At 44.8% G+C, this 113829-nt stretch carries 126 protein-coding genes, 2 pseudogenes and 2 riboswitches (1 of these 130 cut by a window edge); of the genes and pseudogenes, 104 read left to right on the top strand and 24 right to left on the bottom strand.

The window, feature by feature from the left end; genetic code table 11:
- Window positions 1-392: 392 nt before the first annotated feature.
- The 19 genes from LIQ05_RS09425 (at window position 393) to LIQ05_RS09335 (ending at window position 20443) form a co-directional block, all read left to right on the top strand.
- On the top strand, window positions 393-1355 hold the full coding sequence (locus LIQ05_RS09425; protein ID WP_226820205.1) for a glycosyltransferase family 2 protein: 963 nt from the start codon (window positions 393-395) through the stop codon (window positions 1353-1355).
- Entirely contained in the window at window positions 1339-1755 is a 417-nt protein-coding gene (locus tag LIQ05_RS09420; protein ID WP_226820203.1) for a GtrA family protein, read from the top strand. The genes LIQ05_RS09425 and LIQ05_RS09420 overlap by 17 nt, the downstream gene beginning before the upstream one ends.
- Window positions 1752-2804 (top strand): nicotinate-nucleotide--dimethylbenzimidazole phosphoribosyltransferase, encoded by a 1053-nt coding sequence (gene cobT, locus LIQ05_RS09415; RefSeq protein WP_226820201.1) that lies wholly within the window; start codon window positions 1752-1754, stop codon window positions 2802-2804. The genes LIQ05_RS09420 and cobT overlap by 4 nt, the downstream gene beginning before the upstream one ends.
- Before the next feature lies 1 nt (window position 2805).
- Window positions 2806-3354, top strand: coding sequence for a bifunctional adenosylcobinamide kinase/adenosylcobinamide-phosphate guanylyltransferase (locus LIQ05_RS09410; protein WP_226820199.1), 549 nt, complete (start codon window positions 2806-2808; stop codon window positions 3352-3354).
- Window positions 3335-4099, top strand: a complete 765-nt coding sequence (cobS, locus tag LIQ05_RS09405; protein WP_318289518.1) for an adenosylcobinamide-GDP ribazoletransferase — start codon at window positions 3335-3337, stop codon at window positions 4097-4099. The genes LIQ05_RS09410 and cobS overlap by 20 nt, the downstream gene beginning before the upstream one ends.
- Before the next feature lie 31 nt (window positions 4100-4130).
- On the top strand, window positions 4131-4511 hold the full coding sequence (locus tag LIQ05_RS09400; protein ID WP_226820197.1) for a bifunctional adenosylcobinamide kinase/adenosylcobinamide-phosphate guanylyltransferase: 381 nt from the start codon (window positions 4131-4133) through the stop codon (window positions 4509-4511).
- Entirely contained in the window at window positions 4504-5097 is a 594-nt protein-coding gene (locus LIQ05_RS09395) for a histidine phosphatase family protein (protein ID WP_226820195.1), read from the top strand. Before LIQ05_RS09400 ends, LIQ05_RS09395 begins: the two co-directional genes overlap by 8 nt.
- Before the next feature lie 292 nt (window positions 5098-5389).
- Complete coding sequence (gene ssnA, locus LIQ05_RS09390; protein WP_226820193.1) at window positions 5390-6727, top strand: putative aminohydrolase SsnA; 1338 nt, start codon at window positions 5390-5392, stop codon at window positions 6725-6727.
- A 2-nt stretch (window positions 6728-6729) separates the two neighbouring features.
- Window positions 6730-9729, top strand: coding sequence for a putative selenate reductase subunit YgfK (gene ygfK / locus LIQ05_RS09385; protein WP_226820191.1), 3000 nt, complete (start codon window positions 6730-6732; stop codon window positions 9727-9729).
- A gap of 109 nt (window positions 9730-9838) precedes the next feature.
- A complete protein-coding gene (xdh, locus tag LIQ05_RS09380; protein WP_226820189.1) occupies window positions 9839-12421 on the top strand; it encodes a selenium-dependent xanthine dehydrogenase in 2583 nt (860 codons plus the stop codon).
- A gap of 3 nt (window positions 12422-12424) precedes the next feature.
- On the top strand, window positions 12425-12916 hold the full coding sequence (locus LIQ05_RS09375) for a 4Fe-4S binding protein (protein WP_226820187.1): 492 nt from the start codon (window positions 12425-12427) through the stop codon (window positions 12914-12916).
- 282 nt (window positions 12917-13198) lie between these two features.
- Window positions 13199-15472, top strand: a complete 2274-nt coding sequence (gene xdhA, locus LIQ05_RS09370) for a xanthine dehydrogenase subunit XdhA (RefSeq protein ID WP_226820185.1) — start codon at window positions 13199-13201, stop codon at window positions 15470-15472.
- Between the two features lie 17 nt (window positions 15473-15489).
- On the top strand, window positions 15490-16473 hold the full coding sequence (gene xdhB / locus LIQ05_RS09365; protein ID WP_226820183.1) for a xanthine dehydrogenase subunit XdhB: 984 nt from the start codon (window positions 15490-15492) through the stop codon (window positions 16471-16473).
- Window positions 16470-16961, top strand: coding sequence for a xanthine dehydrogenase subunit XdhC (xdhC, locus tag LIQ05_RS09360; RefSeq protein WP_226820181.1), 492 nt, complete (start codon window positions 16470-16472; stop codon window positions 16959-16961). Before xdhB ends, xdhC begins: the two co-directional genes overlap by 4 nt.
- Window positions 16962-17252: 291 nt before the next feature.
- Window positions 17253-18071: a selenium-dependent molybdenum cofactor biosynthesis protein YqeB gene (yqeB, locus tag LIQ05_RS09355; RefSeq protein WP_226820179.1), complete on the top strand. Its 819-nt coding sequence runs from the start codon at window positions 17253-17255 to the stop codon at window positions 18069-18071.
- Between the two features lie 147 nt (window positions 18072-18218).
- Window positions 18219-18944, top strand: a complete 726-nt coding sequence (gene yqeC / locus LIQ05_RS09350) for a selenium cofactor biosynthesis protein YqeC (RefSeq protein WP_226820177.1) — start codon at window positions 18219-18221, stop codon at window positions 18942-18944.
- Entirely contained in the window at window positions 18941-19603 is a 663-nt protein-coding gene (locus LIQ05_RS09345; protein WP_226820175.1) for a nucleotidyltransferase family protein, read from the top strand. Before yqeC ends, LIQ05_RS09345 begins: the two co-directional genes overlap by 4 nt.
- Before the next feature lie 229 nt (window positions 19604-19832).
- Window positions 19833-20132 (top strand): BMC domain-containing protein, encoded by a 300-nt coding sequence (locus tag LIQ05_RS09340; RefSeq protein WP_226820173.1) that lies wholly within the window; start codon window positions 19833-19835, stop codon window positions 20130-20132.
- Between the two features lie 23 nt (window positions 20133-20155).
- On the top strand, window positions 20156-20443 hold the full coding sequence (locus LIQ05_RS09335; protein WP_148463361.1) for a BMC domain-containing protein: 288 nt from the start codon (window positions 20156-20158) through the stop codon (window positions 20441-20443).
- 148 nt (window positions 20444-20591) lie between these two features.
- Here LIQ05_RS09335 and arcC read toward each other — a convergent pair whose 3' ends face one another.
- The 4 genes from arcC to dpaL form a co-directional block, all read right to left on the bottom strand.
- The gene (arcC, locus tag LIQ05_RS09330; RefSeq protein WP_226820217.1) at window positions 20592-21536 is read right to left on the bottom strand and encodes a carbamate kinase; all 945 of its coding nucleotides are present in this window, start codon (window positions 21534-21536) and stop codon (window positions 20592-20594) included.
- A 250-nt stretch (window positions 21537-21786) separates the two neighbouring features.
- A complete protein-coding gene (gene ygeW, locus LIQ05_RS09325) occupies window positions 21787-22980 on the bottom strand; it encodes a knotted carbamoyltransferase YgeW (RefSeq protein ID WP_226820171.1) in 1194 nt (397 codons plus the stop codon).
- 191 nt (window positions 22981-23171) lie between these two features.
- On the bottom strand, window positions 23172-24482 hold the full coding sequence (locus LIQ05_RS09320; RefSeq protein ID WP_226820169.1) for a YgeY family selenium metabolism-linked hydrolase: 1311 nt from the start codon (window positions 24480-24482) through the stop codon (window positions 23172-23174).
- Between the two features lie 47 nt (window positions 24483-24529).
- The gene (gene dpaL, locus LIQ05_RS09315; RefSeq protein ID WP_226820167.1) at window positions 24530-25759 is read right to left on the bottom strand and encodes a diaminopropionate ammonia-lyase; all 1230 of its coding nucleotides are present in this window, start codon (window positions 25757-25759) and stop codon (window positions 24530-24532) included.
- Window positions 25760-26092: 333 nt separating this feature from the next.
- Between dpaL and LIQ05_RS09310 the strand changes: the two genes are divergently transcribed.
- Both LIQ05_RS09310 and LIQ05_RS09305 read left to right on the top strand, forming a co-directional pair.
- Entirely contained in the window at window positions 26093-27337 is a 1245-nt protein-coding gene (locus LIQ05_RS09310; RefSeq protein WP_226820165.1) for a DUF1015 domain-containing protein, read from the top strand.
- A gap of 94 nt (window positions 27338-27431) precedes the next feature.
- Window positions 27432-27623, top strand: coding sequence for a hypothetical protein (locus tag LIQ05_RS09305; protein WP_226820163.1), 192 nt, complete (start codon window positions 27432-27434; stop codon window positions 27621-27623).
- A gap of 183 nt (window positions 27624-27806) precedes the next feature.
- Here the strand turns inward: LIQ05_RS09305 and LIQ05_RS09300 are convergent, their stop codons facing one another.
- Window positions 27807-28445 carry a helix-turn-helix transcriptional regulator gene (locus LIQ05_RS09300; RefSeq protein ID WP_226820161.1) on the bottom strand — a complete coding sequence of 213 codons (639 nt, stop codon included), beginning with the start codon at window positions 28443-28445 and terminating at the stop codon, window positions 27807-27809.
- 532 nt (window positions 28446-28977) lie between these two features.
- Here LIQ05_RS09300 and hydA point away from each other — a divergent pair.
- Complete coding sequence (gene hydA, locus LIQ05_RS09295) at window positions 28978-30357, top strand: dihydropyrimidinase (protein ID WP_226820159.1); 1380 nt, start codon at window positions 28978-28980, stop codon at window positions 30355-30357.
- Here hydA and LIQ05_RS20620 read toward each other — a convergent pair.
- From LIQ05_RS20620 to LIQ05_RS09285, 3 genes and pseudogenes are all read right to left on the bottom strand, one after another.
- Window positions 30338-30382: pseudogene (locus tag LIQ05_RS20620) on the bottom strand (hypothetical protein); the annotation flags it as partial. The gene hydA and the pseudogene LIQ05_RS20620 sit on opposite strands and share 20 nt — an antisense overlap.
- A gap of 234 nt (window positions 30383-30616) precedes the next feature.
- Window positions 30617-31195: a cation:dicarboxylate symporter family transporter gene (locus LIQ05_RS09290; RefSeq protein WP_226820157.1), complete on the bottom strand. Its 579-nt coding sequence runs from the start codon at window positions 31193-31195 to the stop codon at window positions 30617-30619.
- A 9-nt stretch (window positions 31196-31204) separates the two neighbouring features.
- The gene (locus LIQ05_RS09285; protein ID WP_226820155.1) at window positions 31205-31813 is read right to left on the bottom strand and encodes a hypothetical protein; all 609 of its coding nucleotides are present in this window, start codon (window positions 31811-31813) and stop codon (window positions 31205-31207) included.
- Between the two features lie 88 nt (window positions 31814-31901).
- Here LIQ05_RS09285 and LIQ05_RS09280 point away from each other — a divergent pair, with 88 nt between their 5' ends.
- Window positions 31902-32951: an XdhC family protein gene (locus LIQ05_RS09280; RefSeq protein ID WP_226820153.1), complete on the top strand. Its 1050-nt coding sequence runs from the start codon at window positions 31902-31904 to the stop codon at window positions 32949-32951.
- 255 nt (window positions 32952-33206) lie between these two features.
- The gene (locus LIQ05_RS09275; RefSeq protein WP_226820151.1) at window positions 33207-33728 is read left to right on the top strand and encodes an SH3 domain-containing protein; all 522 of its coding nucleotides are present in this window, start codon (window positions 33207-33209) and stop codon (window positions 33726-33728) included.
- A 228-nt stretch (window positions 33729-33956) separates the two neighbouring features.
- Here LIQ05_RS09275 and LIQ05_RS09270 read toward each other — a convergent pair whose 3' ends face one another.
- On the bottom strand, window positions 33957-34436 hold the full coding sequence (locus tag LIQ05_RS09270; RefSeq protein ID WP_226820149.1) for an S-ribosylhomocysteine lyase: 480 nt from the start codon (window positions 34434-34436) through the stop codon (window positions 33957-33959).
- Window positions 34437-34701: 265 nt separating this feature from the next.
- On the opposite strand from LIQ05_RS09270, the gene LIQ05_RS09265 reads away from it, so the two are divergent.
- Entirely contained in the window at window positions 34702-35478 is a 777-nt protein-coding gene (locus tag LIQ05_RS09265; RefSeq protein ID WP_226820147.1) for a peptidylprolyl isomerase, read from the top strand.
- Window positions 35479-35599: 121 nt separating this feature from the next.
- Here LIQ05_RS09265 and LIQ05_RS09260 read toward each other — a convergent pair whose 3' ends face one another.
- Entirely contained in the window at window positions 35600-36163 is a 564-nt protein-coding gene (locus LIQ05_RS09260; protein WP_226820215.1) for a class I SAM-dependent methyltransferase, read from the bottom strand.
- Between the two features lie 280 nt (window positions 36164-36443).
- Here LIQ05_RS09260 and coaBC point away from each other — a divergent pair, with 280 nt between their 5' ends.
- The 3 genes from coaBC to LIQ05_RS09245 all read left to right on the top strand — a co-directional run bounded on the left by coaBC (window position 36444) and on the right by LIQ05_RS09245 (window position 39291).
- Window positions 36444-37646, top strand: coding sequence for a bifunctional phosphopantothenoylcysteine decarboxylase/phosphopantothenate--cysteine ligase CoaBC (coaBC, locus tag LIQ05_RS09255; RefSeq protein WP_226820145.1), 1203 nt, complete (start codon window positions 36444-36446; stop codon window positions 37644-37646).
- Window positions 37647-37733: 87 nt separating this feature from the next.
- Window positions 37734-38384 carry an ECF transporter S component gene (locus tag LIQ05_RS09250; RefSeq protein WP_226820143.1) on the top strand — a complete coding sequence of 217 codons (651 nt, stop codon included), beginning with the start codon at window positions 37734-37736 and terminating at the stop codon, window positions 38382-38384.
- Between the two features lie 133 nt (window positions 38385-38517).
- A complete protein-coding gene (locus LIQ05_RS09245; protein ID WP_226820141.1) occupies window positions 38518-39291 on the top strand; it encodes a type III pantothenate kinase in 774 nt (257 codons plus the stop codon).
- A gap of 90 nt (window positions 39292-39381) precedes the next feature.
- Here LIQ05_RS09245 and LIQ05_RS09240 read toward each other — a convergent pair whose 3' ends face one another.
- A complete protein-coding gene (locus tag LIQ05_RS09240) occupies window positions 39382-40344 on the bottom strand; it encodes an RluA family pseudouridine synthase (RefSeq protein WP_226820139.1) in 963 nt (320 codons plus the stop codon).
- A gap of 172 nt (window positions 40345-40516) precedes the next feature.
- On the opposite strand from LIQ05_RS09240, the gene LIQ05_RS09235 reads away from it, so the two are divergent.
- The 12 genes from LIQ05_RS09235 (at window position 40517) to LIQ05_RS09180 (ending at window position 55022) form a co-directional block, all read left to right on the top strand.
- On the top strand, window positions 40517-41857 hold the full coding sequence (locus tag LIQ05_RS09235; protein WP_226820137.1) for an MATE family efflux transporter: 1341 nt from the start codon (window positions 40517-40519) through the stop codon (window positions 41855-41857).
- A 243-nt stretch (window positions 41858-42100) separates the two neighbouring features.
- Window positions 42101-43276, top strand: a complete 1176-nt coding sequence (gene cbiD / locus LIQ05_RS09230; protein WP_226820135.1) for a cobalt-precorrin-5B (C(1))-methyltransferase CbiD — start codon at window positions 42101-42103, stop codon at window positions 43274-43276.
- A 132-nt stretch (window positions 43277-43408) separates the two neighbouring features.
- Entirely contained in the window at window positions 43409-44092 is a 684-nt protein-coding gene (gene cobI / locus LIQ05_RS09225; RefSeq protein WP_226820133.1) for a precorrin-2 C(20)-methyltransferase, read from the top strand.
- A 21-nt stretch (window positions 44093-44113) separates the two neighbouring features.
- A complete protein-coding gene (gene cobM / locus LIQ05_RS09220; RefSeq protein ID WP_226820131.1) occupies window positions 44114-44872 on the top strand; it encodes a precorrin-4 C(11)-methyltransferase in 759 nt (252 codons plus the stop codon).
- A gap of 27 nt (window positions 44873-44899) precedes the next feature.
- Complete coding sequence (locus LIQ05_RS09215) at window positions 44900-46165, top strand: cobalt-precorrin 5A hydrolase (protein ID WP_226820129.1); 1266 nt, start codon at window positions 44900-44902, stop codon at window positions 46163-46165.
- Complete coding sequence (cobJ, locus tag LIQ05_RS09210; RefSeq protein WP_226820127.1) at window positions 46158-46898, top strand: precorrin-3B C(17)-methyltransferase; 741 nt, start codon at window positions 46158-46160, stop codon at window positions 46896-46898. The genes LIQ05_RS09215 and cobJ overlap by 8 nt, the downstream gene beginning before the upstream one ends.
- Window positions 46891-48873 carry a precorrin-6A reductase gene (cobK, locus tag LIQ05_RS09205; protein WP_226820125.1) on the top strand — a complete coding sequence of 661 codons (1983 nt, stop codon included), beginning with the start codon at window positions 46891-46893 and terminating at the stop codon, window positions 48871-48873. Before cobJ ends, cobK begins: the two co-directional genes overlap by 8 nt.
- Window positions 48874-48983: 110 nt before the next feature.
- On the top strand, window positions 48984-50480 hold the full coding sequence (locus tag LIQ05_RS09200) for a cobyrinate a,c-diamide synthase (protein ID WP_226820123.1): 1497 nt from the start codon (window positions 48984-48986) through the stop codon (window positions 50478-50480).
- A gap of 72 nt (window positions 50481-50552) precedes the next feature.
- The gene (gene cbiB / locus LIQ05_RS09195) at window positions 50553-51518 is read left to right on the top strand and encodes an adenosylcobinamide-phosphate synthase CbiB (protein WP_226820122.1); all 966 of its coding nucleotides are present in this window, start codon (window positions 50553-50555) and stop codon (window positions 51516-51518) included.
- Window positions 51519-51659: 141 nt separating this feature from the next.
- Window positions 51660-52706 (top strand): pyridoxal phosphate-dependent aminotransferase, encoded by a 1047-nt coding sequence (locus LIQ05_RS09190; RefSeq protein WP_226820120.1) that lies wholly within the window; start codon window positions 51660-51662, stop codon window positions 52704-52706.
- Between the two features lie 97 nt (window positions 52707-52803).
- The gene (locus tag LIQ05_RS09185; protein WP_226820118.1) at window positions 52804-54312 is read left to right on the top strand and encodes a cobyric acid synthase; all 1509 of its coding nucleotides are present in this window, start codon (window positions 52804-52806) and stop codon (window positions 54310-54312) included.
- A 68-nt stretch (window positions 54313-54380) separates the two neighbouring features.
- The gene (locus tag LIQ05_RS09180; protein WP_226820116.1) at window positions 54381-55022 is read left to right on the top strand and encodes a precorrin-8X methylmutase; all 642 of its coding nucleotides are present in this window, start codon (window positions 54381-54383) and stop codon (window positions 55020-55022) included.
- A gap of 116 nt (window positions 55023-55138) precedes the next feature.
- On the opposite strand, the gene LIQ05_RS09175 is transcribed toward LIQ05_RS09180, so the two are convergent.
- Entirely contained in the window at window positions 55139-56467 is a 1329-nt protein-coding gene (locus LIQ05_RS09175; RefSeq protein WP_226820114.1) for a PLP-dependent aminotransferase family protein, read from the bottom strand.
- Between the two features lie 93 nt (window positions 56468-56560).
- Between LIQ05_RS09175 and LIQ05_RS09170 the strand changes: the two genes are divergently transcribed.
- Window positions 56561-57418: a pyridoxamine kinase gene (locus tag LIQ05_RS09170; protein WP_318289515.1), complete on the top strand. Its 858-nt coding sequence runs from the start codon at window positions 56561-56563 to the stop codon at window positions 57416-57418.
- Window positions 57419-57433: 15 nt separating this feature from the next.
- Window positions 57434-58075: a TIGR04100 family radical SAM protein gene (locus LIQ05_RS09165; RefSeq protein ID WP_226820110.1), complete on the top strand. Its 642-nt coding sequence runs from the start codon at window positions 57434-57436 to the stop codon at window positions 58073-58075.
- A gap of 97 nt (window positions 58076-58172) precedes the next feature.
- On the opposite strand, the gene LIQ05_RS09160 is transcribed toward LIQ05_RS09165, so the two are convergent.
- A complete protein-coding gene (locus tag LIQ05_RS09160; RefSeq protein WP_226820108.1) occupies window positions 58173-58949 on the bottom strand; it encodes an inositol monophosphatase family protein in 777 nt (258 codons plus the stop codon).
- A gap of 211 nt (window positions 58950-59160) precedes the next feature.
- Between LIQ05_RS09160 and LIQ05_RS09155 the strand changes: the two genes are divergently transcribed.
- The 13 genes and pseudogenes from LIQ05_RS09155 to LIQ05_RS09095 all read left to right on the top strand — a co-directional run bounded on the left by LIQ05_RS09155 (window position 59161) and on the right by LIQ05_RS09095 (window position 72119).
- The gene (locus LIQ05_RS09155) at window positions 59161-59949 is read left to right on the top strand and encodes a sirohydrochlorin cobaltochelatase (protein ID WP_226820106.1); all 789 of its coding nucleotides are present in this window, start codon (window positions 59161-59163) and stop codon (window positions 59947-59949) included.
- 69 nt (window positions 59950-60018) lie between these two features.
- Window positions 60019-60207, top strand: a riboswitch (cobalamin riboswitch).
- 101 nt (window positions 60208-60308) lie between these two features.
- Window positions 60309-61400, top strand: coding sequence for an ABC transporter substrate-binding protein (locus tag LIQ05_RS09150; RefSeq protein ID WP_226820104.1), 1092 nt, complete (start codon window positions 60309-60311; stop codon window positions 61398-61400).
- 42 nt (window positions 61401-61442) lie between these two features.
- Window positions 61443-62510: a FecCD family ABC transporter permease gene (locus tag LIQ05_RS09145; protein ID WP_226820102.1), complete on the top strand. Its 1068-nt coding sequence runs from the start codon at window positions 61443-61445 to the stop codon at window positions 62508-62510.
- Window positions 62507-63262, top strand: a complete 756-nt coding sequence (locus LIQ05_RS09140; RefSeq protein ID WP_226820100.1) for an ABC transporter ATP-binding protein — start codon at window positions 62507-62509, stop codon at window positions 63260-63262. The genes LIQ05_RS09145 and LIQ05_RS09140 overlap by 4 nt, the downstream gene beginning before the upstream one ends.
- 34 nt (window positions 63263-63296) lie before the next feature.
- On the top strand, window positions 63297-63650 hold the full coding sequence (locus tag LIQ05_RS09135; protein ID WP_226820098.1) for a CGGC domain-containing protein: 354 nt from the start codon (window positions 63297-63299) through the stop codon (window positions 63648-63650).
- Window positions 63651-63905: 255 nt separating this feature from the next.
- Complete coding sequence (gene hemA / locus LIQ05_RS09130) at window positions 63906-65135, top strand: glutamyl-tRNA reductase (RefSeq protein WP_226820096.1); 1230 nt, start codon at window positions 63906-63908, stop codon at window positions 65133-65135.
- The gene (locus tag LIQ05_RS09125) at window positions 65125-65610 is read left to right on the top strand and encodes a precorrin-2 dehydrogenase/sirohydrochlorin ferrochelatase family protein (protein WP_226820094.1); all 486 of its coding nucleotides are present in this window, start codon (window positions 65125-65127) and stop codon (window positions 65608-65610) included. The genes hemA and LIQ05_RS09125 overlap by 11 nt, the downstream gene beginning before the upstream one ends.
- A pseudogene (gene hemC, locus LIQ05_RS20300) lies at window positions 65591-66466 on the top strand (hydroxymethylbilane synthase); the annotation flags it as partial. The gene LIQ05_RS09125 and the pseudogene hemC, both read left to right, overlap by 20 nt.
- Before the next feature lie 63 nt (window positions 66467-66529).
- A complete protein-coding gene (gene cobA / locus LIQ05_RS20295; RefSeq protein ID WP_226820213.1) occupies window positions 66530-68044 on the top strand; it encodes a uroporphyrinogen-III C-methyltransferase in 1515 nt (504 codons plus the stop codon).
- A complete protein-coding gene (gene hemB, locus LIQ05_RS09110; RefSeq protein WP_226820092.1) occupies window positions 68031-69014 on the top strand; it encodes a porphobilinogen synthase in 984 nt (327 codons plus the stop codon). The genes cobA and hemB overlap by 14 nt, the downstream gene beginning before the upstream one ends.
- On the top strand, window positions 69014-70285 hold the full coding sequence (gene hemL, locus LIQ05_RS09105) for a glutamate-1-semialdehyde 2,1-aminomutase (RefSeq protein WP_226820090.1): 1272 nt from the start codon (window positions 69014-69016) through the stop codon (window positions 70283-70285). Before hemB ends, hemL begins: the two co-directional genes overlap by 1 nt.
- A gap of 222 nt (window positions 70286-70507) precedes the next feature.
- A complete protein-coding gene (locus LIQ05_RS09100; RefSeq protein ID WP_226820088.1) occupies window positions 70508-71596 on the top strand; it encodes a lactonase family protein in 1089 nt (362 codons plus the stop codon).
- Window positions 71597-71753: 157 nt separating this feature from the next.
- A riboswitch (cobalamin riboswitch) is annotated at window positions 71754-71936 on the top strand.
- An 18-nt stretch (window positions 71937-71954) separates the two neighbouring features.
- Window positions 71955-72119 (top strand): hypothetical protein, encoded by a 165-nt coding sequence (locus LIQ05_RS09095; protein WP_226820086.1) that lies wholly within the window; start codon window positions 71955-71957, stop codon window positions 72117-72119.
- A gap of 61 nt (window positions 72120-72180) precedes the next feature.
- Here LIQ05_RS09095 and aroC read toward each other — a convergent pair whose 3' ends face one another.
- Window positions 72181-73272, bottom strand: a complete 1092-nt coding sequence (gene aroC, locus LIQ05_RS09090; RefSeq protein ID WP_226820084.1) for a chorismate synthase — start codon at window positions 73270-73272, stop codon at window positions 72181-72183.
- Window positions 73273-73504: 232 nt separating this feature from the next.
- Between aroC and LIQ05_RS09085 the strand changes: the two genes are divergently transcribed.
- From LIQ05_RS09085 to LIQ05_RS09070, 4 genes are all read left to right on the top strand, one after another.
- On the top strand, window positions 73505-74446 hold the full coding sequence (locus LIQ05_RS09085) for a magnesium transporter CorA family protein (RefSeq protein WP_226820082.1): 942 nt from the start codon (window positions 73505-73507) through the stop codon (window positions 74444-74446).
- 51 nt (window positions 74447-74497) lie between these two features.
- Window positions 74498-75355: a hypothetical protein gene (locus LIQ05_RS09080; protein ID WP_226820080.1), complete on the top strand. Its 858-nt coding sequence runs from the start codon at window positions 74498-74500 to the stop codon at window positions 75353-75355.
- Window positions 75356-75455: 100 nt separating this feature from the next.
- Window positions 75456-76889, top strand: coding sequence for a pyruvate kinase (pyk, locus tag LIQ05_RS09075; RefSeq protein WP_226820078.1), 1434 nt, complete (start codon window positions 75456-75458; stop codon window positions 76887-76889).
- Between the two features lie 25 nt (window positions 76890-76914).
- Window positions 76915-78201, top strand: coding sequence for a diaminopimelate decarboxylase (locus tag LIQ05_RS09070; RefSeq protein WP_226820076.1), 1287 nt, complete (start codon window positions 76915-76917; stop codon window positions 78199-78201).
- Between the two features lie 388 nt (window positions 78202-78589).
- On the opposite strand, the gene LIQ05_RS09065 is transcribed toward LIQ05_RS09070, so the two are convergent.
- The 6 genes from LIQ05_RS09065 to LIQ05_RS09040 all read right to left on the bottom strand — a co-directional run bounded on the left by LIQ05_RS09065 (window position 78590) and on the right by LIQ05_RS09040 (window position 82265).
- Window positions 78590-79183, bottom strand: coding sequence for a site-specific integrase (locus tag LIQ05_RS09065; protein WP_226820211.1), 594 nt, complete (start codon window positions 79181-79183; stop codon window positions 78590-78592).
- A gap of 85 nt (window positions 79184-79268) precedes the next feature.
- Window positions 79269-79700 carry a hypothetical protein gene (locus tag LIQ05_RS09060; RefSeq protein WP_226820074.1) on the bottom strand — a complete coding sequence of 144 codons (432 nt, stop codon included), beginning with the start codon at window positions 79698-79700 and terminating at the stop codon, window positions 79269-79271.
- Between the two features lie 191 nt (window positions 79701-79891).
- Window positions 79892-80767 carry a DNA damage-inducible protein D gene (gene dinD / locus LIQ05_RS09055; protein WP_226820072.1) on the bottom strand — a complete coding sequence of 292 codons (876 nt, stop codon included), beginning with the start codon at window positions 80765-80767 and terminating at the stop codon, window positions 79892-79894.
- Window positions 80768-80916: 149 nt separating this feature from the next.
- The gene (locus LIQ05_RS09050) at window positions 80917-81396 is read right to left on the bottom strand and encodes an ImmA/IrrE family metallo-endopeptidase (RefSeq protein WP_226820070.1); all 480 of its coding nucleotides are present in this window, start codon (window positions 81394-81396) and stop codon (window positions 80917-80919) included.
- Between the two features lie 201 nt (window positions 81397-81597).
- Window positions 81598-81681, bottom strand: coding sequence for a putative holin-like toxin (locus LIQ05_RS20615; protein ID WP_226815750.1), 84 nt, complete (start codon window positions 81679-81681; stop codon window positions 81598-81600).
- Between the two features lie 107 nt (window positions 81682-81788).
- Window positions 81789-82265: a helix-turn-helix domain-containing protein gene (locus LIQ05_RS09040; RefSeq protein ID WP_226820068.1), complete on the bottom strand. Its 477-nt coding sequence runs from the start codon at window positions 82263-82265 to the stop codon at window positions 81789-81791.
- 148 nt (window positions 82266-82413) lie between these two features.
- On the opposite strand from LIQ05_RS09040, the gene LIQ05_RS09035 reads away from it, so the two are divergent.
- Window positions 82414-82608: a helix-turn-helix transcriptional regulator gene (locus tag LIQ05_RS09035; RefSeq protein ID WP_226820066.1), complete on the top strand. Its 195-nt coding sequence runs from the start codon at window positions 82414-82416 to the stop codon at window positions 82606-82608.
- 192 nt (window positions 82609-82800) lie between these two features.
- On the opposite strand, the gene LIQ05_RS09030 is transcribed toward LIQ05_RS09035, so the two are convergent.
- Window positions 82801-83115 carry a hypothetical protein gene (locus tag LIQ05_RS09030; RefSeq protein WP_226820064.1) on the bottom strand — a complete coding sequence of 105 codons (315 nt, stop codon included), beginning with the start codon at window positions 83113-83115 and terminating at the stop codon, window positions 82801-82803.
- Window positions 83116-83233: 118 nt separating this feature from the next.
- Between LIQ05_RS09030 and LIQ05_RS09025 the strand changes: the two genes are divergently transcribed.
- Window positions 83234-83398 (top strand): hypothetical protein, encoded by a 165-nt coding sequence (locus tag LIQ05_RS09025; protein ID WP_226820062.1) that lies wholly within the window; start codon window positions 83234-83236, stop codon window positions 83396-83398.
- Here LIQ05_RS09025 and LIQ05_RS09020 read toward each other — a convergent pair whose 3' ends face one another.
- The 3 genes from LIQ05_RS09020 to LIQ05_RS09010 all read right to left on the bottom strand — a co-directional run bounded on the left by LIQ05_RS09020 (window position 83399) and on the right by LIQ05_RS09010 (window position 84665).
- Complete coding sequence (locus LIQ05_RS09020; protein ID WP_226820060.1) at window positions 83399-83566, bottom strand: hypothetical protein; 168 nt, start codon at window positions 83564-83566, stop codon at window positions 83399-83401. It abuts the gene before it with no gap.
- Between the two features lie 294 nt (window positions 83567-83860).
- On the bottom strand, window positions 83861-84274 hold the full coding sequence (locus LIQ05_RS09015; RefSeq protein ID WP_226820058.1) for a hypothetical protein: 414 nt from the start codon (window positions 84272-84274) through the stop codon (window positions 83861-83863).
- A 4-nt stretch (window positions 84275-84278) separates the two neighbouring features.
- Window positions 84279-84665: a hypothetical protein gene (locus LIQ05_RS09010; protein WP_226820055.1), complete on the bottom strand. Its 387-nt coding sequence runs from the start codon at window positions 84663-84665 to the stop codon at window positions 84279-84281.
- A gap of 154 nt (window positions 84666-84819) precedes the next feature.
- On the opposite strand from LIQ05_RS09010, the gene LIQ05_RS09005 reads away from it, so the two are divergent.
- The 43 genes from LIQ05_RS09005 to LIQ05_RS08800 all read left to right on the top strand — a co-directional run.
- Window positions 84820-85005 carry a hypothetical protein gene (locus LIQ05_RS09005; protein WP_226820053.1) on the top strand — a complete coding sequence of 62 codons (186 nt, stop codon included), beginning with the start codon at window positions 84820-84822 and terminating at the stop codon, window positions 85003-85005.
- Window positions 84998-85381 (top strand): hypothetical protein, encoded by a 384-nt coding sequence (locus LIQ05_RS09000; RefSeq protein ID WP_226820051.1) that lies wholly within the window; start codon window positions 84998-85000, stop codon window positions 85379-85381. Before LIQ05_RS09005 ends, LIQ05_RS09000 begins: the two co-directional genes overlap by 8 nt.
- Before the next feature lie 40 nt (window positions 85382-85421).
- Window positions 85422-85757, top strand: a complete 336-nt coding sequence (locus LIQ05_RS08995) for a hypothetical protein (protein WP_226820049.1) — start codon at window positions 85422-85424, stop codon at window positions 85755-85757.
- Window positions 85747-85908, top strand: coding sequence for a hypothetical protein (locus tag LIQ05_RS08990; RefSeq protein WP_226820047.1), 162 nt, complete (start codon window positions 85747-85749; stop codon window positions 85906-85908). Before LIQ05_RS08995 ends, LIQ05_RS08990 begins: the two co-directional genes overlap by 11 nt.
- A gap of 86 nt (window positions 85909-85994) precedes the next feature.
- The gene (locus tag LIQ05_RS08985) at window positions 85995-86141 is read left to right on the top strand and encodes a hypothetical protein (RefSeq protein ID WP_226820045.1); all 147 of its coding nucleotides are present in this window, start codon (window positions 85995-85997) and stop codon (window positions 86139-86141) included.
- Between the two features lie 165 nt (window positions 86142-86306).
- Entirely contained in the window at window positions 86307-87068 is a 762-nt protein-coding gene (locus LIQ05_RS08980; RefSeq protein ID WP_226820043.1) for a hypothetical protein, read from the top strand.
- Window positions 87069-87072: 4 nt separating this feature from the next.
- The gene (locus tag LIQ05_RS08975) at window positions 87073-87468 is read left to right on the top strand and encodes an RNase H family protein (RefSeq protein WP_226820041.1); all 396 of its coding nucleotides are present in this window, start codon (window positions 87073-87075) and stop codon (window positions 87466-87468) included.
- 11 nt (window positions 87469-87479) lie between these two features.
- A complete protein-coding gene (locus tag LIQ05_RS08970; RefSeq protein ID WP_226820039.1) occupies window positions 87480-87974 on the top strand; it encodes a hypothetical protein in 495 nt (164 codons plus the stop codon).
- Window positions 87971-89923 carry a PcfJ domain-containing protein gene (locus tag LIQ05_RS08965; protein WP_226820038.1) on the top strand — a complete coding sequence of 651 codons (1953 nt, stop codon included), beginning with the start codon at window positions 87971-87973 and terminating at the stop codon, window positions 89921-89923. Before LIQ05_RS08970 ends, LIQ05_RS08965 begins: the two co-directional genes overlap by 4 nt.
- A gap of 10 nt (window positions 89924-89933) precedes the next feature.
- On the top strand, window positions 89934-91445 hold the full coding sequence (locus LIQ05_RS08960) for a hypothetical protein (protein ID WP_226820036.1): 1512 nt from the start codon (window positions 89934-89936) through the stop codon (window positions 91443-91445).
- A gap of 78 nt (window positions 91446-91523) precedes the next feature.
- Window positions 91524-91784, top strand: a complete 261-nt coding sequence (locus LIQ05_RS08955; RefSeq protein WP_226820034.1) for a hypothetical protein — start codon at window positions 91524-91526, stop codon at window positions 91782-91784.
- Complete coding sequence (locus LIQ05_RS08950) at window positions 91775-92113, top strand: hypothetical protein (RefSeq protein ID WP_226820032.1); 339 nt, start codon at window positions 91775-91777, stop codon at window positions 92111-92113. The genes LIQ05_RS08955 and LIQ05_RS08950 overlap by 10 nt, the downstream gene beginning before the upstream one ends.
- Window positions 92110-92358: a hypothetical protein gene (locus LIQ05_RS08945; RefSeq protein WP_226820030.1), complete on the top strand. Its 249-nt coding sequence runs from the start codon at window positions 92110-92112 to the stop codon at window positions 92356-92358. Before LIQ05_RS08950 ends, LIQ05_RS08945 begins: the two co-directional genes overlap by 4 nt.
- Before the next feature lie 37 nt (window positions 92359-92395).
- Window positions 92396-92845, top strand: a complete 450-nt coding sequence (locus LIQ05_RS08940; RefSeq protein ID WP_226820028.1) for a hypothetical protein — start codon at window positions 92396-92398, stop codon at window positions 92843-92845.
- Window positions 92846-92865: 20 nt separating this feature from the next.
- Entirely contained in the window at window positions 92866-93129 is a 264-nt protein-coding gene (locus LIQ05_RS08935; RefSeq protein WP_226820027.1) for a hypothetical protein, read from the top strand.
- 6 nt (window positions 93130-93135) lie between these two features.
- Window positions 93136-93606 carry a hypothetical protein gene (locus LIQ05_RS08930; protein WP_226820025.1) on the top strand — a complete coding sequence of 157 codons (471 nt, stop codon included), beginning with the start codon at window positions 93136-93138 and terminating at the stop codon, window positions 93604-93606.
- A 4-nt stretch (window positions 93607-93610) separates the two neighbouring features.
- Window positions 93611-93778 (top strand): hypothetical protein, encoded by a 168-nt coding sequence (locus LIQ05_RS08925; protein ID WP_226820023.1) that lies wholly within the window; start codon window positions 93611-93613, stop codon window positions 93776-93778.
- A 350-nt stretch (window positions 93779-94128) separates the two neighbouring features.
- Window positions 94129-94473, top strand: coding sequence for a hypothetical protein (locus LIQ05_RS08920; RefSeq protein ID WP_226820021.1), 345 nt, complete (start codon window positions 94129-94131; stop codon window positions 94471-94473).
- Window positions 94421-94894: a hypothetical protein gene (locus LIQ05_RS08915; RefSeq protein ID WP_226820019.1), complete on the top strand. Its 474-nt coding sequence runs from the start codon at window positions 94421-94423 to the stop codon at window positions 94892-94894. Before LIQ05_RS08920 ends, LIQ05_RS08915 begins: the two co-directional genes overlap by 53 nt.
- A 415-nt stretch (window positions 94895-95309) precedes the next feature.
- Window positions 95310-96203, top strand: a complete 894-nt coding sequence (locus LIQ05_RS19865; RefSeq protein ID WP_226820017.1) for a DUF2971 domain-containing protein — start codon at window positions 95310-95312, stop codon at window positions 96201-96203.
- A 193-nt stretch (window positions 96204-96396) separates the two neighbouring features.
- Entirely contained in the window at window positions 96397-96903 is a 507-nt protein-coding gene (locus LIQ05_RS08905; RefSeq protein WP_226820015.1) for a terminase small subunit, read from the top strand.
- On the top strand, window positions 96903-98270 hold the full coding sequence (locus tag LIQ05_RS08900; RefSeq protein WP_226820013.1) for a terminase: 1368 nt from the start codon (window positions 96903-96905) through the stop codon (window positions 98268-98270). Before LIQ05_RS08905 ends, LIQ05_RS08900 begins: the two co-directional genes overlap by 1 nt.
- Window positions 98267-99892 (top strand): capsid protein, encoded by a 1626-nt coding sequence (locus LIQ05_RS08895; protein WP_416385991.1) that lies wholly within the window; start codon window positions 98267-98269, stop codon window positions 99890-99892. Before LIQ05_RS08900 ends, LIQ05_RS08895 begins: the two co-directional genes overlap by 4 nt.
- Window positions 99864-99998: a hypothetical protein gene (locus LIQ05_RS19680; protein ID WP_264292748.1), complete on the top strand. Its 135-nt coding sequence runs from the start codon at window positions 99864-99866 to the stop codon at window positions 99996-99998. The genes LIQ05_RS08895 and LIQ05_RS19680 overlap by 29 nt, the downstream gene beginning before the upstream one ends.
- Window positions 99999-100004: 6 nt before the next feature.
- Window positions 100005-101552, top strand: a complete 1548-nt coding sequence (locus LIQ05_RS08890) for a phage minor capsid protein (RefSeq protein ID WP_226820009.1) — start codon at window positions 100005-100007, stop codon at window positions 101550-101552.
- Window positions 101518-101736 (top strand): hypothetical protein, encoded by a 219-nt coding sequence (locus LIQ05_RS08885; RefSeq protein WP_118581677.1) that lies wholly within the window; start codon window positions 101518-101520, stop codon window positions 101734-101736. The genes LIQ05_RS08890 and LIQ05_RS08885 overlap by 35 nt, the downstream gene beginning before the upstream one ends.
- Before the next feature lie 129 nt (window positions 101737-101865).
- The gene (locus LIQ05_RS08880) at window positions 101866-102360 is read left to right on the top strand and encodes a DUF2829 domain-containing protein (RefSeq protein ID WP_226820007.1); all 495 of its coding nucleotides are present in this window, start codon (window positions 101866-101868) and stop codon (window positions 102358-102360) included.
- Window positions 102361-102390: 30 nt separating this feature from the next.
- Window positions 102391-102573, top strand: coding sequence for a hypothetical protein (locus LIQ05_RS08875; RefSeq protein WP_226820005.1), 183 nt, complete (start codon window positions 102391-102393; stop codon window positions 102571-102573).
- Between the two features lie 114 nt (window positions 102574-102687).
- On the top strand, window positions 102688-103305 hold the full coding sequence (locus tag LIQ05_RS08870) for a hypothetical protein (RefSeq protein WP_226820003.1): 618 nt from the start codon (window positions 102688-102690) through the stop codon (window positions 103303-103305).
- A gap of 21 nt (window positions 103306-103326) precedes the next feature.
- Window positions 103327-104298 carry a phage capsid protein gene (locus LIQ05_RS08865; protein ID WP_226820001.1) on the top strand — a complete coding sequence of 324 codons (972 nt, stop codon included), beginning with the start codon at window positions 103327-103329 and terminating at the stop codon, window positions 104296-104298.
- 14 nt (window positions 104299-104312) lie between these two features.
- Window positions 104313-104699: a hypothetical protein gene (locus LIQ05_RS08860; protein WP_226819999.1), complete on the top strand. Its 387-nt coding sequence runs from the start codon at window positions 104313-104315 to the stop codon at window positions 104697-104699.
- Between the two features lie 3 nt (window positions 104700-104702).
- Window positions 104703-105041 (top strand): hypothetical protein, encoded by a 339-nt coding sequence (locus tag LIQ05_RS08855; protein WP_226819998.1) that lies wholly within the window; start codon window positions 104703-104705, stop codon window positions 105039-105041.
- The gene (locus LIQ05_RS08850; RefSeq protein WP_226819996.1) at window positions 105038-105421 is read left to right on the top strand and encodes a minor capsid protein; all 384 of its coding nucleotides are present in this window, start codon (window positions 105038-105040) and stop codon (window positions 105419-105421) included. The genes LIQ05_RS08855 and LIQ05_RS08850 overlap by 4 nt, the downstream gene beginning before the upstream one ends.
- Complete coding sequence (locus LIQ05_RS08845; protein ID WP_226819994.1) at window positions 105418-105825, top strand: phage tail terminator protein; 408 nt, start codon at window positions 105418-105420, stop codon at window positions 105823-105825. Before LIQ05_RS08850 ends, LIQ05_RS08845 begins: the two co-directional genes overlap by 4 nt.
- On the top strand, window positions 105815-106297 hold the full coding sequence (locus LIQ05_RS08840; RefSeq protein WP_226819992.1) for a phage tail tube protein: 483 nt from the start codon (window positions 105815-105817) through the stop codon (window positions 106295-106297). Before LIQ05_RS08845 ends, LIQ05_RS08840 begins: the two co-directional genes overlap by 11 nt.
- A gap of 36 nt (window positions 106298-106333) precedes the next feature.
- Window positions 106334-106630 (top strand): hypothetical protein, encoded by a 297-nt coding sequence (locus LIQ05_RS08835; RefSeq protein ID WP_226815805.1) that lies wholly within the window; start codon window positions 106334-106336, stop codon window positions 106628-106630.
- Between the two features lie 13 nt (window positions 106631-106643).
- On the top strand, window positions 106644-106970 hold the full coding sequence (locus LIQ05_RS08830; RefSeq protein ID WP_226819990.1) for a Gp15 family bacteriophage protein: 327 nt from the start codon (window positions 106644-106646) through the stop codon (window positions 106968-106970).
- Entirely contained in the window at window positions 106963-107112 is a 150-nt protein-coding gene (locus LIQ05_RS08825) for a hypothetical protein (RefSeq protein ID WP_226819988.1), read from the top strand. Before LIQ05_RS08830 ends, LIQ05_RS08825 begins: the two co-directional genes overlap by 8 nt.
- 42 nt (window positions 107113-107154) lie before the next feature.
- The gene (locus LIQ05_RS08820; protein ID WP_226819986.1) at window positions 107155-110004 is read left to right on the top strand and encodes a hypothetical protein; all 2850 of its coding nucleotides are present in this window, start codon (window positions 107155-107157) and stop codon (window positions 110002-110004) included.
- 9 nt (window positions 110005-110013) lie between these two features.
- On the top strand, window positions 110014-110373 hold the full coding sequence (locus tag LIQ05_RS08815; protein WP_226819984.1) for a hypothetical protein: 360 nt from the start codon (window positions 110014-110016) through the stop codon (window positions 110371-110373).
- A 12-nt stretch (window positions 110374-110385) separates the two neighbouring features.
- The gene (locus LIQ05_RS08810; RefSeq protein ID WP_195699448.1) at window positions 110386-110634 is read left to right on the top strand and encodes a hypothetical protein; all 249 of its coding nucleotides are present in this window, start codon (window positions 110386-110388) and stop codon (window positions 110632-110634) included.
- Window positions 110618-111004 carry a hypothetical protein gene (locus LIQ05_RS08805; protein WP_173771855.1) on the top strand — a complete coding sequence of 129 codons (387 nt, stop codon included), beginning with the start codon at window positions 110618-110620 and terminating at the stop codon, window positions 111002-111004. The genes LIQ05_RS08810 and LIQ05_RS08805 overlap by 17 nt, the downstream gene beginning before the upstream one ends.
- An 11-nt stretch (window positions 111005-111015) precedes the next feature.
- Window positions 111016-113829 carry the 5' portion of a hypothetical protein gene (locus LIQ05_RS08800; RefSeq protein ID WP_226819982.1) on the top strand. The gene runs 258 nt beyond the window's last position, so 2814 of the gene's 3072 nt are visible here — the first part of the coding sequence; its start codon is at window positions 111016-111018; the stop codon falls past the right edge of the window.

Here is a 113829-nt window from a genome sequence, read left to right as displayed (position 1 = left end):
TGGAAGTGTGGTAACACATGGAGCTGACTGTTACTAATAGGGTGAGGGCTTGACCTAAGCGCAAAGCGCGCAGGTCGTTCCATTGAACGAAGTGAGATGGAACTTCCGATTTATTCGCAAGGTTGAAGAATGATTCCATTAGGATGTAGCATGTATGTAGTTTTGAAGGTACAGAACCTAAACGGTAGCCGGTTGGTTATCGTTTTTTTTGTTTAAATTATATAAACCTGAAAATAAAAAAAGTCTTAAGAATGTTTGAAGAATAGCAATTTAGGTTGCCTGGAAAATAGATTTGTAATATAATGGGAACATTGAAAATGAGAAATAATAAGAAACTGCCTATGCAGCAGTAATACAAAAATGTTGCATGATTGCAGGGAAGAGGATGAAAAATGAGCAGATTATCAGTAGTTCTGCCAGCCTATAATGAAGAATTGATGGTAGGGAAAACCTGTCGGGTACTTCATGAGGTTTTATCAGAAGCAGGTATTTCCTATGAATTGGTGGTTGTCGACGATGGTTCAAAGGATAAAACCTGGGATGAAATTACCAAAGCTGGCGAAAAGGATGTGAACGTCCTTGGCGTTCATTTTTCCAGAAATTTTGGAAAAGAAGCAGCCGTATATGCAGGACTTGCACAGGCAACCGGGGATGTAGTTGCCGTCATGGATTGTGATTTACAACACCCACCGGAAACCCTGATTCCAATGTATCATCTCTGGGAACAGGGATGGGAAGTGATCGAAGGGGTTAAGAAATCAAGAGGAACAGAAAGCTTACTCCATAAGGAAAGTGCAGGCTTTTTCTACGGTATCATGTCAAAGGCAACCGGTGTAAATATGCAGAATGCCTCTGATTTTAAGATGATGGATCGAAAAGCTGTAAACAGTATACTTTCTATGCCGGAGAGAAATATGTTTTTCCGGGCAACCTCATCCTGGGTAGGTTATAAAACGACTTATGTAGAATTCGAAGTACATGACAGAGAAGCGGGACAGTCCAAATGGTCAACCTGGTCTCTGGTGAAGTATGCCTTTACCAATATTGTGGCATTTACCACTGTGCCATTACAGTTTGTAACAATTGTAGGCGGCTGCTGTTTTGGATGTTCCTTGATTTTGATTATTTATTCGTTAGTTCAGTTTTTTTCAGGACAGGCAGTGGAAGGTTACACCACTACATTAATCGTGCTTCTTCTGATTGGAAGTGCGATCATGCTCAGCCTTGGAATTATTGGTTATTACATTGCGAAAATATACGAAGAAGTAAAGCGGCGTCCACGCTACATTATTTCCCAGATTGTGCGTGGAAAAAAGGATGTGTATCAGGAGGTAAATCATGACAGCGCTTATTAAAAAATTGTATGCCAGTGATGTTGTCCGGTATGTTTTTTTTGGCGGATGCACGACACTTGTGAATCTGGTAAGCTTTTTTATTTTGCGCCAGATTGGAGTGCAAAGAGAGATTGCGAATGTAATCTCTATTATTTTAGCAATTCTTTTTGCATATGTAGTAAACTCCAAATTTGTTTTTGAGGATAAATGTGAAACCCTCAAAGATCATATTCAGCCTTTTTGTAAATTTATTGGCGCCAGACTGGTGACTATGGTGATCGAAGTTGGCGGAGTATGGTTCTTTGCAGAAATCATGCATATGAATGATATGGTGGGAAAATTCATTACCCAGTTTGTTGTTCTTGCGCTGAACTACATATTCAGTAAATTCCTGGTATTTACCAGTGGGAGGAAATCATGACATTAGAAGAGACACTAAAAAGCATAAAGCCTCTGGATGAAGAAAAGATGGAAACGGCCAGAAAGCGCTGGGATAGTATTGCCAAACCTCTTCATTCTCTTGGAAAAATGGAAGATCTGATCACACAGGTTGTGGGAATCACAGGTGAGGTAAAAGTAGACATCAGCAAAAAGGCGTTGGTTGCCATGTGTGCCGACAATGGAGTGGTAGAAGAAGGGGTTACCCAGACTGGACAGGAAGTTACGGCTATTGTGGCGGATAACTTTGTGAAAGAAACTACCACTGCATGTGTAATGTGCCACCAGTGCGGTGTGGCTGTAAAGCCAGTAGATGTAGGAATGGTAAGAGATACCACAGCCCGTACAGACCTGAAGGTAATGTACGGAACCCGCAATATGACAAAAGGTCCGGCTATGACAAGAGAAGAGGCTGTGAAGGGCATTGAAGCTGGAATTGTTATGGCAAAGGAGCTAAAAGCAGAGGGCTACCGTCTTCTGGCGACTGGAGAAATGGGAATTGGAAATACAACCACCAGCAGTGCTGTTGCATCTGTGCTTCTGGATCAGCCGGTAGAAACGATGACAGGACGGGGAGCCGGACTTTCCAGTGATGGACTTACCCGTAAGATTGATGCAATCAAAAAGGCCATTGCATTGAATAAGCCAGATCCAGAGGATCCGGTGGATGTTCTTTCTAAAGTTGGCGGCCTTGATATTGCGGGAATGGCAGGCGTTTATCTGGGTGGTGCGGCTTTGCAGATCCCGGTTCTGATCGATGGATTTATTTCAGGTGTTGCAGCACTTGTTGCTATCAGATTGTGCCCAGAAGCTGTAAATTATATGATCGCCAGTCATGTATCTAAAGAGCCAGCAGCCCATCTTGTTTTGGAAAAATTGGGAAAAGAAGCGGTTCTCCATGCAGATATGTGTCTGGGAGAGGGAACTGGAGCCATTGCACTTTGTCCGTTCCTTGACATGGGAGCTACCCTTTACAATACGTTGAGTACCTTTGATGACATACACGTAGATCAATACGAGGAGCTGAAATAAGATGATGACAGTTGTAACCGGTGGAAGCGGAAGTGGGAAATCTGCTTTTGCTGAGGATAAGATCTTATCCTTTGGACCGGGAAAAAGAATTTATGTTGCTACCATGCACCCTTATGATGAGGAAAGCCATAAACGTGTAGTCCGCCATCGAAACATGCGTGCTGGAAAAGGCTTCGAGACAGTGGAGTGCTATACCGGATTAAAAAATCTGGATTTTTCAGAAGATGGGGGAGTTCTTTTAGAATGTATGTCCAATCTTGCTGCCAATGAAATGTTCGAAGAAGATGGAGCAGGTGAAAATACTGTGGAAGAAATTATGGAAGGCGTAAAGAAGCTAAAGAGTCAGGTGCGCCATTTGGTGATCGTTACCAATGAGATTTTTTCGGAAGCAGCTGCCTATGAAGGGGATACAGTACGCTATCTGGAATATCTGGGGAAAATCAACCAGAGCATTGGGAAAATGGCAGATGAGGTAGTGGAAGTGGTATATGGAATCCCCATTTGGCACAAAGGAGGAAAAGGTGTTGAAAATGCTGTGGAACAACTTTAAAGTGGCCTTTGCTATGTATTCCAAAATTCCCATGCCAAGGGCCGACTGGAACAAAGAGAATATGAAATATACCTTTTGCTTTTTTCCATTTATTGGTCTGGTGATCGGAGCTCTTTCTTATCTGGTTGGCTGGGCTGGCGAAAAATTCGGATTTCATCCAACCTTTGTTTCAGCGTTTCTTGTGCTGGTTCCGGTATTGGTGACAGGAGGTATTCATGTAGATGGCCTTCTGGATACTTCCGATGCTTTAAGTTCCTGGCAGGAGCGGGAACGGCGTCTTGAAATACTGAAAGATTCCCATGCCGGTGCATTTGCGGTTATTACAGCATGTGTTTATTTTCTTGCCTGGTATGGTGCTTACAGTCAGCTTTGGACCAATCAACCGGCTCTTTTGATCATGGCTCTGGGATTTATGGTTTCCAGATGCTTTTCCGGGATCAGTGTTATGACATTTCCCAAAGCACGTAAAGATGGAACCGTGGCAGAATTTTCCAGAAAAGCGGAAGAAATGACCGTGAGAAATGTGCTGATCCTTTATCTTGGAATCCTTCTGGTGTTAATGGTGTGGATCCAGCCCATACTTGGTGTTTTGGCGTTTGCCGCAGCTGCTTTTTGTTTTCTTTACTATCATCACAAAGCCATGAAATACTTTGGGGGGATCACAGGCGACCTGGCAGGCTATTTTCTTTGCCTCTGCGAGGTGACAATGGCGATTTTGCTTGCGATAGCATCTGTGTGGGTCTAAAGAGCAGGGAAAAGAAAGGGGAAAGATACAGATGGAAATGATCATTGGAGGGGCGTTTCAGGGAAAAAGCGCTTACGCGAGGGAAACGCATCCTGAAGTTGATTGGAAAAATGGAGCTGATCTGGAAAAAGAGGATTTGATGACAGCAGATGGTGTTCTGGATTTTCAGGAGTACATCAAAAAAGAATTAAAAGCAGACCAGGATGTGACTGACCTGGCAGAAGAATTGTCTGAGAAAAATCCAGACATTATTCTGGTGAGTCAGGAAGTGGGATATGGTGTTGTCCCGATGGATGCTTTTGACCGAAAATACCGGGAAGCTGTGGGAAGAGTCTGTACAAGCCTGGCGGCCAAATGCAGTAAGGTAACGCGTGTAGTTTGCGGAATTGGGACGGTGATCAAGAATGCTTAAGCTTTTACTGATCCGTCATGGGGAAACTGAAGGCAATAAATTAAAAAGATACATAGGAAAAAGAACGGACGAACCCCTTTGCCCTGAGGCAGAAAGCAGGCTGGAACAGATAGATTATCCGGCTGTACAGGCCGTATATGCAAGTCCAATGCTTCGATGCACCCAGACTGCCAGAATTCTTTTTCCCGGGAAAAAGCTGAACATTATAGATGAGCTTGCAGAATGTGATTTCGGAGAGTTTGAAAATAAAAATTATCTGGAACTGGATGGAAACGAGCACTATCAGGCCTGGATCGATTCTGGCGGGCTGCTGCCATTTCCAGAAGGAGAGAGCCGGGAGGAATTTAAGAAACGAAATGTAGTGGGCTTTCAGAAAGCTGTGAACGGCTGTATCCGGGGAATGCTTTCTACTGCGGCTCTGGTGGTGCATGGCGGTACCATCATGAACATTATGGAAGAATATGCAGATGAAGAACGTTCCTTTTATGACTGGCATGTGAAGAATGGCAAGGGATATGAAGTGGAAATTGATCCTGAATTATGGAAAAAAGGCAGGCAGTTTTTACATATGATCCGGGAATTGTAGAAAACAGCATCTTATGTGTATATGCAATGGAATTGAAAGGTGAATATTTTTTATAGAAGATAGAGCAAGGCAGTTCGCTACAACAGCGGGCTGCCTTGTTTGCGTATAACGGGAAAATTCGTATAATAGGTTAGTTTAACTGAACAAAAATTTTGAGAAAGCCAAAAATATTTTTAGAATTACTATTGAAATTTGTAAGGGAATATGTTACATTAACTGTATAAAATATCCTAAAAAATGTTGAATTGTGCTTTTTGATTCGACAATTTCACTAAGTAAAGGAGGATGCCATATGCTTATTATTGGTAATGGAAGAATGATCACACGGGATGCATCTAATGCATTTATAGAGAACGGCGCAGTTGCAATGGATGGTAACACCATAGTTATGGTGGGGACTACAGATGAGGTAAAGAAAGCATATCCGGACGGAGAATTTGTAGATGCCAGAGGCGGAGTCATCATGCCTGCATTTATCAATACCCACGAGCATATCTACAGCTCTTTTGCCAGAGGACTGAGTATTAAAGGGTACAATCCTAAGGGATTTCTGGATATTCTGGATGGACAGTGGTGGACCATTGACCGTCATCTTACATTGGAGCAGACCAGACTTTCTGCAATGGCTACCTATATCGACAGCATCCGTAATGGTGTAACTACAGTATTCGACCATCACGCAAGTTTTGGACATATTACAGGTTCTCTTAACGCCATTGAATCAGCAGCTAAAGAGCTTGGGGTACGTACTTGTCTTTGCTATGAGATTTCCGACCGTGACGGCATGGACAAATCCAGAGAATCTGTGATGGAGAATGTGAACTTTATCAAACACGCACTGGCGGATGACAGTGACATGATCGCTGCCATGATGGGTATGCACGCTTCCTTCACAATTTCCGATGAGACCATGGAGCTGTGTAATGAGCTGAAGCCAGAGGGTGTTGGCTACCATATCCATGTTGCAGAAGGCATTTATGACCTTCACCAGTGCCTGAAGGAGCACAGCAAACGAATTGTAGACAGACTTTACGACTGGAATATCCTTGGACCAAAGACACTTCTTGGACACTGTATTTATATTAACGAGCATGAGATGGATCTGATCAAAGAGACTGATACCATGGTTGTCCACAATCCGGAATCCAATATGGGAAATGCCTGCGGATGCCCTCCTACCATGGAGCTGGTACATAAGGGAATCGTTACCGGACTTGGAACAGACGGATATACCCATGATATGCTGGAATCCTGGAAGGTTGCAAATATCCTTCATAAGCATCATCTCTGTGACCCGAACGCTGCATGGGGTGAGGTTCCCAGGATGCTCTTTGAGAACAATGCCATCATTGCCAACCGCTACTTTAAGAAACCGCTGGGCGTTCTGAAGGAAGGTGCAGCAGCAGATGTGATCGTAATGGATTACAACCCGCTGACTCCTATGAGAGCAGACAATGTAAACGGACATCTTCTGTTCGGAACTACAGGACACGATGTAGTGACCACGGTATGTAATGGCAAGGTCCTTATGAAAGACAGAGAAGTGCTGGTTTGTGACGTGGACAAGGTTATGGCTGACTGCCGTCAGTCTGCACAGGAACTGGCAGATGATATTAACGGAGGAAAATAAGTATGAGCGATATTATGACATGTATGCCTTTTGGGCAGCTGATGGACTGGGTCCTTCAGGAGAAAAAGGGGCAGGATACGGTATTTGGGGTACATCGTCCATATACAGCGGATGCGAAGAATGATATGACCATTTTCACCAGAAATCTGGAGACACCAGTGGGACCGGCAGCCGGTCCCCATACCCAGCTGGCTCAGAATATCATTGCATCCTACTATGCAGGAGCGCGTTTCTTCGAACTGAAGACAGTTCAGAAGATGGACGGGGCAGAGCTTTCTGCATGTGTAAATAAACCCTGTATTCTTGCAGATGATGAGGGATATAACTGTGAGTGGTCTACAGAGCTGACGGTTCCGGATGCAATGGGAGAGTACATTAAGGCATGGTTTATCCTTCACGTAATGGCTAAGGAGTTTGGCCTGGGCGCACAGGATGGCTTCCAGTTTAATATTTCTGTAGGATATGACCTTGCAGGAATTAAGGGTGATAAGGTCAATACCTTTATTGATGGAATGATGGAAGCGAAGGACACCGCTGTTTTCCAGGAATGTAAGAAATGGCTTCTGGATCATGCCGACAAGTTTCAGAACTTCACCAGAGAAGACATTGAAGCGATTCCGTCCAATATCTGTAATTCCGCTACGATCTCCACACTGCATGGATGCCCTCCACAGGAGATTGAGAGCATTGCAAATTACCTTCTTACAGAGAAGCATCTGAACACCTTTGTAAAATGCAATCCTACTCTTCTTGGCTATGATTTCGCGAGAAAGACCATGGATGAGATGGGATATGACTATATGGTATTCGGTGATTTCCATTTCAGAGACGATCTGCAGTATGAGGATGCAGTTCCTATGCTGACCCGTCTGATGAAATTATCCGAAGAGCTGGGTCTGGAGTTTGGTGTGAAAATTACCAATACTTTCCCAGTTGACGTTACCAGAAATGAGCTTCCAAGTGAGGAAATGTACATGTCGGGTAAAGCTTTATTCCCGCTGTCCATTTCCCTTGCAGCCAAACTTTCAGCAGAATTTGCAGGAAAGCTCCGGATTTCCTATTCTGGCGGCGCAGATTATTACAATATTGACAAAATCGTGGAATGCGGTATCTGGCCTGTAACCATGGCGACCACCCTTTTGAAGACAGGTGGCTACCAGAGATTCACCCAGGTGGCAGATAAAGTGGAAGGAATCTGTCCGAAGAAATGGGAAGGAATTGATGTGGATGCGCTGAAGAAGCTGGCCACAGATGCCATCACAGATGCCCATCATGTGAAAAACATCAAGTCGATCCCCAATAGAAAGAGCACAAAGGAAGTTCCTCTTCTGGACTGCTTCTATGCACCATGTTCCGAAGGATGTCCAATCCACCAGGATATTCCACAGTACGTAGCGTTGACTGGTGAGGGCAGGTATAAAGAAGCACTTGAAGTGATTCTGGAGAAGAATGCCCTGCCATTTATTACAGGTACCTTATGTGCACACAACTGTATGACTAAATGTACCCGTAATTTCTACGAGGAATCTGTAAATATCCGTGGTACCAAGCTGACAGCAGCAGAACATGGCTATGAGCAGCTGATCGGTGAGATCAAGGCTGGTGAGCCAAACGGCAGGAAGGTTGCAGTAGTAGGCGGTGGTCCTGCTGGTATTGCAGCAGCTTATTTCCTTGCAAGAGAAGGCACAGCAGTTACCATTTTTGAAAAAGAAGAGAAAGCCGGCGGCGTGATCCGTTATGTGATCCCAGGCTTCCGTATTGGAAATGATGCCATTGACAAAGACATCTCCTTCGTCCAGAAGATGGGGGTAGAGATCCGTACCAACACAGAAATTACTTCTGTAGCAGAACTGAAAGCACAGGGTTATGATGCTGTGATCCTGGCAATCGGAGCTGGAAAGCCTGGTACCTTGAAACTGGAAAAAGGTGAGACTGTTAACGCCCTGAAATTCCTCCGTGATTTCAAGGCAAAGGATGGTAAGCTGAATATCGGTAAAAATGTAGTAGTAATTGGTGGCGGAAACACTGCTATGGACACTGCAAGAGCTGCAAAGCGTACAGAAGGCGTAGAGCACGTTTATCTTGTATACAGAAGAACCAAACGTTACATGCCGGCAGCAGAGGATGAGCTTCTGGAAGTTCTGGAGGAAGGTGTTGAGTTCAAAGAGCTTCTTTCCCCGGTAAGCCTTGAGGACGGCAGACTGATCTGTAAGAAGATGGAGCTTGGCCAGATGGACGCCTCCGGACGTGCAAGCGTGATTGAAACAGCCGATGTAACAGAGGTTCCGGCTGATACCGTGATCGTAGCCGTTGGAGAGAAGATCGATACCGATTTCTATACTGCAAACCAGATCGCAGTAGACGAAAGAGGAAAAGCAAAAATTAACGATAAGACTCTTGAAACCAGTGTAAGCGGTGTCTATGTTGCTGGTGATGGCGCAAAAGGTGCTGCTACTATCGTAGAGGGAATCCGTGACGCACAGTTGGCAGTAAAGGATATCCTTGGTAAAGAGATCACAAAGGATGCTGCAACAGCAGGGGAAGAAGCAGACTGCTTTGCAAAGAAAGGTATTCTGAAACATAGCAAGGAAGCGAAGAGCGAGGAAGAGAGATGTCTCACCTGTAACAAGGTCTGTGAGAACTGTGTGGATGTCTGCCCGAACCGCGCAAATATTTCCGTCAAGGTTCCTGGAATGGCTATGAACCAGGTGATCCATGTAGATTACATGTGCAACGAGTGTGGAAACTGCAAGAGCTTCTGCCCATACGCAAGCGCACCATACAAGGATAAATTCACTCTGTTTGCAAATGAGAAAGACATGGCAGACAGTAAGAATGACGGATTTGTGGTTCTGGATAAAAAGAGCAAGACCTGCAAGGTCAGATTTGTTGGACAGATCACAGACTGCAAGGCGGACGATCCTGCAGACAAGCTGTACGATGGCTTGAAGAAACTGATCTGTGCAGTTATCAACGATTATGGATATCTGATAACAAAATAAAATGATAGAAATGCTGTCCACAGCTTTTAGAAGGGGCTGTGGACAGTATCTATTATAGTGAAAGTCATGGAACAGACTTTCATGGGTGTAGTAGAAAGGAGAGTCCAACATGGCAGTATTTACAGTCAATGGCCAGCAGGTAGAGGCGAAAAAAAATCAGAAGCTGCTCAGATTTCTCCGTGATGAGTTACATCTGACTTCTGTAAAAGATGGCTGTAGTGAGGGTGCCTGCGGAGCCTGTACCGTGATCATCGATGGCAGAACCTGTAAGGCCTGTGTGCCAGATACAGATCTGCTGGATGGCAGAAATATCATTACAGTAGAGGGGCTGACCGATTGGGAAGAAAGGGTATATACCTATGCCTACGGAAAAGCCGGTGCCGTACAGTGTGGCTTCTGCATTCCCGGCATGGTAATGTGTACCAAGGCTCTTCTGGACGTGAATAAAGAGCCTACTGACGAGGAAATCAAATATGCCCTGCGGAATAATTATTGCCGTTGCACCGGGTATGTAAAAATTATAGATGCAGTACGGATTGCAGCCAAAGTTATGCAGGAGGGTATACTTCCGGAAGAAATGAACAACGACTGGCATATTGGATCCCGTGTGGCAAGAATCGATGTGGGGGAAAAGGTTCTTGGCACTGGCAAATATCCAGACGATTTTTACCTGGAGGGCATGCTTTATGGCTCTGCTTTACGAAGCAAATATCCAAGGGCCAGAGTGCTTTCCATTGATAAGTCCAAGGCACTGGAACTTCCTGGAGTTGAGGCGGTTGTTACCGCTGAGGACATTCCTGGGGAAAATAAAATCGGGCATCTGAAACACGATCAGTATACCCTGATTCCGGTAGGTGGCCTTACCCATTATCTGGGAGATGCCATTGCACTTGTAGCGGCTAAGGACAAAGAGACCGCGGATAAGGCAGTAAAGCTGATCAAGGTTGAGTATGAGGTGCTTCCTCACGTTTATACCATTGAAAAGGCAGCAGCTAAAGATGCACCAAAGGTATTTGATGAGGAAGAGAATAATATCTGCGCATACAAGCACATCAGCAGGGGAAATGCCACAGAGGCTATCGAGAAGTCAAAATATGTGATCTCCCATCATTTTGAGACACCATGGAGCGAGCATGCGTTCCTGGAACCGGAATGTGCGGTGTCTTTCTATGATGAAGACGGAGATGTTTTTGTATATTCCACAGACCAGTCAGCACACCAGACGCTGCACGAATGCAGCTTAGTCCTTGGTACAGACAAAGTAAAAGTGCAGAATGCCCTGGTAGGCGGTGGATTCGGCGGCAAGGAAGATATGACAGTGCAGCATTTAAGCGCACTTCTTACTTATGTGACGAAGAAACCGGTTAAGATGAAGCTTACAAGAGCGGAGTCCCTGCTTGTTCATCCCAAGCGGCATCCATTTTATATGGACATGACCATGGGCTGTGATGAGAATGGAAATATCATGGGCGTAAAGGCAAAGGTTGCCTCAGATACAGGTGCATTTGCATCTCTTGGAGGTCCGGTTCTGGAGCGTGCATGCACGCACGCAGCAGGGCCCTATCACTACGAAAACTTTGAGATTGAGGGAACTGCTTATTATACCAATAATCCACCGGCAGGAGCATTCCGCGGTTTTGGAGTTACCCAGACCTGTTTTGCCACAGAGACACTTCTGAATATGATGGCAGATAAGGTGGGGATTACGCCTTGGGAGATCCGTTACCGCAATGCCATTCGTCCCTGGGAGACTCTTCCAAATGGTCAGATCGTAGACGATTCCACCGGTCTTGTGGAGACCTTAGAGGCAGTAAAGCCGAAATATGATGCTGCTCTGGCAGAGGGAAAAGCGGTAGGAATTGGCTGTGCTATGAAGAATGCAGGCGTTGGTGTTGGAATTCCGGATACTGGCCGTGTGAAGCTGATTTATGAAGAAGATAGGAAGCTTCATATTTATTCAGGGGCCTCCTGCATTGGACAGGGACTTGGCACTGTTCTGACGCAGATGATCGTAAGCAATACAGATGTAAAAAGAGAGGACATCGTTTACGAACGCAGCAATACCTGGATTTCTCCAGATTCCGGAACCACATCTGGCTCCAGACAGACGCTTGTTACAGGAGAAGCCTGCAGAAGGGCCTGTGAGAAATTGATGGAAGATAAAAAAGCAGGATTAACGGTAGAAGATATGATCGGTAAGGTTTACTATGCAGAGTACCTTGCCAAGACAGATCCTCTTGGTGCCAATGTACCAAATCCGGTTTCCCATGTAGCTTATGGTTATGCTACCCAGGTTTGTATCCTGGATTCCCAAAATGGAAGGATCGAGGAGATAGTGGCTGCCCATGATGTGGGAAAAGCGGTAAATCCTTTGTCCTGTGAAGGCCAGATCGAGGGCGGTGTGGTAATGTCCATGGGTTTTGCACTACGGGAAAAATACCCAATTGATGAGAATTGTAAACCGATTTCCAAATACGGTTCTTTAGGTCTTTTCCGTGCTCATGAGATTCCGAAGATTGATGCCATTGTCATTGACAAGCCTGGTCTTAAGGTTGCCTGTGGTGCCATTGGTATTGGAGAGATTACATCTATTCCCACTGCACCGGCAATAGCAGATGCCTATTTCCGAAGAGATGGTGTAAGGCGTTACAGCCTTCCTCTTACTGGAACACCATATGAAAGGAAGGGATGAGAGATGGCAGTAAAGAAGAAATTTCCATACCGGTCAGCTGTTGTGGCATGTAATGGGGGATGCAGGGCCACAGCGGGTGACGCCGGATGCAAAGACGGATGTATTGGCTGTGGGGCCTGTGTGAAGAAATGTAAATTCGGTGCTATTTCCCTGAATCAGTATGGAGTGGCAGAAGTGGACGAAGAGAAATGTATCGGCTGTGGGGCTTGTGGGAAGGTATGTCCCCAGAAGATCATTCATGTTCACGAGTGCGCCAACTGGATCGTGGTAAAATGCTCCAACAAGAGTAAAGGTGCAGAGGCGAAGAAACAGTGTGAGGTCAGTTGTATTGGCTGTGGAATCTGTGAGAAAACCTGTACGGCAGGGGCAATCCGGGTTATGGAGAATTGTGCAGTGCTTGAAGAGTCTATCTGCCTGAGCTGCGGTATGTGCGCTGTAAAATGTCCGAGGCACGCAATTTATGATCTGCGGGGAATTTATACGGCGAAAGAGTAGGGCAAATTTACAGAAATTTCAAAAATATACAGAGGAAAAAGCAAAAATATTTATAAAATTATTGCGTAATACCGGAGAAATGTGATACAATTATTTTGCATAAAAGAATATTTTGTACAATATTTTTTGGTGAGACGGAAAAAGAAGATGCATTAAGGGCCGACGACCAGTTCAAAGAAGAACCGTAAACTTGTTTTTTGAACGGCGTCGGCCATTCCTTTATGAGGTGGTAAAGCGCGGATTGGAGGCATCCGCTGAAAAAATGTAAAGAAGGTGAAGCATATGATTGGAAAGAGTGTTCCAAGAGTAGACGCTTATGAGAAAGTGACAGGACGTGCGAAATTTACAGATGACCTGATTCTGAATAAGTGTCTGGTAGCCAGGGTTTATCATGCAAAGATCGGAAACGGCGTGGTAAAATCCATTGATACCAGCGAAGCAGAGGCTCTGGACGGCGTAGTAAAGGTAGTTACCTTTCAGGACGTACCGAATCATTGTTATCCCACACCAGGACATCCCTGGTCTGTGGAGCTTGCACACCAGGATGTGGCAGACCGCAATCTGCTCACTGGACGAGTACGTTATTATGGGGATGATATTGCAGCGGTTGTTGCAGAAGACGAGGTGACAGCTTCCCGTGCCTTGAAGCTGATCAAAGTAGAATATGAGGAGTATCCGGTGGTTATAAGTCCGAAGATTTCCATGCGGGGAACGGAGCATCCCATTCATCTGGAAAAGAAGGATAATATTCTGGCCAGGTCCAGCTTTGCAATCGGGGATGTGGACGATGCAATGGAGAAGGCTGCCGTAAAGCTGAAAAGAAGCTATAAGACTCCTATTGTCCAGCACTGTCACATTGAGAACAATATTTCTTATGCCTATATGGAAAAAGGCAGGATCGTGGTGGTTTCTTCCACACAGATCCCCCATATTGTACGCCGTGTTGTTGGTCAGGCACTGGGAATCCCATGGGGGCAGGTACGTGTGATCAAGCCATATGTAGGCGGTGGTTTTGGAAATAAGCAGGAGGTGCTTTATGAGCCACTGAATGCATTTCTTACCATGCAGGTGGGCGGCCGTCCGGTAAAGATCGAGCTTACACGTGAGGAGACTTTTACCAATACCAGAACCCGTCATTCCATTGAATATGATATGGAAGCGGGAGTGGACGAAGAGGGGCATCTTCTTGCAAAGGAAATGACTACCTATTCCAATCAGGGCGCTTATGCTTCCCATGGACATGCCATTGCAGCCAATGGTCTGACAGCCAGCAGGCTTCAGTATGCCTGTCCCAATATCCGTGGAGAGGCTTATACTGTCTATACCAACTGTCCTACAGCAGGCGCCATGAGAGGCTATGGTATTCCGCAGGTTTGCTTTGCCACAGAGAGTTTTATGGATGATATTGCTTATGAGATCGGCATGGATCCGCTGGAATTCCGCAGGAAAAATCTGATCCATGGTTATTATGAGGATGCCTATCTGAAGCCGATCGCAGCCAATACCAACGGCATTTTTGAGTGTCTGGAAAAGGGCGCAGAGTATATTCACTGGGATGAGAAACGGAAAGCATATCAGAACCAGACTGGTGATATCCGGCGTGGTGTAGGCATGGCACTGTTTTCCTATAAGACTGGTGTATGGCCGATTTCCCTGGAAATCGCAGGCGCCAGACTTTCCCTGAATCAGGATGGCAGTGTACAGCTGCAGGTTGGTGCTACAGAGATTGGACAGGGCGCTGATACTGTATTTTCCCAAATGGCAGCAGAGACCTTACATATGGATCTTTCCAGGGTACATATCGTAACCCGGCAGGACACAGATGTGACGCCTTTTGATACAGGTGCGTATGCTTCCAGACAGTCCTTTGTCACCGGTACAGCTGTGAAGGAATGTGCGCAGCAGCTGAAGCAGAAAATTCTGGAATATGCCAGAACTCTGGTTCCGGGTAATGTGGACCGGCTGGAACTGGAAGATGGTTATATTCTGGCTGATGGCAAGCCTGCGGTTTCCCTGGAGAATCTGGCTATGGAGAGCTATTACAGTCTGAGTAACTCTTCTGTTCTTACAGCAGAGGTTTCCAGACAGGTGAAGAAGAATACGGTTGCCAGTGGCTGCTGCTTTGCAGAAGTGGAAGTAGATCTGAAGCTTGGCAAGATCAAGGTTCTGGACATTGTGAATGTTCATGACAGTGGAATCCTTTTGAACCCACAGCTTGCAGCGATGCAGGTTCATGGCGGTATGTTCATGGGAATGGGATATGGACTTTCTGAGCAGCTTCTCATTGATGAGAAAACTGGAAGACCATTAAATGGGACTTTGCTCGATTATAAAATGATGACAATGATGGATACGCCGGATCTGACCGCGGAGTTTGTAGAACTGAACGATCCTATGGGCCCATATGGAAACAAAGCTCTTGGCGAGCCTCCGGCAATTCCTGGGGCACCGGCTATCCGAAATGCGGTGCTTCATGCAACTGGCGTCGGCTTTTCCGAAATCCCTCTGACACCACAAAGACTGATAGACGGCTTTACAAAAGCCGGACTGATCTGAGAAAGGGGGCATGAGGAATGTACGATATTGAAAACTATTATAATGCAGGGACCATTAAGGAAGCAGTAACTCTTCTGAAAGAGCATCCGGACGCAAGGGTGATCTCCGGGGGCAGTGATGTGCTGATCAAAATCCGCGAGGGCAAAATGGCAGGCACATCCTTAGTGAGCATCCGTGATATTAAGGAAATGAAAGGAGTCCAGCTGATGGAGTCCGGTGATATTTATATTGGTGCAGGAACTACCTTTTCCCATGTGACTGGTGATCCGGTGATCCAGAAGCTGATCCCGGTTCTGGGGGAAGCGGTAGACCAGGTTGGTGGACCTCAGGTACGCAATATTGGTACCATTGGCGGAAACGTATGCAATGGTGCAGTCAGCGCGGACAGTGCGCCGACGTTATTTTCCCTGAATGCCATGCTTCGGATCGCAGATGGTACTGGCGGACGGATGGTTCCCATTAAGGATTTTTACCTGGGACCTGGCAAGGTGGATCTGCATCAGGGGGATGTGCTCACCCATATTGTGATCCCGGGGAAGGATTATCAGGGATATCATGGATTTTATATTAAATATTCCATGCGAAATGCAATGGATATTGCGACCTTGAGCTGCAGTGTTGTGAGCAAAATTGATCCTTTGGAGAAGGTTCTGGAAGATGTAAGGATTACCTTTGGTGTCGCTGCGCCAGTGCCTTATCGTTGTCAGAAGACAGAAGAGGCGCTGAAGGGTATGGAAATTGGGGAAGCGCTTTACCAGAAGGTGGAAGAGCTGGTAAGGGAAGATATTAATCCGAGAGATTCCTGGCGGGCTTCTAAGGCGTTCCGACTTCAGATTGGCGGAGAGATTGCGAAAAGGGCGTTGAAGGAAAGTGTTCGCAGAGGAATGGTGACGGGAGTTACCGTTACGGATAATAGAACTGATTTCACAGGAAAAACCAAAACTGAGGGAACTCAGCGGTCAGAAGAAATGGAAAACGCAACAGGAGGTGAGCAGTCATGAAAAAGAATATGCGGCTGGTACAGTGTATTGTAAATGGAAAAGAGGTAGCCGAGTACGTGGACGTGAGAGAATCTCTTCTTGACATGCTGCGCAACCGCCTTGGACTGACCTCTGTGAAAAAAGGCTGCGAAGTAGGCGAGTGCGGGGCCTGCACTGTGATCGTTGACGGCGAGACCATTGATTCCTGTATTTATCTGGCTGTCTGGGCGGAGGGTAAAAATATCCGAACCCTGGAAGGCCTTGAGAAAAATGGGGGGCTTACCAGGATCCAGGAAGCTTTTATTGAAGAAGGCGCCATCCAGTGCGGCTTCTGCACACCAGGCTTTGTCCTGTCCGCCACAGTGCTTCTGGAGCGGGGCGAGAAGCTTACAAGAGACGCGATCCGCAAGCATATGGCAGGAAACCTTTGCCGCTGTACCGGGTATGAGAATATTGTGAATGCGGTAGAGAAGGTGAATAAGGAGAATATGGAGGCTGGGGGTAAATAATTTAAGCCGCAGAGTTACTGTTCACTTCGTGACCAGTAACCGCCTTGCGATGCACAGAAATCATGTATTCGCATGATTTCGCGCCGAGATTCTATATTAAAAATATATTTTATACTATGCTGTAAATGGAAAATGTGTTATAATATTAATTGAAAAACAACATTGTTATGAAAATGATTGAACTAAATGAAAAAATGATTAATATACATCAATATTGTTATAATACAAAAATAACAGAGGGCGGGGGATTCCCCGCCTTTTCTAAAATATCGAAAATGGACAGGAAAAAGTATGAGTGATAAATGTGTAATAGTCCGCGGTGGCGGGGATCTGGCAAGTGGCGTGATTCATAGGCTGCACCGCTGTGGCTATCGTATATTGATTTTAGAATGTGAAAAACCAAGTGCAATCCGCAGAAAGGTTGCATTTTGTGAAGCCGTATACGATGGAGAGGCGGCTGTAGAAGGGGTGGTCAGCAGAAGAATAGAATCCCTGGAAGAATGCAGGAGGGTCTGGCAAAATGGAGAAATTCCCCTTATGGTAGATCCGGCCGGCAAATGCATTGGCGAATTGGCAGCGCAGGGAAAGGTGGCTGCCCTTGTAGACGCGATCCTTGCCAAGCGAAATCTTGGAACTACGAGAGATATGGCTCCTCTTACCATTGGTCTGGGACCTGGTTTCTCTGCAGGTGAAGATGTGGATTACGTTGTGGAGACTATGCGAGGCCACGATCTTGCCAGAATTATTATCAAAGGCCCGGCCATACCGAACACTGGTATCCCCGGAATGGTAGGCGGCGTCAGCAAAGAACGTGTGATCCACTCTCCAGGTGCCGGCAGAATCCATAATATCGTCCATATCGCCGATATTGTAGAGAAAGGACAGATCCTTGCATACGTGGGAGAAACCCCTGTAGAAGCCTCTATAACAGGCGTATTGAGGGGCATTATAAAGGAAGGCTACAATGTTCCCCTTGGAATGAAAATTGCCGATATCGACCCCAGAAAAGAGGAGAAAAAGAACTGCTTTACCATTTCAGATAAGGCCAGATGCATTGCCGGAAGTGTGGTGGAGATTTTGTTAAGCGAGGGTGTGCTGCCGGAGAAATAAGCAGCCAGTTAAATTTGTGTGAGCAACGTTCTAGAGTGTGTTTGCGTGAGCCCCTGACAACGTTCTCGTTGTGTTATTAGCATGCTTTCGTTTGGAAATGTTATGAAATTAACCTGGATTGGAAGAATGAGTGCATAGGAGGTCAGGATGAGAAAGAGTGGTTATTTTCTGGATTTATTAAAACTTGATATAGACCAATACAAGGTAATCGCTATGGTAGGCGGTGGAGGAAAGACCAGCCTGATTTACCGTCTGAATGAAGAATTACAGGCTTTGGGTAAAAAGGTGATCATTTCCACAACCACCCATATGGCCTATAATCCCATGCTGCCTTTGGTAAAGAGTGCAGATCTTAAGAGGACTCCGGAAATGTTGAAAGAACATGGCTTTACGGCAGTTGCTGATATCGAAGAGTCCTCTGGGAAAATGTGTGCTATAGAGGAAGCAGAATTGAAAAAAATGGTTCCTCTTTGTGATGTCATGCTGATCGAAGCGGACGGAGCGAAGCGAAAACCCTTGAAAGTCCCTGCAGACTGGGAACCAGTGATCCCCGATTTTGCAGACGTAGTAGTGAGTGTGATCGGTCTGGACTGCCTCGGCAGACCAATCTGCGAGACTGCCCACCGCGCTGAATACATCAGCTCTTTCCTGGAAAAAAATCTGGAAGCACCTGTTACCCCAGAAGACATAGAAAAAATAGCAACCTCTGTCCATGGTTTGTATAAAAATGTAGACCATAAAGTTTACCGTGTATATTTAAACAAAGCAGACGTATTGCCCGATCCTTCCCCGGCAGAACACATAGTAGAAGACCTGGCAAAGCAAGGCACCATAGCCGCATATGGCAGCTTAAGAGAGGCAGAAAAAATATGAAGATTGCACTGATCATGCTGGCAGCTGGAAACAGTCGCCGGTTTGGAAGCAATAAACTTTTATACGAGATCGACGGAAAGCCCATGTATCGGCATATTCTGGAGAAGCTGATGGTGGTAGCAGAACTGCTTGAGAAAAATGAATATGAAAGCTTGGAGCGATGTGAAAAACAGAATGAAGAAAGCAACAGAATAATTGCGTCCTCGGATGAAAATGTAAAACGGGACAATTGCTATAAAAAAATAACAGTAGTCACCCAATACGAAGAAATAGAGCAGACCGCAAGAAAACTGGGCGCGAACGTATACATCAATCCCCATCCAGACGAAGGAATCTCCTCCTCCCTAAAAATTGGCCTAAAAGCCAACTTAGATGCCGACGTCTGCCTTTTCACTGTCTCCGACCAACCCTGGCTCACCACCGCCACAATCCACCAGCTCATCACCCTCCAGAAAAATTCAGGCAAAGGAATCGCCTGCGTCTCCTGCGAAGGAAAACTTGGCAACCCCTGTGTTTTTACAAAAAAATACTACGACGCCCTGCTCTCCATCACTGGAGATAAAGGCGGTAAATCTGTAATGACTGCACACAGAGATGATACGGCTGTGTTAAAAGTGAATGATGTAAGGGAACTTACTGATATGGATGTTAAATTGTAAAGAACGCCCGCTTTAGGAAAATAAAGTGTGGAATTTTGTTGAATTGTGTGAATTTATGTGAGATCTCATCCAGAAATTGCTTGTAATTAAAATAAAAACAAGGTATACTAGTTAAAAAGGAAGCAGTCGGGAGAAGTGTTTTCATTTCTGTTCACAGGAAAAGTTCTGTGGTGTGCTGCAGGCATAAAGTGAGCGATAACCAATTTTCCCGTCTTATAAGGAGGATAAAATGGCAGAAAACTATGATGGCATGGCAGTTGGGGTGTTTGAACTGGATAACCTGGTAGCCTGCTTTGTTGCTCTTGACGCAGCGTCCAAGGCTGCAAATGTAAAAATACAGAGCGTAGAAAGAAACCGACTGAAAAGTGGAGCATGTGTAAAGATGCGTGGAAGTGTTTCTGATGTAAATGCAGCCATGGAAGTGGCATTAGAGACAGCGAAACCCCTTGGCAAGATTGTTTCCCATACGGTGATCGCATCCCCCACAGCAGATACAGAAGCAGCACTTAAGATGACCATTAACAAATAGAATATGTCAGGAGGAAAGCGAAGATGTCTTATGGAGCATTAGGATTAGTAGAGGTTCTGGGAAGCTGCAATGCAGTAGTTGTCCTTGACCAGATGCTGAAAACATCAGATGTAGAATTCCGTACCTGGCATACCAAGTGCGGAGGCCATGCAACGGTATTCTTAAGCGGTGATGTAGCCGCTGTGAAGGCAGCTGTAGATGCTGTGAAGGAGAATCCACCATGTGAGATCGTGGCAGCAGCCGTGATTTCAGCACCGTCAGAAGAAACTTCCAGACTGGTGGAAGAAGAGGAAGAGAAACATCACAAATGATAATGAAAAGAACTTTCTGCAGACTATAAAATGATGAGGTACAGAAAGTTCTTTTTATATGTGTACTAGAGCGTGTTTATAAAAAGGGTATGGCGCAAACCATACCCTACTAAGTAATCTAGGTGACCTTGTCCGTCAAAAACACTTCTTACAGATGAATCTGTGTCCCCGTCTTTCCCATAATACCATCTTTCGCCTTTTCCAGCAGGGTGATCATAGCTGTACGGCCGGTGCCAGAGCTGGCGAAGTCTACGCATGCCTGGACCTTCGGCAGCATGGATCCGGCGGCGAACTGGCCTTCTTCGATGTATTTCTTAGCCTGGGAAACGGTAAGATCGTCCAACCATTTTTCATTCTCTTTACCAAAGTTAACAGCGACCTTTTCTACAGCAGTCAGAATGATCAGCATATCTGCATCTAACTGTTTTGCAAGCAGGCAGCTGGCGAAATCTTTGTCAATGACAGCAGAAGCGCCTTTTAAGTGATGACCTTCTAAGGTTACCGGGATTCCGCCACCACCACAGCAGATGACAATCTTGTTGGCATCCACAAGGCTGTTGATGGCATCCTGCTCTACGATTTCCACTGGCTTGGGAGAAGCAACCACACGGCGGTAGCCGCGGCCTGCGTCTTCTTTCATAACATGTCCGTAAGCCTTTGCCTGGAAATCGGCCTCTTCCTTGGTAAGAAATTTACCGATTGGTTTGCTTGGATTTTCAAATGCAGGATCCTCCGGATCGACACGAACCTGGGTGACAACGGTGACAACCGGGGTGCGCATAAAGCCACGTTTGCGAAGCTCCTCGCGGAGTGCGTTCTGAAGATCATAGCCGATGTAAGCCTGGCTCATGGCTACACAGACGGAGAGCGGAGTGTTTGGCTGTGTCTGATCCTCGTGGGTAAGTGCAGTCATGGCATTGTTGATCATACCCACCTGTGGCCCGTTTCCGTGAACCACAACTACCTGGTGACCTTCCTCAATAAGGTCACAGAGCGCCCTTGCAGTAGATTTTACTGCTATCATCTGTTCTGGAAGTGTATTTCCCAGTGCGTTGCCACCAAGGGCAACCACGATGCGTTTTCTTTTATATATCATAGAAACCTCCCTGGAAAAATGTTTATGAAAGTAATAGAAGCGACGAAAAATACAAGTAAACAGAGCAAACTGTTTGATTACGAATTATTGCGAATGATATTAATTTAGAACGCTTCACTTTCATAAATATGATCATAAAAAATATATAAAATAACAATCTACTATATTAAAAGTATATAAAATATTAGAAATACCATCAAAAATGAGAACAAAAAAGGGCTGTATTCCTACAGCCCCCTGAAAAGCATTATTCCATAATTCTCGGAGCAGCTTTTACTTCCAGTTTTTTCAGGATATCCTGTGGGTTTTCGAATTTGGAGAGCATGATCATTGCTGCAATTACATATGGTTTGAAGCTTGCTTCTTTGTAAAGCGGGATACGATAACGGTCAAATACGCTTGCATCAACCTCACCGGTCTCACAGCTTACGCCTGTGATATCAGCTGGCAGGCAGTGCAGGTAAAGGGCTTTTCCGTCTTTGGTGGTCTTCATAAGCTCTTCTGTGCAAGCCCAGTCTTTGTGCTCTGCGTTCTGAGCAAGAAGCTCTTTCTCCAGCTTATTGATTCCGTCGAAGTCGCCCTCTCCATAAAGGTTGGTACGTTTTTCCATTGCAGCAAATGGAGCCCAGCTCTTTGGATAAACGATATCAGCATCTTTAAATGCTTCTTCCATGCTATTGGTCTTTGTGAAGGAACCACCGGATTTCTCAGCATTTTTCTTAGCGATTTCTTCAACCTCTGGCATTACGTCATATCCTTCCGGATGAGCCAGAACAACGTCCATACCGAAACGTGTCATAAGGCCGATCACACCCTGAGGAACGGAGAGCGGTTTTCCGTAGGAAGGTGAGTAAGCCCATGTCATAGCAAGCTTTTTGCCCTTCAGATTCTCGATACCGCCGAATTCATGGATGATGTGAAGCATATCTGCCATACACTGTGTAGGATGATCAACATCACACTGAAGGTTTACAAGAGTAGGTCTCTGCTCAAGGATACCATCCTTATTTCCCTCTGTTACAGCGTTCATGAATTCCTGCTGATAAGCGTGGCCCTTGCCAATGTACATGTCATCACGGATACCGATCACATCAGCCATGAAGGAAACCATGTTAGCTGTCTCACGGACAGTCTCACCATGTGCGATCTGGGATTTCTTTTCGTCCAGATCCTGTACCTCAAGTCCAAGAAGGTTGCAGGCAGAAGCGAAGGAGAAACGGGTACGTGTGGAGTTGTCGCGGAAAATAGAGATTCCAAGACCGCTCTCAAATACTTTTGTGGAGATGTTGTGCTCTCTCATGAAACGAAGAGCGTCAGCAACTGTGAAAACAGCCTCCAGTTCCTCGTCTGTTTTGTCCCATGTCCAGAAAAAATCGTTGTTGTACATTTCTTTGAAGTTGAGACTGTTAAGTTTGTCGATGTAATCCTGTAATGTTTTCATGAATTTTCTCCTTATATTTTAAGTATGAATAAAATTTACCTGGCTATTAATAAAAAGCAATATGTGTAAAGTGGAGGTATGGAGCAGACACATTGGAATAGCTGCCTGCCCCAGGAGCGTGCAGGTTGCCAAATGCAATTCACACACCAGACCTCACGGCAGTTCATATTTTGGTATTTATGGTAAAAAGATTATTTACAATAAGCAGTAGGAAGTGCTGCATAAACAGCTGCACATCTTACCAGATCATCTTTCCATGTTTTCTCGTTGGGAGCGTGAGCCTGAGCCTCTGCGCCAGGTCCAAATCCGATACATGGGATTCCGTTACGTCCCATAATGGAAACACCGTTGGTAGAGAAAGTCCATTTGTCAGTAAGAGGACGGGCTTTTCTCATAGCCTCTGTCTCAGCATTGCCCATGCGCTCTGTGCCATACAGATTGTGATAAGCTTCCTCAAGAGCAGCAGTAACCTTGTGATCCTTCGGGATTACCCATGTTGGGAAATAGCACTCGATTGGATATACAAGCTCTGTCCAGGATGGACGGGAGTACTCATACATGGAAACCTTAACATCGTCACCATATTTCTTAACGGATGGAAGGGCGCGGATTTCATCCAGGCAGCTCTCCCAGGTCTCACCTGCTGTCATACGACGGTCAAGGGAAACAGCACAGGAGTCAGCAACTGCGCAGCGGCTTGGAGATGTGAAGAAGATTTCGGAAGTAGTAACAGTACCTCTTCCAAGGAAGTTTGCCTCTTCCCATTCTGGATTGTATTTCTTGTCCAGCATTTTTACGAGACCCTTGATCTCGGTCTCATCTGCTGCATCGTTTTCATTTAATGCACGAACGTCCTGAAGGATGTCAGCCATTTTATAGATGGCATTATCACCACGCTCTGGAGCGGAACCATGGCAGGAAACACCCTTTACATCGATACGGATTTCCATACGTCCGCGCTGTCCGCGGTAGATACCGCCGTCTGTAGGCTCTGTGGAAACTACGAATTCCGGGCGAACCTTGTCTTCGTTGATGATGTACTGCCAGCAAAGACCGTCGCAGTCCTCTTCCTGAACAGTTCCGGTAACGACTACCTGATATTTGTCACTAAGAAGACCAAGGTCTTTCATGATCTTGGCACCGTAAACTGCGGATACGATACCACCCATCTGGTCAGAAGTTCCACGTCCGCCGATCTCGGTCTCAGTCTCAAATCCTTCATATGGATCAAATTCCCAGTTCTCTCGGTTTCCGATACCTACTGTATCAATGTGTCCGTCGAAACCGATGAGAGTGCTTCCAGTTCCCATGTAGCCAAGGATATTTCCCATTGGGTCAACCTGAACCTTATCGAAGCCCAGCTTCTCCATCTCTTCTTTGATTCGCATTACGTGATCTTTCTCACCGCAGCTCTCGCCTGGGAAGTGAACCAGGTCACGAAGAAATTTGGTCATATCTGCTTCGTAATTTTGTGCAGCTTCTTTGATTTTGTTATAATCCATAACTCTTTACCTCCGTATTTTTATAAAAAATAATAATATTGTTATAATTATTTGCTTAATGATTCGGTTGTTCCGTATAAACCATCCCATACGATCTCACGGTAACGGACTGGATCGGTATCCCCCTCTGTGGAGATCACCAGAATATTGGAATTCTCATCCAGCTTCAGGGCTTCCTTGAGATCCTTAGCATCCTCATCATGAAGAGCGGTATATGCAAGACCAAGAGGAACAGAACCGGATTCACCGGATACGATGTGCGGATCGTTCTCAAGAGGGTTTGCATAAATACGGGTTGCTTTCGCACTCATCCAGTCTGGACAGGAGGCGAAGGCGGTTACATGATTCTTCAGGATGTCCCAACCAATGGTATTTCCCTCGCCGCATGCGAGACCTGCCATGATCGTCTGCAGATCGCCGGTAACATTTACCAGATTGCCATCTGCTGCGACAGCGGAGCGGTAGAGACAGTCAGCTGCGCTTGCTTCGCAGACAACCATTACTGGGGGATTCTCTTTATATTTGTGGGCAAAATATCCTACAACTGCACCAGCCAGGGAACCAACACCAGCCTGTACGAATACATGGGTAGGACGGTCGACTCCGTTTTCCTTCAGCTGCTTATCTGCTTCCAGAACCAGAGTTCCGTATCCCTGCATGATCCAGGATGGAATTTCCTCATATCCGTCCCATGCAGTATCCTGAACAATGATACCATGTTCTGTTTTAGCGGCTTCAGCGGCTGCCATTCTTACGCAGTCGTCGTAGTTTACTTCCTCGATGGTAACCTCAGCGCCTTCCTTGGCGATGTTGTCAAAACGTGTCCTGGTGGTTCCCTTTGGCATTCTGACTACGGCCTTCTGTCCAAGACGGTTAGCTGCCCAGGCAACGCCGCGGCCGTGATTTCCATCTGTGGCGGTGAAAAAAGTAGCCTGTCCAAATTCCTCTCTTAATTTTTCAGAGGAGAGAACATTGTAAGGAAGCTCACTGATATCACGTCCAAGCTCCTTTGCTATGTAACGTCCCATTGCGTAAGAGCCGCCAAGAACCTTAAATGCATTTAATCCGAAACGATAAGATTCATCCTTGCAGTAGATGCCTTTTACTCCAAGATAGGAAGCAAGAGCGGAGAGCTTCTGCAGAGGTGTTACGGAATATTGTGGAAAGCTTTTGTGGAATTCATTTGCTTTGGTTACGTTTTCTTCGGACATCAGCTCCAGGAACTTGTCATCAGATCCCGGTACATGATTGACCGTCCATTTCAGTCCGTCTGTCATGGGGAAAACCTCCTTCGTAGATATGATTTATTTGGTTACGTTTTACTTACTTTTTTGTTTTCCTAATAAGTATAATAACATAAATAAATCAATTTGCAATAGAAAAATACAAAAAAATTTAGCTTTCTCAAAAAATATTTAGTTTTATTGCAGATGGCATATAATTGTGGTAAAATATAAGTTACGACACTTAGGAAAAACGGGCAGAATCATGTAGAACGAAAGAGTTACTGTTCACGGCTATCGTTCCGCGAGGTGTTTTTAGAACAGTAACCAGAGTGAACCGTAACACGAAACATACACATACGGACCGTGGAAAGGAGCGATATTTTTATGGCAGTATTTCGTGCATTTAAAGCACTTAGACCTACAGAAGAGAAGGCAGCAGCAGTAGCAGCCCTTCCATATGACGTAGTGAATAGAGAAGAGGCAGCAGCAATCGGAAAAGAAAATCCGGATTCTTTTCTGCATGTAGACAGAGCGGAGATGGATCTGCCGGCAGAGACAGATCTTTATGATGGGAAGGTTTACCAGAAGGCAATGGAGAACCTTTCTAAGATGGAAGAGAATGGCATTCTGGTTCAGGATAATAAGCCTTGCTATTACATATACGAACTGGTACGCAAGGGCAGGGTACAGACTGGAATTGCCGGCTGCGCTTCTATTGATGATTATCTGGACAGTGTGGTGAAGAAGCATGAGCTTACCAGATCGGACAAGGAGCTGGACCGTATTCATCATGTGGATGTATGTGATGCGAATACCGGACCTATTTATCTGGCCTGCCGTTACACAGACAGTCTGACTGCCCTCCTTGGACAGTGGAAAAAGGAACACAAGGCAGCCTATGATTTTACAGAAGAGGATGAGATCACACACCGTGTGTGGGTGATCGACCAGGATCAGGCCATCAGCCAGATCCAGAGCGAGCTGGAGGCAATCCCTGCATTTTATATTGCAGATGGCCATCACAGAGCAGCTTCTGCTGTGAAGGTAGGACTGAAGCGCCGCCAGGAGAATCCGGATTATACAGGAGAAGAGGAGTTTAACTATTTCCTTTCCGTAGTTTTCCCATATGACCAGCTTACCATTCTGGCTTATAATCGTGTGGTGAAGGATTTGAATGGGCAGAGTGTGGAGGAGATTCTTGAGAAGATCAAGGAGAACTTCGACATGACGATCGTGCCAGGTTTTCCTGCAAAGCCAGTGGAGAAGCATTGCTTCGGAATGTATCTGGATGGCTTCTGGTACCTTTTGAAGGCGAAGCGTGCACTCTACGAGGAAAAAGACGTGGTAGGACAGCTGGATTCCCAGATCCTTCAGGATGTGGTATTAGGACCGGTTCTTGGCATTGGAGATCCGAGAACAGATAAGCGCATCAGCTTTGTTGGCGGAAGCCATAAGCTAAGAGAGCTTCAGGCCATGGCGGATGCGACCAGGGGAATCGCATTTGCACTGTATCCCACTTCCATGGAAGATCTGATGCAGATTGCAGACGAGAGCAAATTGATGCCGCCCAAGTCCACCTGGTTCGAACCAAAGCTGCGCAGCGGGATTTTTGTACATAAATTAAGCTGACAGAATTAGAGTGTGTATATTGATAGATTGTGCATAAATGATTTTAAAATATACTCTGGTCAGGTAGGATTAATAATTCTGATGGAGATGGAAAATGGAAACAGAAGAATTTATCTCAGGCTTTTGCAGAACGTATAACGGCAGTCAGACCGTGTGCTGTGAGTACGAAGAAAAAGATGGGAAAAGGACACTTACCTTTATGGACTGCGCCTATAAACGATGTGTAAACCAGGGCGCCTGTGAAATTTACAAAGAAGCGCACCGGCTGGGAAGCGAAGAAGAATAGCCGCTGCTTGCCGGGATAACGGGCAACGGACCAAACCAGCAGAGTGTGTTTTGACAGATTATAAAAAATAAGCCATATAATAACCAAATCCTGTAATAGGGAGAGGGTATTATATGGCTTATTTATGCCGTATGGAAAATGTGTTATTATTGTTATAAAAAATAAAAGAAAAATAAGGGAGTATTATTTATTTACATCAATATAACTATAAAGCGTATATTTGGAAATTCCAAAGTAATTTGCGACTTTATCTCCGGATTTTGTAATAAGAAAAGCTCCGGAATCATTAAGGAACTGGATTGCAGTTACCTTATCTTCTTTATTCATAAGGGCTACCGGCTTGCCTACAAGATTCACAGATTCCTCGATCAGACGCTCCAGAAGGTCATTGACACTGTGGGTGATCTGCTTCGGTGTCTCCTCTTTGTTCTTCGGTGTGATCAGACTATCAAGGGCACTGTTGATCAAGGTCAGTTTGGTGATGTCATAGTTGATCCCAAATACATAGTGAAGGCTTCCGTCGTCATCCTTTATATATGAAGTGCTGCATTTCAGAATCTTACCGTCAGCTGTTTTCATCAGATAACCATTGTGGTCAGCTGGAGCATCGTCATTTCCCCGTCTCTTCTGACGGATTCCATCGAAAACTGCATCAGATGGACCATCCCCCACATTTCGTCCGGTTACATGGCCATTTATAATATAGATAATGGAATGCTCTGGTTCTTTTGTTTTCAGATCATGGATTACGACTTCGCAGTCTGTTCCAAATTCTGCTGCGATATCCTGTGCAATCTGCTCTAAGACAGTTAATCTTCCCATATATGTTCCCTCCTGTTTTGGATTTGTTTTTTTGATTTTATGAGCAGGAAAATCCTGCTATGGGTCGATGCCTGAAATCTCCGCAGGTATCTCGGGCATCCTGTCTGTGTTTGTCACCGTTCACTGGGAACGTTCCGCGAGGTGTCTTTGTGAAACGATTTCACAGAAAACCCGAGAATGTAGGCGCGAAATCATGCAAGGCAGGATTTCTGTGCATCGCGAAGCGGGTTGCTATGAACGTAATGAACAGTAACCTGAATTCGTATGTTGCAGATAGTAACGAATGACTTCATATATTTATAATAACATGTCCGAAAAAAAATAAAAAGACAAATTTACAAAAAAATTATTGAATGCTGAAAAAAATTCGTATTTCTTTTATTGAAGAAGGGAAATACATGTGTTATATTTACATTAAAATAAAGGTTGATGTGAACAAAATTAGTTATTTTGCACAGGCGATTCCAGAAAAAGCCATCAATGGCTGATGCAAAGAGAATTGCCACAGAAATGTGAAAGGGGGATACACATTATGAAATATCTTTTGAAAAATGGAACTGTTGTCTCCGGTACTGCTGCGAAGAAGCTGGACGTAATGATAGAGGGAGAGAAGATCGTGAAAGTGGGAGAGAACCTTTCCCAGCCAGATGCCCAGTTGCTGGATGTATCCGGCAAGCTTCTTTTCCCAGGATTTATTGACGGACACACCCACTTTGACCTGGAAGTTGCAGGTACTGTGACAGCAGACGATTTCGAGACAGGAACCAGAGCTGCGATTTTGGGAGGAACCACTTTGGTCATTGATTTTGCCTCACAGGACAAGGGCGGACATACCTTGAAAGAAGGTCTTCAGAAATGGCGTAAGAAAGCTGACGGAAAATGCTCCTGTGATTATTCCTTCCATATGTCCATTGTAGAGTGGAATGAAGAGACCCGGAAAGAAATCCAGGACATGATCGATGAGGGTATCACCAGCTTTAAGCTGTACATGACCTATCCGGCTATGATCGTGGACGACGGGGACCTTTACAAGATCATAAAGGCGCTGAATGAAAAAGGCTGTTTCGCAGGTGTCCATTGTGAAAATGCAGGTGTGATCGATGCATTGATCCAGGAGGCGAAATCCCAGGGCAGACTTGGCCCGGAGAATCACCCGCTTGTTCGTCCTGACACCATGGAAGCAGAAGCGGTACACCGTCTTCTGGTAATTGCGAAGGAAGCCGGGGCTCCGGTTATGGTAGTTCACCTTACCAACCGCAAGGCCTACGAAGAGATCATCCGCGCCCGTGAAAATGACCAGACGGTATTTGCAGAGACCTGCCCTCAGTATCTGCTTCTGGATGACAGTGTTTATTCCAAGCCGGATTTCGAAGGAGCCAAGTATGTGTGCGCTCCGCCAATCCGTAAGAAGGAGGATCAGGACTGCCTGTGGAAAGCCCTGGCAAATGGGGATATTCAGACAGTAGCTACAGACCAGTGCAGCTTTACCCTTGCCCAGAAAGCAATGGGAAAAAAAGATTTCACCAAAATCCCAGGCGGTCTGCCAGGAGTCCAGACAAGGGGAACTCTTCTCTATACCTACGGTGTACGCACTGGAAAAATTACAGTAGAGAAAATGTGTCAGCTTCTGTGTGAGAACCCAGCGAAGCTATATGGAGTATATCCAGACAAGGGATCCATATCCGAAGGCAGCGACGCCGATATTGTAGTGTTTGATCCCGGGAAAGAGAATGTTATCTCTGCAAAAACACATGCTTACAATACAGACAATAATCCCTATGAGGGTTTTAAGATCCATGGAGATATTGACAAGGTATTTCTTCGTGGAAATCTTGCTGTGGAAGATGGAAAACTGGTTCAGGACAAACTGGGAACTTATATTAAAAGAGGGCTCAGACAGCCGTTGGACTAGAGCGTGTCTGAAAAAGGCTTTCTGCAGGATGTGCGCCACAATTTGTGGGAGATACTTACAATGCGCATTGTGTCGTAGTGGGAAAATCAATTTGCAAGTTCAGGGGGGAAGTAATTTAAGACAAAAATGCCGTGATAAAAGGCGGAATGAAAAGTACATTTCGCTTTGTTATCACGGTATTTTGGGTTTGCAGCCAGCTGACCGGACTTCAGGAGTAGAGCATGTTTGAAAAAGCAACCGTTGTGGAGAATTCAGTCCTCTATTTCATATCATGTCTCTTCGCATACCCTGTGAGAAACAGAACGGCGGCTCCGTCACAGGTCATGTTGCAGGCTGCTGCAAAGGCATCATGGAGTGCAAAAACAGCGAACATCAGCGCCACGCCGGAATCTCCAAACTTCAGGATCCCGGTCAGGGTTCCCAGGGATACCATGACCGTTCCCCAGGAAAGCCCGGGTGTACCAATGGAACAGGTGGCAAGAAGAATGCAAAAGACCACCATGGTTCCAGGTGCAGGAACAGAACCGTAAAGAATCCGGGAAATCATCATGGCGAAAAATACTTCTGCAAGGACGGAACCACAGTGGTGGATCCGGGTAAACAGTGGGACCGTTTCTTTCGTAAGCCTTGGATCCAGCTGGCTGCATTTGTCCGCCGCTTCTCTGGAGTACTTTTCGGACGCAGTGGAAGAATGGGTTTTCAGAGCTATTTTACAGACTGGCATATAATTTTTCATAATTTCCCATGGTTTTTCCCCTGCATAGGAGCCTGCAATATGATACAGGGCAAGTACCCAGATCATGTAAGCCGGGATTACAATGATGAGAGCCAGAAGCAAAAGTGGCAGTTACTTAATAAAATATCCCTGATAAGCCAGCGTACAAAGGGAAAGCCCGATATAAGCCGGCAATACGGGGAGAAGGATTCTGGACATCAAGGAAAGGGTGATTCCCCGAAGCTCCTGTAAAAGCTCTTTTGTCCGTGTGGCATTGGTCCAGCAGGCACCAAAACCAAGTAAAATAGCAAGCACCAATGTACTTAAGGCAGAAACAGGTGCTGGAATAGGCAGCTCAAACAAGGTATCTGGAAGAAACCGGAAAGACAGGCTGTCTGTGGATACCGGAAGTCTTGGAATGATCAGGTAGCCAAGGACTGACGCGAAGGCGGCTGCTCCGAGCATGGAAAAATAGGTGATCCGAATGGCCGGTGCCGTGACCGGTGTGGGATCCTTTTTTACGGAAATAATCGAGGATGCCATAAGACCGAGGATGATCACAGGTGCCAGGAAAGTGATCAGCTGGCTTAGCACATAACGGGCTGTGACAACCAGATTCAAAGCTCCGGAGGTCAGTCCCATAGTTCTCGTGGCATTAAAAAACAGGCCTGCAAGGAGACCAAGTATACTGACTGCCAGAATCCGAATAGGAAAACTGGCCATAATTCTTTTTTTCTTCATTGTGAAAATTCCTCCGAATGTATTATAATATATAGGAATAAAAGGTGCAATGAAATAATGAAATCAATTATAAATGAGGTGAAGTACCATGTACAATAAAATTTACCAGATCCTGGACGAAAAAGGCAGAGTGAAAACCGGAATTTTTCTGGATGGTCCTTATATGGGGAAGAAGTGTATCCTGAAACCAGAGACCGTGATCCGGGAAGAAAACAGCAGTGAATCCGCTGATCAGGCATCAAATATGCAACTGATTCCCGGAAATCCGAAGGATCAGGCTGTCTGGGATAAGTATTTTAATATTTTGAAGAATACCAGAGAAACAAAGGTGGTCCAGGCGGACGGCCACCGCCTTTTTGTAGAAGATTACCGCAAGAATCCGCGGCTTGTGATTTTTGGCGGCGGTCACGTTTCACAGCCTACTGCCCATCTTGGGAAAATGCTTGGTTTTCATGTGACAATCATGGATGACAGAGAAGACTTTGTGACAAGAGAGCGTTTCCCAGAAGCAGACCAGCTGGTGTATGGTGATTTCAAAGATTTAGATCAATACATTGCTCCCTATGACAATGCCTATTATGTAATTCTCACCAGAGGACATCTTGGCGATGCAGACTGCCTTCGCCGGCTTCTTCACCGCCCATACGAATATCTGGGCATGATCGGCAGCAAAAACAAAGTGTGGGTTACCCGGGAAAACCTTCTGAAGGAAGGCTACACAGAGGCACAGCTGGATGAGGTCCATGCCCCCATTGGAATCCCTCTTGGCGGTCAGCTTCCAGAGGAGATTGCAGTGAGCATTATGGCAGAGATCGTTAAGGTGAAGAACCAGCATTATTCCGCATATTGTGATGAAAAAGTAGAGGCAGCAGTGCTGGAGGGCCGTCCTGGTGTGATGGTCACCATCGCTGAGAAATCCGGTTCCTCCCCAAGAGGTGTGGGAAGCAAAATGTTCGTAGAACCCTCCGGTCATATCACAGGCAGCATTGGAGGCGGAAAAGTAGAGTTTGAAGCCATCCATCACTGCAAAGAAGTAAAAGAAAAAGAAGTAAAGCACTATGCCTTAACTGCAGACGGAAAGGACAGCCTTGGCATGATCTGCGGCGGACAGGTGACGGTGGTGTTTGAGCAGGTGTAAGCTAAGGACTACAGTTTACTAGAGGTGTTTTTTGCTTCCTGTGCATTGCGAAGTGTGTTGCCGGTCAGGTTGTGGCCAGTAACGGATAAGAAAGGAATTCCATAGGCAAAGCTACACTTAGGGGTTGCATAATTTGTAATAATACTGTATATTAATTGTAACGATTCGCGAAATGAGTCTGTTTTTGTAATATTTATATTAAGAGAAGATGAATCAATTCAAAGCACCAGTGCTTTGTAAAGGAGGAATTATATTATGAAAAAAGCAGCATTAGCCGTTTTGCTTCTTGGCGCAGCATTTTCTATTCCAGGATGTGGATTTGAGGAAGGCGCCGGAGCAACCGTTACTGTTATACAGGCAACCCCTACACCAATTCCTACCCCTACACCGGAGGTAACCCCTACACCAGAGGCAACCCCTACACCGGAGCCTGTTATAGTGCAGACTGCAAGCGGCGTAAATGTTACCAAGCAGGATGGTACTTATGTTGCAAATGCAGATGTAAACCTTCGTGCAGATGCAAGTGCAGATGCCACATTAATCGCTGGCGTGGCAAATGGCACACAGCTTACCAGTACAGGTGTGTGTGACAATGGCTGGATCGAGGTTTCTTATGAGGGCCAGACCGCTTATGTATCTGGTGATTATGTAAGTGCAGTAGCTGCGGATACAGCAGCTGATGGTGCGGCAGCAGATACCGCCACAGATGGAACTGCTGACCAGTCCTTCACAGATGGCAGCGCAGATGCTGCAGCGGATGAGTCTGTTGCAGGCTGATACTTCAAAATCTGAGAAAACGAAATAAAAAACGGGTAAAACGCGTTTTGCGGGTTTTACCCGTTTCCGTGGCAGTCGCCAAGGTCTCATGCAAGCATGGACTTTGGCCCGTTGCTCGTGAAAATTAGAAAATGCTATGTAAATGAATGAGATTATCTGACATTTACATAGCGTTTTTTTGTATAAAAAACCCTCCTGCCGCATGGCAAGAGGGTGATTTTTAATTTCTTACTCCGGATAAACCAGTCTGTCAGGCTTAATATCGTACAGCACTTCATCCAGAAATTTCTTAGCCAGATATTTTGCCATTCCCAGATTCATGTCCAGATAATTTCCACAATCTTTAGGAGAAGCTCCGGGAACCTCCCCTTCAAAATCACGGATAAACTCAAAGGTTTCAATCATAAGCGGAACAATGTCCTTAGACTCATAATCTCCGTTCAGCAGCAGATAATTGCCGGTACGGCAGCCCATTGGTCCCCAGTAGATCATCTTCGGTCCGAATTCCCTGTGGTTGCGAAGAAAGGTAGCTGCAAGATGTTCGATAGTATGAAGCTCTGCGGTATTCATAACCGGCTCCTCGTTGGGGGAAGTCATACGGATATCAAAAGTGGTGATCACGCTGTCTCCAACCGGATCCTTGCGGGATACATAAACACCTGGCTGCAGCTTGATGTGATCTATTGTAAAACTGGTGATTTTTTCCATAAAAAGGCCTCGCTTTCTATATAATAATTTCTAACTTTCTTGATTTTAACAGACATTCCCCTATGTGGCAAGAGAAAGAAAGAGAAAAAGAAATTGAACAATTTGTGAAAACAATTGTTTTTTGTGTGAATTTCGTTATAATGGAAAAAGATGGCGTCAGGAATTGCCTGGCGCTATTCTGTTACTGGCCTGGACGTGAACAGTAACTCATTTTCATATCGGATGCGATATTGGAAACAGCTTTTTAAATTGGAGGCATGACATTATGAAGAAAAGAAAAATTCTGGCAATGCTGATGGTGGCAACCCTTTCTGTGGGAATGCTTGCAGGCTGTGGCTCAGATGATACGAAAGAAGAAAGTACCAGCACAGAAGCTGGAGATACCAAGACGGACACTAAAGAGAATACAGAGACAGAAGATACAAAAGATGAAAGTACAGATAAGACAGATGGAACAGACGAGGAGGTTTCCGGATTTACAGATGGCTCCGGAGACAGCGAAAGTGTATACGCAGATGCTGTTCTGGATACTTCACAGCCTCTTACCGGTCTTCACCATGCTGAGATCGAGGTACAGGATTACGGCACCATTAAGGTAGAGCTGGATGCAGATACTGCTCCTATCAGTGTGACCAATTTTGTAAAACTGGCACAGGAGCACTTCTATGATGGACTTACCTTCCATCGTATTATTGATGGCTTTATGATCCAGGGAGGAGATCCGGAAGGAACTGGGCGAGGCGGCTCTGATGAGACTATTAAGGGAGAGTTCTCTGAGAATGGTGTGGAGAATAACATTTCCCATGAAAGAGGCGTTATCTCCATGGCAAGATCCTCAGATCCGGACAGCGCAAGCTCCCAGTTCTTCATCGTACAGTCGGACAGCACCTATCTGGACGGACAGTACGCAGCTTTCGGACATGTGACCGAGGGTATGGATATTGTAGACCAGATCTGCAAGGATGCGAAGCCTACAGATAATAACGGAACCATTTCCGCAGGTGAGCAGCCGGTGATGACAAGTGTTACGATCATTGACTGATAAAGCATGGCTTAAGAATAACAAACGATAAAATACCCCTTAGGCAGAGAAAAATGTGTATCATCTGTCTGAGGGGTGTTTGCATATAAAAGCTAAGAAAATAGGCATGGACAGAGGCGGCTTAGAGTTTGACTACAAGCACAGGCATAGGCGGATTATTAGGACGATTATAATATTCGGTTTTGATAACCAGATATTTTTTAGGATCCAGTTCTTTCAGCCAGCCAAGCAGTGCATCCCGCTCCTGGAATCCGGAATCTCCGCCACTGTAAATGCATAGCATCAGGATCCCGCCTCTTTTCAAAAGGGAGAGGGAGGTGGTAAGGGCCAAAATGCTGGATTCAGGCCTGGTGGCAAGCTTGTGGTTCCCGCCAGGCAGATAACCAAAGTTAAATACAATGCAGCTTACACTCATGGGCTCTGCGTAATTTCCCATATTTACATGGGAATCCAGAAACAGCTCATAGTTGTGGGCTGCATGTTCTTTTTCCAGGCGTTCTTTCGTGTTGGAAAGTGCCATTTCCTGAATGTCAAAAGCAAGGACATGTCCTTTTTCCCCGCAAAGATGGGAGAGAAGCAGGGTATCATTTCCGTTTCCCATGGTAGCGTCAATGCAAAGATCCCCTTCTTTTACCTGTTCTGTGATAAAGTGGGCGCACCACTGTGTAATCTGGTAGTTCATTATAATTCCTTTCTTTTACAGTATTGTTATAGTCAAAGGCAGTGATAATCCAGTATTTACAAGAGAATTCATCAGAATAATAAAGTTATTATAACAGATATAAGAACAAAGGAAAGATATAGAAAGACATATATAGAGTTTATTTATGTATGAAAAGCTGAACATATAAAAAATACATTGCATTCATACGTCTTTTTGTTTTATAATAAGCGGTACGGATAAGAGATACAAAATGACAGGTATATTTTATCCGAAAGATTTCAAAGAGAGATGAGGGAAAATAATGTTAGATGGAAAAACCGTTCTTCTGGGAGTGACAGGAAGTATTGCTGCATATAAGATCGCCTATCTTGCAAGTGCGTTGAAGAAACAGCACGCAGATGTTCATGTGCTTATGACCAGAAACGCAACTAATTTTATTAATCCCATTACCTTTGAAACCCTGACCGGGAATAAATGCCTTGTGGATACCTTTGACAGGAATTTTCAGTTCCAGGTGGAGCATGTGTCCATTGCAAAGAAAGCAGATGTGGTGATGATCGCACCGGCCAGTGCCAATGTGATCGGCAAGCTGGCTCACGGAATTGCAGATGATATGCTTACCACTACCATTATGGCATGTAAATGCAAGAAGTTTATTTCTCCGGCTATGAATACCAATATGTTCGAGAATCCCATTGTCCAGGATAATCTGAAGACTCTGGAGCATTATGGGTATGAAGTGATCGATCCCGCTGTGGGTTACCTTGCATGCGGCGACACCGGAGCTGGCAAAATGCCGGAGCCGGAAACTCTTTTAAATTACATTTTAAGAGAGTGTGCCTGTGAGAAGGATATGGAAGGAATGAAGGTGCTGGTTACCGCCGGCCCTACCCAGGAAGCAATCGATCCTGTCCGTTATATTACAAACCACTCTTCAGGAAAAATGGGCTACGCCATTGCAAAAATGGCCATGCTCCGCGGAGCAGATGTCACACTGGTAAGTGGACGTACTGCGCTTACGCCTCCTCCCTTTGTGAAGGTGGTTCCTGTAGTGACTGCCAGGGATATGTATGAAGCTGTAACCTCTGCCAGCCAGGAACAGGATATTATTATCAAAGCAGCAGCAGTGGCAGATTATCGTCCTGCCAATGTGAGCGATGAGAAAATCAAAAAGAAAAACGATGACATGTCCATTGCCCTTGAGAGAACAGATGACATTCTGAAATATCTTGGGGAGCACAAACCAGATGGACAGTTTCTGTGTGGTTTTTCCATGGAAACACAGAATATGATCGGTAATTCCAGAGTCAAACTTACGAAGAAAAATCTGGACATGGTAGCGGCCAACAATGTCAAGATGGCAGGTGCCGGATTCCAGGGGGACACCAATGTTCTGACTCTGATTACACAGGATGAGGAAGTATCACTCCCGCTTATGAGTAAGGAGGATGCAGCCGGTAAAATCCTGGATAAAATATTATTTTTAAGAGTGGCGGGTAAATAAAAATGATCATGCCCGCTGTTCCATACCGTATTGTATCCCTGGGCATATAAAGGCTCTAATATAGGGAACGATAACAAGGAGGACAATATGAACAAAAAATTTACAACATCTCAAATCACGTTACTTGGCCTGATGATCGCAATTCTGCTTCTGATGGCTTACACACCTCTTGGCTACCTGAACATCGGGCCTCTTGCCATCACCTTTAATATTATTCCAGTTGCCATCAGTGCGATCACAATGGGACCTGTAGGCGGAGCCGTTGCAGGAGCTGTATTCGGACTTACCAGCTTCGGTCAGTGTATCGGTATTGGCGGTACCAGCATTATGGGTGCTACTTTATTCGGAATCAATCCACTTTTTGCATTTATTCAGAGATTTATCCCAAGACTGGTTGACGGACTTCTTCTTGGCTATATTTTCCAGGGAATCCGCAAGAAATCCAGAAATATTTATCTTTCCTGCGCTGTAACAGGCTTTTGCTCCGCATTTTTAAATACGCTGTTCTTCATGACCCTGTTAGTTGGTCTTTTTGGAAATACCGAGTATGTACAGGGACTGATGGGCGGAAAAAATGTGATCCTGTTTATCTGTACATTCGTAGGAGTCAACGCAGTGTGTGAAATGCTTTCCGCAACGGTTATTACAGGTGCGGTAGGCGCAGCCCTTTATAAGGCAAGACTTCTTCCGGGAGCAGAGAAGAACGCAGAGAAAGTGGTTAAGGCAGCAGAGGTTTAAGAGAACCTGAATATAAACCGGCTTTTGTAAGTATCTGTTTACAGATAACATTCTGGGGAGAGTGTTGCTGTGAACGGCAATGCTTACGGGGCTGGGGTGTTTGACAGATGATAGAAAGCTATGGAGGAAAAATATGATTTTAGCAATTGATATTGGAAATACTAACATTGTAGTGGGATGTATCGACCGGGAAAAAACGTATTTCATCGAGAGACTTTCCACTGTCCGTACCAAAACAGAACTGGAATATGCAGTTGACCTGAAAACAGTTGTGGACATTTACCATGTGAAGCGAACAGAAATCGATGGCTGTATCATTTCTTCCGTAGTACCCCAGATCACCAATGCAGTGAAGCTTGCAGCAGAGAAGGTCCTGAAAAAAGAGTCTATGGTTCTGGGACCTGGTGTAAAGACCGGACTGAACATTATGATGGACAATCCTGGACAGCTGGGTGCTGACCAGGTGGCAAATGCAGTGGCGGGAATCGCAGAGTATCCGGTGCCTTTGGCTCTGATTGACATGGGAACTGCAACTACTATAAGCGTTGTGGATGAGAAAAAGCATTATGTGGGAGGCATGATTTTTCCCGGAATGGGAGTGTCCCTGGATGCCCTCACAGCTCACGCATCCCAGCTTAGCGGTATCAGCATCGATGCACCAAAGCGTATCATTGGGAAAAATACCATCGAGTGTATGAAGAGTGGTGTGATCTACAGCAATGCAGCAGCTCTTGATGGCAGCATCGACCGGATTGAGGAGGAACTTGGCCAGAAGATCACGGTGGTCGCTACTGGCGGCCTGGCACGAAAAGTGGTTCCTCATTGTAAAAGAGAGATCATTCTGGATGAGGATCTTCTCTTAAAGGGACTGCTGGTTATTTATGAGAAGAACCGAAAGGATGCTTAAGTTTTATATAGGGGATAAAAAATGCAGGTCAGAACCTTGCGGGTGCAAGGTCCTGACCTGTTTTGAGTTTACCAAAGCTTGTTTCTTATATTAGAGATGATGAAATGCATTTGCAAAATCCCTGGGAACGGGGGCGGTAATACAAATATTTTCTCCTGTGACCGGGTGGGCAAATTCCAGCTGGAAAGAGTGCAAAGGCTGTCTATGGATGATCCGGTAATCCGGATTGTATAGAAAGTCTCCAGGCAGCGGATGCCCAATGTGTTTCATATGCACACGGATCTGATGGGTGCGTCCGGTTTCCAGATGAAGTTCCATGAGGGAGTAGGTGATGAACGTGACGGCGGAAGCTTTCTGGATGTCGTGTGCGGATAACCGGGAAAAGGTATGACCATCATAAGAACCATAGGCATCTAACCGCTCATAATGGGTGACTGCACGTTCCCCATTTGTGAAATCAACCTGCCGCTCAATGGTAGAATCCTCCGCCCGTCCAATAGGCGCATCAATGGTTCCAAACTCTGGCGTGATCCCCTGCACAATTGCCAGGTAAGTCCGCCGGATCTGGCGCTGCTTCATCTGGGCGGAGAGGACTGCCGCGCTGTAGGGATTTTTCGCCAAAATCAGTGCTCCTGTGGTATCACGGTCCAGGCGGTTGATGCAGCGGTAGACGAAAGCTTGTCCTTTTTCTTTAAAATACCAGGCAATTCCATTTGCCAGGGTATTATCATAATTTCCAATGGAAGGATGAACTGGCATGTCCGCCTCTTTATTGATCACCAGAATGTCTTCATCCTCATAAAGAATGGAAAGGTCCATTTTTACAGGAAGAATATTTTCGCTGCTGTCTGTCTCTGGGATATGAATGCGAAGGAAATCTCCGGTTCTAAGAACCGATTTTCCGAAGCCACGCTCCCCATTTAGCTGGATTGCACTTTTGTACGGCTTCATGGAAGACAGAATTCCCCTGGAAAAGCCCTTGCTTCGGAGAAAATCAAGAAGCTGCATCCCTTCCTGTTCTGGTTGTATAGTGTATGTAAGAATTCGGTCCAAAGTAATCCTCCTGAAAGTGATATGTATGCTGAAAAATAAGGATTGTGTGTAATTAAATACTGCAATTTTTTTACTCAAGGTGTATAATAGCACAGAAAATATCCCCATGGAAGTAGTTGCTCCGTTTTTATGAGGAATATGTATTTTATATTTAGGGAAAAAGAGGAAACATATGGAACAACAACATCTTTTTACAAACAAAATGCTCCGGGCGCTTCTTGTGCCCATCATTATGGAGCAGCTTTTAAACGCATTGATGGGTACGGTGGATACCATGATGGTCAGCAATGTAGGCTCTGCCGCCATTTCCGCAGTCTCCCTTGTGGACTCCATCAATGTGCTGATCATTCAGGCCTTTTCAGCATTGGCAGCAGGAGGCACTATTATCTGTACCCAGTATCTGGGGCAGAAGAATCACGAGATGGCAAACAAATCCGCCAGGCAAGCCCTTTTTATTATAACCGCCATTTCTGTTTTTATCGTTGTGGCCGGACTTGTATTTCGTGCACCGCTGCTTAGCTTTATTTTCGGAAACGTGGACGCAGATGTAATGGATAATTCCATGGTATATTTCTTTTATACTGTGCTGTCTTATCCGTTTATTGCGCTTTACGATGCCGGAGCCTCCATTTTCCGCGCCCAGGAGAATACCAGAGGACCAATGGTGATCTCTATTATTTCCAATGTGATGAACATTGTAGGAAATGGAATTCTGATCTGGGTATTTCATATGGGAGTTGCCGGAGCTGCAATTTCTACACTGGTCTCCAGAATTTTCTGTGCAGTAGTAGTGCTGTATCAGCTGCGAAAAGACAGACAGCCAATTGTAGTCCGCGATTATCTGAAAATACGCCCGGATGGAAAAATGATAAAGAGGATCCTGGCACTTGGTATTCCCTCAGGAGTAGAGAACAGCATGTTCCAGCTTGGCAAACTGGCAATCCAGTCTACCGTTTCTACACTTGGAACTACCGCAATTGCAGCCCAGGCTATGACTAATATGCTGGAAATGTTAAATGGAACAGCTGTCATCGGGGTAGGAATCGGACTTATGACGGTGGTTGGACAGAGCCTTGGAGCGGGAAGAAAAGACGAGGCCGTTTATTATATGAAGAAGCTTATGATCTTTTCTGAGGTTTTTCTGATTGCCTGCTGTGCAGTGGTGTATGTCCTTGCAAGACCGATCACCATGATCGGCGGGATGGAAGCTGAAAGTGCCAGCATGTGTCTGGATATGATGTTCTGGATTACCATTGTGAAGCCTGTCGTCTGGATGTTCGCCTTTATTCCAGCCTATGGCATGCGCGCTGCTGGGGATGTGAAATTCTCCATGATCACTTCCTGCACCACCATGTGGGTGTTTCGTTTCTGCCTGTGCGTTTATCTGATCCGTGTCTGTGGTATGGGACCAATGGCCGTCTGGATCGGAATGTTCACCGACTGGACTGTCCGCGCTATTATTTTCAGCCTGCGGCTTAAAAGTGGGAAATGGATGGAGCATAAAGTGGTATAAAAGTCAAGAAAGCCGTCCCCCTTTATTGACTTTTAAACGGCAAAATTATATAATGTAACGGATAAAAACAGGGGAAAGCATTATCAGGAAGTCAGGTGAAATTCCTGCACAAGTCCGTTACTGTACAGTCAGATACTGGATGCTTTTTCAGGACAGAATTTCCTGCGGCAACCGGGAGAAGACTGATAGGAAAGAAGCTTTGTTGTCATGACAGAGCTTCTTTTTATGTGGGAGGCGAAGCATATGGCACACAAGACTGGTTTGGAAGAGTATTATGTGATCCGTGGACAGAAGAAAATGCGTTTTGGCTATACCACAGGTTCCTGCGCAGCAGCTGCCTGTAAAGGTGCCTGCCTTATGCTCCTTGGCGGAGAAAAAATAACTTCAGTGCCTCTTATGACGCCGAAGGGAATCCTTCTTGATCTGGAACTGCATGATATCCAGATCAGTGAGGATCAGGTTACCTGTGCGGTAAAAAAAGATGCTGGAGACGATCCGGATACCACAAATGGCATTCTGGTGTATGCCACAGTGTCAAAGACGGAGACTGCCGGAATTGTGATAGATGGAGGAGTCGGCGTGGGCCGGGTTACAAGACCAGGGCTTTCCCAGAAGGTAGGGGAAGCTGCTATTAATCCGGTGCCTCGCGCAATGATCCTTCGGGAAGCAGAGGAAGCCGCCGTTTTCCATGATTATGAGGGGGGTCTGAAGGTTGTGATCTCCGTTCCACAAGGCGTAGAGATCGGGAAGAAGACCTTCAATCCCAGGCTGGGAATCACAGGAGGAATCTCCATCCTTGGAACTTCCGGAATCGTGGAGCCTATGAGTGAAAAAGCCCTTGTGGAGAGTATCCATGTGGAAATGAAACAGCATTTTACCCAAGGTGAGAAGTATCTTCTTGTGACACCTGGAAATTACGGGGCAGATTATCTGCGTGAGCACATGACCTTACCTTTTGAACGAAATATCAAGTGCAGCAATTATGTGGGAGAAACTATTGATATGGCTGTGGATATGGGCGTAAAAGGAATCCTGTTCGTAGCCCATATCGGCAAGTTTGTAAAGGTAGCAGCTGGAATTATGAACACCCATTCCCATAGTGCAGATGCCCGTATGGAGGTGCTTGCAGCCAATGCTCTTCGTGTGGGGGCAGATGGTGATGCGGCCAGGGATATCCTGAACTGCAATACCACAGACGAGGCTCTTGATATTATGCATGAAAAAGGTCTGTTGGAGCCTGCAATGGAAACGATTATGGAGAAGATCCAGTTTTATCTGGATCACCGCTCTTACGAACAGATTAAGCTTGGCGCGGTGGTTTTTAACAACGTGTATGGATATCTGGGAAAAACCAGGGATGCAGGGGAATTGATCCAGGAAATACAGAAACAGGATGAGATGCTTAAATCGCAAGAGTAAATGAATTAAAGGGAATATTCTGTAAAGACATTTAAAAAAAAAGTTATGTTTAGTTTATGCAGGCGGAATAAAATAAAGATAAAAGCGGAGTTCATATCCAGGTGTGAAAATAGGCTCCAGAAAGAGAGACATATGACAGGAAAGTTATACGGTGTAGGAGTTGGCCCGGGAGATCCGGAGCTGATTACTTTAAAAGCTTTAAGACTTACAAAGGAAGCAGATATACTGGCTTTTCCAGGAGAGAACCCAAAAGAATCTGTTGCTTACAAGATTATGAAAGGGGCTTATCCGGAAATTGACAGCAAGCAGATGATTTCCCTGCCAATGCCCATGATCAAAGAAAAAGAAGAGCTGAAGCGGGTTCATGACGAAGGGGCAAAAATAATTGCAGATTGGCTTGAAAAGGGGAAAAACGTAGTGTTCCTTACATTGGGAGATCCGACGGTATATTCCACCTATATTTATGTGCATAAACGGGTGGAACAGTTAGGATATGACACAGAAATTGTCAGCGGTATTACCTCTTTTTGCGCAGTCAGTGCCAGATTCAATGAGGGACTGGTAGAAAAATACCAGCAGCTTCATGTGATTCCGGCATCCTATCAGGTGGAAGAAGCGTTGAAGCTTCCGGGAACGAAGGTTCTGATGAAGGCGGGCAAAAAAATGCAGGAGGTAAAGGCACAGATCAAGGCGACTGGGAATAAGGCGGAGATGATTGAAAACTGCGGAATGCCCAATGAAAAAATTTACAGAAGTGTGGAAGAAATTCCAGATGATGCAGGATATTATTCATTGATTATTGTGAAAGAAAAATAAAGAGAAAAAGGAGAGAACACCATGATTCATTTTGTAGGAGCAGGCTCCGGAGCACCGGATCTGATCACAGTTAGAGGGAAAAAATATCTGGAAGAGGCAGACGTAGTTATCTATGCAGGATCTCTTGTAAACCCTAAACTTCTGGAGTACACCAAGGACATCTGCACCATCTATAACAGTGCGAAAATGACACTGGAAGAGGTACTTTCCGTTATGGAAAAAGCAGAGGCAACAGGCAAGACAACTGTCAGACTGCACACAGGTGATCCCTGTATTTACGGAGCTATCCGTGAGCAGATGGATGTGCTGGATCAGAAAGGCATTGCCTATGATTACTGTCCCGGTGTCAGTGCATTCTGTGGCGCAGCAAGTGCTTTAAATCTGGAATACACTTTGCCGGATATTTCCCAGAGTGTGATCATCACCCGTATGGAAGGCAGAACTCCGGTTCCGCCAAAGGAAAGCATTCAGTCCTTTGCTGCACATCAGGCAACTATGGTTGTGTTTCTCAGCACAGGAATGCTGGAAGAGCTGAGCAGAAGGCTGATCGAGGGCGGTTATACTGCAGATACTCCGGCCGCTATTGTGTACAAGGCTACCTGGGAGGATGAGAAAAAATTTGTGTGCACAGTGGGAACTCTGGCACAGACTGCGAAGGAGAACAATATTACAAAGACGGCACTTATGATCATTGGAGATTGTGTAAATGCCGCTCATTATGACCGTTCCAAATTGTACGATCCTGGATTTACCACAGAATTCCGCGAGGCAACGAAATAAGATTCATCTGGATGGAAGGGGAATTCAATGAAAATTTCCATGATATGCTACACCCTCACAGGGCAGCAGACTGGTGAAAAATTGAAAACGGGACTGGAAAAAGAAGGACATGCAGTTTCTCTTTCTACAAAGAGTAAATACATTCCAGGCTCCATAAAGGGAAGCTGTGTAGAATGGACTGGCAGTCAGTTTGAGACTGCAGACAGTATTATTTTTATTGGAGCTGCTGGAATTGCTGTGCGCAGCATTGCCCCCTATGTACAGAATAAAAAGAAAGATCCGGCTGTGCTGGTGGTGGATGAATGTGGAACGTTTGTGATTTCCCTGCTGTCAGGACATCTTGGCGGAGCCAATGAGCTTGCTCATAGGGCAGCAGATATTTTGCATGCGATCCCTGTAGTCACAACAGCCACAGATCTTGAGGGAAAATTTGCTGTGGATGTGTTTGCGAAGAAAAATAACTGCCAGATTTTCCGGATGAAAGAGGCAAAAGAGGTTTCTGCTGCGCTGCTGGCAGGAGAGAAGGTCGGTTTTTATAGTGAATTTCCCTGGGAGGGCGAATTGCCAAAGGGAATGATCTGGTGTAGAAAAAAACAGTACCCTGAATCAGATTATGTAAAAATGTCAGGCCAGAAGGCAAATGATGAAAGACATTTATTGTTTGAAGAAACAGATAAAACATCGTTCTCAGGAATGCGGTTTGAGACTGTGGATGGCGGACCGCTCCCGGCAGTAGGAATCGCAGTAACCATACATAAAAGTTGTCATCCATTTTCTTCAACTACCCATGTAGTTCCGCCATCCGTGGTACTTGGAATGGGCTGCCGGAAAAATAAAGAATTATCAGCCGTGGAAAAAGCAGCATTTGGCTGCCTGGAGGAAAATGACGTTTACAAAGAGGCCATTGCCGCACTTGCAAGCATTGATGTGAAAAAAGAAGAACCAGGGCTTCTGGCTCTGGCAGAAAAGCTGGGCGTTCCCTTTATTACTTTTTCCAGCAAAGAACTTTTGGCTGTGGAAGGAGACTTTACCCCGTCTTCCTTTGTGAGTAAGACTGTGGGGGTAGATAATGTGTGTGAGCGGAGCGCAGTGAAAGCCATAGAGAGTTTTTTGGCAAAAAAAGTGGGTTTTAAAACAGATATGCTGGCAGAAGTCAGACATGATGAAAGAGAAAGCCAAAAAGCAGATACCAGCCATAAAGATACTGGCACTTATTTTATACAGAGAAAACATGGTGCAGAGGGTGTGACAACAGCCCTTGCCCTTGGAGAATGGAGGATGCATTTTGAATAAAGAAAAGAAAATCTATGTGGTAGGAATCGGTCCTGGTTCCTACGAAGGAATGACAGGAGCTGCCGCTGCAGCGCTTGAAAAAAGCGAAGTAATTGTTGGATATACCGTTTATATCGATCTTGTAAAAGATCATTTTCCAGGGAAAGCTTTTCTCACAACCCCAATGAGAAAAGAAGTAGACCGTTGCGTCATGGCTTTTGACGAGGCTATGAAGGGACAGACTGTTTCCATGATCTGCAGTGGAGATGCAGGTGTCTATGGAATGGCTGGGCTTATGTATGAGATCGGTGCAAATTACCCGGATGTGGAGCTGGAAGTGGTTGCCGGTGTGACTGCAGCGACTGGAGGCGCCGCAGTTCTTGGAGCACCTCTTATCCATGATTTTTGTCTGATCAGCCTTAGCGATCTGCTTACCCCTTGGGAAAAAATTGAAAAACGGCTTTTTCTGGCCTCTGAAGCAGATTTTGTGATCGTTCTTTACAATCCTTCCAGCCATAAGAGACACGATTATCTGAAAAAAGCCTGCGAGCTTATGCTTCAGCATAAATCTCCGGAGACCGTGTGCGGTACGGTTCAGAACATTAACCGCGAAGGAGAGAAGGCTCAGGTTATGACCTTGGGAGAACTAAAGGATACCCAGGTGGATATGTTTACTACTGTATTTATTGGAAATTCCCAGACCCGAAATATAAACGGAAAAATGGTAACACCAAGAGGATATAAAAATGTCTGATGTTGTTGTATTTGCAGGCACCACAGAAGGCTGCCAGATATGTAACTTTCTGGCAAAGAATAAGGTCAGTGTGCTTGCATGCGTTGCCACGGATTATGGCAGCAAATCTTTAAAAGAGGACGAATATCTGAAAATCCATGCTGGCCGTCTGACTGGGGAAGAAATGGAAGTGCTGTTAAGGGAACGCAGTCCCAGGCTGGTGCTTGATGCCACTCATCCATATGCAGCAGAAGTAACGGCGAATATTCGGATTGCCTGCAAAAACACAGGATTTTCCTATGAGAGAGTTCTTCGTGAGAACGGTTCCCATCAGGATAAGGCTGTGTATGTGGAAGACACAGAGGCAGCAGTGAAATTTCTGGAAGGTACAAAGGGGAACATTCTGCTCACTACAGGCAGCAAGGAGCTTGGAAAATTTACAGCCTTATCTGATGCCGGAGAGCGTATTTATGCCCGTGTGCTGTCTCTGCCATCTGTAATGGAGACCTGCAAGGGCTATGGCTTTGAGGGAAAGCACCTGATCGGCATGCAGGGACCTTTTTCCATGGAGTTAAATGCTGCCATGCTCCGTCAGTATGACTGCAAGTATCTTGTGACTAAAGACACAGGAAAAGCAGGAGGTTTCCAGGAAAAGATTGACGCAGCACTTATGTGTGAGGTGATTCCTGTTATCATTGGAAGACCGTTGCAGGAAGAGGGGCTTTCGGTAGCAGAGTGCAAGCGAATGCTGACAGACCGTTTTGGACTTACCCAGAAGCCTCATGTGACTCTTCTGGGAATTGGAATGGGAAGTAAAGAAACCCTTACCATTCAGGGCAAAAAGGCTGTTCAGAAAGCAGATCTGATTATTGGTGCAAAGCGTATGGCAGATTCCATTCGGGAGTCGGGACAGCCGGTGGTGTATGAATACCGCAGTGATGTGATCGGAGAGTATATTAAAAACCATGCAGAATATGAGAATATTGTGATCGCTTTGTCTGGGGACGTAGGTTTTTACAGTGGGGCGAAGAAACTGCTGGATGTGCTGAAGAAAATTTCAGCTGATATTGAAATTATCTGCGGAATCTCCTCGGTGGTTTACTTCATGTCCAGAATCGGTCAGTCCTGGGATGATGCAAAGATCACCAGTGCCCACGGCAAAAACTGCAATCTGATTTCCATGGTGAAACATAATCAGAAAGTCTTTTCCATTCTGGGAACTGGAAGCGCAGTAGCAGAGCTGGCGCAGAAGCTGGTTGAATACCAGATGGGAGATGTGGTACTTTATGTGGGAGAAAACCTTTCCTATCCAGAGGAAAAGATTTTCTATGCAAAAGCTAGTGAACTGATCTCCTATGAAGGTCAGGCATTAAGTGTTGTATGTGCATACAATGAGAAAGCCAGACCGGCATTTTCCACGCATGGAATCCCGGACGAGGAATTTATCCGGGGAAAAGCACCTATGACAAAAGAAGAGGTGCGCTGTGTTTCCCTTTCCAAGCTACGTCTTCAGGAAGACTCCATCTGCTACGATGTAGGCGCAGGGACCGGTTCTGTTTCTGTGGAGATGGCACTTCGTGCTGATCAGGGACAGGTCTTTGCAGTGGAGAAAAAGGATGATGCGGTGGCGCTTCTTTATGAAAATAAACAGAAGTTTGCAGCCGATAATCTGGAAATCGTAAAGGGAGAGGCACCGGAGGCTCTTGCATCCCTGCCAGTTCCCACACATGCATTTATCGGTGGCTCGTCAGGAAACCTGAAAGAAATTGTTGCTTTGCTTCTGAAAAAGAACCAGGATGTGCGGATCGTGATCAACTGCATTACCCTGGAGACCATCAGTGAGGCACTGGATGTGCTGAAGGAATACGATTTTGCAGAGCGGGAAGTAGTGCAGCTTGCAGCTTCCAGATCCAGGGAAATCGGAAGATATCATCTGATGATGGGGGAGAACCCTATTTATATTATTACCTGCCAGAAGCCGCAGCGTATGGAATGAAGGCATTTGTGTGCATGCAAGGGAGAGTTACGGATTGGTATCAGACTATAGAGGATTTGTTTTTTGAAATGTTGTTTGCATAATTTTTAGAATGGTGAGGAGGGAGTAGCATGGAAAAAAGAATACCCAGGATTTTGCTTGCAGCAGGAGCCAGCGGAAGCGGAAAAACCCTTCTTACCTGCGGACTTTTACAAGTGCTGGTAAATAGAGGTTTGAAGACAGTTTCCTTTAAATGTGGACCGGATTATATTGATCCTATGTTTCATACCCAGGTTATTGGCACCAAATCCCGCAATCTGGACACCTTTTTTACAGGGGAAAAGATCACCAGATATCTCCTTGCAAAAAATAGCGCTGATTGCCAGATCGCTGTAATGGAAGGGGTTATGGGTTTCTATGACGGTGTGGCAGGAACCACTACCCAGGCAAGCGCCTATGACCTGGCAAGAGTTACGGATACGCCTGTGATCCTGATCGTGAACAGCAAGGGAATGAGTGTTTCTCTTGCCGCTTACATAAAAGGGTTCATGGAGTACAAAAAGGACAGCCATATAAAAGGGGTGATCTTTAACCAGATGTCCCCTATGCTGTATCCCAGAATGAAAAAGCTGGTAGAAAAAGGGCTTGGTATTAAAGTGCTGGGCTACGTGCCGAAGGTGGAGGACTGCGTGATCGAGAGCCGACACTTAGGGCTGGTTCTTCCAGAGGAAATCCCGGAACTGAAAGGACGGCTTTTAAAGCTGGCGGAGGTGCTGGAAACTAGTCTGGAAATTGAAGAAATTCTGAAGCTGGCAAATGAGGCACCAGAGCTTCAATATCCGTCGTTAGAAAAGACAAATGAGAGCTTGGAAAGTTTGGAAGAAGTAAGCGAAAATGCCAGAGAAGCAAAAGAAAATGAAGGACTGAAAGATCTGAGTCAGAGTTATAGTTGGAGCTGTAAAAAGAAACTTCAGATCGGTTTGGCGAAAGATGAGGCATTTTGTTTTTTCTATGAGGACAATCTGGATTTACTTCGTTCTATGGGCGCTGAGTTGGTTCCATTCTCACCTATACATGATAAGCATTTACCTGAAAAGCTGGATGGAATCCTGCTTTACGGTGGTTACCCGGAATTAAATGGAAAAGCATTGGAAGAAAATGCTTCCATGCGGCAGGAAATTGCCACAGCAATAAAAGGTGGAATGCCTTGTCTTGCAGAATGCGGCGGATTCATGTATCTCCATGAAGAAATGGAGGGAATGGACGGCAATTTCTACGAAATGGCAGGAGTGATTCCAGGCAAAGTATGGCGTACGCCAAGGCTAACCCGTTTTGGATATATTACTTTAGAACAGAATAATACGCAGATGACAGAAACTAAATTCCGCGTTCTAGGGGAGACAGATCTTGGTCATAGCCCTGCCCACGAATTTCACTATTTTGATTCGGAAAATTGCGGAACCACGTTTCATGCTTCAAAGCCAGGGAGCAGCCGCGGCTGGGATTGCATCCACGGAACTGACACTATGTTAGCTGGTTTTCCACATTTATATTATTATGCGAATCCGCGAATCCCCCAGGCATTTTTGGAAAAATGCCTGGAGTATCAGGAAAAAGCAAATAAATAAGAATTTATTTTGCAAAATAAAGCAAAGAAAACGTACTGCCTGAAAAACAGGTGAAATGAAGGAGCTACAAAAATGATACGATTACTAACTCTCCCCGCAGGCTTTATTCTTGACCTGCTTATGGGAGATCCAAGATGGTTATATCACCCGGTATGCCTCATCGGAAACCTGATCAGCATACTGGAAAAAGGAATCCGGAAAATGTTTCCGAAAACAGACAAAGGGGAGCTGGCAGGCGGCATTCTGGAAGTGATCCTTGTCTGCATAATTACTTTCTTCATTCCTTTTGGAGTGGTTCATCTGTTCTATAAATGGAATTTCTGGCTTGGCTTTGCACTGGAAACCTTCTGGTGCGGTCAGCTGCTTGCAACCAAATCCCTAAAGGATGAAAGCATGAAAGTATATGACCGCCTGAAAAATGGAACCATCGAGGAAGCACGTTATGCAGTTTCCATGATCGTTGGCCGTGATACCCAGGCGCTTTCCGAAGTGGGGGTAACTAAGGCGGCGGTAGAGACCGTTGCGGAAAATTCTTCTGATGGAATTATTGCACCTATGCTTTACATGGCAATTGGAGGAATCCCCCTGATGTTTTTGTACAAGGGAATCAACACTATGGATTCCATGCTTGGATATAAAAATGACAAATACCTGTATTTTGGAAGATGTGCTGCCAAGCTTGATGATGTGGCAAACTTTATCCCTGCAAGAATTTCCGGCTGGCTGATGGCTCTGTCCACCATTTTTGTGGGCATGGACACCAAAAATGCAGTGAAAATATACAGAAGAGACCGACGCAACCATGCCAGCCCTAATTCTGCCCAGACAGAGGCGGCAATGGCAGGAGCGCTGGATGTACAGCTGGCGGGAAACGCGTATTACTTTGGTAAATTATATGAAAAGCCAACCATAGGAGATCCGATCCGGCCAGTCACGGTTGAGGATATTCCAAGGGCGAATAAGCTGCTTTATGCTACCTGCATTGTGGGAGCAATATTGTTCTTTGGATTGAGTGTGCTTCTGAAAGTGATATTTTAGTCACAATTTATAAAACGCCAGCTACGTATTTTTAGGATTAGATTATTCGTTGGCATTTTGAATAAGATTGTTCATCGGAAGCGGTATATTTAAAGTGCTGATGTTCGATAAAATCGTGTAATTACTTGAATGGAGACAACAATGGAAAAACACATACACGGCGGTGATGTCTATCATCACCAGGGGTGCATTGACTTCTCTGCAAACTGCAATCCTCTTGGTACCCCGGAGGGGATCAAAAGAGCCATTATAGAAAGCCTGGATCACATCAACGATTATCCACAGGTTGGCTGTGCGCCCCTGAAAGAGGCCATTGCAGAATATGAGAATGTGAAAGCCGGACAGGTGATCTGCGGAAACGGTGCTGCAGAGGTGATCTTTTCCCTGTGCAGGGCGGTAAATCCGAAGAAAGCCCTGGTACCGGCACCTACCTTTGCAGAATATCAGCAGGCTTTGTACAGCATAGACTGCCAGGTGGAATTTTTTCCTCTGGATGAGAAAAAGCAGTTTGCCCTGGGAGAAGATTTCCTGGAGGCATTGACAGAAGAAATCGACATTATTTTCCTGTGCAACCCCAACAATCCCACAGGTCTTCTCATAGAGAAGCCTTTGCTGGAAAAAATTCTGAAGCGCTGCAGGGAACGAAATATCCTGATGGCAGTGGACGAATGTTTCCTGGATTTTGTGCAGGATCCGGAAACATATACCCTAAAGGAATATCTGGATACCTATGACAATCTTTTTCTTCTGAAAGCGTTTACAAAGCGGTATGCCATAGCAGGTGTGCGGCTGGGATACGGGCTTTGCGGGAACAGAAGCCTTCTGGAAAAAATGGAAAGCATGAGCCAGCCCTGGAATGTGTCTTCCATGGCCCAGGCTGCCGGTCTTGCCGCTTTAAAGGAAACGAAATACGTGGAGGCAGGGCGTCAGATGACGTTTGCCGAGCTTGCATATCTGAAAGAGGAACTGACCGGATTAGGCTATCTGGTTTATCCCTCCCAGGCAAATTACGTTTTCTTTACTGGTCCTGTGGATCTGTATGAGAAGCTGGAACAGAAGAAGATCCTGATCCGCGACTGCAGCAATTACACCGGGCTTTCCAAAGGGTATTACCGGGTGGCGGTGAAAAATCACGAGGAAAATCAACAGCTTGTTAAAGCATTAGAAGAAATAGATACGGGCAAGTAGAAAGCACGGCTTTCCTATTGGATGGTAGCAGTTTTTTTGAATGGATCAGGAAAGCTCGAACTGCTATGTAAGAGAGATACAAAAGGAGGAACACATTTTGGCAAAAGCAATCATGGTGCAGGGGACAATGTCCAATGCCGGAAAAAGCCTTCTGGCAGCAGGCCTTTGCAGGATTTTTAAACAGGACGGGTACCGGGTGGCGCCTTTTAAATCCCAGAATATGGCGCTGAATTCTTTTATCACAAAAGAAGGTCTGGAAATGGGCCGCGCCCAGGTGATGCAGGCGGAAGCAGCCGGAATTGCTCCTTCTGTTCTTATGAACCCTATTTTGTTAAAGCCTACCAATGATGTAGGTTCCCAGGTGATCGTAAACGGTGAGGTTCTGGGAAACATGAGCGCCAGGGATTATTTTAAATATAAGAAAAAACTGGTGCCGGATATTATGAAGGCTTACAATGCCCTTGCAGCCGAAAATGATATTATTGTTATAGAAGGAGCTGGAAGTCCGGCGGAAATTAACCTGAAAAGTGATGATATCGTAAATATGGGAATGGCAAAGATGGCGAAAGCGCCAGTGCTCCTGGTAGGGGATATTGACCGAGGCGGCGTTTTTGCCCAGCTGATCGGAACGGTGATGCTTCTGGAAGAGGATGAAAAAGAGATGGTAAAAGGTCTGATCATCAACAAATTCCGCGGTGATAAAACCATTCTGGATCCAGGTGTGGAAATGCTGGAGGAGAGAAGCGGGATTCCGGTAGTTGGAGTTGCCCCATATCTTCACATTCAGGTGGAGGATGAGGACAGTCTCACAGAGCGTTTTGAGATAAACCGCAAGGTGGATCTGATTGACATTGCGGTGATCCGGGTGCCCAGAATTTCTAATTTCACGGATTTTAATCCGTTGGAGAGCATCCAGGGAGTTTCTCTTCGCTATGTGAAAAATCCTTCTGAGCTTGGTAATCCGGATATGATCATTTTGCCGGGAACCAAAAATACTATGGAGGATCTTCTGTGGATGCGGGAAAATGGTCTGGAGGCACTGATCTTAAAAGAAGCAGCAAAAGGAAAGCTGATCTTTGGAATCTGCGGCGGTTATCAGATGCTGGGGAAAACCTTAAGCGATCCTCATGGAGTGGAAGCCGGGGGAACTATTAAGGGGATGGGACTTCTTCCTATGGATACTGTTTTTGCAGAGAAAAAGACCAGAACCAGAGTGGAAGGTTTCTTTGACCAGCTAACAGGAGCATTTGCGAAGCTGAGTGATACGGAGCTGGAGGGGTATGAGATCCATATGGGTGAGACAATCTTAAAGGGAGAAGCAAAGTCATCCACAAGGATCCAGGACAGCGTAACCGGAGAGCGCAAGACAGATGGTGCTTATCTTGACAATGTGTGCGGAACCTATGTTCACGGCGTTTTTGACAAGGAGGCTGTGGCTGGGGCAATCGTGCAGATCATTGGAGAAAAGAAGGGACTGGATGTATCTGGAATGACAGGCATGGATTTTGCTGCATTTAAGGAAACCCAGTATGATATTCTGGCAGCAGAGCTCCGGAAGCATCTGGATATGAAGAAAATATATGAGATCTTGGAAGCTGGAATCTGAAAAAGAGATTGCCTGAATTAGAATATGTCATTTATAAGGCAGAGAACGATACGGGAGAAGGAGTAGAAATGAAGGTAGAACTGGAAAATGTAAAACCTATGGATATAGAGAAAAGGAGCTTTGAAATCATCACAGAGGAGCTTGGTGACACCCCGCTTATCCCGGGAACAGAGCTGGTGGTAAAGCGCTGCATCCATACAAGTGCCGATTTTGATTACGCCAGGAATCTTTGCTTTTCCGAAAATGCAGTGGAAAAAGCAATCCGGGCTATTAAAGAGGGTGCCTGTATTGTAACTGACACCCAGATGGCAAAAGCGGGGATTAACAAGCGGGCTCTTGCCAGATATGGGGGTGAGGTTTACTGCTTTATGTCGGATGAGGACGTAGCAAAAATTGCCAGGGAAAATGGTTCCACCAGAGCCACCGCAAGCATGGATAAGGCCGCCTGTCTGAATAAAAAGCTGATCTTTGCCATTGGAAATGCACCTACGGCTCTTGTGCGGCTGTACGAGCTGATCGAGGATGGAAAACTGGATCCGGAACTGATCATTGGCGTGCCTGTAGGCTTTGTGAATGTGGTACAGTCCAAGGAGCTGATCATGCACACTAATGTGCCCTATATTGTAGCCCGGGGGCGCAAGGGCGGTTCTAATATAGCAGCATGTATCTGCAATGCGCTGCTGTATATGATTGATAATAACCGGGGGTAAAACATAGCGTATACTTTGTTTTGTGTAAATGGACAAGGTATACGCTGTTTTTTATATTTACGTGAGCAACCAGTTAAAGTTCATGCCTTCATGAGACCTTAGCGACTGTCTTGCTGCTAATCTGAGATCACAGATTTTAGTAGTTCACAGGCTGGTACGAAATCCTGTACTGGCATGGAGGAACAGGACATAAGCACCGTTACCTCCTTTTCCGTTTCTTTTATAATCTGTACATGCAGGCTTTTTTTTAGCGCCTGTTTTTTTAATTCTTCTCCATTTTTTTCATAAGGCAGGGTAAGTGCCAGACTGGTGCCTGCAGCTCCAACCTGGATCTGGCACTTAGGGCCAAACACCTGGCGGACTGCGCTGCGGAGCTGCTTTAATTTAGAGGAATAAAGCCGTTTCAGCCTCCTGGTCTGAGCTGCAAGGTGCCCATCCCGGATAAACTGGCAGAGTGCGATCTGCTCCGCCTTGGAAGCCGTCTGGTTGTAAAAAACCGCCTTCCTATTATAAGCTTCCAGAAGCTCTGGTGGCAGGATCATAAAGCTGATACGGATAGAAGGCAGCAGCAATCTGGAAAAAGAACCGATATAAACTACGCCCTGCCCACCGGAAAGTCCGAAAAGAGACGGGGTAGGTTTCTGGAAATAAACAAACTCGTTTTCGAAATCGTCTTCGATCACCAGGTGATGACGCTCATCTGCATATTTCAAAAGCTCCAGGCGGCGCTTCACAGGCATGATCTCACCCCATTTTGTCATGTGGGCAGGGGAAACATAGACCACGTCGCAGTCTTTATCACGGTAATGGATGTCATATCCATAATCCCTAAAAACAGTGCTTCCATGAACAAAAGAAGGGGTAGGGAAGGATACCTGGCGAAAATCAGGATACACTTCATGAATAAGGGGACAGAGAATCTGCAGCAGGCTCTGGAAACTGGCGCCGACTACAATATCATCCGGGGAGCAGAGGATGTTTCGGCGTTCCCGGATATAATCTGCCAGGATTTCCCGGAAATCTGCCTCTCCCTGAGGCTCTCCGTAAGTGAGCATTCGTTTGTTCTGGCGGAGGGCACTTTTCATATAACGGCTCCATAGATCGAAGCGAAAGCTTTCTTTGTCCACGCCGGAGGAAGCCAGGTCATAGCGGTAGTGTGTTTCATTGTGTTTGCCGGGCTGACTGCTTTGGTGTTGATGGGAAGCAATTTCGGTGACATAGTAGCCGCTCTGGGCTTTTGCCATAATGTAGCCATCCGCTGCCAGCTGGAGATAAGCGGTCTCAATGGTGGTCCGGGAAAGCTTCAGCTCCTGGGAGCACTTCCGAAGAGAGGGCATTTTGCTGCCAGGTGCCATTTTTCCATCCAGGATCAGCTTTTTGTAATATTCGTAAACCTCCATGTAAAGATGTGTGGTGCGGTTCTGATTCTTTGTAATGTCTAACATAAAACTGTCCCCTCTAAAAAACTTGAATTTGGATATTTCTGTACATACACTTAGGTGTTATTCTACAGTATAAACGAAAAATTTACAAGTGGAGTGATATATTTGAAAAAGATAGCGGTAATTCAGGATCTGTCCGGACTTGGGAAATGTTCCCTGACAGCAGCAATCCCGGTGATTTCGGTGATGGGCGTGCAGGCGGTGCCTTTGCCCACAGCTGTGCTCAGCAATCAGACTGGATATCCTTCCTATTACTGTGACGATTATACAGAGCACATGGAACAGATCATGGAGGAATGGGAGAAGCGGAGCTTTTCACCAGATGGGATTTATACCGGATTTCTGGCAGATGAGGAGCAGGCGGATAAGATCCTTGATTTTCTCAGAAGATTCCGGCAGGAGAAGACCATGGTGCTGGTGGATCCGGTTATGGGAGATAATGGCAGTGCTTACGGAATATACACAGAAGGCTTGCGGGAAAAGATGATACAGCTGGTAAGAAGTGCCCAGGTGATCACACCCAATCTGACAGAAGCATTGCTTCTTTTATATGGGAAAGAAGAGATGGAAAAACGATACGCCAGGTTCCTGGAACTGGCTGGTGAGAAACGGCTAGCGCAGATTGGAAAGACCGGGGAACAGCTTGCAAATGAATATGGTTTACAGGCTGCTGTGATCACAGGTGTGGAAAATGACGCGTGTGTGGGAAATCTTGTTGTAGAGAATCATAATTCTTTCTGGAGATTTGCGAAAAAAATCGGCGGCAGTTATTCTGGAACGGGAGATCTGTTTGCTTCTGTACTAAGTGCTGGTCTGGTGAAGGGCATGTCTATGACAACTTGCGTTGAGATGGCAGTGAAATTTCTATCAAAGGCAATTGAAGAAACGGTTAAGGAAGGTACAGACCGAAATGATGGTGTCTGTTTTGAAAAATATTTAGGAGAGCTTTTATAGAGGAGCGTGTGAATAATGGCTGATATTGTTTATTGCTATAATGATGAGGTATATTTTAATCTGACAAATAAATGTCCCTGCAGCTGCACTTTCTGTATCCGCAACAATGGAGATTCTGTAGGTGGTGCAAAGACCTTATGGTTTGAGAAAGAACCTGCCATGGAAGAGATTTATAAGGCCATTGATGGATTTGACTTTTCCGGTTATAAGGAGGCAGTCTTCTGCGGCTATGGTGAGCCTACCATGGCGCTGGATAAACTGATCGCAGTCAGTGAATATATGAGAAGCAAATATCCGGCACATTTAGACCGAAACGGAAACCCTTGTCCGGGAATCAAGCTTCGTCTGAATACCAATGGCCTTGGAGACCTGATCAATAAGCGCTCCATTGCCAGGGAGGTCTGTCAGGCAGTAGATATTGTTTCTATCAGTCTGAACATGCCAGATGCCAAATCCTATAACGAAGTCGTACGCCCAGCCTACGGCGAAAAAGCTTTTGACGCCATGCTGAAATTTGCGCAGGATTGCGGGCAGTATACGGATAATGTGAAATTTACGGTCGTAGACTGTATTGGCAAAGAGAATGTTGAGAAAAGCCGCAAATTGGCAGAGAAGCTTGGTATTCCCTTGAGAGTGCGTGAATATACAGCAGAATAAAAGCGGGAGAATAGTGGTGTCTTTCATTTTTGCGAACAACGGGCTAGAGCATGTTTATATGAGAGCTTAAAGCTTTTGAGAACAGGCTGCAGTCTTGTTACGCATTTATAAGCTTCAGCAAAATCTCCCGGAACTGTGGCACGCAAGCCAGGATATCTGAGTTTGCCAGATATGGCAGCTCCTTATTTTCCCAGTCTGTGATGGTGCCGCCTGCTTCCCTCAAAATAACGCTGGCCCCACTGTAATCCCAGGGCTTCAGATTCTGTTCCAGATAAGCATGCTGCCTTCCGCATGCCACGTAGCAGATATCCAGCGCAGCAGAACCGGTACGTCTGAAATCTGCACAGTTCATAAAGATATTATAAAACACCGGGAACAATTCCTTTGCCCTGTTTTTTTCATAAGGAGAAGAACCAAAGGACACTACCGCGTCTTTGAATCCCGGCTGGTCAGAAACCTGGATAGAAGCCCCGTTCAGGTAAGCACCTTCCCCCTTTGCCCCATAGAACAGTTCCTCAGTAAATGGATTATAAACCACCCCGAAAGTAATCTCCCCATTTTCATAAAGTCCAAGGGAAACGGCACTCAGGTGATAATCCCGGATTAAATTGGTAGTTCCGTCGATGGGATCCAGGATCCAGTAAGATTTTGCAGGATCCAGCCCCAGGTTTTCTTTTTCCTCAGCAATCAGTGCGATATCTGGAAATTTCTTTCCAAGCACTTCTTTCAGATAGTTCTGTACAGCCACATCCACATTGGTTACATAGTCGGCAGCCCCTTTTTCTGTAACCTTTTCGTGAGTCATTTCCTGAAAGATCAATGGCTTTGCCTGCTTGACAAGGTCAATGATCTTAGACTGATTTTCTTTATACATATAAAAGTAACACCTCCAAGGTATAATTTACCATAAATGAACAGGAAGGACAAGGCTTTGAAAATGCGAAAATAGTAAGAGATAACACGAAAGGTTGCTGTTCACTCCGTGATCAGCAACACGCTCTAAGGCATGCGAAAAAAATTGGGTTGTAAAAATTAATTTTTACCTTATAATTACAGTGTGAAAATAAAATTATGGAGGTAAGAGAATGGGCAATCTCACCAAGAAAGCAATTCTTGTGGTAAGCTTTGGAACCAGCCATGAGGACACCAGAAAAGTGACCATTGACGCAATTGAAGAGACCATTGGAGCCGCTTTTCCCCAGTACAGGATCTATCGTGCCTGGACCAGCAAGATGATCCTGGCAAAAATTGAAAAACGGGATCATATTCATTATGATAACGTGAAAGAAGCCATGGAGCGTATGGCACAGGACGGAATCAAGGAGGTGACCGTTCAGCCAACTCACGTAATGAATGGAGTGGAGAACGATCTTATGAAAGCAGATGTTCTTGCAGCTGCTGATCACTTCCAGTCTGTGAAATTCGGTAATCCGCTGCTTACAACAGAAGAAGACAATGCATATGTGGTAAAAGCAATTGCAGATGTATTTTCTGTAATTCAGGATAAGAAAACAGCACTTGTGCTTATGGGACATGGAACAGAGCATTATGCAAATACGGTTTATGCTGCTCTTGATTACAGATTTAAAGACATGGGATATGAAAATGTGATCGTGGCAACTGTAGAGGGCTATCCAGAAATTGACCAGGCATTGAACCAGCTGGAGAAAAGCGGCGCCAGGAAGGTTGTGCTCGCACCGTTTATGATCGTGGCAGGTGACCATGCCAGGAATGATATGGCAGGGGAGGAAGCAGATTCCTGGAAAAATGTGATCGGAGCGAAAGGCTATAAAGTTGAAACCGTTCTGAAGGGGCTTGGCGAATACGAAAGCATCCGGAGTCTGTTTGTAGAGCATGTAAAAACCGCCAGATAATTGCCCCCAATTTGTAAATTGGCAAATAATGTTGTTGTTTTTAAAGAAGAGATATGCTAGACTGTTGAAGTAATTGAATACCAGTTAAGTGAACGGCGATTTCGCTGTGAGAGGGAATCAGGTGTAAAGCCTGAACGGTTGCGGCCACTGTATGCAGGAAGGCTGGCTTATGAAAACCATTGCGCATATGCGTGAGAAGGGAAGCCATGCTGTTACTACCTGCGAGCCAGGAAAACTGCTTAACAAAGGGAAGAAGAGGAGCTTCCGTAAAAAGTGCCTTTTAAGTCACTGGCAGCAGTGACGCTTTTTGAAGCCCCATCTTTTCGGTTACGAAAACAAACGAAAAGAGAGGAAAAGAAATGAAAAACAAAGTTTTAACCACAAGAATCCTGGCTGTGATGATGGCAGCTGCTATGACTATGTCTGCATCACCAGCAGTGTATGCAGCAGAGCGTGCAGATTCTGAGACAATCAAAGAGGATAACCAGCCCGCAGAAGAGACCGCAGATGCTTCCAGTGAAGAGACTGCTTCTGAGGGCGAGACCAGAACTGAGTATCCTTTAACTATCACCACCTATGATTATGATGGAAACGAAATCGAAACCACCTATGAAAAAGCACCGGAAAAGGTTATCGCTGTATACCAGGGCAGCATTGAGACAATGCTGGCACTTGGACTTGAGGACCGCCTTGTTGCAACTGCAGGCCTTGATAATGAAGTTCCGGATGATCTGAAAGAAGCATTTTCTAAAACCAATTATCTTGATGAATTTACCCCATCCCTTGAAACTGTAACCATGCTGGAGCCAGATATGATCCTTTCCTGGAGTTCCCTGTTTTCTGATAAGAACCTTGGAAATGTAACCAACTGGATCGACAAAGGTTGCAATACTTACTATAACTCCAACACCCGTCCAGGTGGTGAGAGAACACTGGAAAATGAATATACCGATATCCTGAATCTTGGTAAGATCTTTGATGTACAGGATAAAGCAGAAGCAATTGTTGACGATATCAAAGCTGTTATTGACAACACACTTGAGGCAACAAAAGACGTAGAAGAGAAACCTACTGTAATGGTTCTTGAGCCACTTGGTGAGGACATTACAAACTACGGCGCAAGCAGCCTCGGCGGAGATATGGTAACCAAGTTAGGAGCAACTCTTGCAAATCCTGATGCCTCTACCGTTGGAAAAGAGGACATCATTGCTGCAAACCCGGATGTGATCTTTGTGGTATACATGCCATATGCAGGTGACGATCCACAGAGTGTTCTGGAAAGCCAGATGGCTGTGATCCAGGATGATGAGGCCCTCCAGAGCCTTGACGCAGTAAAGAATGGCCGTGTATATCCGATCATGCTCAGCGAAATGTACGCAAGTGCAACCCGTACCCAGGACGGAGTGGAGACATTTGCAAAAGGATTATATCCTGACGTTGCAATTGACTAATTTTTGCTTTGGAACGGATACTTAAATGTTGAGGAAAAAACAGTGAAAAAAGAGAAAATTTTTCGTTCATCTATTTATGCAACAGCCCTTGTGGGACTTGCCGCATTTCTGATTTTTTCCATACTGGCAGCTGTTACATTTGGAAATGCAGATCTGTCATTAAAGGATGTATACAGCGTGATCCTGTACAAAATATTCCACATAAAAAGTATGGCCTCCTACTCTGAGGGGGCCATTCATGATGTTGTATGGCTGATCCGGCTTCCAAGGGTTCTTCTGGCACTGGCGGTAGGCATGGCTCTTTCTGTGTGTGGCGTGGTTATGCAGGCAATTGTGCAGAATCCTTTGGCAGATCCTTATGTACTTGGAATTTCTTCTGGTGCTTCTTTTGGGGCAACCCTGGCGATCATGCTTGGAATCAGCAGCTTCCTTAGAGGAAACTCTGTAGGGCTTTGCGCATTTGTAGGAGCCATGGTCACATCCTTTGCGGTCATTGCAATTGCCAATATGGGAGGTAAAGCAACATCGGCAAAGCTGATTCTTGCAGGAATGGCAATCAGCGCAGTCTGTTCTGCTTTTTCCAATTTTGTGATTTACATAACAAATGATAAAAATGGTGCCACAGAGGTTATGAAGTGGACCATGGGAAGTCTTGCAGGAGCCAACTGGTCAAGAGTAAGTGTGATGCTTCCTGTGACGCTGGTGTGTGTAGTGCTTTTCTGGACACAATACAGGAATTTGAATCTGATGCTACTTGGAGATGAAGTATCTATTACCCTGGGAACAGATCTGCACAGCTTTCGGACTGCATACCTGATTCTTTCTTCGGTGATGGTAGGCTTTGCCGTATATTGTGCCGGAGTGATCGGCTTTGTGGGCCTGGTGATCCCACATGTAGTGAGAATCCTGTTTGGAACAGACCACAGCCGCCTGATTCCGCTTAGCGCCCTGCTTGGCAGTTCCTTTCTGATTTGGTGTGATGTGGCGTGCCGTGTGATCCTGAAAAATTCAGAAATGCCCATCGGTGTTTTGGTTTCTATTATCGGAGCTCCTTGCTTTATCTATTTGCTGATTCGCAAATCTTATGGCTTCGGAGGGAAAAAGGGATGAAAATAACCACAGAAGATATCCGGGTAAATTTTCAGGCAAAGGAAATACTTAAGGGAATTTCCATTGAAACCAGGGATAAGGAACTGGTGGGGATTATTGGACCTAACGGAAGTGGAAAGTCCACTTTGCTGAAGTGTATTTACCGTGTATTAAAGGCGGATTCCGGAGCCGTATATCTAGATGGGGAAGAGCTTTATTCCATGAATGCAAAAAGCTCCGCAAGGAAAATGGCGGTGGTAGCCCAGCACAATTATTATAACTTTGATTTCAGCGTAAGAGAAGTGGTTTTGATGGGACGTGCGCCTCATAAGAAAACTTTGGAAAGAGACAATGCAGATGACTACCGGATCGTAGAGAAAGCGCTGAAAACTGTTCAGATGGACAAATTTGCAGACCGCAGCTTTTCCACTTTATCAGGAGGTGAGCAGCAGCGCGTGATTCTTGCAAGAGCCCTTGCACAGCAGACGCCTGCCCTGCTCCTGGATGAGCCTACCAATCATCTTGACATCACCCATCAGATCATGCTGATGAAACTGGTAAAGAATCTGGACGTTACCGTGATTTCTGCAATCCATGATCTGAATATTGCAGCCGCATACTGTGACCGGATCTATGTTTTAAAAGACGGTGTTCTGGAGGGGGAGGGAACCCCTAAGGAGGTTTTGACACCGGAGCTGATCTGGCGGATCTATAAGGTAGAATCAGAAGTTGTCTATGACAGTCAGGGGAAAATGCATATTTTGTTTTTGTAAAATAAACAGGCACAAGAGTTAAAAGGTGAGAAAAATGACAAAGATTGGAACTTTGACCTGTCTTCATTCCAATGATGTCTGTGCCAGGGTGGGATGTCTGAAGGCTTTTATGGAACGGGAGGCTTTTTTTAAGGAATATTCCCAGGATACCTCTCTGGAAGCCATGATGACATGCAATGGATGTAAAAGCATGAATCCTGCAGAACCAGATGAGGACAAAGGAATTCTGGAAAAAATTGACAGGCTGATTAGTGAAAACATAAAGGTTATGCATGTTGGTGTATGTCGTCTGATCGACGGCAAAAATGAGTGCCCAAGAATAACCCGTATCTGTGAAATGCTGGAAGACAGAGGCATTCAGGTAGTTAGGGGCACCCATAGAGAATGAAAACATAAGAAGAATATAAGAAAACTTCCAGACGGATACGTCGGGGATGGATTACTGCAGATGCCTGATTTCTGTATATCGCAAAGCAATTACTGACTGCAGAATGCCTAGGAACCCATAATCGAACCGCCTGGAAGTTTTTTATTGTTGTTTTATTGACAATCTTTCTGCAAATTAGTAAAATTAGCGGTGGCGGAAAAGGAATAGAAGCAGAAAACACCAAAGCAAAATGTTTTTTAAGGAGAATTACATAAGATGAGTATTTCCATGATTGGAATCGACCATAGTATGGCTCCGGTAGATATACGGGCCTTATTTGCATTTACCAGAAAAAATGCAGGGGAGGCAATGGAGAAAATAAAAGAGCAGCCTGGAATAAATGGCTGCATTATCCTGTCTACATGCAACCGCCTGGAAGTCTGGGCAAGTGTGGAGGAGGAAGCAGAGCTTTCTTTATATGAAGAGCTTTGCAAATTAAAAAAGATACAGAACAGTGAATATGAGAAATATTTTATAAAACGGGAAGGCCACGATGCTGTGGAGCATTTGTTCTATCTGGCTTCCGGGCTGAAATCCCAGATCCTGGGGGAAGACCAGATCCTGACGCAGGTAAAGGATGCCCTTGGAATAGCCAGAGAGCATTTTACCACAGATGGCGCACTTGAGGTGCTTTTCCGAATGGCTGTGACAGCCGGCAAGAAGATCAAAACAGAAGTGCCATTTTCCCATGGAAATCCTTCTGTGATCCATCAGGCCATACAAATGCTGGAAAAGCAGGGCTACTCCGTGAAGGATAAGGTCTGTATGGTAATCGGAAACGGTGAGATGGGAAAGGTGGCAGCACAGACTCTGATGGAGACTGGTGCTGATGTGACGGTAACGGTCCGCCAGTACCGAAGTGGTATGGTAAGCATCCCTTTTGGATGCAAAAGGATCAATTATGGGGAACGAATGGAGTATCTGCCAAAGTGTGATCTGGTAGTAAGCGCCACGGCAAGTCCTAATTTTACCTTGCGTGAGGAGCTTTTTGAAGAACTGGAGCTGGAGAAATCCATTGTGCTTATTGATCTGGCGGTTCCAAGAGATATTGAACCGGAAGTAGGCAGATTTGAGGGTGTTACCTTATACGATATGGACAGCTTCAAAACAGATGAAAAGCCAGCTGAGCTGCAGGAAAACTTAGAAGCAGCAGGAAGAATCGTCCGGGAACAGATGGATGAATTTTTCAAATGGTTAGAGGGTAAGGATCTGATCCCGCGTATACAGGAAATCAAAGAAAGCGCAGTCAATGATTTTAATCTACGCATTATAAAGCCACTGAAAAACGCCAACATGGAAGATGGGGAAAAAGAGCAGCTGATGAAGGCTGTGGACAGGGCAATGGAGAAGGTTGTAAACAAAATGCTGTTTGGATTAAGGGATAGCATGAACGAACAGGCATTTCTGGAATGTGTAGCAGGACTGGAGAAAACATATGAAAAATAAGCGTTATTTTCCACTGTATGTGGATTTATCGGATAAGAACATCGTGGTAATAGGTGGGGGAACTATTGCCACAAGAAGAGTGAAAGCATTATTATTATTTACCAGGAATATTACAGTGATTGCACCAAAGATGACCGCGGATCTCTGGGAACTGGGCAAGCTGGGCAGGATCCAGATCCAGCCCCGCCCAGTGAAAAAATCGGATTTTTCCATGGCTTATATGGTGCTGGCTGTTACCAATAATAGAGAGTTAAATGAAGAGATTTACCGGATCTGTAAAGAAGAGGGAATTTACGTAAACGTTGCTAGTGATAAGAATTTATGCGACTTTTACTTTCCCGGAATCTGCCTGAAAGACGACATTGTAGTTGGAATTACAGCCAGCGGTGTCAATCACAGGAAAGCAAAAGCCGTCAGGGAAAAAATGCAGGCGCTTCTGGAAGAACTGGAAAAAGATGAGGATAGTTATGAATAAAAAAGTTGTGATCGGAAGCCGGGAAAGTAAGCTTGCCGTACTGCAAAGCCAGATGGTGAGGGACTACATTGTCTGTCATCACCCGGAAATGGATGTGGAGATTCTCACCATGAAAACCACAGGGGATAAAATTCTGGACCGTACTCTGGATAAGATTGGCGGAAAAGGCCTGTTTGTAAAGGAACTGGACCGGGCTCTTCTGGAAGGAAGAAGCCAGCTGTCTGTCCACAGCCTGAAGGATATGCCAATGGAAATTCCAGAAGAACTTCCCATACTTGCCTTTTCAGGGCGGGAAGACGTAAGGGATGTGCTGGTTCTTCCAAGAGGCTGTGACATTTTGGACAGGGCAAAGCCTATTGGCTGTTCCAGCCTTCGGAGAAAGCTGCAGCTGAAAGAAATTTTTCCAGACATGAAGGTGAAAAGCATTCGTGGAAATCTCCAGACAAGACTGGAAAAGCTGGATAACGGTGAGTATTCGGCGCTGGTTCTTGCTGCCGCAGGCCTGAAACGTCTGGGACTGGAAAAACGGATCAGCCGGTATTTTGGCATAGAGGAAATGGTTCCGGCAGCAGGACAGGGAATCCTGGCTGTCCAGGGGGTTAGAGGCCTGGAATATGATTTCCTGAATGGATATGACGATCCGGCGGCACATCAGGCTGCTGCCGCAGAGAGAGCTTTTGTAAAATATCTGAATGGCGGATGCACTTCGCCTGTAGCGGCCTATGGAGAAATCCGGGATGGTCAGCTGAAGCTTACCGGCCTTTATTATGAGGAAGAAACCGGTCATTATCTGAAGGGCTGTAAAACCGGAAGTCCTTCCCAGGCAGAGAAACTTGGAGTTTTCCTTGCAAAAGAGCTGCAGGAACGTTGTAAGGTGGAGTATAAGGAATCCAATTTACAGGAAGAGAACAAAAAAGAGATGGGAAAAGTCTGGCTGGTAGGAGCTGGCCCTGGAGATGTGGGACTTTTTACCATGAAGGGTGCCCAGGTGCTGGACGAGGCAGATGTGGTGGTTTATGACAGTCTGGTAGGGCAGGGGATCCTGACCCGCATCCCTGCTTCTGCGAAACTGATCAATGTGGGAAAACGAGCAGGACACCACACCATGTCCCAGGAGATGATCAACCAGGTGCTTGTAGATGAAGCCAAAAAAGGCAGCCGGGTAGTGCGCCTGAAAGGCGGCGATCCCTTCCTCTTTGGAAGAGGGGGCGAGGAACTGGAGCTTCTTGCGAAAGAAGGCGTTCCTTATGAGGTGGTACCTGGTGTGACTTCTCCAATTTCCGTACCTGCTTACAATGGAATTCCTGTGACACACAGAGACTTCTGTTCGTCTGTCCATGTGATCACCGGACATAAGCGCAAGGGAATGGAGTACGACATTGATTTTTCAGCACTGGTACATACAAAGGGAACTCTTGTTTTCCTTATGGGAATCACGGCAATGGAGGATATCTGCAATGGGCTTATGAAGGCTGGCATGGAGCCGGATATGCCTGCAGCTGTTTTGTCAAAGGGAACTACCGCAGGACAGAAACGGGTGGTGGCAACGGTTAGTACCTTAAAGGCTGCATCTGACCAGGCAATGATCCAGACTCCGGCTATTATTGTGGTAGGAAAGGTCTGCACTCTGGCAGATGATTTTGCGTGGTACGAAAAGCTGCCCCTTGCAGGGTGGAAAATTCTGGTCACCAGACCAAAGGAAAATATTTCCAGAACAGCAGCCCTTCTTCGGGAAAAAGGAGCAGAGGTGCTGGAGCTTCCATCAATCTGCATCACCCCTTTGGAAGAACAGAGCAGGCTTTATCAGGCGTTCTCAGAGATCCGCAGTTATGACTGGCTGGTATTTACCAGTCCGGCAGGAGTGGAGGTTTTCTTCAGACAGATGGCAAAAAAGAAGATTGATCTGCGTTCTCTTGGAAATGCAAAGATTGCGGTGATCGGAGAAGGCACCAGAAAGAAGCTTCTGGACAAAGGAATCTATCCGGATTTTATGCCTTCTGTTTATGATGGAGATACTCTTGGAAAAGAGCTGGGCGGCCTTTTAGATGGAACAGAGAAGATCCTCATTCCAAGAGCTTCCCTGGGAAATAAAAAGCTGACAGAAGAACTGGAAAAATCAGGTGCACAGGTGGACGACGTTCCAACCTATGAAACTGAGTATGTAAGCTGTCCGCTGATCAATGAGAAAAAAGAATTTGAAGAGGGCGCCATTGATTTGGCTGTATTTACCAGTGCTTCCACAGTCAAAGGGTTTGTAGAGAGCACCAAAGGACTTGATTATTCCAAGGTTCGTGCTGCATGTATCGGAAAACAGACCCGCGCAGCGGCGGATTCTTATGGAATGAAAACATATATGTCAGAAAAAGCAACCATCGACAGTCTGATCGAACTGGTTGAGACACTGAAGAGGAGTGAAGAAAATGGAACTGATTAAGAGACCAAGAAGATTAAGAGGTGGGGAAACCTTGCGAAAAATGGTGAGAGAGACCAGAATGGACAAGTCTTCTCTTATCTATCCACTGTTTGTAATGGAGGGAAATGGAATCCAGGAAGAAATTCCTTCCATGGAGGGCCAGTACCGTTACAGCCTGGACCGCCTTCCCTATAAGCTGGAACAGCTGGAAAAAGCGGGGGTAAGCAGCATTATGCTTTTTGGAATCCCGGATCACAAGGATGAAGTTGGAAGCGGTGCTTACGCCCAGGATGGAATTGTACAGAAAGCACTCCGGGAAGCCAAGAGCCGGTTCCCGGAAATGTATTATGTGACAGATGTGTGCATGTGCGAATATACTTCCCACGGTCACTGCGGTGTTCTCTGTGGCCATGACGTAGACAATGACAAAACACTGGAGCTTCTGGCGAAGACAGCTTTGTCCCATGCGCAGGCTGGTTCGGATATGATTGCGCCTTCTGATATGATGGACGGCCGTGTGGCTGCCATCCGTAAGGAGCTGGATATGGGTGACTATACCAATGTTCCGATCATGTCTTATGCAGTGAAATATGCTTCCGCATTCTATGGTCCGTTCCGTGATGCTGCCGGAAGTGCACCTGCTTTTGGAGACCGCAAGAGCTATCAGATGGATTTCCACAACAGAAGAGAGGGTATGAAAGAAGCTCTTATGGACATTGAGGAAGGGGCTGATATTATTATGGTGAAGCCAGCTATGTCCTACCTTGATATGGTATCTGAGATTTCCAGGGCGGTGAATGTTCCGGTTGCAGCCTATAGTGTAAGCGGTGAGTACGCCATGGTGAAAGCAGCTGCAAAGATGGGCTGGATCGATGAAGAGAGGATCATTGGAGAGATGGCAGTAGGAGCTTACCGTGCCGGTGCCCAAATCTATATCACATATTTTGCAGAAGAAATCGCAAAAATGATGGATGAAGGGAGAATTGGATAATGACAAAGTCTGAGAAGCTTTTTGAAAGAGCAGTAAAAAGGATCCCTGGGGGCGTAAACAGCCCGGTGCGTGCCTATGGTGCCATTGGGGAGGCTCCGCGGTTTATTGACAGAGCGGATGGCTGCTATATTTATGATGTAGATGGCAACCGTTATATTGATTACATTGATTCCTGGGGTCCAATGATCCTGGGACATAATTTCCCAGCGATCCGGGAAAGTGTTCTGAAGGCCTGTGAAAAGGGTCTGAGCTTTGGCTGTGCTACAGAGATTGAAGTAGAGATGGCAGAGTTTATCTGTGACAGGATCCCTCATGTGGATATGATCCGTATGGTGAATTCCGGAACAGAGGCTGTTATGAGCGCAATCCGTGTGGCAAGAGGCTATACTGGGAAAAATAAGATCATCAAATTCGCTGGCTGTTATCATGGACACAGCGATGCCATGCTGGTAAGCGCAGGCTCCGGCGTTATGACAAGTGGTGTGCCGGACAGCGCAGGTGTGCCAAAGGGCTGTACAGAGGACACCATGCTGGCTGTTTACAATGATCCTGGCAGTGTGGAGAATCTTTTGGTGCAGGCTGATGGACAGGTGGCAGCGGTGATCGTGGAAGCAGTTGGAGCCAACATGGGCGTAGTTCCGCCAAGTGAGGGATTTCTTCAGGAACTTCGTTCACTTTGCGACAAATATCATGCCCTTCTTATCTTTGATGAGGTAATTACGGGATTCAGACTTGCCTTTGGCGGTGCTGCCCAGTATTTTGGCGTAACCCCAGACCTTGTTACTTATGGAAAGATCATTGGAGCAGGAATGCCGGTTGGCGCATACGGCGGAAGAAAGGATGTGATGGAGCTGGTTGCACCGGCAGGAAAGGTTTATCAGGCGGGTACTTTGAGTGGAAACCCGGTGGCTATGGCAGCCGGCCTTACCCAGCTGAAGTATCTGTATGATCATCCGGAAGTCTATACAGAACTGGAAAAAAAAGGAGAGCTTCTTTACGGTGGAATGGAAAAGATCGTAAAAGAAAAAGGTCTGGAGTATCAGATGAACCATGTAGGCTCTCTTGGAAGCCTGTTCTTTACAAAGCAGCCTGTTGTAGATTATGTTTCTGCTAAATCTTCGGATACAGCGGCTTTTGCGGAATATTTCAAAAAGATGCTGAACATGGGAATCCATATGGCTCCCTCCCAGTTTGAAGCCATGTTCCTGTCTGCAGCCCATACAGATGAAATTATTATGGAAACTCTGAATGCAGTAAAGCTTGTTCTTTGAAATTGTGTGTGGTATAATTTAGACACAATTACATAAAAGAAACCAGAATACGAGTTACTGTAATAAAATGCGGCTGTAACAAATGAACCGCGGCAGAGGATTTACTGTTATAGAGGATGCAGTAATATTCAGAGCTGCACAGTGACCCGATGCGCTGTAAAAAGATCGGAAGAACAGCGTGAATGCACGGTTTCCAGAAAGAGACTGTAGGAGGCTAGACAAATGGGTAAGAAATATGTGGCTTATGTAGGAACCTATACTCACGGAACCAGTAAAGGAATCCAGGTTTATGACGTGAACCTGGAAGAGGGTACTCTCACAGAAAGAAGTGAAGTGGAAGTAAGTAATGCGTCCTATACCGCAGTATCCAAGAATGGTAAGTATCTTTACTCTATTGAGGACGAAGGTGTTGCGGTATTCAAGCGTGATCATAATGGTGATCTGGCGCGTATTAACAGCGTCGATATTGATGGCATGAGAGGTTGTTTCCTTGCAACAGACGTAGATGGCAAATATCTCTACGTAGCAGGATATCATGATGGAAAGGTAACCGTTGTACACACCCACAAGGATGGACGTCTGGGAAGCGTTATGGATGGTGTTTTCCACACTGGTCTTGGAAGTGTTGCAGAGCGTAATTTCCGTCCGCATGTAAACTGTGTACGTCCTACACCGGATAACAAATATCTCTGTGCAGTAGATAATGGAATTGACCAGATCAAGGTTTACCGTATTAATAAGCGCACAGATAAGCTGGAACTGGTTGATATTGTACGCTGCCAAAGAGAGAGCGGTCCCCGTATTATCCGCTTTAGTGCCGATGGACGGTTTGCATATGTGCTGTTTGAATTGAGCAATGAGATTAAGGTCTACAGCTATGATGGAAGTGGAGATGTTCCAGAGTTTGAACTGCTTCAGAGTATTTCCACCCTTGCGAAGAAAGAGGACGGAGGCGTATCTCACAATGCTGCTTCCGGACTTGCACTTGCACCAGATGGCAAGCATCTGTTCTGCACCACAGCCGGTGAGAACACATTGGGCATGTTTGAAGTGGATTCTGAGACAGGACTTCTGGAACGCAAGTTTGTCCTTCCAGTGAGCGGTGACTATCCGAAAGACCTTGTAATTTTCCCGGATAACCAGCACATTGCAGTTGCCAACCACTCCAGCAACAGCATTACCACCTTTAAGGTTGATTATGAGAAGAACATCATTATGATGAAAGGCAAGCCGCGTAAGATCGAGACTCCGAACTGTATCAACATCTGGCCGGTACCGGATGGGGAGGATATTGAGGATTTAGAGGCCTGATTACAGAAAATCAGAGGCGTATCCAGAGTGAATTATATAAAGTAAGAACTGAGGTGGTTTTCCACGATATATGCTTGTGGAAAATCACTTTTTTGTGCTTTTTTCGAGAAAAAGATTGACACATTTTTGGGGTGTGCTATATTCATAACGCAAAAATCTGAATTTAGTTGATTCAAGTAAATCATGAAAATGATTTTTAAAAGGGAAACAGGTGAAAATCCTGTGCAATGCCGTTGCTGTAAGGGCGAATGCCCGGCAAATATGTCACTGAGAAATTGGGAAGACTGCCGGGGATAATGATACCTGAGCCAGAAGACCTGCTTGATTCAAAGGCGTTTTTCAGACTACGGGTCATAGTTTGGGTAAGATGGATGTTGTAATCAAAGCATTCGGAGATGCTGCAACTATGCAGCAGGCTTTCGAGAGCGGCGAGATCGATATGGCATTTACTGTTACACCAGAGACTGCTGGAATCCTTGAGGGTGAAGGATATACCACAAAGACTTTTGATGCAGGTTATTAGAAAACGGGAAGAAATCAGAATTTGGAGATTTCTTCCCGCTTTTTATGAACAGAATGTACTGTTATAAATAAAAGTCTTTTACATAATCCATACGCGCACTCATGTTGGAGAACATGGCGTCTACTAGGGTGATGGCAGCCATGGATTCTACCACAACAACGGCGCGGGGGACGATTACGGGATCGTGGCGGCCTTTGATCTCGATGGAAATATTTTCGCCGGTGGTAGTGACAGTCTGCTGAGGCTGGGCGATGGAAGGGGTTGGCTTAATATGGGCGCGGAGGAGAATTTCACCGCCATCGCTGATACCGCCTAAGATACCGCCGGAGTGGTTGGTAGTTTTTACAATTCTGCCATTTTCCATGTGAAAGCCGTCATTGTCTTCAGAGCCCTTCATGGTGGAAACTTTTACACCGTCACCGATCTCCACTGCTTTTACAGCTCCGATGGACATAAGAGCCTGAGCAAAAGAGGCATCCAGTTTGCCAAAAACCGGATCTCCGATTCCGGCAGGAACGCCATTTATGCGGCACTCAATAACGCCGCCTGCGCTGTCCTCCGCTTTCATACACTGTTCCAGGTACTGGGCAGCTTTTTCAGCAGCAACCATATCTGGCATATAGAAGGAGTTTTCCTTTATCATTTCCGGATGGTAGCTGTGGCAGGAGATGGGGCCAATGGAACTGGTGTAAGCCTGCAGGGTAATGCCAAGCTCTTTCAGGATCTTGGAAGCAATAGCGCCTGCGGCAACTCTGCCAATGGTCTCGCGCCCGGAGGAACGTCCGCCGCCTCTGTAGTCACGGAAGCCATATTTGCTGTCAAATCCGAAGTCCGCATGTCCTGGACGATAGGTCTTGGCAATATTGCCATAATCCCGGGAACGCTGATCCTTATTTCTTACGATCAGGGAAATGGGAGTACCGGTAGTCTGTCCCTCAAATACACCGGAGAGGATTTCTACCTCATCACCTTCTTTGCGGGCTGTGGTGTAGCGGCTTTGACCGGGCTTCCTTCTGTCCAGATAAGCCTGTATATCTGCTTCTGTAAGGAAAAGTCCGGCGGGAACGCCATCCACAACGGCTCCCAGTGCTTTGCCATGGGACTCTCCCCAGGTAGTAACCGTAAATTTTTTTCCAAATGTTGACTGACTCATAGGCGTAAAATCCTTTCTGCTTCTGCTTTATCAAAGTAAAGTGCGAATATAACTTTAAAGACATTATAGCGAAATGCAAAAAATTTGTAAACCGAATCTATTAGAATTGACAAAATTTCCTGTAGAAATTATAATTAAGTGTATATTTTTTTTGAGGATAAAAGCCCCTGTCTGGCAAAAAGAGGACAGCTGGCTTTTATATAGAAGCAAGCGAGTGGAAGGAGTGCAGTTTGTGGTAAGGATTTTTAAGACGATAGAGGGCGCAATCCATGAGATCCAGGAGCCACAGGAGGATTGCTGGATCGCTATGACCAATCCCACTGCAACGGAGATCTTCGAAATGTCCGAAAGGTTCGGAATCGAGGTAGATGATCTTCGTGCTCCTCTGGATGAGGAAGAGCGTTCCCGTATTGAAGTGGAAGATAATTATACACTGATCCTGGTAGATGTTCCTATGATCGAGGAACGTAATGACAAGGACTGGTATGGTACTATCCCTCTTGGTATTATTGTTACCAAGAAGCTGATTTTTACCGTATGTCTGGAAGATACCCAGGTGCTCACCAGATTTATGGAGGGAAGGGTACGGAATTTTTTTACCTATATGAAGACCAGGTTTATCCTTCAGATCCTGTACCGCAATGCGACTATGTATCTGCATTATCTGCGTATTATAGATAAGAAGAGTGAGCTGGTGGAGGAGAAGCTTCACATGTCTACCCGTAACCAGGAACTGATGGAGCTTCTGGAGCTGGAGAAATCACTGGTCTATTTTACCACGTCCCTTCGGTCTAATGAGGTAGTGCTGGAGAAGCTTCTGAAGGTGGAGAGCATTAAGCAGTACCCGGAGGATACGGATCTTCTGGAAGATGTTATCATAGAGAATAAGCAGGCAATTGAGATGGCGAACATATACAGTGGTATCTTAAGCAGCATGATGGGGACTTTTGCGTCGGTTATTTCCAATAATCTGAACGTGGTCATGAAGGTTTTGTCCGTCATCACCATTGTAATGAGTATTCCGACGATTGTATTCAGTGCCTATGGAATGAACCTGAATCCTGCGGGAATGCCTTTCTCTGCTGATAAATGGGGATTTTTAGTGGTGATTCTGCTGTCTATACTGGTAAGTATTGTGGCGGCTGTGATTCTGTCCAAGAAGAAATTTTTCTAATGGAAAATGTCTGTTTAAAGGCATTACAATAAAAGAAGAAAAGAGGATCATATGAAATTTATTGATAAGCTGGAACGAAAATTTGGAAGATTTGGTATTCCCAATCTTACGGTTTACATTATCGTATGCTATGTGATCGGTTACGCACTGATGATCGTGAACCCAGGCATGCTGAACTGGCTCAGCCTGGAACCTGCTTATATTCTGCGGGGACAGGTATGGAGACTGGTGACCTGGGTATTGTATCCGCCGAGCACTTCTGGTGTACTGTGGTTTGCAATTGCAGTTTTGTTCTTCTATTATCCAATCGGAACATCACTGGAAAGAACCATTGGAACTTTTAAATATATGTTATACATTCTTTCTGGTATCGTATTTACAATTATAGGTGCATTTATCCTGTATTTCCTTCTTGGAGGAAATGTCCTGGTAGGAAGCGTATTTTCTACCTACTATATCAGTTTGTCAACCTTCCTTGCATATGCACTTTGTTATCCGGATATGCAGGTTCTGCTTATGTTTATCATTCCGGTGAAGATGAAATGGATGGCAATTTTCTATGTAGTGATCGTTGTATATGAAATGATCCAGTACATTATGGCAGGCGCATGGTATCTGGTGATCCCGATTGTGGCTTCACTGTTGAATTTCATTATTTTTTATTTTGGAACAAAGGATTTCAGCCGGTATAACCCGAAGGAGGTCCACCGAAGAAATGAATTCCGCAGAGCAATGGAGCCCCAGGGACGTATGAAATCAGGTGGAGGTGCTGTAACCAAGCATAAATGCGCGATTTGTGGACGCACTGAGCTTGATGATCCCAATCTGGAGTTTCGTTTCTGTTCCAGATGTAATGGAAATTATGAGTATTGCCAGGACCATCTTTTTACGCATACACATGTGAAATAGAAGCTTCATGGTTACTGCTCACAGGTATCGTTACATGGTTGCCGTATGTAATATGGATGGTGACCATCTAATCAATTAAAAACAGAGGGATAGACTGCTTATGAAGAGAACAAAAATTATCTGTACTCTGGGACCGGCCTCCAGTAAGAAAAGTGTTTTAAAATCTATGATACGTGCCGGAATGGATATTGCCCGTTTTAATTTTTCACATGGTTCTCATGAGGAGCACAGGGGAAGAGTGGATCTGATCAAGAATCTTAGGGAAGAACTGAATATTCCGGTTGCCATGCTTCTTGATACCAAGGGACCGGAAATCCGTACCAAGCTTTTGAAGGATCATAAGAAGGTTACACTGGAAGCTGGCAGTGAGTTTACACTTACCACTGGTGATATAGAAGGCGATGAGACCAGAGTGGCCATTACCTATGAGAATCTTTATAAAGATGTAAAAAAAGGCGGTAAAATTCTGATTGACGATGGTCTGATCGAGCTTGAGATCGAGAACATCAAGAATGGAGATATTGTCTGCCGTGTCTTAAACGGCGGCGAGCTTGGAGAGCGCAAAGGAATTAATGTTCCTTATGTGAAGGTGAAGCTTCCGGGAATCACTGAGCAGGACAAGGATGATATCTTGTTTGGAATTACACAGGAATTTGACTATATTGCAGCTTCTTTTGTCCGGGATGCAAAGGCGATCAAAGAGATCCGCCAGCTTCTGGATGAAAACGGCGGTCAGGATATTGGCATTATCGCCAAGATCGAGAATGCAGAGGGTGTTGAAAATATTGACGAGATCATCAGGGCAGCAGATGGCATTATGGTGGCCAGAGGTGATCTTGGTGTAGAAATTCCTCCAAGCGAGGTTCCCTATATCCAGAAGATGATCATCCGCAAGTGCAACGAGAACTATGTTCCGGTTATCACGGCTACCCAGATGCTGGATTCCATGATCCGTAATCCACGTCCTACAAGAGCAGAGGTGGCAGACGTTGCCAATGCTATTTACGACGGTACAGATGCCATCATGCTTTCCGGTGAGACAGCAGCTGGTAAGTATCCGTTGGAAGCCCTGAAGATGATGGTGGAGATTGCAGAGACTACAGAGCCGCATCTGAACTATGAGGATTACACCCATAACCGCAACATGTGTGGTGAAAGTAAGGTATCCAGTGCTGTAGGACTGGCAGCTGTACAGACAGCAAGAGATTTAAAGGTGAAGGCCATTGTGACTCCTACCTTTGGAGGAAGAACAGCCAGACTGATCTCAAATTTCCGTCCGGAGGTTCCTATCTATGCAGTTACCCCAAATGATACCATCCTGCACAGACTGCAGCTTGTATGGGGCGTTACGCCGCTGAAGGGATACGAGAAGGATTCCACAGAGTATATTATTTCCCAGGCCATGAGCGTTGTCCGCAGAAAGCGGCTGGCGAAGAAAGGGGATCTGATCGTATTTACGGTTGGAGATCCGGCTACCAATATGACCCGGGAAGGTGCTGTAACCAATATGCTTCATGTGATTGAAGCCAAATAAAAAGTTGTTTTGAGGAGAAACTATTATGAAAAAGACACCTTTTGTAACACTGGAGAAGGTACAGGAAATTGCCCAGAAATATCCAACCCCATTTCATCTCTATGATGAGAAGGGAATCCGTGAGAATGCACAGGCTTTGAAAGAAGCTTTTGCATGGAACAAGGGTTTTAAAGAATTTTTTGCAGTAAAAGCAACCCCGAACCCGTTTCTGATAAAGATTCTGCAGGAGTATGGCTGCGGATGTGACTGTTCTTCCATGACAGAGCTGATGCTTTCCAAGGCAATCGGCTGCAGGAAGGGAGACATTATGTTTTCCTCCAATGACACTCCGGATAAAGAGTTTAAATATGCAGATGAGATCGGAGGAATCATTAACCTTGACGATATCACACATATTGAAAGTGTAGAGAAAGCCGTTGGAAAGATTCCGGAGATCATCAGCTGCCGTTACAATCCAGGTGGAGTGTTCAAGATTAGCAATGATATTATGGACAATCCGGGGGATGCCAAATACGGTATGACTACAGAGCAGATTTTTGATGCATTCCGCATTCTGAAGGGCAAAGGTGCTAAGGAATTTGGAATCCATGCATTTCTTGCCAGCAATACCGTGACCAATGATTATTATCCGATGCTTGCAAAGGTTATGTTTGAGCTTGCTGTGAAGCTTCAGAAGGAGACTGGCGCGCATATTAAATTTATCAATCTTTCCGGTGGTATTGGTATTCCTTATCGCCCGGAGCAGACTCCAAACGATATTCGTGCTATTGGAGAAGGTGTGCGTAAGGTATATGAAGAGGTTCTGGTTCCGGAAGGAATGGGGGATGTGGCCATTTATACCGAGCTTGGACGTTTTATGATGGGCCCATATGGATGTCTGGTAACAAAAGCTATCCACGAGAAGCACACTCACAAAGAGTATATCGGTGTGGATTCCTGTGCAGTAAATCTTATGCGTCCTGCTATGTACGGTGCTTACCACCACATTACCGTTCTTGGAAAAGAGAAGCAGCCTTGTGATCATCTGTATGATATTACAGGATCTCTTTGTGAGAACAATGATAAATTTGCAATTGACCGTTATCTTCCGAAGATTGATATGGGAGATTACCTGGTGATCCATGATACCGGTGCACACGGATTTTCCATGGGCTACAATTACAATGGCAAGCTGAAATCTGCGGAGATCCTTCTTCACGAAGATGGAAGCTTCGACATGATCCGCCGCGCCGAGACACCAAGAGATTACTTTGCAACCTTCGACTGCTTCCCGATCTTTGAGAAAATGCTGGAGGATGAAGACCTGGCGTAATTATTTATGAGTAAGATAAAAACGGTTTGATAAGTTTGACTTGCAAACAGTGTAAATGAAATAAGGAACCGCTGAGATGCTGGCGGTTCCTCTTTTTTGATATATAGAAAAATGGAACAGTTGGGGATGGATGGTCAAAAGTATGAATCCGCGGGGCAAATAGGGGGCAAATTTTTGACAACCCCTGACATTTCTTGAAACCCTAAGCAACAAAAAATCCCGTAAAAGCAATGCTTTGACGGGATTTATATAACTTATGAAATATGAAACAATGCCGGCAGTGGGACTTGGCATTCGTGCATATATCATCGTAAAATGCTTGATTTTATTAGGTTTTATTGTCTTTTTTTTATTTTGAAAATCTTCCAGGGGGCAGATAGGGGGCAAATTACAAAATTGATATTTTCGCAATCTGTTGATTGTCTTTTTCCTGGAGCTTTTTAGTTACGTGTAGATAAATCTCCCGTGTCACATCACTATTCTCATGTCCGAGCCTTCGAGAAATGGTATCAATGCTGATTCCCTGTTCCATGAGAAGAGAGGCATGAGTATGACGCAGCGCATGAGGCGTTATAGTGCGTCCTAAAATACGAAGGGAGTTTTCCCTTAAATATTTATTGTATGCGTAATAGTGTATATGAGTTCCTTTCTCCGAAAACATAAAAAGTAGCTGTTTGTCTAAACCATACATTAATCTTCTGCGCAGCATTAAGGCGCGTATTTTCTTGCAGGCAACTTCGAGTTCCTTTTGAATGTAGACATCACGAATAGAACAAAAGCTTTTAGGAGATGTAACTACTTTATTGACAGAATCAAAAGTTTTTGTTACATGGATTTTCTTAGCAGAGAGATCTACATCCGAATCTTCGAGAGCGATAACTTCTCCAAAACGCATTCCAGACAGAGCAAGAAATTCTGTTAGAAGGCTCCAGATTGGATCGGACATTTCTTGCAGGAGTTGCTTTAGCTCATTAGCTTCCAGATACTTATCCTGGATCTTTTCTTTGTGTGGGACGTCTTTGAAATTCTCAATCTTTTCAAGAAAAGAAGCATCTTTAAGTAGATCATTAACTATACCCCCATCTGATTAGAGCTCGGAAGCGCCGCAGGGCCTCGTTTAGAGTTCCAGGAGCCTTCCCTGTTTCCAAGAACTTATCACGCACGTACCTGGCTGTCATATGCTCTACGATAGTATTCTCACCAAGAATCTTGATGATAGAGTTGCATGCGTGAAAGTTTCTAGTGTAGGTAGACTTTTTTACAGTCTGTTGTTGGCTCTTTCGGTATTCTTCCACAAGCTCCTTTAGAGTATATTGGTGCTTGGGCTTTACAATCATAGCGTCCTGAATTTTCTGTTCAAGAATTCTTCGGGCAAGCTTCCTGGTTTGTGTTGTGTTTTTATCCATGAAAACAGAAACGCGTTTTATATCTCCGGTTAGATAATCTGTATAGCGTTCACAAAATTTGAATTTTCCGTTTGGACGTTCCTCAACCCACATGGTATCATCCTCCTTTTAATTGAGCCGGCGCAAGTGCCGGTAAAAAATGAGTATAAAAATAACAGCCAGCGCGAACAAAGGTTCCGCTTGCATGGCTGCCCCGAAGATGATACAATATTTTTGCTGAAAATAAGGTGCATCTTCGGATGTGCTGGCCGCTCTAGTGCTGGTAACACTGGGGCGGTTTTTCTTTAATCTTTTTCTAATTTACATTGTTCCAGTTCAATTTGTTTAATACTTTTGGGAGGTGTTGGTAAATCTTCTGGCATGGTACCACCTAGTTCTTTAATTGTTTGTCTGACTTTCTTACCAACTTCGTAATGCGTGTTATTGGCAGCTGCTTTTCCAACGATATGTTCCCGGCGAAGTTTTTCATCTGTTTGAGTAGCGCGGAAAAGATTAGCTGCTAATTCAGTACTTCCCATGTGATCTAATATTTTCTGACTTTTCTTCAATCCTTTTCGAGCGTGTATTTCTTTGGCACCAAGCCCTCCATATAGTCCTTGATAGCCTTTATTTTGAAAAACAGCATATTCTTGAGGCGTTTCTACACCTGCCATTTTTGCTGCTTCTGCAAGAGATTTATTGTGGGCAATCATTTCATTACGGATTGCTAAACGCTTTTTATCTTCGGTAAGATCATCAAAATTTTCAATTAATTCCTGTTGTCTGGTTTTTACTGCAAAATAAGTTTGACCAAGAGCAATTACTTTTTTTCTGGCATCGCCGTTCTGAACAATAAGATAACATGCATAACGAGATAATTCATAGTCATCAATAATTCTTGTTCCACCATTGGGGACAGGGGACATTTTGTTGACCTCAACAAAATGTTCATATACATTATTTTCACTATTTTGACAAGCAATGATAGCGCGTTCAATTACTTTAATAAAATTTCTCCATTCTTTGTATTCCAAAGCAATTTGCAATTCTCTTGCATACCAAAATTCGTTATCATTATCATCAATATGTTTAATTGATTCAAAGAGAGATTCGGAATAATCGATATTTGAAGGAGTTCCGGCATTTGCAGGTAAATTGTTATCATCAAAGAAAAAGAACATAAAATCCTCCTTTGAAATTATTTTGAAAATGCTTTAAAGAAAAAGCTCCCCTTTCCAAATAACGGTAAGAGGAGCTTTTGCTAGTCATCTCTACAACGACCATTTCTGTTAGACTTCATCTTACCATATTGTATGCAATTTGTCTATAACTAGTCTGTTTTAGATACTGCTTTCATCACCGTAAATGAAGGCTCAAAGAAAATGATGTAATTATCCAAGGTAGCATAAACCCCATGTATGGAATGATAACAGTCAAGCGCTTCTTTCAAATATTCTTCTGTAGCATCCAGGTATTCAGCCATTTCATATAAGTTACGGCATCCAGCTTCATAAGCGTGTGTGATTCCGATCAGTCCGATCTTAAGGTTGTAACCAAAGAGTCGGGCTCTGTATTCCTGTTTTCGGTTGCTGACCTCAGACTGATCAATAATGTCGCCAACAGTCGTGTAGTGGTGACCAAGCTCCTCTGCCAGGACACAGGATTTTTCTGCCTGGGTTGAAATGGACTTATTGATTGCTACAGTGCTGTTACAATATAAGCCTTTTATGTTTGGACTATTAAATCCATAGTCCATTACGTCTATACCGTCCGCGCAGGCCAGGTCTTGTAATTCCTCATATGTGCTCATTGTAAACACCTCCCGCTCTAGTATATCTCAATACGTGTACAAAAATCTGTACAGCTGCTTCCCAAAAAGAAAATTGACAAATATTTCGGATTGACATATAATATATTTAACAAGGGAGCTGGAAGGTGACTGCACTTCACCCAACCCAGCGAAAATAGTTAGCTAAAAAATAGCCGTTGATCTCGCCAAAGATTAGGACGGCTATTTTTTATGTGCATATGTAAGTATGGCTACGATTAAATTAGCAAAAGTCAACATAATCATAAATGTCTCATAATCGCTCATAAACTTCACCTCCTCCGTAAGGTGTCCGGATTAGGCAAAGAGCACGTCCCCCAGTTCCCTGGGTAAATATATTATATTGTCAATGTACATTCTGGCAGGTCTGCCGATTATTTCCTTTTGTTTTCTACTATCTTCTTAAACTGGTCAATTTCTTTCAGTTCGTCTTCTGTATATTCATTGCCTTCGTGGTGAGCTGCAAGTGTAGTTGGCTGTTGGTACTGAGTAGCAGTAGCAAGCTCATCATCTAATTGTTGAGTGGAAAGAAGGCTCTTGGAATAAGTGAGGACTCTTTCCTGATTATTATTAGATAGCTGAAGATATATTTCAGTGAGTTCGCGGGTTTTTGAGTATGATCCTATGGTTTCTGGAAGCATGGTAGTTTGTTCAGTGCGTCCAAGTAAGAAGTCGGTATCTACATTGAAATAATCGGCTATCTTTTCAAGGGTTTCAAAATCTGGTTCTCTGGCACCTGTTTCATACATTCCGATAGTGCTGCGAGAAATACCCAATTTTTCCGCCATTTCATTTTGAGTTAAACGGGATGAAGTACGTAACTTTCTAAATATGATTTGAAAGTTTCCCATAGTGTACCTCCTTGTAAGTTATGAACTCATATTATCACAAAACGTGATAGAAGTAAATATAAAAATGTCACGAAAAGTGATTGACATAGGACACAGATGGTGATATATTACAAATAGTCACAAAACGTGACAGAAAGGAGGGCGAAAGGTGGTTCCATATGGAAAACGCTTAATAGAGTTGAGAGGAAAGAAAAGCCAAGCAGAAGCAGCAAAAGGTATTGGAATTGCTACATCTACGCTTGGCATGTATGAAACAGAGCAAAGAATTCCGAGAGATTCTATTAAAATAGCAATTGCGGATTACTATGGAAAATCCGTGCAAGATATTTTTTTTACTCCATAATGTCACGAAAAAGGACAAAAACACATAAACACAAGAAGGCGATGAAGCAGAGTGAAAACCTTATTGAGTTGGAGAAGTAACAGAAGGAGATGAAAGGAAACGGAAAAGATAATAACCCTTTTGGTTATCGCCACGATGCTTGTACTGACAGTATTGAAGATAATGGCATTATTACACATCGTGGCAATGTAGTTATGGAATAAACTTGCTGATAAAATCAGTTACTTCAAGCAATCCGTTTTTAAAGCGATTTTCCATATAGATGATACCAGAATCGCTTAGTTCAAAATCTCCACCGATATATATTTTAACAAGCCCCTTACGTCCGATTTCTAGGAGCGTGTCAGAAATATCTCGTGGATTCCAGGCTTCAAAAGCTGGGAACCCCTTTAAAGCGGATTTATTAAAACGTCTTGCGTCTGCTTTTGCACAACCGTTTTTTCTGGCTTGAAGAAATGATTTGTAAATAACACAAATCATTTTGTCGGCGTCCTTTGTTAGTTCCATGTAACAATCTCCTTTCTTTTAAACTTAGGTATGCCAGTACCCTGTAGGAAAAGAATAGGAGAAGCTGAGGGAAAAGTCAATGGCATTTGGAGAAGTAACAGGAAAGGAGGAGGTGTAGGTGGAAAATATGAAAAGGAAGGTTGATGAGACTATCATACTTATATGCAACAGAATCCAGGAAAAAAATATGGAAGCTTCTTTTGACGTGGACGAAAAGATTTCATACATGGCAGAAGCCCTGGCGAAACTGATATCCGCCAGGGCTGGGCTTGAAGTTAATTAATTATTCTTCTGTGGGCTTGTTGATTGTTTTTACAATCGTATTAAAGAAATTTGTAACTTCTTTAGCCGTTTCAGTTGCAGTTGCATGCTTATCAATTAAGTTGTTCTGTATAGCGAGTTCTGTAAATGTTTTTGCAAGCTGATATTTTGCAGATTCATTAACGCCCATAAAACATTTCTCCTTTCTCAGATACTCGGGTATGCCAGTACCCTGTATTAAAAGGATAGGAAAAGTTAGGAGAAAAGTCAATGAAAATTGGAGAAGTAACAGGAAAGGAGATGAGAAAAGATGTTTATTCCGAAATGGTTATTGAAAAATATTCTGCGACAACTTGAAGATAATGAGATTCGAATAAAACGCTTGGAACTAATACAACTGCGGCAAGCTCAAAATCGAATAGAGAGCGCAAAAAAAGAAATTGCTGACCTGAATACAAGAGAGACCAGCAATTTCAAAAAGTATTCAACTATTGAGGAAATCATCCAAAAGAGTAGTTAAAGTAGGAGAAATATTATCAATTATATTATACAACCGGATCAATTCGGGGGCGAATTGGGTACGACTATTGGTAATTTCTATACTGTATTCACTAATTGCATCCTGCATACGCAGAGAAAAGACACAACCGTCAGGTGGTGTAGTGAAATATAATTGTGGATCACTGGAATAAGTGAGCAGAAGAATTTTACCTGTTTTGTAAGATGCCATATAGCTGATCGATTTTATAAGTGAGTATCCAAATGATGGAAAATGCGAAGAAGGCGCATGCAGTGGTTTCACTTCAAGATCAGCAGAAAGTGGGCTCCACACTAGCTCTTGTGATTTGGTTTTTTCAATTGTTTTGTTAAGAAAGCTTGAAATTTGAGCTGAATTCATGATGTTACTCCTTTCGAGATAGGCGTGCAATTAAAAAGTTAATATCCTGCCGAATTTTATTGGTATTTGCTTTAGAAATGCCGTTTTTCAAAAGACGAGTGCATCGAAAAGCATGAAAAATACAGCGAGGTGACGAGATAAATAAATATTTGATTTGATACTCAAATACTTTTATCTGGAGCAAATCTTGTATTTTAGCGGTGTTAAGTTCATCATTCCAAATATTTTGTTGGAGAGCTTGTAGGTGATTAAGTAACTCTTGACGTTCTGTTTTGTAGGTCTCTTTTTGAAATTCTGCGCGAGCATATAATTTTCGAAAGATTCCGAGGGAAACAAAAAAGCTGATGATTCCAAATATATCAGCAATTCGACCAAATATAACCCAATTCATATTGATACCTCCCACTAAAATGTACCACAGAATTTGGAAGATGACAAGCGTTGGAGATAAGGTAGATATGAAGTACTTTTCGCTTGGAGATAGGAGAATGCAAAAGAAAAGTCAATGAAATTTGGAGAAGTAACAGGAAAAGAGATGAAGCAAGATGGAAATTATTGGAGCAAGTATTTTAGCGTCAGTGATCACTACTAAAATATTAGCCACTTACTATTTCAAAAAGGTAGATGGCTATGTTAAAGAGATGTGTGAAATGACAATTAAGAGTAATAAGGATACGTTATCTATTTTACGCAACACAGTTCAAGACATTTCGACAGAAAGAGGTGATTGAAATAGTTAACTGTAGCACTGAATTAAATGCATTCTTAAGTTTTCTTCGTACCTGTGAAGAATCTAATCGGCTGGCAATTTTCACAGAAAATGATATGGATCGCCAGACACAGGATATTTTACATAATATCGAGCTCAACGAAAACAGCCAGTATGACTATATCTGTCAGGGATTTACCTTGCGGGATATACGGCGGAAGCGGAGAAAGGCAAAAGACATGAAAGAAACAACAGCTCCGATCTGTAGCTGGATGAAAGAGAACCGGAAGGTGATCAGTGATCTGGAACGGCTGCTTGGAGATGTAAGGAAGCAGGAGAAACAAGCTCAGAACCGTTCGTACACAAACCGGACAGGGGTTATGAAAAAGCTGAAGTAACTCCGTACAACCATGATCTATAAAAGGAGGTAAGTAAAAGATGGTTTACACAGAATCCATACGGGGATATCCGTACATGAAAAAAGAGCAGCTGGCAAAGGAATTTCAGATCAGTACCGGAACTGTGCGGACAAGATTGTTTGAAATTGAAGATGAAATCAAAACAGGGCGCTATAACGATTATGCAGTTATCAGAGATGGAAATATTATTCTGATCAACGTTCTGGTGTTCATTGATTATCTTACTTATCGGCGCCAGCTTCTGGATCGTAATGCCAGAAAGTATGCTCCGGCATTTCATCCGGAAAAGCTGGTGCAGATGATCGGTTGGAGCAACCGGGCTGTTGTGGAAGGAGAGTCTGGGAATGAAGCGTAACATAATCATAGCTGCTATCATAGGCATCCTTGCTACATACCTTCCATTCTGGGAATGGGGCGGAACACAGCTTTTTGGAGCATTTGCCCTGTCGGTGGTTGCGTGGATGCTGATACAGGGCACAGAGCCGGTAACTAAAAATGGATCCTGAGAGTTGGGAGCTCATCAGGATCCGGTGTCCAATGGACAAAAAAGTTTATCACCCTTTCATTGTAAAGGGAACATGGAGAAATGTCAATGGAAGACCAGAAGGAGAAAAAGCTGATGTGGATTATAAGGTTTTCGGATAATTCTCTCAGAAGTCACTATGGGACAAGAAGTGAAGCTGAAGCAATTGCTAAAGAACTGTGTGTTCTGAGGGGCGGAGGTTACATAATCGCATAAAAAAAGAACCGTGTATTAGGAGTACACGGTTCTAAGACGAATTCTGCGTCTGGATAAAACATCTATAAATAATATACCATCCAGGCGGCAGAAAGTCAAGAAAACAGGGGAAAAAATCCCCTGTTTCGAACTTGATAAAGATATTAAAGTTAGGAGCTTAATGGAATGGGAACCAAGCGTAAAACCTGGTATCTGCGTAAGAAGGATATCCTATATGTAGAAGAAAACCATGACGGAAGGTACGGAGCTCCAGGAGAGAAACGAAAGCCGAAGCGGAAACCTACCCCGGAGGATATCCAGAGGGTAAATGCCTGGAAGAAGGAAAAGGGTGTAAGGCTTCTTCTGATGGAGTACTTCTCCCCTGGCGATCTCTGGGCTACATACACATACCGGCCCGAGATCAGACCGCCTGACATGGCAACAGCAATGAAACAGTTTCGCCAGGCAATGGACAAGCTGAAGAGAATATACAAGAAAAGAGGACGGATGCTCTACTGGATCCGGAACATTGAAAGAGGAACTAAAGGTGCCTGGCACATTCACTTTGTAATAAACGATATCGGAGATACTGCCAGCCTCATAGAAAGAATCTGGCAATATGGCGGCGTATTTGTGACACAGATCCGCAAGAGCATGTGCCCGGAAGAAGATTTTAAAAGACTGGCAGCCTATCTTACAAAGGATGAGAATACCAGGGAAGAGAAAAAAGATGGCACTCAGGCAAAGCCCAGACTACGGGAAGCAAATTACAGCCATTCCCGGAACATGCCTCTTCCGGAACCGAAACCAGAGAAGCTGAAACGATGGCAAAAGGACCTGAAACCAAAGAAGGGTTATTACATAGCAGAATCATTTGAAGGAATCAATCCGGTAACCGGTTACAAATACCGCCGTTACACCATGATCCGGCTGAACAGGAGGATTTAAAGACATGGGAGTACAGACAGACATTTATCTATATGAGTCCTCCAGGGCACCAAAGCCAAAGGAGGCAAAGTATTACTACAAAGTAACCTGCAAAGGGCAGTACCGCTGGGGAGTGGGAAGACTTCCGGAAGGCGAGACGAAACACCAGCTGGTGATGCGGACTGCAATCGCAGCATTTCAGCGCCTGGTCCGCCCTGCAATCGTGACCGTACATACAGACTGTGGGTATCTTGCCACTTACCATAAATACGCCAGCCAGTGGAAACAGAACGGCTGGAAGAAAGCAAACGGCGAGCCAGTGAGGAATGCACAGCTCTGGGAACAGCTCCTGAAGCTGGAAGCAATGCATACGGTGAGGTACCAGTACCACAGGGTAATGCCAAATGAAGATGAAGTATAGGGAGGAAGAATATGTTTGATAAATTTGGAGAAATGGACAGCTGCAAGGAAATCAATGAGCTTGCAGAGAACCTCTTTAATGAAGGGGACACAGAGAGCATCAGAACCATGGCAGGAGAAAACGGAATCCCGGAAGATTACGTGGATCTGTATCTGAACGGGGACATTCCTTATCTGTGTGATGCCCAGACTGCAGCTATGGGAAAACTGGACATTGAGAGCAAGAATCTGAAAATGAAAGGCCTTATGCTGGACTGGGTGGAGTACATCCGCGGAATATGCATGGAGGACGATCTGATTGCACATCAGGTGCGGAAGAAAGGAAAATCATTAAAGGACTGCATGGCTGCGCTTCTCACCTATTCATTCCAGAACCGGATCAGTGTAGACAAGGAGATTGTAAAAGCTGCAAAAATATCCGCAAACAAGGTGGATTTTGGCGTTCCTGGTATGGGTGAAGCCAAGAAGCTGATCCGTGAGTACTATCTGGGAGGTGCCAGAAGTTGAAACGGACAGCATTGCTTTTGAACATTCCCCAGCAGGAAGCTCCGGAAAAAATAAGCGGGCATGTAACTGCGGTAAGCCAGGTTGCAGAATACGACGGGCAGCAGTATCTGAATATTGATCTTTTCTATATGGGTGAGCTGAAGGCAAGGTATTTTGCCGACAGGTTTACATATGCCTGTTACGTGGACGGTTCATGGAAAACATGCAAAATGGATAACATAGCAAGGATCTGCATGGGAAAAACTCCGGTGAAAGGCGGGGAATGCTATTACCAGGCAACTGACTGGAATTGGAACACGAAGAAAGACGAACAGACAGCAAGAAATTATCTGGGAAAAGGGCTTGATTACTATGAGACCTGCATTAATCAGGAAAAATATATGAATGCCTTGCAGAAAAAAAGAAACCGGGTTGAAGAGATGATGAGCAAGGTACCGGTTCTGCCGGAAAATCTGGAAAAATGGCTGAGAACAACTATATTTCCACAGGAATATCTGTTTATGAAGCGGAAAAAGAGCCGGACGGATTATTCCTGTACTGTCTGCGGTCATAAGGGCTGGACCAAAACAGGATGGAAGCATAATGAAAAAACGACATGCCCGAAATGTGGGCAGCCTGTCACAGCATGCCTGAACAGGGAGAAGATACAGAAAAAAGAACCGGTCGTTGTGCTGCAGATAATGAATGAGCTGGAGTGGGTGGAACGGCAGCTTCGGACACGGTGCACCTGGACACCGGGGGAAAAACAGATTGAGATCATGGAAGAGATAAGGGTGATCATTCCAAGAGCCAGGAACTGGGGGAAGGTATGGTATGGGACTGGATATGAACAGGACGAATTTGAACAGGAATTTTGGGACCATAACCAGATAAACAAACGGTTTTACAAATCTTATCTGTATCCGGAAAACCTAAAGGAAGTATTGGCGTATGGGGATTCCTTGCAGAACAGCGGGCTGGACATCCTTGCAGAAATCCCAAGAAAAATCAACGTAAATACCTTTATTGTCACATTCAAAGAACGAAAATGGCTGGAATACTGGATCAAAGCAGGGCTTATACAGTTAGCTGAAGATGTGGTGGACCTGTATGGAATGTGGGGCAATCCGGGATGCATCCGGACAGACTGTAAAAAATTGACGGAAAATCTCAGACTGGACGGAAACCGGCTTCACAGGCTGAAGGAAATCGATGGAGGGCTAGATGCTTTAGAGTGGCTGCAGTATGAAGAGAAAAGGGAAAAATCAGGGAAAAAGATAAAGATATCGAGGGAAAGCCTGGAATTCCTTTCCGAAAAAAGAGTTGATACGGAAGATTGCCAGAAGATACTGAATGAGCTGGGAAGCGTAAACCGTATGGTTAATTACATGAAGAAACAGAAGACAAGTCCTAACAGTGTGACACAGATATGGGCTGACTATCTGAGAATGGCACAAAATGAAGGGCTGGATGTAACAGATGATATTGTCAGACTGCCAAAAGACCTTAAAGCCAGACATGATGAACTGATAGAGAGGATCAACGCCAGAAGGGATGCAGAAAGGGTGAAAAAAGAAGCAGAAAAATATGAAAGACTTGATAAAAAAATTGTGAAGCATCTGCCGGAAACAAAAAGGTATTTCTGGGAAAACAAGGATTATATGATCATTCCGGCGGGACGATGCGAAGAATTGATTATTGAAGGCAGGACACTCCACCACTGTGTAGGAGCTTCCACGCGGTATATGGAAAAGATGGCAGCAGGTGAAAGCTGGATCCTGTTCCTGCGAAAAAAGAGGGAACTGGAAAAACCATATTACACAATAGAAATAAGCATGGAAGATGACAGGATCTTACAGTGGTATTCCGAGTATGACCGTAAACCGGATGAAAAGCAGATAAAAAAATTACTGGATGCATTCAGGAAGAGTATCAGGCAGAAGCCTGAGAGAATCCAGATCGCAGTATAAGGAGGACATTATGGAATATGTACAGTTAACCCTGGATGATTATATCCAGTGCAAAACAGAGATCAAAGAGAATTTAACCGGAATCGTAAAGAGCTTTGTAAAGATTGGCTGGCAGCTGACCAGGATCAATGCTTCCAAGGCCTATACACTGGACGGCTACAGTTCCATCACCGAATTTGCCAAGGCAGAATATGACATGAACCCGGACGGCGTAAGCCGGTTCATGAATGTATATGAGCGTTATTCTCTTCCGGGAGACACTCCGGAACTCCAGGAGCAGTACAAAGATTTTAAATTCGCCCAGCTTTCCGAAATGCTTCAGCTCACAGAAGAAGACCAGCAGCTGATCACCCCGGACACCAAGAGGGCAGACATCCGAGAATTAAAGAAGTTCAACAAGGAAAACGAACACAACCCCGAACAGTTATTGAACTGGAAAAATGGGGAAGACAACAAGATTTATAAAACTGTCTTTGAATTTTTTAGAGCATCCAGGGAAACACTGAATGATCTGTTCGGATCCGATGCCTATAGAGCCGGAGATATGGGACAGATGGTGGATATTGTGAACCCTTCCGGCAGCAGGAGTTACCGTAAAGAAACCGTATTTCTGATGATGTACGGTCTGGATAAGGGGATCATGGTAAAACAGATCCCTCAGGGCACGGAAAATATGCCGTGGAGTGAGTTCTTCAACATTGTGCAGGATCTGTTTGGAGAAAAGGCAGCCGGCAGCAGGACCTGGGAAGCCTATTTTGAGCCGGAAAGTCAAAAAATGACACAGCCAGAAAAAGAAGCATCAGCTTTAGAAGATACTATTGCAACCTCCGAAATTGCGCCGGCGCAAAAGACAGATGAAAAAGAAGAAAAAAGTCAAGAAACAGCATCTGTTTCAGAGGAAATCCAGCCAGAACCGGTGGAAACTGGTGGAAAGAATGTGGAAAAGCCGGAAGAAATGGAAGAACCTGTGGAAAAACAGCAGGAAGAGAAAAAAGAAGAACTGCCAGAAGAACAGATCCCGGGGCAGGACAGCATTCTGAACCATGAGGAGTATATGCCGAAGCCGGTTCTTACGGAAGAGACCAAAGAACAGTCAGTGTCAGAGAGGGAGAATTCAGTCCCGGAAGAGAATGAAGCAGAGCAGCTGGCAGCAGTCCGGGAAAAGATTTCAGAAGAACATGAACAGGCAGAAAGGTCAGAAAATACTGAGAAGGAATACCGTATAGGTGAGAACCAGGAGCCTTCGGAAAGCAAGCCGGAAGAATCCAGGGAGCCACAACCTTCAAAGGAAAGCACACCGAGCGCGGGAATTGCGCCGGCGCAACCCCATGAGGTAGTGGACAAGCCGATCAGCAGAAAAGAATATCTGGATTCCCTTACCGAATACGGAGCTGCAGATCATATAGCAAAAGCTTTTGAGAGCTTTGGGAATGTTACCTTCAGCCAGTTCAAAAGCGCTGGTTTCTGGGAAAGATGGCTGAATATGAAAGTAGATCATCTTGGCAGGAACTGGGTGGATTAACAAGGGTGCAATCTAAATCCTATATATCACAATTTACATCCCTGCTCCGTCCTGTAAGGAGCAGGGGAAAGGAGCCGTATGAACGATAAGATCGTAGAAGACATCGAACAGATAGACATGAGTGAGATGGAACTTCCCTCATTTGCTATATATAAAAATCCAACAGACTACCCCGGGAAGAGTGTAGCCAGGTTATTCGAAGGAGACAAGCCAACAAATGTTGTGCTTATAAAAAAGAATGTAAGGGAGCTTCATTTCATTTTTAGAGACCGGACCAGGCTGACTTTCTTTCCGCCATTGCCGGGTGATTCCGGGAATCTGGTGGGCGTATGGATGTAGGACTGAAATTCCCGAAAGGGAAAACAAAGAAAAAAAGAATTTCCCATCCGGCAAGCATCCTTGGAAGCCGGAAAGGAAGATGTTACCTGTGCGGACGGTACACACAGACCGAAGAGCATCATATTTTTGGCGGACCTAACCGAACATTATCTGAACAATATGGATTAAAAGTAGACCTGTGCCTGGAATGCCACCAGTTCGGAGCACATGCGGTACATAAAGACCAGGCGGTAATGGATGAGCTTCACCTACAGGGGCAGGAAGCCTTTGAGAGCCAGATTGGAAGCAGGGAACAGTTCCGGAAGATATTCGGGAGAAACTGGCTATGACATTATATGAGATTACAGAAAACATAACAAAAGAGCCGGAAGAGGCTGTAACCATAAAGGAAGCATCCGAAAGGCTGAACCGGACAGTCGGGAGCCTGTACGGTGCCGCAGCCGAGGGAAGACTGATAAACGGCAGATACTATCTAAGAGCCGCAGACCGGACACTCAGCAGAAACAAAGATCGGAACTTGCTCCTGGAATACGATCTGGTCCGGCAGAAACTGTTGAAGAAGGGCAGAGGATAATCAAAATGAATGCCTAATAACGAAGAGGTGAAAGAGTATGACCAGAGCAGAAAGAAGGCGCCAGGCAAGGATGCAGGAAAAATGTCAGGTGCCATTAAACCTTAATCTTACAGTGGCCCAGGTAGCAGGGATGACCGGGCAGCAGGCTTCTGTATTGCAAACATACTTGAAAAGGATGGAACAGCAGACAACAGAAGCTGTAACAGACGCTGTGATTAGAGAAGCCCAGGAGAAACTGGAACGGGCAGAGGACTATATTACCATAACAAATATAATCATTTCCCTGTATGCGATTAAGTTTTCATGGGGATTTACAAAAGCAAACAAAAAATTCCTAAAGAACTGGAAAGCAGCAATGGATTATGTAGACCGGATTGGAGTTGCGAAAGCTTACGAGCTTGCACATAAGGAGATGGACATTGATGTAGAGTTTGAGGACCTGGCAAATTATAACATTTATGAAGAAATGGGATTTAACAGGGAATAGGTGCGAAAGGAAGATATGAAATGAAGATGGACAAAAGTGAATTTATTCGTTTAGCGGCGCTGAGCAAATATAGCACATGGTGTGAGGCAGAAGATTATGTGGCAGAAAATCCAAAAGAGTTTTATACAATTGATGATTTCATTAAGGTATATCACGATAATCAGGAAGAATACCGTAATGGATATCACAAAGGTTTGGTTGAGGCCTATGGTATCAATGGACGAACTACAGCAATGCATAATGGGATAAGAGGAAATGACAGCGGATTGCAGGACTGGGGGTGATGGAAAATGCAGAAAAAATGCCCGAAATGCGGTAAGAATGACATGAGAGTCTGGGATGCAATGAATGGGAAGATGTTCCTCCAATGCAAAGCGTGCCATTGGACAAGTAAGGATTTACCTTGGACAAGGGAAGCAAAAGAAGAATGGAACCATTTAAACCCAGGCTGGGAAAGCCCGCCGAAAAAGCCTGAAATAGAGTGCAACACAGGATATACAACTATATACCGTTGTCCATCCTGCAAGCAACTCTTTGCAGGAAAAGAAGTTACAAAGTATTGCTTGAAATGTGGACAGAAATTTGACTGGGAAGAAAAGGTGAAAGACAAAACCTGTAAGACTTGCAGACACAATGACGATTTCCTCTGTGAAAAGAAAGGAATCTGGATCACAGACAATTATGGCTGTAATAAATGGGAATCAGAACAGGCAACAGACTGGAGAGACAGTATGCTGGCCAGGTTCCTCAGAACGAGGTGAGACAATGGAAAAAGAGACATACAAAGAAATCGAGAAAATTGCGGATAACCTCCAGGCGGCAGCTGGAAGAAAAAAGTGCAGGGAAATAGAAAGAGCTAATAGTTTCTATGAAGGCTATGAACAAGGGATTGAAGATATGCTTAGAAGCATTCGCCAGGATGGAAGAAAGTAACAGATGAGTAAGATCGGAAACAAAGAATACATAGATTGCCCGGAGTGTCCAAGATGTAGACCACAGCCAGGATTAAGAAATGGTGTAAAATGGGGGATTTGCCATGGAAGCGGCAATCTTGTTTATCTAGAATCTTGGAGAGAAAAAAGAAATTGTGGATCTGGATGGATCAACCACACGGTATCGAGTTGTGGCTTATATGAAAAGAATGATCCAGAAGCTCTTAAAAGATGTATAAGAGGGTGGTGAAATAAATGATAGATGTAATCGTTGCAATGGGTGTTGGCGTGCTGATCGGAGCCTTCGGTGTGATTGCCTGGCTCCTGCATGATTAGAAACAGAGGTGTAAAATGAATAAAGAAAAATACAAGGATCCCACAGCTGAATATGCGATAGCTGAAGCTGAGAAATGGGAGCGGCAGCAGAAGCAGCTGGAAGAGAAACATGGAATCAAAAGAGGGGATGTTATTCAGATCATACAAACCAGTTATGCTTCTGGTGACGGGAAGATCATCACCAAAAAGGTGAAAGCCAGGATAAAAGCATTATATCCCCATGTAGTGCAATTACAGTTATCAAACGGCATAACCAGATCACCAACATACTGGGAACTGGAACGACTGAAAGCAGGAGGTGGTACCGATGGACAAGGACATTCTGGAACAATACCTGGAGATAAAAGGGGAAATCCGTGACCTGAAAGAACGGATAGATCGGGATCAGCACAGGCTGGAAAGAATCAAAGCAGAAGGTGTTGTATCAGACACCGTCAGAGGCACAAGAAAAGATGGAACCATAGGGCCAATTAAGATAACCGGTTATCCCCTTCCGGAAGCAGACCAGGTGAAGAACATGATAAAAAAGAGGGTGTTAAAGCTACATATCCTGGAAGATGAGCTGCAGGAGGCTGTAAATGCAGTGGATAATTTTATTGAGAAAATCCCAAAGAGTGATCTGAGAATGATGTTTCGCTTTTACTATCTGGATGATATGACCTGGGCAGCAGTAGCCATTAATATGAATTACCGTTTTCCGAAGCGGCGGATCAAATATACAGAAGATAATTGCAGAATCCGTCATGACAGATATTTGAAAGATAATTTAGGAAAATTATAAAATGTTCGGTCATGTTCGCTTTTTCCATGGTAGTATATAAACTGGGTTTGGTGAAAAGATTTCATAATAGCTCCTTATTAAATGATTGACAAGTGCCGCAACGCTGTCTGTGTACTTCGAGGGTAGGAAAACAGAAAAATGTTGCAGACGTAAATAAAAATGTGGTTCAGAGAAAAGAACACAGAAACCTCCAAGTGATTGATACAGCGGCACGTATGGATCACAAATTCGGAACACTTCCCCGATCGGGAGGGAGCATGAGCCGTTAAGCCGAGCCGCAGGTTCAAGTCCTGGTGTTCCGATTGGTTTCGAAAGAAGCTATCCCAATTACATACATTTTTTTTCGAACGCTCTGTAGAAATATGGGGCGTTTTGTAGTATGATGAAAGAAAATGTATGTGGGAGGAAAAGAAAAGTGGAAAAATATTTAGATAATTGCTTATTTAGATATAGAAAATTAAATAATGATGCTGCAAAGAATATAGACGCGTTAAAGAAAAATAGGTTATATTTTTCCACGCCAGCTAACTTTAACGATCCATACGATAATAGAATTTATGTCGATAAAGATAAAATAGAATTTGCAATTAGAGAAAATTGGGAGCATATGGATGATTTTTTAAATAGATTGCAAGAAAGCGATCCAACAGTGGCTCATTTTGGAAGAGCGTTATGGATGTCGGATAAAAAAACGGAATTTCAAATTAATTTTTTAAATACAATTAATGATTTAATTGATCAAATAAGAAATAATTATCGAAATTATATGAAAATAATTTGTTTTTCAGAAGAGTATGACTCAGAATTAATGTGGTCGCATTATGCAGAAAACCACAAAGGCTTTTTGATAGCTTACGAAAAGGAAGACATAGAAAATGGCACTATATACAGTAAAGATAAACTTAATAAGAAAATAAAACTATCGAAAGTTCAATATACTAATAAACAGGTAGACATGACTGAAAGTATTCATGACTATTTGTTAAAGTATTGTTTACCATCGAATTTAGATGTATCAAAATTGCCAGAAATACCTAATAGATTATTAACAGACATGGCGACAACTAAAAGCGAAAGTTGGACATATGAAAAGGAGTGGAGACTAATTCCAAGGACAATAGATATTAGTCAGGAAAATCCGATTTCATATGCAGAAATAAAACCTAAGGCAATAATTGTAGGCACTCAATGCACAAGTGAGGATAAAAGCATATTAGCTAATATAGCAAAGGGAAAGAAAATTCCATTTTATGAAATGCAAATAAGTTCAGGAATACAATATAGCTTAGAAATTAAGCGTATAATTTAGTGTTACACACCAACACAAAGGCAGCTCTTTCCGGGGCTGCTTTTTCTATGCCAATTTTCGTACAGCGTGCACAGCACCAGCCGTAATTCTTAACGCGGTCACCTCCTTTCATGATTGACGGCGGCAATCGGCTGTCGTGGATGGTGCTGGCAGGACTGTATTTTATTATATTTTTGAAAGAAGGTGAGCCTGAGTGACAAAAAAACAGAAGAGATTTGTGGAAGAGTATCTGATTGACCTGAATGCTACCCAGGCCGCCATAAGAGCCGGATACAAGGCGAAAAATGGTCAGAGAGCCTCTGAAATCGGACATGAGCTACTCCAGAAAACCCAAGTTTCAGAAGCAATTTCAGAGGCAATCGCAGAAAGATCCAAAAGAACCGGAATCAATGCTGACCGTGTTCTTCTGGAACTGGCCAGAATTGCGTTTGTAAATGCAGATGATGTGATCAATGCAAAAGACGCAACGCTAAAAGAAGATGCCTCCAGGGACGATCTGGCAGCTATACAGTCTGTGAAAGTAAAATCCTTTGGAGAAGATGGCACAGAAAGAGAAATCAAGCTTGCAGACAAACTGAAAGCCCTGGATATGCTTGGACGCCATCTGGCAATGTGGAATGACAAGCTTCAGCTCAGCGGTATGAAAGAAGAAAAATCAAAACTGGACAGCTTGATCAAGCAGATCAGCGGAGACGGATAATGAGCAGCATGGATCTTGTGCTGTCTGAAAAATACAAAGCATTTTTGAAATGTCAGACACCGGTGGAGTTCCTGGAAGGTACCACGGCAGCAGGAAAGACTACAGTAGGAATTTTTAAGTTTATGCTGAAGGTAGCCCAGAGCCCGAAAAAGCTTCATATCCTGGCAGCAGACGACACTGGAACAGCAGAGAAAAACATTATCAACAAAGACCTTGGAATCCTGGACGATTTCGGAAGCCTGGTAGAGTACAACGGATCCGGCACCAAGGATGACAAGATCCCGCATATTCTTTTTCATACTTCATCCGGGGACAAAACCATATACGTTTTGGGATATGGAAACAAGAAGAAATGGAAGAAAGCCCTTGGCGGTCAGTATGGATGCCTGTATATCGATGAGATCAACACAGCAGATATTGACTTTGTCCGTGAGGCTTCCATGCGCTGTGATTACCTCATGGCAACCTTAAACCCGGATGATCCCAGCCTGGATGTATATAAAGAGTATATCAACTGCAGCCGCCCGCTTCCTGAATGGGAAGAGGACACGCCGCAGGAGATTAAAGACGAATTAAAGGAAGAACCAAAGCCCGGCTGGGTTCACTGGTTCTTTTCTTTTGACGATAATGCAGGACTTTCGGAAGAAAAGAAAGACCAGATCATCCGGAACACCCCGAAAGGAACAAAGATCTATAAGAACAAGATCCTAGGCCTCAGAGGAAAAGCAACCGGACTGATCTTCCCGAACTTCAGCCGAAAGAAACATGTAGTATCTGAGAAATGGGTAAAAGCTCAGATGGCAGCAGGCAAAATAAAATTCAAAAAGTTTACCTGCGGTCTGGATACTTCGTACTCTTCAAAATCCCCGGATACAATTGCAATGGTATTCCAGGGCATTACGACAGATAGAAGACTGATCACCCTGGCTGAGAAAGTTTACAGTAACAAAGATCTGGATCAGCCTCTTGCTCCATCCGATACAGCAGTAAAATTTGTTGAGTTCTTGGAAAAATGCCGTAAGGACTGGGGCTTTGCAAGGGAAACCTTTATTGACTGCGCAGATGCGGCTACGATCACAGAACTGCGGAAATACAAGCGCCTGAACGGATGCCTGTATAACTTTGTGGAATCCTACAAAAAAGTAGAAATCCTGGACAGAATCAAGCTTCAACTTGGCTGGATCCAGCAGGGCTGCTATCTGGTAGTGGATACCTGTACAAATCATATTTCAGAGATGGAGAAATATTCCTGGGATGAAGATAAAGACATTCCGGAAGATAGAAATGACCACACGATCAACTCCCAGCAGTACGGATGGATTCCATACCGTGACTTGATTGGATTTGAGGAGGAACAGAAAAGGTGAAATGGATGGAAAGATTAAATGAAAACATAAAAAAGACGGTCCGGAGCTGGCTGAATGTTCTTCCGGCGAACCCTTTTAACTTTCAGATCAATGAGATGATGGATTTCGAAGGACACGCAATTCTGAACCGTATCTGGTACAGGGGTGACGGAAACGAGCTGGAACAGATCTATCAGCAGAATGCAGAATTTGCAGACAGACACAAGTTCTGGGCAAGTAGATCAACCCCTGGAATGGACATGCGGAAGATTCATACTGGTCTCCCGGGGCTGACTGTTAAAGTTCTTTCTTTCACTGTTCTGCCGGACATGAACGAATTTGAATTTGAACAGCCGGCGCAGGAACAGCTGTGGAAAGAAATTGAGAAAGATAATAAATTTTATAAAAAGATTGAAAGCGCCCTCAAAGAAACACTGTTTATCGGAGATGGCGCTTTTAAAGTGGCAATAGATACAACGATCAGTGATTATCCGATACTGGAGTGGTATCCGGGTGAAAGAGTTGAATTTGTCTACCAGAGAGACCGAATCAGGGAGATTGTATTCAAGACACCATACAAAGAAAAAGGAAAAGTGTATGTCCTGAATGAGCGTTATGGCTATGGCTATATTATCAATGAGCTGTATCTTGACGGCAGACTGGTCGATATTAAATCTATAAAAGCCACTGAGAATCTGACAGACATTAAATTTGATGATTCGGTCATGCTGGCTGAACCATTTATGATCTATGAGTCTACCAGATATGAAGGCAGAGGCGGCAGCATATTCGATGGAAAGCTCGACAGCTATGATTCACTGGATGAGACATGGTCCCAGTGGATGGATGCCTTAAGAGCCGGAAGAGCAAAGACCTATATTCCGGAATGCCTGGTTCCACATGATCCTGAAACAGGGATGCTGATAAAACCGAATCCGTTCGACAACCGCTATTTTGCGGCGGAAGGAGATATGCGAGAAGGTCAGAAGAATCAGGTCGTTACGGACCAGCCGGTTATTCCTCATGACAGTTATATGGCATCATACATTACAGCCCTGGATCTGTGCCTGCAGGGAGTGATCAGTCCGTCTACACTGGGGATTGACACAAAGAAGCTGGATAATGCAGAAGCACAGAGGGAAAAAGAAAAGACAACCCTGTACACCAGGAACGCAATTGTAAAGGCATTGCAGGAAGTTCTTCCGGGAGTTGTTTCAATGTGTATCAATGCAGACAATATCCTGCATAACAAGAGCATTGAAGAAGTAAAGGTCAACATTCCGTTTGGAGAATATGCAAACCCGTCATTCGAAAGCCAGGTAGAGACAGTTGCCAAAGCGAAACAGGGTGGCATTATGAGCATTGAACGGTGTGTTGAAGAACTGTATGGAGATACACTGGACGATCACTGCAAAGAAGAAGAAATAGCCAGATTAAAGGCAGAGCAGGGCATCCAGGACGTGGATGAACCAGGAGTGAACCTGGAGGTTGGAAACTTTAAGATTGACCTGGAAGGCGGTGGAGATAATGAAAGTAAAGGTGGCAAACAGAATATACCGGATGAACCGAAAGGAGTACCAGGAGTTTCTGGAAGTAGCAAAGGAGCAGGTGCCGATGGGCGTGTACGCTCTGGAAAAGAATGATTATGCTGAGCTTAGAAATGATGCCTGTACCAGCAAAACAAAGCTGAAAGACATGATCCGAATATTCAAAAGCCAGGGCTTTAAGGTATATGCAAACAGGAGGTAACCGCATATGCAGAAGCTTAACACCGTCTACGACATTGGAGCTGCCTTTGAAGCCATAGAAAATGAGCTTATATCTTCCGTGATCCGTAATATGCGCCGGCACAAGTTGGAAGAAATCGACGAAGATAAACAATGGACCATGTGGCAGGCACTGCAGCTGAAATCCCTGGAAAAGTACAAGAAGGACAATCAGAAGAAGTATGGAAAGCAGTTCAAAGATATCAATGCACAGATAAAAACACTGATATCCCTGTCCAGATCTGAAGGCGAGATGGCACAGGAGATTGCAATCCTGGAAGCTATCAGAAATGGATTTCCTGCTAAACGTATTTCCAAAGGGGCAACAGCTGAGTTCTTCAAGGTGAATGACAGAAAGCTGGAAACCCTGATTAACGCTACCATGAACGATATGCAGAAGGCTGAGATTGCTGTCCTTCGAATGGCAAATGACCAGTACCGAAAAGTGATTTACAATGCTCAGGTATATGCAAACACAGGAGCTGGTACCTATGAGAAAGCTGTGGATATGGCTACAGAGGATTTTGTAAAGGCTGGCTTGAATTGCGTGCAGTATGCCAACGGTGCAAGACACGCGCTTGCTGATTATGCGGATATGGCAATCAGAACAGCCAGCAAAAGGGCATACCTGCAAGGAGAAGGCCAGAAGCGCCAGGAATGGGGAATATCTACAGTGATTATGAATAAGCGCGGAAATCCCTGTCCGAAATGCTTGCCTTTTGTGGGAAAAGTGCTGGTTGATGATGTGTGGAGCAATGGTCCGAAGGACGGAAAGTCACCGGTTACCGGAATCAAGTATCCACTTATGAGCAGTGCCATAGCCGCAGGCCTGTACCATCCGCGCTGCAAAGATAGTCACACTACATATTTCGAAGGCATCAGCACCCCGCCAGAGAAGAGCAGGTATACCAAAGCGGAGTTGAATGAACTGGTACGGAAGCAGGAACAGGAAAACAGGCAGCAGTATGCAAAGAGGCAGGAAAAGAAGTTCGGTAGGCTGGCAGATTTTTCCCTGGATCCGGAGAACAAAAAGAAGTATGAGCAGAAACAAAAAGAGTGGAAATCCGTTGCAAATGATGCGGACTCTGCTATAATGATATCAGGAGCCAGGATCACAGATATATTCAGTGAAGAGGCAGAAAACTTTGCCGAGATGTATTACAAAGAGATCAGAAGTTTTTCTACTGACGCAAAGAAAATAGCAAAGAATCTTGGGAAAGAAGAAGCTGACATAGAGAAGATAAAGGCATATCTTTTTGAAGATGAATCATTCTTTGATCCGGATTTAAAGACATACCGCAGATTTGATCCTGATTGCGCCATAGCTCAGAGCTGGCAGAGACTTATGACAGGAAAAGACATTAAGCCACATGACCGCACTTTGATAGAGCATGAGCTTCTCGAGATGAAAATAAAAAGAGAAAATCCTAGTATGGAACACCGGAAAGCACATGAGCTGGCCACTGAAAAATTTGATTACCCGAAGGAGGCATTAGAATATTATGGTAATCTTGAAAAACATAAAAAAGACAAATAATATGATTTCTGCCGACTATTACCCAGAGGGGAAAGAACCCAAAGGTTTTATGAGAATTGAGGATGGAAAAGTTACAGAACATGAAAATGCAAGTTCTTTCGCAGCACCGCATGTCCGGAATGAACTGAAACGTTTGGCGAAAATGGAGAACCCACCAACAGAGAAAACGGTTTTATGGTACTAAATACCACCAGTCAGAAACGGCTAGTGGTATTTTTATACTCAAAAATATCAATACAGTTATAAAAACAATGATAGCACGCCATAAGACGTGTTATTTTTGTGCTTATTTTTAAGAAAGAGAGGATGGAAAATGTTATTTGCAGAAGCATTAAAGATAATGAAAGGTGGAAGGGGAGTAAAACTTCCATCATGGGGAGGATATTGGTGGTGGGATGAAGAATCTCAGACAATCCTTATGTACACAAAAGACGGTGGCTGTATGGACATAAGAGAAACACAGAAAGTTGAGTACACAATTCAGAATATTCTTTCTGACGAATGGATTGTTGCAGATGGTCAGAACTGTCCAATTCTTGGCGGAGAAGCAACATTTTCTTTTGGTGAAGCCATTAAGTATCTGAAAAGGGGCATGAAAGTAGCGAGAAAAGGCTGGAATGGCAAGAAACAGTACATTCAGCTTGCTTCTGGAATTTCTTACAAGACAGCGGACGAACAGATCGTAAATTGCGAGCATGATGCCATTGGAAATATGGCAGTAGCTTTTGTCGGAACATCAGGTGTTCAGATGGGATGGCTTGCATCACAGGCGGATATGTTGGCAGAGGATTGGATTTTTGCAGAATAAAATTGCGCCGGCGCAAGAGGAGGTGGTTATTTGAAGGTGATAGTGCAGCACAACTTCCGTGACAAAGAAAATGACCTGGTTCTTCGTACAGCCGGGGAAGAACTGGAAGTGTCACGGAAAAGAGCAGAGTATCTAGTAAATCTGCAGCTGGTAAAGACCGTTGAAGATCAGAAAGGCGGTGATCCAAAATCTCCCATTGAGGCGCAGGGTTAAGCGTCTTATTTTTACGTCCAAACACGATATGACGCAAAAAGGTGCGTGACCAGTGACACTGATGACAATGGAAGACATAAGAGCGACACTCTCAAAACGGAAAGGAGTCCAGAAATGGAAAATAACAATACAGCAACTCAGAACCCTGATACTCAGCAGACTGCGGCTCAGAGCAATCAGCAGAGTACATCTGCAATTGACTATGGAAAGATTCAGCAGATGCTGGATGGAACACTGGCTGCGAAAGAAGATACAGCCCTGAAAGCCTACTTCAGGCAGCAGGGATTATCACAGCAGGAAGTGGAGCAGGCAATTACCGCATTTAAAGAACAGAAAGCGGCAAATCAGCCGGACGTTATCGGGATGCAGAACCAGATTACAGAAACACAGGCACAGCTTGCCGCATCTCAGAAAGCTGTTCAGGCGGCACAGGTGGAATCAGCAGCCACAATGATGGCAGTTTCCTTGGGAATCGAAGCAAAGACAATTCCATATATCCTTAAAATGGCTGATTTAAGCCAGGTTGTGGGAGAAGATGGAAACATCAATGAGGAAACATTGAAAACAGCTGTAAACAAGGTGCTGGAAGACGTTCCGGCACTGAAACCACAGGCTGATGGAAAGACCGGATTTACCCAGGTAGGAACCGGCGGTAATCCGGCACAGCATCCGCAGCAGACTACTACAAACCAGACAGCAGTGCCAACAAAGCGTTGGAACCGTTGGAACTAAAAAAGAAAGAAGGTATAAGATATGGCATTGAATTATGCAGAACAGTGGAGCCCGGAACTCCTTGAAATCCTGATGCAGGGAACCCTGACCTCTCCATTTGTAACCAGTAATGTTAGATGGCTTGACGCCAAAACTTTTCATTTTACCCAGATGAGTACATCCGGATATAAAAACCACAACAGAAAAGGCGGTTGGAATGTCGGTTCTTATGAACAGAAAGACGTACCGTACACACTGACACATGACCGTGATGTTGAGTTCATGGTAGATAAGGCAGATGTTGATGAGACAAATGCTACAGCTTCTATCCAGAACATTTCCAGAGTGTTCGAACAGACATGGGTGGTTCCGGAAACAGATGCACTGTTTTTCTCCAAAGTTGCCCAGGCAGCCCAGAAGACAGAAGGCTATCACGGATCCACAGCAATTTCCACATATACTAAGGCAAAAGTCTTTGGAATGCTGAAAGATATCCTTGCAAAAGGAAAACTCAGAAGATACAAAGCGAACGGATCCCTGCTCATGTATGTTCGCAGTGAGATCATGGATGCCCTGGAGCAGTCCACAGAGTTCACTCGTAAGATCGAAATGACACAGATCGCAGAAGGCGGTCTTGGCATTGAGACCAGAGTAACAGACATTGATGGGGTGCCGATCATGGAAGTAATCGATGATGAGCGATTCTATGATGCATTTAACTGGGAGCCGGAAAACGGTGGATTTGAACCGCAGAAAAAGGTAACTGCTGGAAGCGGTGTTGAAGCAGTGACAGGTGCGCACAAGATCAACGTACTTGTTGCTTGTGGACAGACCTGTAAGACTGTACCGAAGATCAACAGCATCTATTATTTTGCACCTGGCGCACATACAAAAGGTGACGGATATCTGTATCAGAACAGATCTTTCTCCGATGTATTTGTATTTCCCAATGGCCGTGATGGCAAAATCGACAGCATTTATGTGGATGTTGATACTGCTGAGGTTGGTGCCTGATAAGGGGTGAAAAAATGTCTTATGAACCATATGCAACCCCAGAATACTATACGGATACTTACGGCGGAACCCTGATTTTAGAAAATGACATTGGGAGAGCTCTGCAGATTGCGTCTCGGCACATTGATTCCCTGACCTACAACCGGATTGTAGGCCGGGGATTTTCCAGACTGACACAGTTTCAGCAGGATATCATTCAGGATGTTGTCTGTCAGCAGGCAGATTTTGAAACCGAGAATGCGGACGAGATCAATTCTATACTTTCAAGCTACAGCATCAATGGTGTATCCGCCCAGTTTGGTAGCAGCTGGAACGTATTCACAGACAAAGGTGTGGCAATGAAAAGAGATCTGTATGCACTGTTGTGCCAGACAGGGCTGTGCTACAGATTAGCGAGGTGAGCCATGAAATATCCATGTTTAGTACCCAAAAGGCTTTGCAGGACGGATATCAGCTTAGTGATGGAACAGGAAGGGCGGGATAAATACGGGGAGCCTCTTCCGTGTTTTGAATATTCCGGGAAATGCAATTATCAGGACAAAGCAAAGACGATTTTCACAGTTGACAAGAAATTGGTTCAGATTACCGGATCCGTATTATTCCCGGGAGATATCTGCCCGGAGCTTCCGGTAATATCAGGCGGTACAGCAACCATATTTGGTGTCAAGAGAAAGATCCAGGAAGCCAGGAAAGCAAGAAATCCGGACGGTACCGTAAATTACACGGAGGTGTTTCTGATATGATCAAGGTCAATTCAACCGTCAAACTTAATTTTCCGAAGATCAATCAGCTGACACAGGCACAGGTGGCAGCCCTGGAACAGACTGCAGAAGATTTACATGAAGAAGTTGAGCAGGCACAGGTGTTTCCAAGAGATACTGGTGTATTACAGAATGAGAGTACTTTTGTAGATACATCTGAAAGCAGTCATGGAAAAGTAAGCATTATATCCAGTACACGTTATGCCAGACGCCTGTATTTTCATCCGGAATTTCATTTTAAGAAGGATGAGAACCCGAATGCAAAAGGCAAATGGTATGAAGACTGGCTTCCAGGCGGAAAAAATGTTGATGTTGCAGTGGAAGCATTCAAAGAAAACTACAGGAGGCTGACAGGTTTATGACGTTATCAGATATCAGAGATTATATTGAGACGCTCACACAGGGGTCTGTGTATGTTGGACCAATTCCGGATAAGCCGGAAAAAATGGTTGGGGTTTATAACAGTAAACACCAGCATGAGTATAAGGTGGCAATCGGTGGACCTCAGCTGGAGTCCTATGGCACGAAATACGTCACTTTGCTGGTACATTGGAATAAATCCCAGCGTGAGACCGAAAAAGCAGGAAAAGCCTTGTTTGAAGCTGTCAGAGCCACCAGAAATGCAACTGTAAACGATGAAACTATTAAATTTATCCTGCCAGTCTACGATCTTCAGGATATAGGTGTAGATGATTCCGGCATCTATGAGATGGTTATAGAGCTGGCAGTGATTTTTGAAAAGAAAGGAAATAAGGATGAAGAATAAAATTGTAATGAACCTTCAGCTGTTCGCAGCTTCCAAGACTGGCGTATATCCATGCTACGAGAACCAGTTCCAGATAGACACAGCAGCATCAGGCGGCACTGCTTCACTGAAAAATATTGCAGACTGTGAAACCTTTTCCGTATCTTTTGACAATGGAGTGGAAGAATGGAACCCATTTGACACAGAAGGATGGACCAGACGTTTAATGACATCCAAGAGTATTACAATTTCAGTAACTGCAAAACGTAATGTCGGGGATGCCGGAAATGATTTTGTTGCAGGACTGGCATGGAAGAACGGAAGAAATGCAGAAGCTGATACGCAGTGGACTTTCCCGGATGGCACTGTTGTGAAGTTTACAAAAGCAGTTATCAATGTGAAGAATGTTGGATCCGGAGATTCCACAGCTGTAGCACCTCTTGAATTCGATATCATGAGCAATGGAAAACCGGAGATTACCCCAGCTGCGTAGTAACTGCAGATTTTTGCAAGAAAAAGGAGAAAACAAATGGCAAAATGTATTGATATTACAGACAAATTAAGCTTTGATAAAAATCCTGCCCTGATTATCAAGGGCAGAAAATTCGTGGTAAATGCAGATGCGGGTACCATGCTTGAGATTATGGGCCTGTTCAAGGAAGGTTCTTCCGATACAGAATCAACTATTGCGGCATATGAAAAGCTGTTCAGCGAAAAAGACCGTAATGAGATTAAAAAAATGCGTCTGCCTTTCAAAGATCTTATGATCATTATCCAGACCGCAATGGATCTGATCCAGGGAGAAGAAGACCAGGGAGAGCAGTGACCCGTACTATGATTTGATAGATGATTTTGATTTGATCGTATCATCGTTTCAATCACAGTACGGGTTACGTCTTTCTAAGGAAATTCCTGCAGGGATGCCCTGGGACGAGTTTTCGGACCTTCTGTCCGGAATCGGCCCGGATACAGCCCTTGGCAGGATCGTAGCAATCCGCGCAGAAGAGGATGAAGAGATCTTAAAGCATTTCACCCCGGAACAGCGCCGGATCCGCCGCGAATGGAGAAATAAACAGGCTATGAAGGTCTCAGAGGAAGACAGAGATAAATTCCTGGAAGCTATGAAACAGGCATTTATTGATATGGCAGGAGGTGCGAATGAATAAAAACAAGGTAAAATGCCCCTTCTGCGGACACGAACAGAAAGTACAGTACACCTCGGATGCAAAATGCCGGGGTGTTTTCATCCGGTGCCAGGGGCGCCATTGTAAAAAAGAATTTGAAATAAAGATTAACCGGGACAAGTAGTGCCATGTGCCGATGTCCTCATGATAGAGGCAGGTGGCATATATGGCAACAAGTGTTGGACAGATCGGGCTTGACCTGGTCGTTAATCAGAATCGGTTTCAGTCGCAGATGCGCGGCATTGAATCTCTGGCAAAGAAAGCCGGTGCAACTCTTGCAGCAGCATTTGGCGTTAAAAAGCTGATAGATTTTGGAAAGTCATGCCTGGAGCTTGGCTCAGATCTGGCAGAGGTTCAGAACGTTGTAGACGTTACATTTCCGAACATGACTGCACAGGTTGATAAATTTGCCAAGAGTGCAGCCCAGAGCTTTGGGCTTTCTGAGACCATGGCAAAGCAGTTCACCGGTACCTTCGGGGCAATGGCGAAAGCCTTTGGATTTTCCGAGGAACAGGCTTATAACATGGGCTCCAGCCTTACCAAGCTGGCAGGTGATGTGGCGTCTTTCTATAATCTGTCACAGGATGAAGCATACACCAAGCTGAAATCCGTTTTCACAGGCGAAACGGAATCTTTGAAAGATCTTGGCGTAGTCATGACTCAGACTGCCCTTGACAGTTATGCGCTGGCAAACGGTTTCGGGAAGACAACGGCAAAAATGTCAGAAGCTGAAAAGGTTGCGCTAAGGTATTCCTTCGTACAAAACCAGCTGGCAGCAGCCCAGGGGGATTTTGCGAGGACCTCAGGATCCTGGGCAAACCAGGTAAGGATCCTTACTCTGCAGTTTGATTCCCTGAAGGCTACGATTGGCCAGGGACTGATAAATCTTTTCACTCCGGTTATCAGAGTGATCAACACGGTAATTGGAAAGCTGATCACTCTGGCAAACGCCTTTAAATCGTTTACAGAGCTGATTACCGGTCAGAAATCCAGTAACAGTGCTTCCGGACAGATTTCAGCTATCGGAAGTGCGGCAGCAGGCGCAAGCACGGGAATGGACGATGCAGCCAGTTCAGCAGATAATCTTTCCAGTGCAAATAATGGCGTTGCCAAATCCGCCCAGAAAGCAGCTGAGAAAATGCGTGCCCTCATGGGGTTTGACCAGGTGAATAAGCTGGACAGCCAGACAGACAGTACCAGCTCCACACCTTCTTCCGGAAGAGGAACAGGAACTGGGGGAGCAGGTGGAGCTGGAATTGATTTCGGCAGTCTTGCCCAGGGTGAAACTGTTGTAGATAAAACGGACAAACAGTTTACAAAAATGTTCCAGAATATCAAGAAGCTGTGTGATCCTGCTACACAGTCTTTAAAAAGGCTGTGGAATGAAGGCCTTGCGAGGCTTGGAAAATTTACATTTAACTCTCTGAAAGATTTCTGGAAGAATTTCCTTGTACCAGTTGGAAAATGGACCCTTGGCACAGGTATCCCACGCTTTATAGATGCCCTGAATAACGGACTGATGAAAGTCAACTTCGACAAGATCCGGAGCAGTCTAAATGGATTGTGGAAAGCCATTGCCCCATTTACTATTCATGTAGGGGAAGGACTCCTGTGGTTCTGGGAAAATGTTCTGGTGCCATTGGAAACATGGACAGCGAATGAAGTGGTTCCAAGATTCCTGGAAACCATGTCCGGTGTTATCAGCGTGTTTAATGGTATACTTGCAGCCCTACAGCCTCTATTCCAGTGGTTCTGGGATAGTGTACTGCAGCCAATAGCGCAGTGGACCGGCGGTGTTTTTGGGGCAATCTGGGACAGGATTAATGGAGTCTTGAAAACCTTCTCAGACTGGTGCGCAGCCAATCCGGGAGTGATTCAGACGATAGCAACGGTTATAGCCTCATTCTTCGCTGCCTGGAAGATAAGTGAATTTATCGCAAATGCAGCTGGCTTTATTACAACGATAGTTAATGTTGTAAGCTCCATTAAAAGTATTTCAGGTGCGGTAGCTCTTGTGAAGACAGGAGTCGAAGCACTGGTTGGAGCACTTGGAGGTCCGCTGGTAATCGGGATTGCTGCCGCAATAGTAGCTGGAATCCTGCTATATAAGAACTGGGATACTATCTGTGAGTATGCTGCTAAATTAAGGGACTGGGTGGTTGAAAAAACAACTCAGCTTCGCGATGGAGCCGTGAAAGCATTTGAAACATTAAGAGATAATGTGAAAAATGCAGTAAAAGCACTGCGAGATGATATAAAAGAAAAATGGGATTGGATTCAGGAAAAATTATCCCAGTTTTCCAAATGGCTTGGTTCAATATTCAAGACGGCCTGGACCAATAACTTTGGAATTTTTGGAAACGTTCTAAAAGGATTTCTGAAAAGCGCCAAAGATGTTATCCGGGATGTAAAGCAGATATTTAACGGATTCAATGATTTTATATCTGGAGTATTTTCTGGCAACTGGCAGAAAGCATGGACGGGAATTAAAAGTATTTTTGTTGGAGTGTTCAGAGGGCTTTCTAATATTGCCAAAACACCTATTAACGCTATTATTGGCGGATTTAACAGTGTTCTGGGAACTGTAAACGGACTTATTAATAAAGTAAACAATATCCGCTTTAAAATCACTGTCCCAGACTGGATTCCTGGGATTGGAGGAAACTGGTGGGGCTTTAACGGCTTTAGCATTCCAACTATAGGAACGATTCCAATGCTTGCCAATGGTGGTTTCGTAAAAGCTAACACGCCCCAGCTTGCAATGATTGGTGATAACCGGCACCAGGGAGAGATTGTTTCTCCGGAGGACAAGCTTCAGGAAATGGCATTAAAGGCAGCGGCTCTGGCAGCAGGTGGTGCAAATGATGCTGAACTGCTGGCAGTTCTGAAACAGATCCTGGCGTTTTTGCAGAATACGCCGATTGTTGCGTTGGATCCGGAATCACTAAGAAAATATTTTATCCGAAAAACCAACCAGAACACAAAAGCAACCGGAAAACCAGAACTGCTTGTGTAAGGAGGCATTATGGCAAAGAAAATATTGTGGTCAGGGAGTACGGTGCTCCCCTCTCCGGTATCGATATCTGTAAATGATCAGATTATCTGGAGTGCGAACACGGGCCGTAGTGCTTCCGGAAGCATGATCGGTGATGTGGTTGCAGAAAAGAAAGATGTAGCTATAAAGTGGGGGATTCTCACAGAAGCAGAGCTTGCAGCTATAAAAAAGATTATGGTTGCAGGCTTTTTTCCTATCTCTTTTCATGATGATGGGATAGATTTGACGATTACCACATATCGGGGAACCCTGACCAAAGAGGTTCTGGGGTATATCGGAGATGGGATTTTTTATTATAAATCAGCATCAGTGAGTATCATTCAAAAATAGGAGGAAACCAAAATGTTAAAAGGAACAAAATCAGTATCCATGAATTTCAACAGCATGATCAATGACAGACCTGTTGTGTACATGTCTGCACAGATCCCGGAAGCTGGGAACGCAAGCACCAGTATTACCGTCCAGGATCGTGACTTGTATGAGACAAACAAGACAGAGTGCAGAAAAGATATTGAAGCATTTAACCAGTTAGTCTATGCGGCTGAGGACGAGCGTGTAACAGGAGGTACTGCAGATGAAACTGAAAAATAAAGATATATTAAATTTTGTCAATGGCTGTGCTTCCTTAAGGGAGAAGCGGCTGCCGGTAAAGCTTGGATATGCGATCAAAAAGAACCTGGCAGCAGTCAGTGATGCAGCCAATGCCTATGATGCAGAGCGTCAGGAACTGCTTGAGAAATACGCGGCAAAAGGTGAGGATGGAAAGTTCCTGGTTGAGAATGGGCAGTATTCCATCGAGGACAAAGAGGGCTTTGCAAAAGACCTGGATGAGCTCCTGGCGATTGAGACAGAGGTTGGTATCCATACTGTTTCTGAGGAAGAGATTGAGAAATGTGACGATCCACGTTATGATGCCCTGACAGTGGCTGACCTGGAAACACTTGAGATCATGACTGAGTAGGAGGTGGTCCTGTGTATCAGTCTTCAGAAGCTTTTGGAAACCTGGTACTACAGGATTCCCGAACTTTTAAAGCACTCATCACCTATGATGATGTATCTATAACAAATGCGAAAAGCATTAAGTTTACTGGCGGAGCAGAAGGGGAGGATGATTTTTCCCTTGGCTCCACAGTGAGCCAGTACGTTACCATCATAATTCCGGATCCGGGAAAAGCCATTGAGGGGCATGAGCTCCTGGTCCAGATCGGAATGGAAGTGAATGGTCTGGTGGAATACATCCCCATGGGATATTTCACGCCTGGAAAACCATCCAGAAATGAAGAACAGATTGAGTTTACAGCCTATGACCGGATGATGAAAACAGAGCGTGCATTCTCCATGGACGGAGACAGTACGGATACGGCGGCTGTTCTGAAAAGGATCCAGGAAATCACAGGTGTGATGGTTGTAACAGATGGTCTTTCCGGCATTTCCATGAAAGTTCCGAAAGGTTACAGCTGCAGGGAGGTCCTTTCTTACGTAGCACAGCTTCATGGCTGTTTTGCAGTATGTAACAGAAACGGACAGATTGAACTGCACAGCTACGTGGACAGCGGGTATACGGTCAGCACTGGCAGATACTGGGATTCTTTTGAACACAACGATTACCTGTTCCAGGTGGAAAAGCTTACCTGTTACACTGGCCAGGACGAAGAGGGGAAAGATGTTTCTGTTTCATCCGGAGACGGACCAAGGGCAGTGATCTTTTCCAATCCGTTTATGACACAGGATACCCTGGACAAAGTGATGGATTCCCTGAAAGGTTTTTCCTATATGCCAGGCTCCCTACGGATGATGGGAGACCCACGGCTGGATCCGTGGGACGTCCTCACCGTGGAAGACAGGAAAGGGGGCTCCTACAAGGTCCCGCTGATGAAACTGGAAAGGGAGTATGATGGTGGCTTTACGGATTCTGTGGAGGCTGTGGGATTATCAGAAGATGAGACAAATGCGAACTGGAAAGGCCCCACTACAAAAGAAATGGAGCGGTATTATGCGCAGCTTGTGATGATCGATCACGCAATGATCAATAAGCTGGATGTGGATACTGCCAATTTGAAATTTGCAACAATCCAGAATCTGAATGCGGTCAATGCGACGGTACAGAACCTGGATGCAGAGTTTGGAAGCTTCAGGGATCTGACTGCTACAAATTTTACTGCCGCCAATGCAAAGATCAATATCCTGGATTCCAGTTATGCCAATATCAAAACGCTGCTTGCAGGTGGTGCCGGTGTGGGGGATTTGCAGAACATCCACCTTACTTCCCAGAATGCTGTGATTGACTCTGCACTGATCAGAACTGCAGTTATGCAGACGGTCTCAGTTGGGGATCTTTTAAGCGGTACCATTTCCACCAATAAATTTATGATCACATCTGACGATGGCGGGATTAAGATCCAGGGGGCAACCCAGCAGTGGAGGGACACAGACGGAACTGTCCGGATGCAGGCTGGCAGGGATGCAAACGGTGATTTTACCTTTTCCCTGTTCGATAAGACCGGAAAAGGGATTCTGCTGGATGCCACAGGTGTGAAAGAAGGAGCTATTGCAGATGGTCTGATCGTCAATAAGATGGTAGCGGATAACGCATCCATTGCCGGCACTAAGCTGGATATCCCTTCGGTGGTGTCGGCTATCAACGGCAGCTCCCAGAGCATCAAGAGCAGCCGGATTTGGTTTGACGATCAGAATCAGAGCCTGAACCAGTTATACAGCCAGATGAATACCAACATTGTCAGTGCTTCTACGACTGCATCCAATGCCGCCAGTACCGCAAATGCCGCCAGCAACACAGCAAATGCAGCTTCTGACGCGGCGAAGAAAGCCCTGGACACTTTGTCCGGGATTTCTACCCTGGATGCAATCGGGGCTTCCCTGGACAATGATGCGCATGTGGTCCATACCTATACGGATGGTTCCGGTGGGGATTACAGCAGCTGTCATACCACTTTTTCCGTGTATCTGGGTGATACGGATGTTTCCGATCACATTGACCAGATTACGGTGAAAGCTTCTGAAGGAGTAAGCGGTACCTGGAACCCGAAAACGAGAACGTACCAGGTCACAGCAATGACTTCTGACAACGGCTACGTGGATATTTCGGGGCTTTACGGACTGGAAGGGAAAGTTCTCCTGGTCGGTGGAAAAGGGCTTGTTGTAGGCGGTAAAACGCTTGTTGTAAAGTCAATGGGCTCCTGGATCACCAAGAGATTTTCCATCAGTAAGGCAAAGGACGGGAAGATTGGTCTCAGCTATGACCTCCGAGTCAGCAGCCAGGTGATCCGGAAACAAAAGGACGGAAAGACTCTGGTTCCGAAAAGCGTGACTTTCTCAGCATTTAAGAATGACAATGGAATCATCAGCAGTTATTCCGGAATTTTTCAGATCGAGGAATCAAAAGACAATGGAAAGACCTATGTTTTGAAGTATGGTTCTTTATCTGCTGAGATCATGAAGATATACGCTCCCTCCGAAGCTGACGTGAACATAATCCGCTGTACTTTATATGATGCGTCCGGAGCCCAGAATCTGGATACCCAGACCGTCATGCTCCTTGCGGATGCGGAAGGCCTGGCTGATGATATCAAAGCCGCTCAGAAGACCGCAGACCAGGCAAAAGCTGCCATTGTCACGACAAACCAGAAAGTAGCCAACATTGAGACAAGCGTGGATGGTTTGAAGATGAATCTGTCCGAGACAACTACAGACCTACACGGTCTGGTGGGAAATTCGCTTCTGTACAATGTCCGCTATCATGACAACGAAGACGGCACCACAACAGTG

Source organism: Blautia glucerasea (assembly GCF_020537505.1).
In the GTDB taxonomy this organism is placed as follows: Bacteria; Bacillota; Clostridia; order Lachnospirales; family Lachnospiraceae; genus Blautia_A.
Note: the sequence above shows the minus strand (reverse complement) of the source record. Positions and strands in the feature narration are given on the sequence as shown.

Bases quoted from the DNA above. Each gene is read 5' to 3' on its own strand.
- LIQ05_RS09425 (WP_226820205.1), top strand. From the start codon at position 393: ATGAGCAGATTATCAGTAGTTCTGCCAGCCTATAATGAAGAATTGATG.
- LIQ05_RS09420 (WP_226820203.1), top strand. From the start codon at position 1,339: ATGACAGCGCTTATTAAAAAATTGTATGCCAGTGATGTTGTCCGGTAT.
- cobT (WP_226820201.1), top strand. From the start codon at position 1,752: ATGACATTAGAAGAGACACTAAAAAGCATAAAGCCTCTGGATGAAGAA.
- LIQ05_RS09410 (WP_226820199.1), top strand. From the start codon at position 2,806: ATGATGACAGTTGTAACCGGTGGAAGCGGAAGTGGGAAATCTGCTTTT.
- cobS (WP_318289518.1), top strand. From the start codon at position 3,335: ATGCTGTGGAACAACTTTAAAGTGGCCTTTGCTATGTATTCCAAAATT.
- LIQ05_RS09400 (WP_226820197.1), top strand. From the start codon at position 4,131: ATGGAAATGATCATTGGAGGGGCGTTTCAGGGAAAAAGCGCTTACGCG.
- LIQ05_RS09395 (WP_226820195.1), top strand. From the start codon at position 4,504: ATGCTTAAGCTTTTACTGATCCGTCATGGGGAAACTGAAGGCAATAAA.
- ssnA (WP_226820193.1), top strand. From the start codon at position 5,390: ATGCTTATTATTGGTAATGGAAGAATGATCACACGGGATGCATCTAAT.
- ygfK (WP_226820191.1), top strand. From the start codon at position 6,730: ATGAGCGATATTATGACATGTATGCCTTTTGGGCAGCTGATGGACTGG.
- xdh (WP_226820189.1), top strand. From the start codon at position 9,839: ATGGCAGTATTTACAGTCAATGGCCAGCAGGTAGAGGCGAAAAAAAAT.
- LIQ05_RS09375 (WP_226820187.1), top strand. From the start codon at position 12,425: ATGGCAGTAAAGAAGAAATTTCCATACCGGTCAGCTGTTGTGGCATGT.
- xdhA (WP_226820185.1), top strand. From the start codon at position 13,199: ATGATTGGAAAGAGTGTTCCAAGAGTAGACGCTTATGAGAAAGTGACA.
- xdhB (WP_226820183.1), top strand. From the start codon at position 15,490: ATGTACGATATTGAAAACTATTATAATGCAGGGACCATTAAGGAAGCA.
- xdhC (WP_226820181.1), top strand. From the start codon at position 16,470: ATGAAAAAGAATATGCGGCTGGTACAGTGTATTGTAAATGGAAAAGAG.
- yqeB (WP_226820179.1), top strand. From the start codon at position 17,253: ATGAGTGATAAATGTGTAATAGTCCGCGGTGGCGGGGATCTGGCAAGT.
- yqeC (WP_226820177.1), top strand. From the start codon at position 18,219: ATGAGAAAGAGTGGTTATTTTCTGGATTTATTAAAACTTGATATAGAC.
- LIQ05_RS09345 (WP_226820175.1), top strand. From the start codon at position 18,941: ATGAAGATTGCACTGATCATGCTGGCAGCTGGAAACAGTCGCCGGTTT.
- LIQ05_RS09340 (WP_226820173.1), top strand. From the start codon at position 19,833: ATGGCAGAAAACTATGATGGCATGGCAGTTGGGGTGTTTGAACTGGAT.
- LIQ05_RS09335 (WP_148463361.1), top strand. From the start codon at position 20,156: ATGTCTTATGGAGCATTAGGATTAGTAGAGGTTCTGGGAAGCTGCAAT.
- ygeW (WP_226820171.1), bottom strand. From the start codon at position 22,980: ATGAAAACATTACAGGATTACATCGACAAACTTAACAGTCTCAACTTC.
- LIQ05_RS09320 (WP_226820169.1), bottom strand. From the start codon at position 24,482: ATGGATTATAACAAAATCAAAGAAGCTGCACAAAATTACGAAGCAGAT.
- dpaL (WP_226820167.1), bottom strand. From the start codon at position 25,759: ATGACAGACGGACTGAAATGGACGGTCAATCATGTACCGGGATCTGAT.
- LIQ05_RS09310 (WP_226820165.1), top strand. From the start codon at position 26,093: ATGGCAGTATTTCGTGCATTTAAAGCACTTAGACCTACAGAAGAGAAG.
- LIQ05_RS09305 (WP_226820163.1), top strand. From the start codon at position 27,432: ATGGAAACAGAAGAATTTATCTCAGGCTTTTGCAGAACGTATAACGGC.
- LIQ05_RS09300 (WP_226820161.1), bottom strand. From the start codon at position 28,445: ATGGGAAGATTAACTGTCTTAGAGCAGATTGCACAGGATATCGCAGCA.
- hydA (WP_226820159.1), top strand. From the start codon at position 28,978: ATGAAATATCTTTTGAAAAATGGAACTGTTGTCTCCGGTACTGCTGCG.
- LIQ05_RS09285 (WP_226820155.1), bottom strand. From the start codon at position 31,813: ATGAAGAAAAAAAGAATTATGGCCAGTTTTCCTATTCGGATTCTGGCA.
- LIQ05_RS09280 (WP_226820153.1), top strand. From the start codon at position 31,902: ATGTACAATAAAATTTACCAGATCCTGGACGAAAAAGGCAGAGTGAAA.
- LIQ05_RS09275 (WP_226820151.1), top strand. From the start codon at position 33,207: ATGAAAAAAGCAGCATTAGCCGTTTTGCTTCTTGGCGCAGCATTTTCT.
- LIQ05_RS09270 (WP_226820149.1), bottom strand. From the start codon at position 34,436: ATGGAAAAAATCACCAGTTTTACAATAGATCACATCAAGCTGCAGCCA.
- LIQ05_RS09265 (WP_226820147.1), top strand. From the start codon at position 34,702: ATGAAGAAAAGAAAAATTCTGGCAATGCTGATGGTGGCAACCCTTTCT.
- coaBC (WP_226820145.1), top strand. From the start codon at position 36,444: ATGTTAGATGGAAAAACCGTTCTTCTGGGAGTGACAGGAAGTATTGCT.
- LIQ05_RS09250 (WP_226820143.1), top strand. From the start codon at position 37,734: ATGAACAAAAAATTTACAACATCTCAAATCACGTTACTTGGCCTGATG.
- LIQ05_RS09245 (WP_226820141.1), top strand. From the start codon at position 38,518: ATGATTTTAGCAATTGATATTGGAAATACTAACATTGTAGTGGGATGT.
- LIQ05_RS09235 (WP_226820137.1), top strand. From the start codon at position 40,517: ATGGAACAACAACATCTTTTTACAAACAAAATGCTCCGGGCGCTTCTT.
- cbiD (WP_226820135.1), top strand. From the start codon at position 42,101: ATGGCACACAAGACTGGTTTGGAAGAGTATTATGTGATCCGTGGACAG.
- cobI (WP_226820133.1), top strand. From the start codon at position 43,409: ATGACAGGAAAGTTATACGGTGTAGGAGTTGGCCCGGGAGATCCGGAG.
- cobM (WP_226820131.1), top strand. From the start codon at position 44,114: ATGATTCATTTTGTAGGAGCAGGCTCCGGAGCACCGGATCTGATCACA.
- LIQ05_RS09215 (WP_226820129.1), top strand. From the start codon at position 44,900: ATGAAAATTTCCATGATATGCTACACCCTCACAGGGCAGCAGACTGGT.
- cobK (WP_226820125.1), top strand. From the start codon at position 46,891: ATGTCTGATGTTGTTGTATTTGCAGGCACCACAGAAGGCTGCCAGATA.
- LIQ05_RS09200 (WP_226820123.1), top strand. From the start codon at position 48,984: ATGGAAAAAAGAATACCCAGGATTTTGCTTGCAGCAGGAGCCAGCGGA.
- cbiB (WP_226820122.1), top strand. From the start codon at position 50,553: ATGATACGATTACTAACTCTCCCCGCAGGCTTTATTCTTGACCTGCTT.
- LIQ05_RS09190 (WP_226820120.1), top strand. From the start codon at position 51,660: ATGGAAAAACACATACACGGCGGTGATGTCTATCATCACCAGGGGTGC.
- LIQ05_RS09180 (WP_226820116.1), top strand. From the start codon at position 54,381: ATGAAGGTAGAACTGGAAAATGTAAAACCTATGGATATAGAGAAAAGG.
- LIQ05_RS09175 (WP_226820114.1), bottom strand. From the start codon at position 56,467: ATGTTAGACATTACAAAGAATCAGAACCGCACCACACATCTTTACATG.
- LIQ05_RS09165 (WP_226820110.1), top strand. From the start codon at position 57,434: ATGGCTGATATTGTTTATTGCTATAATGATGAGGTATATTTTAATCTG.
- LIQ05_RS09160 (WP_226820108.1), bottom strand. From the start codon at position 58,949: ATGTATAAAGAAAATCAGTCTAAGATCATTGACCTTGTCAAGCAGGCA.
- LIQ05_RS09155 (WP_226820106.1), top strand. From the start codon at position 59,161: ATGGGCAATCTCACCAAGAAAGCAATTCTTGTGGTAAGCTTTGGAACC.
- LIQ05_RS09150 (WP_226820104.1), top strand. From the start codon at position 60,309: ATGAAAAACAAAGTTTTAACCACAAGAATCCTGGCTGTGATGATGGCA.
- LIQ05_RS09140 (WP_226820100.1), top strand. From the start codon at position 62,507: ATGAAAATAACCACAGAAGATATCCGGGTAAATTTTCAGGCAAAGGAA.
- LIQ05_RS09135 (WP_226820098.1), top strand. From the start codon at position 63,297: ATGACAAAGATTGGAACTTTGACCTGTCTTCATTCCAATGATGTCTGT.
- hemA (WP_226820096.1), top strand. From the start codon at position 63,906: ATGAGTATTTCCATGATTGGAATCGACCATAGTATGGCTCCGGTAGAT.
- LIQ05_RS09125 (WP_226820094.1), top strand. From the start codon at position 65,125: ATGAAAAATAAGCGTTATTTTCCACTGTATGTGGATTTATCGGATAAG.
- cobA (WP_226820213.1), top strand. From the start codon at position 66,530: ATGGGAAAAGTCTGGCTGGTAGGAGCTGGCCCTGGAGATGTGGGACTT.
- hemB (WP_226820092.1), top strand. From the start codon at position 68,031: ATGGAACTGATTAAGAGACCAAGAAGATTAAGAGGTGGGGAAACCTTG.
- hemL (WP_226820090.1), top strand. From the start codon at position 69,014: ATGACAAAGTCTGAGAAGCTTTTTGAAAGAGCAGTAAAAAGGATCCCT.
- LIQ05_RS09100 (WP_226820088.1), top strand. From the start codon at position 70,508: ATGGGTAAGAAATATGTGGCTTATGTAGGAACCTATACTCACGGAACC.
- aroC (WP_226820084.1), bottom strand. From the start codon at position 73,272: ATGAGTCAGTCAACATTTGGAAAAAAATTTACGGTTACTACCTGGGGA.
- LIQ05_RS09080 (WP_226820080.1), top strand. From the start codon at position 74,498: ATGAAATTTATTGATAAGCTGGAACGAAAATTTGGAAGATTTGGTATT.
- pyk (WP_226820078.1), top strand. From the start codon at position 75,456: ATGAAGAGAACAAAAATTATCTGTACTCTGGGACCGGCCTCCAGTAAG.
- LIQ05_RS09070 (WP_226820076.1), top strand. From the start codon at position 76,915: ATGAAAAAGACACCTTTTGTAACACTGGAGAAGGTACAGGAAATTGCC.
- LIQ05_RS09060 (WP_226820074.1), bottom strand. From the start codon at position 79,700: ATGTGGGTTGAGGAACGTCCAAACGGAAAATTCAAATTTTGTGAACGC.
- dinD (WP_226820072.1), bottom strand. From the start codon at position 80,767: ATGTTCTTTTTCTTTGATGATAACAATTTACCTGCAAATGCCGGAACT.
- LIQ05_RS09050 (WP_226820070.1), bottom strand. From the start codon at position 81,396: ATGAGCACATATGAGGAATTACAAGACCTGGCCTGCGCGGACGGTATA.
- LIQ05_RS20615 (WP_226815750.1), bottom strand. From the start codon at position 81,681: ATGAGCGATTATGAGACATTTATGATTATGTTGACTTTTGCTAATTTA.
- LIQ05_RS09040 (WP_226820068.1), bottom strand. From the start codon at position 82,265: ATGGGAAACTTTCAAATCATATTTAGAAAGTTACGTACTTCATCCCGT.
- LIQ05_RS09030 (WP_226820064.1), bottom strand. From the start codon at position 83,115: ATGGAACTAACAAAGGACGCCGACAAAATGATTTGTGTTATTTACAAA.
- LIQ05_RS09020 (WP_226820060.1), bottom strand. From the start codon at position 83,566: ATGGGCGTTAATGAATCTGCAAAATATCAGCTTGCAAAAACATTTACA.
- LIQ05_RS09015 (WP_226820058.1), bottom strand. From the start codon at position 84,274: ATGAATTCAGCTCAAATTTCAAGCTTTCTTAACAAAACAATTGAAAAA.
- LIQ05_RS09010 (WP_226820055.1), bottom strand. From the start codon at position 84,665: ATGAATTGGGTTATATTTGGTCGAATTGCTGATATATTTGGAATCATC.
- LIQ05_RS09005 (WP_226820053.1), top strand. From the start codon at position 84,820: ATGGAAATTATTGGAGCAAGTATTTTAGCGTCAGTGATCACTACTAAA.
- LIQ05_RS08995 (WP_226820049.1), top strand. From the start codon at position 85,422: ATGGTTTACACAGAATCCATACGGGGATATCCGTACATGAAAAAAGAG.
- LIQ05_RS08990 (WP_226820047.1), top strand. From the start codon at position 85,747: ATGAAGCGTAACATAATCATAGCTGCTATCATAGGCATCCTTGCTACA.
- LIQ05_RS08985 (WP_226820045.1), top strand. From the start codon at position 85,995: ATGGAAGACCAGAAGGAGAAAAAGCTGATGTGGATTATAAGGTTTTCG.
- LIQ05_RS08980 (WP_226820043.1), top strand. From the start codon at position 86,307: ATGGGAACCAAGCGTAAAACCTGGTATCTGCGTAAGAAGGATATCCTA.
- LIQ05_RS08975 (WP_226820041.1), top strand. From the start codon at position 87,073: ATGGGAGTACAGACAGACATTTATCTATATGAGTCCTCCAGGGCACCA.
- LIQ05_RS08970 (WP_226820039.1), top strand. From the start codon at position 87,480: ATGTTTGATAAATTTGGAGAAATGGACAGCTGCAAGGAAATCAATGAG.
- LIQ05_RS08960 (WP_226820036.1), top strand. From the start codon at position 89,934: ATGGAATATGTACAGTTAACCCTGGATGATTATATCCAGTGCAAAACA.
- LIQ05_RS08955 (WP_226820034.1), top strand. From the start codon at position 91,524: ATGAACGATAAGATCGTAGAAGACATCGAACAGATAGACATGAGTGAG.
- LIQ05_RS08950 (WP_226820032.1), top strand. From the start codon at position 91,775: ATGGATGTAGGACTGAAATTCCCGAAAGGGAAAACAAAGAAAAAAAGA.
- LIQ05_RS08945 (WP_226820030.1), top strand. From the start codon at position 92,110: ATGACATTATATGAGATTACAGAAAACATAACAAAAGAGCCGGAAGAG.
- LIQ05_RS08940 (WP_226820028.1), top strand. From the start codon at position 92,396: ATGACCAGAGCAGAAAGAAGGCGCCAGGCAAGGATGCAGGAAAAATGT.
- LIQ05_RS08935 (WP_226820027.1), top strand. From the start codon at position 92,866: ATGAAGATGGACAAAAGTGAATTTATTCGTTTAGCGGCGCTGAGCAAA.
- LIQ05_RS08930 (WP_226820025.1), top strand. From the start codon at position 93,136: ATGCAGAAAAAATGCCCGAAATGCGGTAAGAATGACATGAGAGTCTGG.
- LIQ05_RS08925 (WP_226820023.1), top strand. From the start codon at position 93,611: ATGGAAAAAGAGACATACAAAGAAATCGAGAAAATTGCGGATAACCTC.
- LIQ05_RS08920 (WP_226820021.1), top strand. From the start codon at position 94,129: ATGAATAAAGAAAAATACAAGGATCCCACAGCTGAATATGCGATAGCT.
- LIQ05_RS08915 (WP_226820019.1), top strand. From the start codon at position 94,421: ATGGACAAGGACATTCTGGAACAATACCTGGAGATAAAAGGGGAAATC.
- LIQ05_RS08900 (WP_226820013.1), top strand. From the start codon at position 96,903: ATGAGCAGCATGGATCTTGTGCTGTCTGAAAAATACAAAGCATTTTTG.
- LIQ05_RS19680 (WP_264292748.1), top strand. From the start codon at position 99,864: ATGGGCGTGTACGCTCTGGAAAAGAATGATTATGCTGAGCTTAGAAAT.
- LIQ05_RS08890 (WP_226820009.1), top strand. From the start codon at position 100,005: ATGCAGAAGCTTAACACCGTCTACGACATTGGAGCTGCCTTTGAAGCC.
- LIQ05_RS08885 (WP_118581677.1), top strand. From the start codon at position 101,518: ATGGTAATCTTGAAAAACATAAAAAAGACAAATAATATGATTTCTGCC.
- LIQ05_RS08880 (WP_226820007.1), top strand. From the start codon at position 101,866: ATGTTATTTGCAGAAGCATTAAAGATAATGAAAGGTGGAAGGGGAGTA.
- LIQ05_RS08870 (WP_226820003.1), top strand. From the start codon at position 102,688: ATGGAAAATAACAATACAGCAACTCAGAACCCTGATACTCAGCAGACT.
- LIQ05_RS08865 (WP_226820001.1), top strand. From the start codon at position 103,327: ATGGCATTGAATTATGCAGAACAGTGGAGCCCGGAACTCCTTGAAATC.
- LIQ05_RS08860 (WP_226819999.1), top strand. From the start codon at position 104,313: ATGTCTTATGAACCATATGCAACCCCAGAATACTATACGGATACTTAC.
- LIQ05_RS08855 (WP_226819998.1), top strand. From the start codon at position 104,703: ATGAAATATCCATGTTTAGTACCCAAAAGGCTTTGCAGGACGGATATC.
- LIQ05_RS08850 (WP_226819996.1), top strand. From the start codon at position 105,038: ATGATCAAGGTCAATTCAACCGTCAAACTTAATTTTCCGAAGATCAAT.
- LIQ05_RS08845 (WP_226819994.1), top strand. From the start codon at position 105,418: ATGACGTTATCAGATATCAGAGATTATATTGAGACGCTCACACAGGGG.
- LIQ05_RS08840 (WP_226819992.1), top strand. From the start codon at position 105,815: ATGAAGAATAAAATTGTAATGAACCTTCAGCTGTTCGCAGCTTCCAAG.
- LIQ05_RS08835 (WP_226815805.1), top strand. From the start codon at position 106,334: ATGGCAAAATGTATTGATATTACAGACAAATTAAGCTTTGATAAAAAT.
- LIQ05_RS08825 (WP_226819988.1), top strand. From the start codon at position 106,963: ATGAATAAAAACAAGGTAAAATGCCCCTTCTGCGGACACGAACAGAAA.
- LIQ05_RS08820 (WP_226819986.1), top strand. From the start codon at position 107,155: ATGGCAACAAGTGTTGGACAGATCGGGCTTGACCTGGTCGTTAATCAG.
- LIQ05_RS08815 (WP_226819984.1), top strand. From the start codon at position 110,014: ATGGCAAAGAAAATATTGTGGTCAGGGAGTACGGTGCTCCCCTCTCCG.
- LIQ05_RS08810 (WP_195699448.1), top strand. From the start codon at position 110,386: ATGTTAAAAGGAACAAAATCAGTATCCATGAATTTCAACAGCATGATC.
- LIQ05_RS08805 (WP_173771855.1), top strand. From the start codon at position 110,618: ATGAAACTGAAAAATAAAGATATATTAAATTTTGTCAATGGCTGTGCT.